Source organism: Halomonas sp. A11-A (assembly GCF_003182195.1).
Taxonomy (GTDB): domain Bacteria; phylum Pseudomonadota; class Gammaproteobacteria; order Pseudomonadales; family Halomonadaceae; genus Halomonas; species Halomonas alkalicola.
Genome location: NZ_QGTM01000005.1, coordinates 54287 through 166436 on the forward strand (window position 1 = coordinate 54287; position 112150 = coordinate 166436).

The 112150-nt window shown below is 67.3% G+C and carries 108 protein-coding genes and 1 other RNA gene (2 of these 109 cut by a window edge); 62 read left to right on the plus strand and 47 right to left on the minus strand.

All coding sequences use genetic code 11. From position 1 onward, the window contains the following. Both DER72_RS05715 and thiS read right to left on the minus strand, forming a co-directional pair. Positions 1 to 517, minus strand: partial view of a thiazole synthase gene (locus tag DER72_RS05715; RefSeq protein ID WP_110069040.1) — the 5' portion only. It extends 281 nt beyond the left edge of the window; 517 of the gene's 798 nt are visible here — the first part of the coding sequence; it begins with the start codon at positions 515 to 517; its stop codon lies off the left edge, out of view. Positions 518 to 567: 50 nt separating this feature from the next. Beyond that, positions 568 to 768, minus strand: coding sequence for a sulfur carrier protein ThiS (gene thiS / locus DER72_RS05720; RefSeq protein ID WP_110069041.1), 201 nt, complete (start codon positions 766 to 768; stop codon positions 568 to 570). Between the two features lie 117 nt (positions 769 to 885). Here thiS and DER72_RS05725 point away from each other — a divergent pair, with 117 nt between their 5' ends. Beyond that, the gene (locus tag DER72_RS05725) at positions 886 to 1266 is read left to right on the plus strand and encodes a DUF423 domain-containing protein (protein ID WP_110069042.1); all 381 of its coding nucleotides are present in this window, start codon (positions 886 to 888) and stop codon (positions 1264 to 1266) included. A gap of 29 nt (positions 1267 to 1295) precedes the next feature. On the opposite strand, the gene DER72_RS05730 is transcribed toward DER72_RS05725, so the two are convergent. Beyond that, complete coding sequence (locus DER72_RS05730) at positions 1296 to 1709, minus strand: PaaI family thioesterase (RefSeq protein ID WP_110069043.1); 414 nt, start codon at positions 1707 to 1709, stop codon at positions 1296 to 1298. Between the two features lie 114 nt (positions 1710 to 1823). Continuing rightward, positions 1824 to 4022: a malate synthase G gene (locus tag DER72_RS05735; RefSeq protein WP_110069044.1), complete on the minus strand. Its 2199-nt coding sequence runs from the start codon at positions 4020 to 4022 to the stop codon at positions 1824 to 1826. Positions 4023 to 4257: 235 nt separating this feature from the next. Here DER72_RS05735 and DER72_RS05740 point away from each other — a divergent pair, with 235 nt between their 5' ends. Both DER72_RS05740 and DER72_RS05745 read left to right on the plus strand, forming a co-directional pair. Further along, the gene (locus tag DER72_RS05740) at positions 4258 to 5241 is read left to right on the plus strand and encodes an alpha/beta hydrolase (protein ID WP_110069045.1); all 984 of its coding nucleotides are present in this window, start codon (positions 4258 to 4260) and stop codon (positions 5239 to 5241) included. Continuing rightward, on the plus strand, positions 5238 to 5738 hold the full coding sequence (locus tag DER72_RS05745; protein ID WP_110069046.1) for a hypothetical protein: 501 nt from the start codon (positions 5238 to 5240) through the stop codon (positions 5736 to 5738). The genes DER72_RS05740 and DER72_RS05745 overlap by 4 nt, the downstream gene beginning before the upstream one ends. A gap of 11 nt (positions 5739 to 5749) precedes the next feature. On the opposite strand, the gene DER72_RS05750 is transcribed toward DER72_RS05745, so the two are convergent. Both DER72_RS05750 and DER72_RS05755 read right to left on the minus strand, forming a co-directional pair. Continuing rightward, entirely contained in the window at positions 5750 to 7252 is a 1503-nt protein-coding gene (locus tag DER72_RS05750; protein WP_110069047.1) for a YifB family Mg chelatase-like AAA ATPase, read from the minus strand. 66 nt (positions 7253 to 7318) lie between these two features. Continuing rightward, on the minus strand, positions 7319 to 7651 hold the full coding sequence (locus DER72_RS05755; RefSeq protein WP_110069048.1) for an accessory factor UbiK family protein: 333 nt from the start codon (positions 7649 to 7651) through the stop codon (positions 7319 to 7321). A gap of 280 nt (positions 7652 to 7931) precedes the next feature. Between DER72_RS05755 and DER72_RS05760 the strand changes: the two genes are divergently transcribed. The 3 genes from DER72_RS05760 to glnK all read left to right on the plus strand — a co-directional run bounded on the left by DER72_RS05760 (position 7932) and on the right by glnK (position 10034). Beyond that, positions 7932 to 8270, plus strand: coding sequence for a P-II family nitrogen regulator (locus DER72_RS05760; protein WP_110069049.1), 339 nt, complete (start codon positions 7932 to 7934; stop codon positions 8268 to 8270). Between the two features lie 27 nt (positions 8271 to 8297). Then, entirely contained in the window at positions 8298 to 9548 is a 1251-nt protein-coding gene (locus tag DER72_RS05765) for an ammonium transporter (RefSeq protein ID WP_110069050.1), read from the plus strand. Positions 9549 to 9695: 147 nt separating this feature from the next. Then, a complete protein-coding gene (gene glnK / locus DER72_RS05770; protein ID WP_110069051.1) occupies positions 9696 to 10034 on the plus strand; it encodes a P-II family nitrogen regulator in 339 nt (112 codons plus the stop codon). 93 nt (positions 10035 to 10127) lie between these two features. Here the strand turns inward: glnK and DER72_RS05775 are convergent, their stop codons facing one another. Continuing rightward, on the minus strand, positions 10128 to 10904 hold the full coding sequence (locus DER72_RS05775; RefSeq protein WP_110069052.1) for a ferredoxin--NADP reductase: 777 nt from the start codon (positions 10902 to 10904) through the stop codon (positions 10128 to 10130). Between the two features lie 161 nt (positions 10905 to 11065). Here DER72_RS05775 and DER72_RS05780 point away from each other — a divergent pair, with 161 nt between their 5' ends. Beyond that, the gene (locus tag DER72_RS05780) at positions 11066 to 11992 is read left to right on the plus strand and encodes a LysR family transcriptional regulator (protein ID WP_110069053.1); all 927 of its coding nucleotides are present in this window, start codon (positions 11066 to 11068) and stop codon (positions 11990 to 11992) included. 76 nt (positions 11993 to 12068) lie between these two features. Here DER72_RS05780 and DER72_RS05785 read toward each other — a convergent pair whose 3' ends face one another. Further along, the gene (locus tag DER72_RS05785) at positions 12069 to 12497 is read right to left on the minus strand and encodes a host attachment protein (protein WP_110069054.1); all 429 of its coding nucleotides are present in this window, start codon (positions 12495 to 12497) and stop codon (positions 12069 to 12071) included. A 207-nt stretch (positions 12498 to 12704) separates the two neighbouring features. Between DER72_RS05785 and DER72_RS05790 the strand changes: the two genes are divergently transcribed. Continuing rightward, positions 12705 to 13193: a hypothetical protein gene (locus DER72_RS05790; RefSeq protein ID WP_110069055.1), complete on the plus strand. Its 489-nt coding sequence runs from the start codon at positions 12705 to 12707 to the stop codon at positions 13191 to 13193. 57 nt (positions 13194 to 13250) lie between these two features. Here DER72_RS05790 and DER72_RS05795 read toward each other — a convergent pair whose 3' ends face one another. Both DER72_RS05795 and hemE read right to left on the minus strand, forming a co-directional pair. Continuing rightward, complete coding sequence (locus DER72_RS05795; protein ID WP_110069056.1) at positions 13251 to 13628, minus strand: VanZ family protein; 378 nt, start codon at positions 13626 to 13628, stop codon at positions 13251 to 13253. Next, positions 13621 to 14697 carry a uroporphyrinogen decarboxylase gene (hemE, locus tag DER72_RS05800; protein WP_110069057.1) on the minus strand — a complete coding sequence of 359 codons (1077 nt, stop codon included), beginning with the start codon at positions 14695 to 14697 and terminating at the stop codon, positions 13621 to 13623. The genes DER72_RS05795 and hemE overlap by 8 nt, the downstream gene beginning before the upstream one ends. A 196-nt stretch (positions 14698 to 14893) precedes the next feature. Between hemE and ribA the strand changes: the two genes are divergently transcribed. Beyond that, positions 14894 to 15529, plus strand: coding sequence for a GTP cyclohydrolase II (gene ribA, locus DER72_RS05805; protein ID WP_110069058.1), 636 nt, complete (start codon positions 14894 to 14896; stop codon positions 15527 to 15529). On the opposite strand, the gene dxs is transcribed toward ribA, so the two are convergent. The 3 genes from dxs to DER72_RS05820 are packed head-to-tail and all read right to left on the minus strand — an operon-like array spanning position 15526 to position 18635. Continuing rightward, positions 15526 to 17454 (minus strand): 1-deoxy-D-xylulose-5-phosphate synthase, encoded by a 1929-nt coding sequence (gene dxs, locus DER72_RS05810; protein ID WP_110069059.1) that lies wholly within the window; start codon positions 17452 to 17454, stop codon positions 15526 to 15528. The two genes, ribA and dxs, sit on opposite strands and share 4 nt — an antisense overlap. A 16-nt stretch (positions 17455 to 17470) precedes the next feature. Beyond that, positions 17471 to 18355, minus strand: a complete 885-nt coding sequence (locus DER72_RS05815) for a farnesyl diphosphate synthase (protein ID WP_258306211.1) — start codon at positions 18353 to 18355, stop codon at positions 17471 to 17473. After that, on the minus strand, positions 18345 to 18635 hold the full coding sequence (locus DER72_RS05820; RefSeq protein ID WP_110069061.1) for an exodeoxyribonuclease VII small subunit: 291 nt from the start codon (positions 18633 to 18635) through the stop codon (positions 18345 to 18347). The genes DER72_RS05815 and DER72_RS05820 overlap by 11 nt, the downstream gene beginning before the upstream one ends. A 230-nt stretch (positions 18636 to 18865) precedes the next feature. Here DER72_RS05820 and serA point away from each other — a divergent pair, with 230 nt between their 5' ends. The 5 genes from serA to DER72_RS05845 all read left to right on the plus strand — a co-directional run bounded on the left by serA (position 18866) and on the right by DER72_RS05845 (position 23949). Beyond that, positions 18866 to 20116: a phosphoglycerate dehydrogenase gene (gene serA / locus DER72_RS05825; protein WP_110069062.1), complete on the plus strand. Its 1251-nt coding sequence runs from the start codon at positions 18866 to 18868 to the stop codon at positions 20114 to 20116. A 202-nt stretch (positions 20117 to 20318) separates the two neighbouring features. Next, a complete protein-coding gene (locus DER72_RS05830; protein WP_205527564.1) occupies positions 20319 to 21104 on the plus strand; it encodes an enoyl-CoA hydratase in 786 nt (261 codons plus the stop codon). Positions 21105 to 21318: 214 nt separating this feature from the next. Beyond that, positions 21319 to 22146: an IclR family transcriptional regulator C-terminal domain-containing protein gene (locus DER72_RS05835; protein WP_110069064.1), complete on the plus strand. Its 828-nt coding sequence runs from the start codon at positions 21319 to 21321 to the stop codon at positions 22144 to 22146. Positions 22147 to 22225: 79 nt separating this feature from the next. After that, positions 22226 to 23254, plus strand: a complete 1029-nt coding sequence (gene pyrB / locus DER72_RS05840; RefSeq protein WP_110069065.1) for an aspartate carbamoyltransferase — start codon at positions 22226 to 22228, stop codon at positions 23252 to 23254. Between the two features lie 65 nt (positions 23255 to 23319). Then, positions 23320 to 23949: a hypothetical protein gene (locus tag DER72_RS05845; protein WP_110069066.1), complete on the plus strand. Its 630-nt coding sequence runs from the start codon at positions 23320 to 23322 to the stop codon at positions 23947 to 23949. Positions 23950 to 23958: 9 nt separating this feature from the next. Here the strand turns inward: DER72_RS05845 and ruvX are convergent, their stop codons facing one another. From ruvX to DER72_RS05885, 8 genes are read right to left on the minus strand one after another with little or no spacing between them, the layout of a single operon-like run. Continuing rightward, positions 23959 to 24402, minus strand: a complete 444-nt coding sequence (gene ruvX / locus DER72_RS05850; RefSeq protein ID WP_110069067.1) for a Holliday junction resolvase RuvX — start codon at positions 24400 to 24402, stop codon at positions 23959 to 23961. Between the two features lie 19 nt (positions 24403 to 24421). Next, complete coding sequence (locus DER72_RS05855) at positions 24422 to 24985, minus strand: YqgE/AlgH family protein (RefSeq protein ID WP_110069068.1); 564 nt, start codon at positions 24983 to 24985, stop codon at positions 24422 to 24424. 17 nt (positions 24986 to 25002) lie between these two features. Beyond that, the gene (locus tag DER72_RS05860) at positions 25003 to 25923 is read right to left on the minus strand and encodes an energy transducer TonB (RefSeq protein ID WP_110069069.1); all 921 of its coding nucleotides are present in this window, start codon (positions 25921 to 25923) and stop codon (positions 25003 to 25005) included. A 21-nt stretch (positions 25924 to 25944) separates the two neighbouring features. Next, on the minus strand, positions 25945 to 26913 hold the full coding sequence (gshB, locus tag DER72_RS05865; RefSeq protein ID WP_110069070.1) for a glutathione synthase: 969 nt from the start codon (positions 26911 to 26913) through the stop codon (positions 25945 to 25947). A 46-nt stretch (positions 26914 to 26959) separates the two neighbouring features. After that, positions 26960 to 27664 carry a S1 RNA-binding domain-containing protein gene (locus DER72_RS05870; RefSeq protein WP_110069071.1) on the minus strand — a complete coding sequence of 235 codons (705 nt, stop codon included), beginning with the start codon at positions 27662 to 27664 and terminating at the stop codon, positions 26960 to 26962. A gap of 45 nt (positions 27665 to 27709) precedes the next feature. After that, positions 27710 to 28453 carry a 16S rRNA (uracil(1498)-N(3))-methyltransferase gene (locus DER72_RS05875; RefSeq protein WP_110069072.1) on the minus strand — a complete coding sequence of 248 codons (744 nt, stop codon included), beginning with the start codon at positions 28451 to 28453 and terminating at the stop codon, positions 27710 to 27712. A 15-nt stretch (positions 28454 to 28468) separates the two neighbouring features. Next, positions 28469 to 28984 (minus strand): protein-export chaperone SecB, encoded by a 516-nt coding sequence (gene secB / locus DER72_RS05880; RefSeq protein ID WP_110069073.1) that lies wholly within the window; start codon positions 28982 to 28984, stop codon positions 28469 to 28471. 48 nt (positions 28985 to 29032) lie between these two features. Then, positions 29033 to 29455 (minus strand): rhodanese-like domain-containing protein, encoded by a 423-nt coding sequence (locus DER72_RS05885; protein ID WP_110069074.1) that lies wholly within the window; start codon positions 29453 to 29455, stop codon positions 29033 to 29035. A 269-nt stretch (positions 29456 to 29724) separates the two neighbouring features. Between DER72_RS05885 and gpmI the strand changes: the two genes are divergently transcribed. The 3 genes from gpmI (at position 29725) to DER72_RS05900 (ending at position 33864) form a co-directional block, all read left to right on the plus strand. Beyond that, the gene (gene gpmI, locus DER72_RS05890; RefSeq protein WP_110069075.1) at positions 29725 to 31311 is read left to right on the plus strand and encodes a 2,3-bisphosphoglycerate-independent phosphoglycerate mutase; all 1587 of its coding nucleotides are present in this window, start codon (positions 29725 to 29727) and stop codon (positions 31309 to 31311) included. A gap of 14 nt (positions 31312 to 31325) precedes the next feature. Next, positions 31326 to 32486, plus strand: a complete 1161-nt coding sequence (locus DER72_RS05895; RefSeq protein ID WP_110069076.1) for a murein hydrolase activator EnvC — start codon at positions 31326 to 31328, stop codon at positions 32484 to 32486. Positions 32487 to 32559: 73 nt separating this feature from the next. Then, positions 32560 to 33864 (plus strand): S41 family peptidase, encoded by a 1305-nt coding sequence (locus DER72_RS05900; RefSeq protein WP_258306215.1) that lies wholly within the window; start codon positions 32560 to 32562, stop codon positions 33862 to 33864. Here DER72_RS05900 and DER72_RS05905 read toward each other — a convergent pair. From DER72_RS05905 to DER72_RS05920, 4 genes are all read right to left on the minus strand, one after another. After that, positions 33842 to 35140, minus strand: coding sequence for a UbiH/UbiF/VisC/COQ6 family ubiquinone biosynthesis hydroxylase (locus DER72_RS05905; RefSeq protein ID WP_110069077.1), 1299 nt, complete (start codon positions 35138 to 35140; stop codon positions 33842 to 33844). The genes DER72_RS05900 and DER72_RS05905 overlap by 23 nt on opposite strands. Positions 35141 to 35205: 65 nt before the next feature. Beyond that, complete coding sequence (gene ubiH / locus DER72_RS05910; RefSeq protein WP_110069078.1) at positions 35206 to 36435, minus strand: 2-octaprenyl-6-methoxyphenyl hydroxylase; 1230 nt, start codon at positions 36433 to 36435, stop codon at positions 35206 to 35208. Positions 36436 to 36501: 66 nt separating this feature from the next. After that, positions 36502 to 37839, minus strand: coding sequence for a Xaa-Pro aminopeptidase (gene pepP / locus DER72_RS05915; protein ID WP_110069079.1), 1338 nt, complete (start codon positions 37837 to 37839; stop codon positions 36502 to 36504). A 50-nt stretch (positions 37840 to 37889) separates the two neighbouring features. Further along, on the minus strand, positions 37890 to 38468 hold the full coding sequence (locus DER72_RS05920) for a UPF0149 family protein (protein WP_110069080.1): 579 nt from the start codon (positions 38466 to 38468) through the stop codon (positions 37890 to 37892). Between the two features lie 175 nt (positions 38469 to 38643). Between DER72_RS05920 and DER72_RS05925 the strand changes: the two genes are divergently transcribed. The 3 genes from DER72_RS05925 (at position 38644) to DER72_RS05935 (ending at position 39834) form a co-directional block, all read left to right on the plus strand. Continuing rightward, positions 38644 to 38943, plus strand: coding sequence for a cell division protein ZapA (locus tag DER72_RS05925; protein ID WP_110069081.1), 300 nt, complete (start codon positions 38644 to 38646; stop codon positions 38941 to 38943). 53 nt (positions 38944 to 38996) lie between these two features. After that, a non-coding RNA gene (ssrS, locus tag DER72_RS05930) (6S RNA) lies at positions 38997 to 39181 on the plus strand. Positions 39182 to 39201: 20 nt separating this feature from the next. Then, on the plus strand, positions 39202 to 39834 hold the full coding sequence (locus tag DER72_RS05935) for a 5-formyltetrahydrofolate cyclo-ligase (RefSeq protein ID WP_110069150.1): 633 nt from the start codon (positions 39202 to 39204) through the stop codon (positions 39832 to 39834). Between the two features lie 343 nt (positions 39835 to 40177). Here DER72_RS05935 and ilvA read toward each other — a convergent pair whose 3' ends face one another. Continuing rightward, a complete protein-coding gene (ilvA, locus tag DER72_RS05940; RefSeq protein WP_110069082.1) occupies positions 40178 to 41692 on the minus strand; it encodes a threonine ammonia-lyase, biosynthetic in 1515 nt (504 codons plus the stop codon). Positions 41693 to 42060: 368 nt separating this feature from the next. Between ilvA and rpiA the strand changes: the two genes are divergently transcribed. Then, positions 42061 to 42735, plus strand: coding sequence for a ribose-5-phosphate isomerase RpiA (gene rpiA / locus DER72_RS05945; protein ID WP_110069151.1), 675 nt, complete (start codon positions 42061 to 42063; stop codon positions 42733 to 42735). 25 nt (positions 42736 to 42760) lie between these two features. On the opposite strand, the gene waaA is transcribed toward rpiA, so the two are convergent. The 3 genes from waaA to DER72_RS05960 are packed head-to-tail and all read right to left on the minus strand — an operon-like array spanning position 42761 to position 46585. Next, entirely contained in the window at positions 42761 to 44062 is a 1302-nt protein-coding gene (gene waaA / locus DER72_RS05950) for a lipid IV(A) 3-deoxy-D-manno-octulosonic acid transferase (RefSeq protein WP_110069083.1), read from the minus strand. Further along, positions 44062 to 45492, minus strand: coding sequence for a bifunctional D-glycero-beta-D-manno-heptose-7-phosphate kinase/D-glycero-beta-D-manno-heptose 1-phosphate adenylyltransferase HldE (hldE, locus tag DER72_RS05955; RefSeq protein ID WP_110069084.1), 1431 nt, complete (start codon positions 45490 to 45492; stop codon positions 44062 to 44064). Before hldE ends, waaA begins: the two co-directional genes overlap by 1 nt. After that, complete coding sequence (locus DER72_RS05960; protein WP_110069085.1) at positions 45482 to 46585, minus strand: glycosyltransferase family 9 protein; 1104 nt, start codon at positions 46583 to 46585, stop codon at positions 45482 to 45484. The genes hldE and DER72_RS05960 overlap by 11 nt, the downstream gene beginning before the upstream one ends. On the opposite strand from DER72_RS05960, the gene DER72_RS05965 reads away from it, so the two are divergent. Beyond that, a complete protein-coding gene (locus tag DER72_RS05965; RefSeq protein ID WP_110069086.1) occupies positions 46584 to 47306 on the plus strand; it encodes a 3-deoxy-D-manno-octulosonic acid kinase in 723 nt (240 codons plus the stop codon). The genes DER72_RS05960 and DER72_RS05965 overlap by 2 nt on opposite strands. On the opposite strand, the gene DER72_RS05970 is transcribed toward DER72_RS05965, so the two are convergent. Next, on the minus strand, positions 47279 to 48325 hold the full coding sequence (locus tag DER72_RS05970) for a glycosyltransferase family 9 protein (RefSeq protein ID WP_181395611.1): 1047 nt from the start codon (positions 48323 to 48325) through the stop codon (positions 47279 to 47281). The genes DER72_RS05965 and DER72_RS05970 overlap by 28 nt on opposite strands. Beyond that, positions 48322 to 49464 carry a glycosyltransferase family 4 protein gene (locus DER72_RS05975; protein WP_258306218.1) on the minus strand — a complete coding sequence of 381 codons (1143 nt, stop codon included), beginning with the start codon at positions 49462 to 49464 and terminating at the stop codon, positions 48322 to 48324. Before DER72_RS05975 ends, DER72_RS05970 begins: the two co-directional genes overlap by 4 nt. A gap of 38 nt (positions 49465 to 49502) precedes the next feature. Here DER72_RS05975 and DER72_RS05980 point away from each other — a divergent pair, with 38 nt between their 5' ends. Continuing rightward, on the plus strand, positions 49503 to 50597 hold the full coding sequence (locus DER72_RS05980; RefSeq protein ID WP_110069088.1) for a glycosyltransferase family 9 protein: 1095 nt from the start codon (positions 49503 to 49505) through the stop codon (positions 50595 to 50597). On the opposite strand, the gene DER72_RS05985 is transcribed toward DER72_RS05980, so the two are convergent. Continuing rightward, positions 50548 to 51330 (minus strand): glycosyltransferase family 2 protein, encoded by a 783-nt coding sequence (locus tag DER72_RS05985; RefSeq protein ID WP_110069089.1) that lies wholly within the window; start codon positions 51328 to 51330, stop codon positions 50548 to 50550. The genes DER72_RS05980 and DER72_RS05985 overlap by 50 nt on opposite strands. Before the next feature lie 130 nt (positions 51331 to 51460). On the opposite strand from DER72_RS05985, the gene DER72_RS05990 reads away from it, so the two are divergent. Next, entirely contained in the window at positions 51461 to 53152 is a 1692-nt protein-coding gene (locus DER72_RS05990; protein ID WP_110069090.1) for a sulfatase-like hydrolase/transferase, read from the plus strand. Positions 53153 to 53158: 6 nt separating this feature from the next. Here DER72_RS05990 and waaF read toward each other — a convergent pair whose 3' ends face one another. Next, positions 53159 to 54217 (minus strand): lipopolysaccharide heptosyltransferase II, encoded by a 1059-nt coding sequence (gene waaF, locus DER72_RS05995; protein WP_110069091.1) that lies wholly within the window; start codon positions 54215 to 54217, stop codon positions 53159 to 53161. Further along, positions 54210 to 55166 carry an ADP-glyceromanno-heptose 6-epimerase gene (rfaD, locus tag DER72_RS06000; RefSeq protein ID WP_110069092.1) on the minus strand — a complete coding sequence of 319 codons (957 nt, stop codon included), beginning with the start codon at positions 55164 to 55166 and terminating at the stop codon, positions 54210 to 54212. The genes waaF and rfaD overlap by 8 nt, the downstream gene beginning before the upstream one ends. A 99-nt stretch (positions 55167 to 55265) precedes the next feature. Between rfaD and glyQ the strand changes: the two genes are divergently transcribed. The 3 genes from glyQ to gmhB all read left to right on the plus strand — a co-directional run bounded on the left by glyQ (position 55266) and on the right by gmhB (position 59093). Further along, the gene (gene glyQ / locus DER72_RS06005; protein ID WP_110069093.1) at positions 55266 to 56243 is read left to right on the plus strand and encodes a glycine--tRNA ligase subunit alpha; all 978 of its coding nucleotides are present in this window, start codon (positions 55266 to 55268) and stop codon (positions 56241 to 56243) included. Between the two features lie 2 nt (positions 56244 to 56245). After that, positions 56246 to 58312, plus strand: a complete 2067-nt coding sequence (glyS, locus tag DER72_RS06010) for a glycine--tRNA ligase subunit beta (protein ID WP_110069094.1) — start codon at positions 56246 to 56248, stop codon at positions 58310 to 58312. Between the two features lie 181 nt (positions 58313 to 58493). Beyond that, positions 58494 to 59093 (plus strand): D-glycero-beta-D-manno-heptose 1,7-bisphosphate 7-phosphatase, encoded by a 600-nt coding sequence (gmhB, locus tag DER72_RS06015; protein WP_110069095.1) that lies wholly within the window; start codon positions 58494 to 58496, stop codon positions 59091 to 59093. A 178-nt stretch (positions 59094 to 59271) separates the two neighbouring features. Here gmhB and gyrB read toward each other — a convergent pair whose 3' ends face one another. From gyrB to dnaA, 4 genes are all read right to left on the minus strand, one after another. Next, positions 59272 to 61692: a DNA topoisomerase (ATP-hydrolyzing) subunit B gene (gene gyrB, locus DER72_RS06020; RefSeq protein WP_110069096.1), complete on the minus strand. Its 2421-nt coding sequence runs from the start codon at positions 61690 to 61692 to the stop codon at positions 59272 to 59274. Positions 61693 to 61703: 11 nt separating this feature from the next. Further along, positions 61704 to 62819 (minus strand): DNA replication/repair protein RecF, encoded by a 1116-nt coding sequence (gene recF / locus DER72_RS06025; protein WP_110069097.1) that lies wholly within the window; start codon positions 62817 to 62819, stop codon positions 61704 to 61706. Between the two features lie 44 nt (positions 62820 to 62863). Continuing rightward, positions 62864 to 63967, minus strand: a complete 1104-nt coding sequence (dnaN, locus tag DER72_RS06030; protein ID WP_110069098.1) for a DNA polymerase III subunit beta — start codon at positions 63965 to 63967, stop codon at positions 62864 to 62866. A 180-nt stretch (positions 63968 to 64147) separates the two neighbouring features. Next, the gene (gene dnaA / locus DER72_RS06035) at positions 64148 to 65614 is read right to left on the minus strand and encodes a chromosomal replication initiator protein DnaA (protein ID WP_110069099.1); all 1467 of its coding nucleotides are present in this window, start codon (positions 65612 to 65614) and stop codon (positions 64148 to 64150) included. 544 nt (positions 65615 to 66158) lie between these two features. Between dnaA and rpmH the strand changes: the two genes are divergently transcribed. The 4 genes from rpmH (at position 66159) to mnmE (ending at position 70093) form a co-directional block, all read left to right on the plus strand. Beyond that, positions 66159 to 66293, plus strand: a complete 135-nt coding sequence (gene rpmH, locus DER72_RS06040) for a 50S ribosomal protein L34 (RefSeq protein ID WP_010626003.1) — start codon at positions 66159 to 66161, stop codon at positions 66291 to 66293. 13 nt (positions 66294 to 66306) lie between these two features. Next, on the plus strand, positions 66307 to 66726 hold the full coding sequence (gene rnpA, locus DER72_RS06045) for a ribonuclease P protein component (RefSeq protein WP_110069100.1): 420 nt from the start codon (positions 66307 to 66309) through the stop codon (positions 66724 to 66726). 184 nt (positions 66727 to 66910) lie between these two features. Then, positions 66911 to 68599 carry a membrane protein insertase YidC gene (gene yidC, locus DER72_RS06050; RefSeq protein ID WP_110069101.1) on the plus strand — a complete coding sequence of 563 codons (1689 nt, stop codon included), beginning with the start codon at positions 66911 to 66913 and terminating at the stop codon, positions 68597 to 68599. A 126-nt stretch (positions 68600 to 68725) separates the two neighbouring features. After that, positions 68726 to 70093, plus strand: coding sequence for a tRNA uridine-5-carboxymethylaminomethyl(34) synthesis GTPase MnmE (gene mnmE, locus DER72_RS06055; RefSeq protein ID WP_110069102.1), 1368 nt, complete (start codon positions 68726 to 68728; stop codon positions 70091 to 70093). A 16-nt stretch (positions 70094 to 70109) separates the two neighbouring features. On the opposite strand, the gene DER72_RS06060 is transcribed toward mnmE, so the two are convergent. From DER72_RS06060 to DER72_RS06100, 9 genes are all read right to left on the minus strand, one after another. Further along, positions 70110 to 70958: a 23S rRNA (adenine(2030)-N(6))-methyltransferase RlmJ gene (locus tag DER72_RS06060; RefSeq protein WP_110069103.1), complete on the minus strand. Its 849-nt coding sequence runs from the start codon at positions 70956 to 70958 to the stop codon at positions 70110 to 70112. A gap of 99 nt (positions 70959 to 71057) precedes the next feature. Further along, positions 71058 to 71735: an OmpA family protein gene (locus tag DER72_RS06065; protein ID WP_110069104.1), complete on the minus strand. Its 678-nt coding sequence runs from the start codon at positions 71733 to 71735 to the stop codon at positions 71058 to 71060. Between the two features lie 96 nt (positions 71736 to 71831). After that, positions 71832 to 73001, minus strand: a complete 1170-nt coding sequence (gene hemW / locus DER72_RS06070) for a radical SAM family heme chaperone HemW (RefSeq protein ID WP_110069105.1) — start codon at positions 72999 to 73001, stop codon at positions 71832 to 71834. Continuing rightward, the gene (gene rdgB / locus DER72_RS06075; RefSeq protein ID WP_110069106.1) at positions 72998 to 73609 is read right to left on the minus strand and encodes an RdgB/HAM1 family non-canonical purine NTP pyrophosphatase; all 612 of its coding nucleotides are present in this window, start codon (positions 73607 to 73609) and stop codon (positions 72998 to 73000) included. The genes hemW and rdgB overlap by 4 nt, the downstream gene beginning before the upstream one ends. 108 nt (positions 73610 to 73717) lie before the next feature. Beyond that, positions 73718 to 74974: a bifunctional aminoglycoside phosphotransferase/ATP-binding protein gene (locus tag DER72_RS06080; RefSeq protein WP_110069107.1), complete on the minus strand. Its 1257-nt coding sequence runs from the start codon at positions 74972 to 74974 to the stop codon at positions 73718 to 73720. A gap of 48 nt (positions 74975 to 75022) precedes the next feature. After that, positions 75023 to 76312, minus strand: a complete 1290-nt coding sequence (gene hemL / locus DER72_RS06085) for a glutamate-1-semialdehyde 2,1-aminomutase (RefSeq protein ID WP_110069108.1) — start codon at positions 76310 to 76312, stop codon at positions 75023 to 75025. A 108-nt stretch (positions 76313 to 76420) separates the two neighbouring features. Then, positions 76421 to 77275 (minus strand): hydroxymethylpyrimidine/phosphomethylpyrimidine kinase, encoded by an 855-nt coding sequence (locus tag DER72_RS06090; RefSeq protein WP_110069109.1) that lies wholly within the window; start codon positions 77273 to 77275, stop codon positions 76421 to 76423. Then, entirely contained in the window at positions 77275 to 77706 is a 432-nt protein-coding gene (hemJ, locus tag DER72_RS06095) for a protoporphyrinogen oxidase HemJ (protein ID WP_110069110.1), read from the minus strand. Before hemJ ends, DER72_RS06090 begins: the two co-directional genes overlap by 1 nt. A 79-nt stretch (positions 77707 to 77785) precedes the next feature. Next, positions 77786 to 79564: a chloride channel protein gene (locus tag DER72_RS06100; RefSeq protein ID WP_110069111.1), complete on the minus strand. Its 1779-nt coding sequence runs from the start codon at positions 79562 to 79564 to the stop codon at positions 77786 to 77788. A gap of 281 nt (positions 79565 to 79845) precedes the next feature. On the opposite strand from DER72_RS06100, the gene argC reads away from it, so the two are divergent. The 31 genes from argC to DER72_RS06255 form a co-directional block, all read left to right on the plus strand. Further along, positions 79846 to 80880 (plus strand): N-acetyl-gamma-glutamyl-phosphate reductase, encoded by a 1035-nt coding sequence (gene argC, locus DER72_RS06105; RefSeq protein WP_110069112.1) that lies wholly within the window; start codon positions 79846 to 79848, stop codon positions 80878 to 80880. Positions 80881 to 81096: 216 nt separating this feature from the next. Continuing rightward, entirely contained in the window at positions 81097 to 81450 is a 354-nt protein-coding gene (erpA, locus tag DER72_RS06110) for an iron-sulfur cluster insertion protein ErpA (RefSeq protein ID WP_110069113.1), read from the plus strand. A 124-nt stretch (positions 81451 to 81574) separates the two neighbouring features. Further along, on the plus strand, positions 81575 to 82363 hold the full coding sequence (locus DER72_RS06115; RefSeq protein ID WP_110069114.1) for a transporter substrate-binding domain-containing protein: 789 nt from the start codon (positions 81575 to 81577) through the stop codon (positions 82361 to 82363). 111 nt (positions 82364 to 82474) lie between these two features. Then, on the plus strand, positions 82475 to 83146 hold the full coding sequence (locus DER72_RS06120; protein WP_110069115.1) for an amino acid ABC transporter permease: 672 nt from the start codon (positions 82475 to 82477) through the stop codon (positions 83144 to 83146). Between the two features lie 12 nt (positions 83147 to 83158). Further along, positions 83159 to 83926: an amino acid ABC transporter ATP-binding protein gene (locus tag DER72_RS06125; RefSeq protein WP_110069116.1), complete on the plus strand. Its 768-nt coding sequence runs from the start codon at positions 83159 to 83161 to the stop codon at positions 83924 to 83926. A gap of 525 nt (positions 83927 to 84451) precedes the next feature. Next, entirely contained in the window at positions 84452 to 86356 is a 1905-nt protein-coding gene (gene mnmG / locus DER72_RS06130) for a tRNA uridine-5-carboxymethylaminomethyl(34) synthesis enzyme MnmG (protein ID WP_110069117.1), read from the plus strand. Continuing rightward, on the plus strand, positions 86353 to 87003 hold the full coding sequence (gene rsmG / locus DER72_RS06135; protein ID WP_110069118.1) for a 16S rRNA (guanine(527)-N(7))-methyltransferase RsmG: 651 nt from the start codon (positions 86353 to 86355) through the stop codon (positions 87001 to 87003). Before mnmG ends, rsmG begins: the two co-directional genes overlap by 4 nt. A 31-nt stretch (positions 87004 to 87034) precedes the next feature. Beyond that, positions 87035 to 87805, plus strand: a complete 771-nt coding sequence (locus DER72_RS06140) for a ParA family protein (protein ID WP_110069119.1) — start codon at positions 87035 to 87037, stop codon at positions 87803 to 87805. A gap of 49 nt (positions 87806 to 87854) precedes the next feature. Further along, positions 87855 to 88769 (plus strand): ParB/RepB/Spo0J family partition protein, encoded by a 915-nt coding sequence (locus DER72_RS06145; protein WP_110069120.1) that lies wholly within the window; start codon positions 87855 to 87857, stop codon positions 88767 to 88769. A 200-nt stretch (positions 88770 to 88969) separates the two neighbouring features. Then, positions 88970 to 89377, plus strand: coding sequence for an ATP synthase subunit I (locus DER72_RS06150; protein WP_110069121.1), 408 nt, complete (start codon positions 88970 to 88972; stop codon positions 89375 to 89377). A 9-nt stretch (positions 89378 to 89386) separates the two neighbouring features. Further along, entirely contained in the window at positions 89387 to 90214 is an 828-nt protein-coding gene (atpB, locus tag DER72_RS06155) for a F0F1 ATP synthase subunit A (protein WP_110069122.1), read from the plus strand. Positions 90215 to 90282: 68 nt separating this feature from the next. Further along, on the plus strand, positions 90283 to 90510 hold the full coding sequence (gene atpE / locus DER72_RS06160; protein ID WP_110069123.1) for a F0F1 ATP synthase subunit C: 228 nt from the start codon (positions 90283 to 90285) through the stop codon (positions 90508 to 90510). 72 nt (positions 90511 to 90582) lie between these two features. Beyond that, positions 90583 to 91053, plus strand: coding sequence for a F0F1 ATP synthase subunit B (locus DER72_RS06165; RefSeq protein ID WP_110069124.1), 471 nt, complete (start codon positions 90583 to 90585; stop codon positions 91051 to 91053). A gap of 11 nt (positions 91054 to 91064) precedes the next feature. After that, complete coding sequence (locus DER72_RS06170) at positions 91065 to 91601, plus strand: F0F1 ATP synthase subunit delta (RefSeq protein ID WP_110069125.1); 537 nt, start codon at positions 91065 to 91067, stop codon at positions 91599 to 91601. Positions 91602 to 91617: 16 nt separating this feature from the next. Beyond that, on the plus strand, positions 91618 to 93162 hold the full coding sequence (gene atpA, locus DER72_RS06175) for a F0F1 ATP synthase subunit alpha (protein ID WP_110069126.1): 1545 nt from the start codon (positions 91618 to 91620) through the stop codon (positions 93160 to 93162). Between the two features lie 68 nt (positions 93163 to 93230). Continuing rightward, entirely contained in the window at positions 93231 to 94112 is an 882-nt protein-coding gene (atpG, locus tag DER72_RS06180) for a F0F1 ATP synthase subunit gamma (RefSeq protein ID WP_110069127.1), read from the plus strand. A 66-nt stretch (positions 94113 to 94178) separates the two neighbouring features. Further along, on the plus strand, positions 94179 to 95555 hold the full coding sequence (gene atpD / locus DER72_RS06185) for a F0F1 ATP synthase subunit beta (protein WP_110069128.1): 1377 nt from the start codon (positions 94179 to 94181) through the stop codon (positions 95553 to 95555). Between the two features lie 24 nt (positions 95556 to 95579). After that, entirely contained in the window at positions 95580 to 96008 is a 429-nt protein-coding gene (locus tag DER72_RS06190; RefSeq protein WP_110069129.1) for a F0F1 ATP synthase subunit epsilon, read from the plus strand. Positions 96009 to 96153: 145 nt separating this feature from the next. Continuing rightward, positions 96154 to 97527 carry a magnesium transporter gene (mgtE, locus tag DER72_RS06195; protein WP_110069130.1) on the plus strand — a complete coding sequence of 458 codons (1374 nt, stop codon included), beginning with the start codon at positions 96154 to 96156 and terminating at the stop codon, positions 97525 to 97527. Between the two features lie 2 nt (positions 97528 to 97529). Continuing rightward, positions 97530 to 98330: an undecaprenyl-diphosphate phosphatase gene (locus DER72_RS06200; RefSeq protein WP_110069131.1), complete on the plus strand. Its 801-nt coding sequence runs from the start codon at positions 97530 to 97532 to the stop codon at positions 98328 to 98330. A 37-nt stretch (positions 98331 to 98367) separates the two neighbouring features. Beyond that, the gene (locus tag DER72_RS06205; protein WP_110069132.1) at positions 98368 to 99495 is read left to right on the plus strand and encodes an FAD:protein FMN transferase; all 1128 of its coding nucleotides are present in this window, start codon (positions 98368 to 98370) and stop codon (positions 99493 to 99495) included. 16 nt (positions 99496 to 99511) lie between these two features. Then, positions 99512 to 100873 carry a bifunctional UDP-N-acetylglucosamine diphosphorylase/glucosamine-1-phosphate N-acetyltransferase GlmU gene (glmU, locus tag DER72_RS06210; protein WP_110069133.1) on the plus strand — a complete coding sequence of 454 codons (1362 nt, stop codon included), beginning with the start codon at positions 99512 to 99514 and terminating at the stop codon, positions 100871 to 100873. 11 nt (positions 100874 to 100884) lie between these two features. Further along, the gene (gene glmS, locus DER72_RS06215) at positions 100885 to 102720 is read left to right on the plus strand and encodes a glutamine--fructose-6-phosphate transaminase (isomerizing) (protein ID WP_110069134.1); all 1836 of its coding nucleotides are present in this window, start codon (positions 100885 to 100887) and stop codon (positions 102718 to 102720) included. A 132-nt stretch (positions 102721 to 102852) separates the two neighbouring features. Beyond that, complete coding sequence (locus DER72_RS06220; RefSeq protein ID WP_219983232.1) at positions 102853 to 103671, plus strand: TnsA endonuclease N-terminal domain-containing protein; 819 nt, start codon at positions 102853 to 102855, stop codon at positions 103669 to 103671. Next, on the plus strand, positions 103655 to 105730 hold the full coding sequence (locus tag DER72_RS06225; protein WP_110069136.1) for a DDE-type integrase/transposase/recombinase: 2076 nt from the start codon (positions 103655 to 103657) through the stop codon (positions 105728 to 105730). Before DER72_RS06220 ends, DER72_RS06225 begins: the two co-directional genes overlap by 17 nt. Further along, the gene (locus DER72_RS06230) at positions 105727 to 107382 is read left to right on the plus strand and encodes an AAA family ATPase (protein WP_110069137.1); all 1656 of its coding nucleotides are present in this window, start codon (positions 105727 to 105729) and stop codon (positions 107380 to 107382) included. The genes DER72_RS06225 and DER72_RS06230 overlap by 4 nt, the downstream gene beginning before the upstream one ends. Continuing rightward, positions 107382 to 108929: a TnsD family Tn7-like transposition protein gene (locus DER72_RS06235; RefSeq protein WP_110069138.1), complete on the plus strand. Its 1548-nt coding sequence runs from the start codon at positions 107382 to 107384 to the stop codon at positions 108927 to 108929. The genes DER72_RS06230 and DER72_RS06235 overlap by 1 nt, the downstream gene beginning before the upstream one ends. Continuing rightward, positions 108904 to 109413 carry a hypothetical protein gene (locus DER72_RS06240; protein ID WP_219983233.1) on the plus strand — a complete coding sequence of 170 codons (510 nt, stop codon included), beginning with the start codon at positions 108904 to 108906 and terminating at the stop codon, positions 109411 to 109413. Before DER72_RS06235 ends, DER72_RS06240 begins: the two co-directional genes overlap by 26 nt. Positions 109414 to 109444: 31 nt before the next feature. Further along, a complete protein-coding gene (istA, locus tag DER72_RS06245) occupies positions 109445 to 110701 on the plus strand; it encodes an IS21 family transposase (protein WP_110069139.1) in 1257 nt (418 codons plus the stop codon). Continuing rightward, a complete protein-coding gene (istB, locus tag DER72_RS06250) occupies positions 110701 to 111498 on the plus strand; it encodes an IS21-like element helper ATPase IstB (protein WP_110069140.1) in 798 nt (265 codons plus the stop codon). The genes istA and istB overlap by 1 nt, the downstream gene beginning before the upstream one ends. Positions 111499 to 111537: 39 nt before the next feature. Beyond that, a protein-coding gene (locus tag DER72_RS06255) for a Tn7-like element transposition protein TnsE (protein WP_258306223.1) crosses the window boundary here: on the plus strand, positions 111538 to 112150 show its 5' portion. It continues 590 nt past the right edge of the window; 613 of the gene's 1203 nt are visible here — the first part of the coding sequence; it begins with the start codon at positions 111538 to 111540; its stop codon lies beyond the right edge, outside the window.

Genomic DNA, 112150 nt, shown 5'->3' on the forward strand with positions numbered 1-112150 from the left:
GGATGCCGTGCCCCGAGCCGATCAGCGAGCCCAGCGGCATGATGGCGCAGCAGCCCAGGCGCTCGAGTTCGCGGGCCACGATGGGGTCGTCGCTGGTATAAACCATGACGTCGAAGCCGTCCTTGATCAGCACCTCGGCGGCGGCCAGGGTCTCCACCACGTTGGGGTAGAGGGTCGAGTCGTCGCCCAGCACCTCGAGCTTCACCAGGTTGTGGCCGTCGAGCAGCTCGCGGGCCAGCCGACAGGTGCGCACCGCGTCCTTCGCCGTGTAGCAGCCGGCGGTGTTGGGCAGCAGCGTATAGCGCTCCGGGGAGATCACGTCGAGCAGGTTGGGCTCACCGGCCTCCTGGCCCAGGTTGGTGCGCCGCACGGCGAAGGTGACCACCTCGGCGCCGGAGGCGGCGATCGCCTCGCCGGTCTCGTCGAAGTCCTTGTACTTGCCGGTACCGACCAGCAGGCGGGAGGCGAATTCGCGCCCGGCGACGCGCAGGGGCTGGTCCTGGAAGAAGTCTGTCATCGAGTCTGCCTTGTGTGGTTGTCTTCGCGGGAGGGCGTCGGGCGCGGCGCTCAGCCGCCGCCGATGGCGTGCACGACCTCGACCCGGTCGCCCTCGGCCAGGCGAGTGGCGGCATGTTCGCTGCGAGGCACGATCTCCTCGTTCACCTCCACGGCGATGCGCCGGCCGGCGAGCCCCAGGGACTCGACCAGCTGGGCGACCGTGAGCTCGGGCGCCAGGGTATGCGCCTCGCCATTGAGCTGGATCTGCATGGCCTTCTCTCTGCGCTCCGGTGGCTGTCGTTACGTTGGCTTGCGGACCCGACATTGTAGCCGAGTCCGCCCGGGCGGGGTACGGTGACGGCCATGATGCGAGATGAGGAGACCACGATGCAGGACCGAGGCTGGTGGCTGGGGGCGGCGCTCTCCGGCGCCCTGGTGGTGATGGCGGGGGCCTTCGGCGCCCACGCCCTGGAGGGGCAGCTGGCCCCGCGCCTGGTGGCGGCCTTCGAGACCGGGGTGCGCTACCAGGCCTGGCACACCCTGGCGCTGCTCGCCGTGCTGGCCTGGCGCGCCGCGACGCCCCTGGCGGGACAGCGGCTGGCCATGGGCCTGTGGGCGGCCGGCATGGGACTCTTCTCGGGCTCGCTCTACGCCATGACGCTGAGCGGCGCCGGCGGCCTCGGCATGATCACCCCCGTCGGCGGGGTGCTGCTGATCGCCGGCTGGCTGGCGCTGGCCGGTACGGTGCTGCGCGCTCCGCGGGGCTGAGCCCGCCCCACTTGGGCGCGCGAGCCGGTTCAGTCGCGATCGGGCAGGGCGTAGGTGGCGGTGACCAGCGCCACCGGCTCCTCGTCGCCGGCGGAGAAGAGCTGCACCTCACCCACCGCCAGGCGCCGGCCCAGCTTGAGGATGCGCGCCGTGGCGATGATGTCGCGATCGCCCCGGGGGCGGCGCAGGAAGCGGCAGTGCAGGTCGCTGGTGACCGCCATGGGCTCGGGGCCGATCTGGGCCAGGATCGCCACGTAGAGGCAGATGTCGGCCAGCCCCATCAGGGTGGGGCCGGAGACGCTGGCGCCGGGACGCAGGTGGTCGTCGTCAATGGCCAGGCTCATGGTGGCGCGCATGTGATCGACGGCCTCGATGGTCCCGATACGCTGGGGGAACACCTCGTCGAGGAAGTCCTCGATGGCGGCGGCGGTCATCAGGGTCATTGGCGGGCTCCTTGCAGTGGATGGGGCGAAAGGACGCTGGCGTCAACATAACCGAAAGCGCCCCGGGCAGATACCCGGGGCGCTTCTGGTGCACGGCAGGCCGCGTCGGCCTCGCTATACCTTCTGGCTTCGGCTAGGTGACTTCGCCTTGTGCACGGCGCGCCAGTGGTGCAGGAGCGGCTCGGTGTAGCCGGAGGGCTGCACGCGGCCCTTGAAGATCAGGTCGCTGGCGGCCTGGAAGGCGCTGGAGCCCTCGAAGTCGGCACTCATCGGCGTGTAGGCCGGGTCGTCGGCGTTCTGCTGGTCGACCACCTTGGCCATGCGCTCCAGGGTCTCCTGGACGCGGGCGGCGTCGACCACGCCATGGTGCAGCCAGTTGGCGATGTGCTGGCTGGAGATCCGCAGGGTGGCGCGATCCTCCATCAGGCCCACATCGTGGATGTCCGGCACCTTGGAGCAGCCCACGCCGTGCTCGACCCAGCGCACCACATAGCCGAGGATGCCCTGGCAGTTGTTGTCCAGCTCCTGCTGGATCTCCTCGTCGCTCCAGTCGGCGCTCTCGGCCACCGGCACGGTGAGCAGGTCATCCAGGAGGTCCGGCTCGCCCTGGGCCTCCAGCTCGCGCTGGATGGCGGTGACGTCCACCTGATGGTAGTGCAGGGCGTGCAGGGTGGCGGCGGTGGGCGACGGCACCCAGGCGGTGTTGGCGCCGGCCTTGGGGTGGCCGATCTTCTGCTCCAGCATGGCGGCCATCAGGTCCGGCATGGCCCACATGCCCTTGCCGATCTGAGCCCGGCCGCGCAGGCCGCAGGCCAGGCCGACCTGGACGTTGTTCTTCTCGTAGGCCTGGATCCAGGTGGCGCCCTTCATGTCGCCCTTGCGGATCATTGGGCCCGCTTCCATGGCGGTGTGCATCTCGTCGCCGGTGCGGTCGAGGAAGCCGGTGTTGATGAAGACCACGCGGGAGGCGGCCTCGGCGATACACGCCTTGAGGTTCACCGTGGTGCGGCGCTCCTCGTCCATGATGCCCATCTTGAGGGTGTCGCGGGCCATGCCCAGCAGGTCCTCGACGCGACCGAACAGCTCGTTGGAGAAGGCGACCTCCTTCGGACCGTGCATCTTGGGCTTGACGATGTACATGGAGCCTTCGCGGGAGTTGCGTGGCTCGCCCTCGCCCTTCTTCAGGTCGTGCAGGGCGATCAGGCTGGTGACGATGCCGTCGAGGATGCCCTCGGGCAGCTCGTTGCCCTCGGCGTCGAGCACCGCCGGGGTGGTCATCAGGTGGCCGACGTTGCGCACGAACATCAGTGAGCGGCCCGGCAGGGTCAGGCTGCCGCCGTCGGGGGTGGTGAAGGTCCGGTCGGCGTGCAGGCGGCGGGTAATGGTCTTGCCGCCCTTCTCCACCTGCTCCTCCAGGTCGCCCTTCATCAGGCCCAGCCAGTTACTGTAGACCCCGACCTTGTCCTCGGCGTCCACCGCAGCCACGGAGTCCTCGCAGTCCATGATGGTGGTCAGTGCCGCCTCGACGACCACGTCCTTGACGCCGGCCGGGTCGGTCTTGCCGATCGGGTGACTCGGGTCGATCTGGATCTCCAGGTGCAGGCCGTGATTGACCAGCAGCACCGACTCGGGGCTCGCCGCCTCGCCGGTGTAGCCCACCAGCTTGCCCGGCTCCTTGAGGCCGGTCTCGCGGCCGCCCTCCAGGGTGACCACCAGGTGGCCATCACGCAGCGCGTACTTGACGGCGTCGCGGTGGGAGCCGGTGGCCAGCGGCGCGGCGCGGTCCAGAACGCCGCGGGCATAGGCGATGACCTTCTCGCCGCGCTTGGGGTTGAAGCTCGTGCCCTTCTCGGCGCCGTCCTCCTCGGAGATGGCGTCGGTGCCGTAGAGGGCGTCATAGAGGCTGCCCCAGCGCGCGTTGGCGGCATTCAGTGCATAGCGGGCGTTGCTCACCGGCACCACCAGCTGCGGGCCGGCCTGGACGGCGATCTCGCGATCCACGTTGGCGGTGGTGACCGCGACCTTGGCGGGGGCCTCGGTCAGGTAGCCGATCTCCTTGAGGAAGGCGCGATAGGCGGCCATGTCACCCACCGGACCGGGATTCTCACGGTGCCAGGCGTCGAGCTGCTCCTGCAGGCGATCGCGTTCGGCGAGCAGTTCGCGGTTCTTCGGGGTCAGATCATGGAAGAGGGCATCGACGCCGGCCCAGAACGCCTCGGCATCGACGCCGGTGCCCGGGAGCGCCTGCTCGTTGATGAACCGGTCCAGCTCGGCGGCCACCTGGAGGCGGTGGCGGATGACACGTTGGGTCATGGTGGATCTCCTCGTACTTGGCAGCCGGCGGGTCGCGTGCCAGGCTGCCGGGACAGGGGTGGAGTGACTGCTGTACCCGTGATTTTGTGGAAAATACTTCCATGTGTAAACCCGCAAAGCGCTGGGATCGCGCTCAGCTAGACCAAAAGATAAGGCAGGCCCGCACAGCTTGCCCGCCTTCCATGGTGCCGGTTCAAGCCCTGGGCCGGCATGGTCGTGCGCCGCGGAGGACTCGATGAGCGACTTCACCCCCCTACAGGCCCTGGGCCCCTTCCGGCGGATCGACCCCGCCGAGGAGCTCCCCGCCGGCGACCACCTGGAGCGCTACCTGGGCCACTACGGCCTGGCGCCCCTGCTCGCCGAGCACGTGGGGCTGCACCTGGGCTTCCTGGAGGCCGGGGACTTCCGCCTGTGGGCCTCGGTGTGGAGCCCCGCCGCACCCATCGGCACCGCCTTCGTGGTGCACGGCTACTTCGACCACCTGGGCCTCTACCGCCACCTGCTCGAGCACCTGCTGGAGCGAGGCTGGCGGGTGGTGCTCTGGGACCTGCCCGGCCACGGCCTCTCCAGCGGGCCGCGCGCCTCCATCGACGACTTCGACGACTACGCCGGCTGCCTGCACGCCCTGCAGCGCCACCTCGAGGAGGAGGAACTGGCCCCGCACCCCTGGCTGGGCATCGGCCAGAGCACCGGGGCGGCGATACTGGCCACCGACGCCCTGACCCGCGGCGAGGAGGGCCGCTGGGCCGGGCTGGCGCTGCTGGCGCCGCTGGTGCGCCCCTGGGGCTGGCGCCAGTCGAGCTGGCTGCACCTGCTGGCGGGCCCCTTCGTGCGCTCCATCCCGCGCAAGTTCCGCGACAACTCCACGGATGCCGAATTCACCGCCTTCCTGCGCGAGCGCGACCCGCTGCAGGCCGACCGCGTGGCGGTGGACTGGGTCAGCGCCATGCGCCGCTGGATGCCCCGGTTGCTGGCGCTGCCTCCCAACCCCGTGCCGACCCTGATCCTGCAGGGGGAGCAGGACCTCACGGTGGACTGGGAGTGGAACCTGGAGGTGCTGCGCGAGAAGTTCCCCCATGCCGAGGTGCACCTCCACCCCGAGGCGCGCCACCACCTGGTCAACGAGGCCGAGCCGATCCGCCAGGCGCTCTTCGACATCCTGGACCGCTTCATCGACGAACTGGCGCCCCGCGCCGCCGTGGAGAAGACCTCACCATGAAGCACCCACTCCCCCGCCTCACGGGCCTGCTGGCCCTCACCTCGCTGGCCCTGCTCGCCGGCTGCGCCGCCGCCCCCGATCGCCCCGAGACCCTGCGTCAGGCGCTGCTCAACCTCGGCGAGCGCGCCGCCGAGCGGGTGATGGCGGCCCCCGCCCTGCCCAAGCCCCCCGCCGACCAGGTACTGCTGCTGGCCACTCCGGAGGTGAACGGGGAACTCAGCATCGGCCAGGAGCGCTTCCGCGAGAGCCTCACCCGGGCGCTGCTGGCGGTGAGCGACGGCCCCCAGGTGCTCGACTGGAGCGACAGCATGGGAGAAGGGGGTGGGGAGAACCAGTGGCGCCTGGAGAGCCGGCTGATGGCCGACGGGCCGCGCCTGCGGCTCTCGGACCGGGAGCTTCTGCCCTACCGCCTGACCCTGGTGCTGCGCCGCCCCGGCGGCGACTCGGTGATGTGGGAGGAGAGCCTGCAGGGCGCCCTGGACGCCTCGGCACTGTAGGAGGCGAGCCTCTACCCCTTGAGCAGCCGATCCAGCTGCCGATAGCCGACCGCCTCGATCAGCTGCTCCCGGGCCGGCTTCGGCTCGCCGGCCAGGTCGGCCAGGGTCAGCGCCACCCGCAGCACCCGGTGGTAGGCCCGTGCCGATAGCCTGAGCCGCTCCAGCACCTGCGCCAGCCAGGCGCGGTCGGTGCTGGCGAGGTCGCAGGCCACCTCCAGCTCCCGCCCCGCCAGGTGGGCATTGAGCGCCCCCCGCGCCAGCTGCCGCTCCCGGGCGGCCACCACCCGCCGGCGGACGATCGCCGAGGACTCCCCCGCTGTGGCCGCCGTGAGCTGCTCCGGCGGCAGCGCCGGCACCTCCACCTGCAGGTCGATGCGGTCGAGCAGCGGCCCGGAGAGCCGCGCCTGGTAGCGCTGGATCTGGGACGCGGTGCAGTGGCAGGCCTGGCGGGGATCGCCCAGGTGGCCGCAGGGACAGGGATTCATGGCCGCCACCAACTGGAAGCGCGCCGGAAAGCGGCGCTGGTGGCTGGCCCGGGCGATATGGATCTGGCCCGACTCCATGGGCTCGCGCATCACCTCCAGCACGTGGCGCGAGAACTCCGGCAGCTCGTCGAGGAACAGCACCCCGTGGTGGGCCAGCGAGATCTCCCCGGGTCGCGGCTTCGAGCCGCCGCCTACCAGGGCCACGGCGCTGGCGGTATGGTGCGGCGCCCGAAAGGGGCGGCGACCCCACTCGGCGGCCAGCGGCAGGCCGCTCACCGACCGCACCGCCGCCACCTCCAGCGCCTCCTCCTCGGTCAGCGGCGGCAGGATGCCCGGCAGGCGGCTGGCCAGCATGGTCTTGCCAGTGCCCGGCGGGCCGGCGAAGAGCAGGTTGTGGGAGCCCGCGGCGGCCACCTCCAGGGCGCGGCGCGCCTGGTACTGGCCGCGCACCTCGGCGAGATCGGGCAGCGATGTCGCCGCCTCCGGCGGAGACGCCAGCCGGTGCGGCGCGATGGGCGCCTGGCCCAGCAGATGGGCGACCACGTCCAGCAGGTGGTCGGCGGGCAGCACCTCGAGGTCGCCAGCGAGCGCCGCCTCGTCGGCGTTGGCCCGCGGCACGATCAGCCGTCGCCGGGCACGGCGGGTGGCCAGGGCCAGGGGCAGCACGCCGGTGATCGGCCGCAGGCCGCCGTCCAGAGCCAGCTCGCCGACGCTCTCGATGTCCGCAAGGGCCTCCGGGGGCAGCTGCCCCGAGGCCAGCAGCAGCCCCAGGGCGATGGGCAGGTCGAAGCGCCCTCCCTCCTTGGGCAGGTCGGCGGGGGCCAGGTTGAGGGTGATGCGGCGCAGGGGGTAGTCGAAGCCGGCGTTGACCAGGGCGCTGCGCACCCGCTCGCGGCTCTCCTTCACCGCCGCCTCGGGCAACCCCACCAGGGTCATCCCCGGCAGGCCGTTGGCCAGATGCACCTCCACCTGCACCTCGGGGGCCTCGAGGCCGAGGCCCGCACGGGTATGGACGATCGCCAGCGTCATGGGCATTCCCTCGCCTGGAATCCTGCCCTCAGGCTAGCCCAGGAGACACCGGCCTGCCCGGCAGGCTTAGCGGCCGACTTCGCCGCCGCCGGCATCCCCCTCGGGAGCCTCGGGGGCCTCCGCCGACGGCGCCGGCGCCGGCACCTCGACGGTGCGCGCCTCGAGCAGACTCTCCAGCGCCGCCACCTGCTGCTCCAGCGCCTCGACACGGGCGCGGGTGCGCTGCAGCACATCCATCAGGATGTCGAAGTCCTCCCGGGAGACCAGCTCCAGACGCTCGAAGGCGCCGCGCACCACCTGCTGAATCCCCTTCTGCACCTCCTCCGGCGCCTGGGACGCGCCCTGCAGGCGCTCGCCGATCTGCTGGGCCAGTCGACTGATACGGTCATGGCTCACCATGGGTCTCTCCTGAACGTGTGGAATGCCGGCTACAGGATACGCATGGCCTGCCGCGAACGCATGCCCTGCTGGTGCGCCAGGATGGCGCACCTGCACCACGACCCGGCACCAGCACGGTGCAACTGCCCTGTCCCCCTTCCCCGGAGGATCGGCCACGCGGCCGAAGCCCCCACCCAACCATCTGTTTTTAGATGCATTTGCCAGGCATTGGCACGTTTGGCGCAAGTGGCAGGGCATGTGGCCGCCGCGCCCATACCCAACGCAACCGGGGAGACAAGGGATGAAACTCATCACCGCCATCATCAAGCCATTCAAGCTGGACGACGTCCGCGAGGCGCTGGCCGACAACGGCGTCCAGGGCATCACCGTCACTGAGGTCAAGGGCTTCGGCCGCCAGAAGGGGCACACCGAGCTCTATCGCGGCGCCGAGTACGTCGTCGACTTCCTGCCCAAGGTCAAGGTCGAGGTCGCCGTGGACGACAGCCGCCTGGAGACCGTCCTGGATGCCATCTGCGGCGCCGCCAATAGCGGCAAGATCGGCGACGGCAAGGTCTTCGTAACCCCGCTCGAGGATATCATCCGCATCCGCACCGGCGAACGCGGTGCCGACGCCGTCTGATCGTTTCCTGCCTCTGGAGAGACTGCCATGAGTGAACTGACAGAGCTGAGCTATGCGCTCGATACCTTCTACTTCCTGATCTGCGGCGTGCTGGTGATGTGGATGGCCGCCGGCTTCTCGATGCTCGAGGCTGGCCTTGTCCGCTCCAAGAACACCGCCGAGATCCTCACCAAGAACATCGCGTTGTTCGCCATCGCCTGCACCATGTACCTGCTGATGGGCTACTACATCATGTACTCGAGCCCCGAGGGCGGCATTCTGCCCAACCTGGGCTTCCTGCTGGGCGGCGAGAACAGCGCCGATGCGGTGCTGGCCGGCGGTGACGACGCCCCCTACTACTCCATGCGCGCCGACTACTTCTTCCAGGTGGTGTTCGTAGCCACCGCCATGTCCATCGTCTCCGGCGCCGTGGCCGAGCGCATGAAGCTGTGGGCCTTTCTGGCCTTCGCCGTGGTGATGACCGGTGTCATCTACCCTGTTTCCGGCTTCTGGACCTGGGGCGGCGGCTGGCTCGACGCCGCCGGCTTCTCCGACTTCGCCGGCTCCGGCATCGTGCACATGGCAGGCGCCTCCGCGGCTCTCGCCGGCGTGCTGATCCTCGGCCCCCGCAAGGGCAAGTACGGCAAGGACGGCAGCATCTATGCCATCCCCGGTGCCAACCTGCCGCTGGCGACCCTGGGTACCTTCATCCTGTGGATGGGCTGGTTCGGCTTCAACGGCGGCTCCGAGCTCAAGGTCTCCGACGTGGACTCCGCCAACAACGTCGCCCAGGTACTGGTCAACACCAACGCCGCAGCCGCCGGTGGCGTGATCGCCGCCCTGATCCTGGCCAAGCTGTGGTTCCGCAAGGCGGACCTCACCATGGCCCTCAACGGCGCCCTGGCCGGCCTGGTGGCCATCACCGCCGAGCCGCTGGCCCCCTCCGCGCTGGGCGCCACCCTGATCGGCGCCGTGGGCGGCGCCATCGTGGTGGTCTCCATCGTGGCCATGGACAAGCTGAAGATCGACGACCCGGTCGGTGCCATCTCGGTGCACGGCGTAGTGGGCATCTGGGGCCTGCTGGCGGTGCCGCTCTCCAACGGCGACGCCACCTTCGGCGCCCAGCTGCTCGGCATCGTCGGCATCTTCGCCTGGGTCTTCGTCGCCAGCCTGATCGTCTGGGTGGTGCTCAAGGCGGTGATGGGCATCCGCGTCAGCGAGGAAGAGGAGTACGAGGGCGTCGACCTGGCCGAGTGCGGCCTGGAGGCCTACCCCGAGTTCAGCATCGCCAAGAAGTGATGGCCATGCTCACCGAGTGAGACGGCATGCTCCACCTGGCCCCTTCGGGGGCCTTTTTTCATCCCGCCCGCCGCGGTGTATGCTAGAGGGCGATCAGGCGCAAGCGAGTGGCTCGGCCACCGCACCGAACAGACGAGGAGTCCGACCATGAAACTGGTGACCGCCATCATCAAGCCCTTCAAGCTCGACGACGTGAGGGAATCCCTCTCCGAGATCGGCGTCCAGGGGATCACCGTGACCGAGGTGAAGGGGTTCGGTCGCCAGAAGGGGCACACCGAGCTCTATCGCGGCGCCGAGTACGTGGTGGACTTCCTGCCCAAGGTGAAGCTGGAGGTGGCCGTGGACGACGACATGGCCGAGAAGGTGATCGACGCCATCACCCAAGTCGCCAACACCGGCAAGATCGGCGACGGCAAGATCTTCGTGACGCCTCTCGAGCAGGTGATCCGCATCCGCACCGGTGAAACGGGCAAGGACGCGGTCTAACGCCGCAGAGCCAGCCTGAGTTCAAGGGCGATACACACAAAACCCCCGATGCCTTGGCACCGGGGGTTTTGCTTGGGGCCTGAGGCCTGGTGCTTACTTCTCGACGAAGGCCCGCTCGATCACGTAGTCGCCGGGCTCGCCCATGCGCGGGGAGATCTTGAAGCCCAGGTCGTCGAGCAGCGCGCTGGTCTCGTCGAGCATGGCGGGGCTGCCGCAGATCATGGCGCGATCCTGCTTGGGGTCCATGGGCGCAAGGCCGGTGTCCTCGAACAGCTTGCCGGTGCGGATATGGTCGGTGAGGCGGCCCATGGTGTGGAACGCCTCGCGGGTCACCGTGGGGTAGTAGACCAACTTCTCCTTGATCTCGTCGCCCAGGTACTCGTGGGCCGGCAGCTCCTTCTGGATGAAATCGGCATAGGCCAGCTCGCTGACGCTGCGCACGCCGTGGATCAGCACCACCTTCTCGAAGCGCTCGTAGACCTCCGGGTCCTGGATCAGGCTCATGAAGGGCGCAAGGCCAGTGCCCGTCGACAGGAAGTAGAGGTTACGGCCCGGCAGCAGGTCGTCGGTGACCAGGGTGCCGGTGGGCTTGCGGCTGACCATGATCTGATCGCCCACCTTCAGGTGCTGCAGCCGCGAGGTCAGCGGGCCGTCCGGCACCTTGATGCTGAAGAACTCGAGGTGGTCCTCGTAGTTGGGGCTGGCGATGGAGTAGGCGCGCATCAGCGGCTTGCCGCCCACCTCCAGGCCGATCATCACGAACTGGCCGTTCTTGAAGCGCAGGCTGCGCTCGCGGGTGGTACGGAAGCTGAACAGGGTGTCGTTCCAGTGGTGGACGCTGAGCACCTCTTCCAGGGCAAACTTGCTCATGACGGCTCCTTGTATTCCCGAAAGGCTTTATATTCCAAAAAGGAATAGATAATTGGTCAATATTTGCATTGAATTCTAAGGGAAGGCGCATTATCTGTTAAATGGATTGTATGGATAACGCTTATCCACAGCCTTGATATAGATCATCGGAGCCCTGCGTCATGCGTTTCACCCTGCGCCAGCTCGAGGTCTTTGTCGCCGTGGCCCAGCACGAGAGCGTCTCCCGGGCGGCCCGTGCCCTGTCGCTCTCCCAGTCCGCGACCAGCACGGCCCTGGGCGAGCTGGAGCGCCAGTTCGACTGCCAGCTGCTCGACCGCATCGGCAAGCGCCTGAAGCTCAACGCCCTGGGCTTCCAGCTGCTGCCCAAGGCGGTGGCACTGCTCGACCGCGCCGAGGAGGTCGAAGAGCTGCTGCGCGGCCGCCAGGGCATCGGCACCCTGGACGTGGGCGCCACCCTGACCATCGGCAACTACCTGGCCACCCTGCTGATCGGCGACTTCATGCAGCGCTTCCCCGGCAGCCGGGTGCGCCTGGCGGTGCGCAACACCCGCGCCATCATCGAGGGCGTGCGCCACCATGAGCTGGACCTGGGCCTGATCGAGGGGCACTGCGAGGCGGAGGATGTGGTCACCCAGCCCTGGGTGGAGGACGAGCTGGCGGTGTTCTGCTCACCGCGTCACCCGCTGGCGGGGGGCGGCCCGGTGGAGCTGGAACGACTGCTGCGCGAGGCCTGGATCATGCGCGAGCAGGGCTCGGGCACCCGCCTGACCCTGGAGCAGGCCGCACGGCACCGCCGCGGCCGCTTCAACGTGCTGCTGGAGCTGGAGCACACCGAGGGGATCAAGCGTGCCGTGGAATCGGGACTGGGTATCGGTTGCGTGTCGAAGCTGGCCCTGCGCGACGCCTTCCGCCGCGGCAGCCTGGTGCCGATTCCCACCCCGGAGCTGGACCTGAGCCGCCAGTTCGCCTTCATCTGGCACCGCCACAAGTACCTGGCCACCGGCATGCGCGAGTTCCTCAAACTGTGCCGGCAGATGACCGAGGGGATCACCCGTAGCGACCAGATCGATCTTCCGCCGGTGCCCTGAAGGCCTCCCGTCAATGACATCGGGCCCAGCCATCATGGCCGGGCCCGATTTTCGTGGGCAGAAGACCGCCGGCCGCTCAGCGCATGTCGCTGACCGCCTCCTGAATATCCTCCAGGCTCGCCTTGGAGAGATCCTTGGCCAGGGAGTGGATGACCAGCTTGGACGTCGGCCCGTCGAGCTTGTCGCGCAGCTGCCCCAGGAAGCGCGGCGGCGCGACCAGGATCAGCTTCTGCAGGGCGTTGTCGACCCGGGCCCGGTAGATGCGCTCGGCCACCTCCTTGGCGAAGATCATCTCTTCATGGGTGCGCGCCGTGTTCTCGCCGCCGGAGGAGCGCGCCGTGGTCGCGGTCGACTCGTGCACGTCGGCGCCGCGGTCAGTCACCAGGTCCCCCTCATGAAGCCGGCTGGCCGTATGCACCAGGCTCTCCTGCTCGACCAGCTTGAGCCCATCGCGGGTGAAGATCCGCGCCCGCGATGCGTCTGCCACCACGATATAGGTCGTCATAGCCACTCCTTGATACCGGTGGGTCGACGGCCGACGCCGCGCCGGCCGCCTCTGGATCAACCATGGCAAGCACCATGACGGCGGTCAACCACCCGATGCGGGCACACGCCAGGAACTGCAGCCGGGACGCAACTGGGGTAGCATTCGGGTAAGCCGGCAGGGAGGTCGGCCGTCTCATCATCACGATGTGCCTCCGGGAGGACCCCGATGCAACAGTTCCTGTTTCCCCGCCGCCCGCTGTCCCGCGGCACCCTGCTCACCTGTCACCTGCTGCTGCAGCTCGCTCTCGCGGCCGGCGCCGCCCTGTGGCTGGTGCCCCGCACTCCCTGGCTCGCCCCGCTGGGCTGGGCGGAGGCCTGGCCAGCGCTGGCACTGGGCGGCGGCCTGTGGCTGCTGGCCACGGTGGCGCTGCGCCTGCTTGCCGAGCTGTGGCTGCTGCCCCACCATCTGGCCGGCCAGCTCGGCGCCGGGCCGGTGATTACCCGCTCTTTCGAACGCCGCCCGGCGGTGCATGACCCCGGCACCGCCTGGACCAGCGACGCCCGTGCGCTGGCCCCCGACGACAGCGTGGTGGGCAGCGCACGGGTACGGCGACCCGCCGAACCGCTGCGCACCCGGCAGGCCGCCCGGGAGCCCTCACTGGACCTGGCCGGCGACCAGGTCGAGGCCACGCCGACCCGGGAGCCGCGCCTCTAGGTCGAGGCAGCGTTCCGCGAGCGCGGCTCAGTGGTCGAGGGTCGCCTGAGCGGGGGCTCAACGCAGCCAGCGCCGGAATCCGGCCAGCAGCAGCACCGCGAAGGCGGCGCCGAGGGAGTTGGCGAGGATATCGGCCCAGTCGCCGCCGCTGCGGCCCGGCACCGGGATCTGGGCGACTTCGATGGCGATGCCGTAGAGCACGGCAACCAGGAAGGCGAGCGGCAGGCGCACCCCGGCCAGGCCGACCAGCCCGGCGAGGCCCGCGTAGCCGAGGAAGTGGTTGGCCTTGTCCCACGGCAGGTTCGAGGGCATCTGGCTGCCCGGCGTCAGGCTGCCCAGGGCGATGGCCAGCGCCCCGAGAACGGCCAGCGCCGCCCACAGGCGGCGCCGGTCGTGCAGACGTTCAAGCCAGCTCAGCAGGGGCCTCTCAGCCATGCTGGATCCGGCGGTGGTAAGCCGGGCTCAGCTCGTGCAGGGCTTCCATGAAGGCGGTGACGTTGTCCGGGTTGGTGAACTGGCTGATGCCGTGGCCCAGGTTGAAGACGTGGCCGGGGCCCGCGCCGTAGCTGTCGAGGATGCGCGCCACCTCGGCGCGAATCGCCGCCGGACGGGCGAACAGCACATTGGGGTCCAGGTTGCCCTGCAGGGCCACCTTGTGGCCGACCCGAGAGCGTGCATCGGCCAGTTCCGTCGTCCAGTCCAGGCCCACGGCATCGGGGCCCGCCAGGGCGATGTCCTCGAGCCACTGGCCGCCGTTCTTGGTGAACAGGATCACGGGCACGCGGCGCCCTTCGTGCTCGCGGATCAGGCCGGCGACGATCTGCTCCATGTAGCGCAGCGAGAACTCCAGGTAGGCCGGGGTGGAGAGCACGCCGCCCCAGGTGTCGAAGATCTGGACCGCCTGGGCGCCGGCGCGGATCTGGGCGTTGAGATAGTCGGTGACCGCCGTGGCCAGGGTGTCGAGCAGATCATGCATCACGCTGGGCGTGTCGTAGAGCATGGTCTTGACGTGGCGGAAGTCCTTGCTGGAGCTGCCCTCCACCATGTAGGTGGCGAGCGTCCAGGGGCTGCCGGAGAAGCCGATCAGCGGCACCCTGCCGTTGAGCTCGCGGCGGATGGTGGAGACCGCCCGCATCACGTAGTCCAGGTCGCGCTCGGCGTCGGGCACGGTCAGCGCCGCGACGTCCTCGGCGCTGCGCACCGGCTTGCGGAATTTCGGCCCCTCGCCGGTCTCGAAGTAGAGCCCCAGGCCCATGGCATCGGGGATGGTGAGGATATCCGAGAAGAGGATTGCCGCGTCCAGCGGGTAGCGCTCCAGCGGCTGCAGGGTCACCTCGCAGGCCAGGCCCTGGTTGCGGCAGAGATCCATGAAGTCGCCGGCCTCGGCGCGGGTGGCGCGGTACTCCGGCAGATAGCGGCCGGCCTGGCGCATCATCCATACCGGGGTGCGGTCCACAGGCTGACGCGCCAGGGCGCGCAGAAAGCGATCGTTCTTGAGTTCCATGCAGGCGGTCATCCACGGGAAATGTCGCGCCATTGTAGCGCATCACCGCACGCCAGGCTTGACCGAGGCCAAGCCCCACGGTGGCGGCAGCGCCGGCTCGACCTGATCTCAAGCTGCCCGTGAGCCACGCCGCCGTTCCTGCTAGAATGGCCCACCACTCTGCGGCACCGCCCGCGGCCTGATACCGAGGTACCCAGTGACGATTCGCTTCATCGCCGCCTCTCGACTGCCCACCCCCTGGGCCACCTTCACCATGCACGGCTTCGAGGACGAGGCCACCGGCAAGGACCATATCGCCCTGACCCTGGGCGACGTGGCCGACGGCGAGCCGGTGCTGGGGCGGGTCCACTCCGAGTGCCTGACCGGCGACGCCCTCTTCTCGATGCGCTGCGACTGCGGCTACCAGCTCCAGGAAGCGCTCAAGCGCATCGCCGACGAGGGGCGCGGGGTGCTGCTCTACCTACGCCAGGAGGGGCGCGGCATCGGCCTGCTCAACAAGATTCGCGCCTACCACCTGCAGGACCAGGGGGCCGACACCGTGGAGGCCAACGAGCAGCTCGGCTTCGGCGCCGACCTGCGTCGCTACGACCTCTGCGTGCCGATGCTCGAGCACCTGGGCATCGCCTCGCTCAGGCTGATGACCAACAACCCGCGCAAGGTCGAGGCTCTGACCAGCGCCGGCGTGCACATCGCGGAGCGCGTCCCGCTGACCACCGGGCTCAACCCCCACAACGAGCAGTACCTCTCCACCAAGGCCGGCAAGCTCGGCCACATGATGGCGCTGGGCGACTTCACCCAGGCCAGCGACGTGGATATCGAACGCAAGGGCTAGCCCAGCCGCGCCCTGATCGCCGCCTCGATGCCCTCCGCATCCAGGCCGCACTCGGCGAGCAGTTCGGCGGGCTTGCCGTGCTCGACGAAGGCGTCGGGCAACCCCAGGTTGAGCACCTCCGCCTTCACGCCCTCGGCGGCCAGCAGCTCGTTGACCGCACTGCCCGCCCCGCCGGCCACCACGTTCTCCTCCAGGGTCACCAGCAGGTCGTGGTCCGCGGCGGCGGCCAGCACCGCCGCGCGGTCCAGGGGCTTGATGCTGCGCATGTTGAGATGACTGGCATCGAGACGCTCGGCCACCTCGGCGGCCGGGGTATTGAGGCTGCCGAAGGCGAGCAGGGCCACTCGCCGCCCCGCTTCGGCACCGCTCTCGCGGCGCGTCTCGGCCTGGCCGATGGCGATGGGCTCGAGGTGTGACGGGATCTCGACCCCGGGGCCGCTGCCGCGCGGGTAGCGCACCGCGGCGGGACCCGGGTGATGATAGGCGGCGCTGAGCATGGCGCGGCACTCCGCCTCGTCGGCGGGTGCCAGCACCACCAGCCCGGGCACGCAGCGCAGGAAGGAGAGGTCGAGGCTGCCGTGGTGAGTGGGGCCGTCCTCGCCCACCAGGCCGGCGCGGTCGATGGCGAAGGTGACATCGAGGTCCTGCACCGCCACATCGTGGATCAGCTGGTCGTAGCCGCGCTGCAGGAAGGTGGAGTAGATCGCCACCACCGGCTTCATGCCCTCGCAGGCCATGCCGGCGGCGAGCGTCACCGCGTGCTGCTCGGCGATGGCCACGTCGAAGTAGCGCTCGGGATACTCCCGGGAGAAGCGCACCAGGTCGGAGCCCTCGCGCATGGCCGGGGTGATGCCGATCAGCCGCGCATCGGCGGCGGCCATGTCGCAGATCCAGTCGCCGAAGACGTTGCAGTACTTCTTTTTCGGCGCGGGGGCCTTCCTGTCCGGCTGGAGGGGCGCCGGGGGATCGCCGTGCTTCTCGGGCTCGCTCTTTTCCAACTTCGTGATCGCGTGGTAGCCGATGGGGTCGGCCTCGGCGGGCAGGAAGCCGCGTCCCTTGCGGGTGCGCACGTGGAGGAACTGGGGGCCCTCCAGGTCGCGCAGGTTGCGCAGGGTCTGCACCAGCAGCGGCAGGTCGTGGCCGTCGATGGGGCCGATGTAGTTGAAGCCCATCTCCTCGAAGAGCGTGGCCGGGCTCACCATGCCCTTCATGTGCTCCTCGGTGCGCCGCGCCAGCTCCAGGGCCCCGGGCAGGTGGGAGAGCACCTTCTTGCCCCCCTCGCGCATGGTGAGGTAGGGCTTGCTGGAGAGGATCCTCGCCAGGTAGCTGGCGATGCCGCCGACGTTCTCGGAAATCGACATCTCGTTGTCGTTGAGCACCACCAGCAGGTTGGCATCCACGTGGCCGGCATGGGCCAGGGCCTCGAAGGCCATGCCGGCGGTGAGGGCACCGTCGCCGATCACCGCGCAGGTGCGCCGCGCCTCGCCGCGGGCCCGGGCGGCCAGCGCCATGCCCAGGGCCGCGGAGATGGAGGTGCTGGAGTGGCCCACGCCGAAGGTGTCGTACTCCGACTCGGCGCGGCGCGGGAAGGCGGCCAGGCCGCCGTGGTGGCGGATCTTCGGCATCGCCTCGCGGCGCCCGGTGAGGATCTTGTGGGGATAGGCCTGGTGGCCCACGTCCCACACCAGGCGGTCGTGGGGGGTCTCCAGCGCCTGGTGCAGGGCCACGGTGAGCTCCACGACGCCGAGGCCGGCCCCGAAGTGCCCCCCGGAGACCCCCACGCTGTAGAGCAGGTAGGCGCGCAGCTCGTCGGCCACCTGCGCCAGCTGCACGGTGGACATGGCGCGCAGCGCGGCCGGGGTGTCCAGGGTGTCGAGCAGTGGCGTGGCCGGACGCTCGGCGGGAATCTCATCGAACAGCTTCATGGGATCATCTGTCGTGTCAGTGGTCGCGCTCGATCATGTAGCGGGCCAGGGCCTTCAGGGGAATGGCACCGTCGCCCAGCGGGGCGAGGGCCGCCAGGGCCTCCTCCACCAGCTCGCCGGCGCGGGCACGGGCCCCCTCGAGCCCCAGCAGGCTCGGATAGGTGGGCTTGTCGCGGGCGGCATCCGCCCCGGACGCCTTGCCCAGGGTGGCGGTGTCGCCGGTCACATCGAGCACATCGTCATGGATCTGGAAGGCCAGGCCGATGGCTCGGGCGTAGTCGTCCAGAGCGGCCAGGCGCGGGTCCCCCTCGGCCACGGCGACGAGCCCGCCCAGGCGCACCGCGGCACGAATCAACGCGCCGGTCTTGTGGCCATGCATGATGGCCAGCGCTGCCACGTCGGGGTGGCCGCCCACGGCCGCCAGATCCAGCGCCTGGCCGGCCACCATGCCGTCGCGGCCGGCGGCCTCGGCCAGGGTGACCAGCATGGCGGCCAGCCGCGGGTGGGTGGAGCGGGCCAGCACCTCGAAGGCGAGCGCCTGCAGGGCGTCACCGGCCAGGATCGCGGTGGCCTCGTCATAGGCCTTGTGTACCGTGGGCTGGCCGCGGCGCAGGTCGTCGTCATCCATGGCCGGCAGATCGTCATGGACCAGGGAGTAGGCGTGGACCAGCTCGATGGCCATGGCCGGCGCGTCCAGGGCGTCGTCCGCCGCGCCCAGGGCGCGACCGGCGGCATAGACCAGCACCGGGCGCAGCCGCTTGCCGCCCACCAGCACGCCGTGGCGCATGGCGGCATCCAGGCGCGGCACCGCGGCGCCCCGCTCGCCGAACAGCGCTTCCAGCCGGGCATCCACCCGGGCACGATCCGCGGCCAGGCCGGCCGCCAGGGTCTCAGCGTTCACTCTCATCCTCCGCGGGAGGGGCGAAGGGCGTCAGGGTCATGCCGCCCTCGGCGCCCTCGGTCAGGGTGCGCACCCTGAGCTCCGCCTCGTCGAGGCGGCGCTGGGCGTCGCGGGTCAGGCGAATGCCCTCCTCGAAGGCGGCCAGGGAGTCCTCCAGCGACAGCTCGCCGGACTCGAGCCGCTCCACGAGCCGCTCGAGGCGATCGACGGTGGTGGCGAAATCGGTCGCCTCCGCCCCGTCACTCTGCTGGCCATCGGGCCGCTGCCTGCGCTCCGCCATCGCTCTCCTCGCCCCGCTGCCGACTGCATCCGGCGTCTCGAAAGGCGACAGTATACACGCTCCCCCCCGGGGGTCGTCTGCCCCGGTGCCGGGTGCCCTGACTTGCATGGCGTTCATCTTGGCAGCGCAGCATTTTCATCCTGGCTCATGCCGGGCCTGTGCTAGAATAGCGCCTCTTTTTTCCTACCTGTCACTGCATGCGGCACGCGCCGGAAGGGGTTGATTCGACCATGGCCAAGACGTCCCTGGACAAGAGCAAGATCAAGGTCCTGCTGCTCGAGGGGGTCCACCAGAGCGCGGTGGACAATCTGCACAACGCCGGGTACTCGAACATCGAGCACCTGCCCACCTCGCTGGACGAAGCGGCGCTGATCGAGAAGATCCGCGACGTGCACTTCATCGGCATTCGCTCCCGCACCCAGCTCAACGAGCGCGTCTTCGCCGCTGCCGAGAAGCTGGTGGCCGTGGGCTGCTTCTGCATCGGCACCAACCAGGTCGACCTCACCGCGGCCCTGGTGCGCGGCATCCCGGTCTTCAACGCCCCCTACTCCAACACCCGCTCGGTGGCCGAGCTGGTGCTGGCCGAGGCGATCATGCTGCTGCGCGGCATCCCCGAGAAGAACGCCCTGGCCCACCGCGGCGGCTGGCAGAAGTCGGCGAAGAACTCCCACGAGGCCCGCGGCAAGACCCTGGGGATCGTCGGCTACGGCAGCATCGGCTCCCAGCTCTCCGTACTGGCCGAGTCGCTGGGCTTCGACGTCATCTATTACGACGTGGTGACCAAGCTGGGCATGGGCAACGCCCGCCAGGTGGGCAGTCTCGACGAGCTGCTGCGTCGTGCCGATGTGGTCAGCCTGCACGTGCCCGACCTGCCCTCCACCAAGTGGATGATCGGCGCCGAGCAGATCGCCCGCATGAAAGAGGGCGCCATCCTGATCAACGCCGCCCGCGGCAGCGTGGTGGTAATCGAGGCCCTGGCCGACGCCATCAAGGCCGGTAAGCTCAACGGCGCGGCCATCGATGTCTTCCCGGTGGAGCCCAAGGGCAACGACGAGGAGTTCGAGAGCCCGCTGCGCGGCCTGGACAACGTCATCCTCACCCCGCACATCGGCGGCTCCACCCTGGAGGCCCAGGAGAACATCGGCATCGAGGTCTCCGAGAAGCTGGTCACCTACTCCGACAACGGCACCACCGTCACCTCGGTCAACTTCCCCGAGGTCGCCCTGCCGGCCCACCCGGACAAGCATCGCCTGCTGCATATCCACGACAACGTGCCGGGCGTGATGTCCGAGATCAACCGGGTGCTCTCCGAGAACGGCATCAACATCGCCGGCCAGTACCTTCAGACCAACGAGAAGGTCGGCTACGTGGTGATCGACGTCGACAAGGCCTACGGCCCCCAGGCCCTCGATGCCCTTCGCCAGGTGGAACACACCCTCAAGGTGCGCGTGCTCTACTCCGAGAGCGGCCAGCAGGCCTGACGCCTCCCGCCGCCTCCCGCAAGGCCTGCCGCCGCGTCATTCGACGCGGCGGTTTGTGTTCAGGGGCCTCGCTCCCCTTTCCATGGCCGGACTCTCCATGGTCGAACTCTCCATGGTCGAACTATCCATGGTCGAAGTGCGCGCCCACGGCCGCGCGCGCTAGGCTGGGCGTCAGACGCCGAACAACAACCGGGAGACCATGATGAGCGACTCGACTCCGCCCCTGCGGCGCCGCGATGAAGGCGGCGTGGCCACCCTGACCCTCAGCCGCCCGGAGAGCTTCAATGCCCTCTCCGAGGCGATGCTGGTCGCCCTCAAGGAGGAGCTCGGCCGCCTGGCCAACGATGGCAGCGTGCGCTGCGTAGTGATCGCCGCCGAGGGGCGTGCCTTCTGCGCCGGCCACGACCTCAAGCAGATGCGCGCCAACCCCGACAAGGCCTACTACCAGGAGCTCTTTGCCCGCTGCGGCCGGGTGATGCAGGCCATCGTCGAGCTGCCGATACCGGTGATCGCCCGAGTGCAGGGCATCGCCACCGCCGCCGGCTGCCAGCTGGTGGCCAGCTGTGACCTGGCCGTGGCCGCACGCTCGGCGCGCTTCGCCGTCTCCGGCATCAATGCCGGGCTCTTCTGCTCCACCCCGGCGGTGGCGCTGTCGCGCAACGTCTCCCGCAAGCGCGCCATGGAGCTGCTGCTCACCGGCGAGTTCATCGATGCCGAGACCGCCCGCGACTGGGGGCTGATCAACCGCGTGGCCGAGGACGACGCCCTGGACGAGGCCGTGGCCGCGCTCACTGACAGCATCTGCGCCAAGAGCGCGGTGGCGGTGCGCACCGGCAAGGGCATGTTCCAGCGCCAGCTGCAGATGCCCCTGGACGAGGCCTACGCCTTCGCCGGCGAGGTGATGGCCTGCAACATGATGGCCGAGGACGCCGGCGAGGGCATCGACGCCTTTATCGAGAAGCGCCCGCCGCAGTGGCGACATCGATAGTTCGGGGCGACATCGGTAGTTCGGGGCGACATCGATAGTTCAGGGCAGCATCGATAGCTCGGGGCGCCCTCGATAGCGCCGGGGGCCGGCGATCGCAAGGGTCGCCGGCCTCGTGCAGAGAGGGTGTGGAAGTGATTTCCGCAGGCGCGACAGCCCGCGGCCGACAGGGTATCCTGTGGCCCATAGCGGGCAGCCGATACGAGGAGAGTCGAGGGTGAGCGAGGTCAAGCGCAGGACGGCGGGACGCCCCGCGGGATCGGGGAAGGCCAGCGGCGGCCACAGCCAGTCGCTGGTACGCGGGCTCAACCTGCTCGAGCGCCTCTCGGCGAGCCCCGGGGGGCTTGCGCTTTCGGAGCTGGCCGAACAGGCCGATCTCGCCCCCTCGACGACCCATCGCCTGCTCCAGGCGCTGCAGGGACAGGGCTTCGTCACCCAGGACAGCGAGCTCGGCGTCTGGAAGATCGACGTCAAGACCTTCCGCATCGGCAACAGCTTCCTCGAGGCCCGCGACTTCGTGGCCACCAGCCGCCCCTTCCTGCGCCGCCTCACCGCCCTGACCGGCGAGACCGCCAACCTGGGCATCCGCGACGACGGCACCGCGGTGTTCCTGGCCCAGAGCGAGTCGTCCCAGATGATGCGCATGATCACCCGGCTGGGCTCCCGGGCGCCGCTGCACGCCTCCGGGGTCGGCAAGGCGCTGATGGCCTGGCTCCCCGACGACGAGCTGGAACGCATCCTCGCCGAGCAGGGGCTCTCCCGGGTGACCGAGAACACCCTGCACACCCCCGAGACCCTGCGGGAAGGGCTCGCCGAGATCCGTCGCCTGGGCTTCGCCTGCGACCGCGAGGAGCACGCCATCGGCCTGCACTGCGTGGCCGCCTGTCTCCACGACGAGCACGGCATCCCCCTGGCCGCCATCTCCGTCTCCGGCCCCGTGGCGCGCATCCCCGAGGCGCGCCTGCTGGAGCTGGGCGAGCTGGTGCGCGATACCGCCGCCGAGATCACCGCCCGGCTGGGGGGGCGCATCCCGGAGGCGTGGTAACGCCGCGGGGTCGTGAAGCCACCGCCGCGGCGGAGTACACTAGCGGCCGTCCACTCCCCCGCCAGCCGAGGCCGCGCCGATGAGTTCCCACCTGCTCTCCGTCGATTCCCTGACCCGTGACCATGTCGATCACCTGATGCGGGTCGCCGCCCGCATGGAGCCCATCGCCCAGCGGCGCCAGGTCACCCGCGTGCTGGAGGGGGCCGTGCTCGGCAACCTCTTCTTCGAGGCCAGCACCCGCACCCGGGTCAGCTTCAACGCGGCCTTCTGCCGGCTGGGCGGCAGCGTCTGCGACACCACCGGCTTCACCTTCTCCTCCATGGCCAAGGGCGAGTCGCTCTACGACACCAGCCGGGTGATGAGCGGCTACTGCGACGCCATCGTGATGCGCCACCCCGAGCTGGGCTCGGTGGCGGAGTTCGCCGCCGCCACCAACGTGCCGGTGATCAACGGCGGCGACGGTCCCGGCGAGCACCCCAGCCAGGCGCTGCTCGACTTCTACACCATCGACAAGGAGTTCACCCGCCTGGGCAAGCAGCTGGCCGGCGCCCACGTGCTGATGACCGGCGACCTGAAGTTCGGCCGCACCGTGCACTCGCTGATCAAGCTGCTCTCCCTCTACGCACCGCTGCGCATCACCCTGGTGGCGCCGCCGGGGCTGGAGATGCCGAGCCACCTGATCGACCTGGTGACCTCCCGCGGCCACCGCGTGGAGCAGCGCGACAGCCTGGCCAGCGACTTCGGCGACGTGGACGTGGTCTACACCACCCGCATCCAGAAGGAGCGCTTCACCGAGGAGATGAGCGAGGGTTTCAGCCTGTCGCGGGACTTCACCGTGGACCGCGCCTTCCTGGATGGCCGCTGCAACGACAGCACCATCGTCATGCACCCGCTGCCCCGGGATAGCCGCCCGGACGCCAATGACCTCGACGTGGACCTCAACGGTGACCCGCGCCTGGCGATCTTCCGCCAGACCGACAACGGCATCCCGGTGCGCATGGCGATCTTCGCCACCCTGCTGCAGGTGGATGAGCTGATCGAGAAGGAGCTGCGCCCGGTGCGCTGGTTCGTGCCGACCCGCGTGGGCGTTGACGACCGCGAGCTCTGACGGGAGGCGCTTCGGCGCGCTTCGCCTATGCTTGATGTCTGACATCAGCCTGCGAGGAGAGACCCATGAGCCTGCAACGCGCCTACCGCCTACTGGCGGTGTTCTACAGCCTGCTGCTGCTGATCGGGGCGATCGCCCTGCTGGCCGGCGGCGGCACCCCGCTGGCCATGGTGCACCTGGTGGTGGGCCTACTGGCCGTGGCGGGGCTGTGGGGATACATCCTCAAGCGCGGGGTCATGGGGCCGCGGATGTGGCGGCCGCTGGCCGGGGTGCTCGCCGTGGGGGCGGTGGCGCAGCTCTTCGTGCTGCTGTCGGTCTCCCTGGACGGCGTCACCATCACCTGGATGCTGACCAGCGCGGTCTTCGCGCTGCTGCTGGTGGTGATCCTCTACCGCTATGGCGACCGCGATCAGGCGATCTGGGCCACCCCCGAGGAGCTCGCGGCCGCGCGGCAGCTGGAAACGCTGCTGGAGGGGCAGTCGCGGCTCGAGGCGCAGAAGCGCGAGGGCGACCGGGAGGCCAGCGTGCAGGTGGTGAAGGCGGGCGACGAGTACCGGGCCAGCGTGACGCGCCGGCGTGACGGCCAGCAGGAGCAGTTCGAGGAGCGCTTCCACCACCCCGCGACCCTGGTGTTCTTCCTGGAGAAGTTCGCCGGGCTCTCGGTGAAGGACTTCGATCGGGCCGACCCGGCCTGAGCTCGTCGCTCAGCGGCCGGGCAGCCCCTCCCGGGCGGCGAACCAGCGCTCGACGATCAGCACCGCGCTGATGCCGTCGACGCTCGCCTCCCGGTAGTTGCCGCGGTGGCCGCGTTCCCGAGCGATCACCTTGGCCTCGCCGGTGGAGCCGCGTTCGTCGACCATCTCGCAGGGCACCCCGAAGCGGCCGAACAGGCGCTTGCCGAACTTGCGGGCGCGGGTGCTCATCAGCTGCTCCTCCCCTTCCGCGGTCAGCGGCAGTCCCACCACGAAGAGGTCGGGGCGCCACTCCTCCACCAGCCGGGCCACCTGCTGCCAGTCGGGGATGCCGTCCCGGGCCGGCAGGGGGTCGAGCTCGCGGGCGCTGGCCAGCAGTTCGTTGCCCACCGCCACGCCGATGCGCCGGGTGCCGAAGTCAAACCCCAGGATCAGCCGCTCGCCTTCCCGTGCCATCAGCCTTGCCCTGCCGCCATCAGGAGTGCCCCGCCTCGCGGGTCATCAGGTTGAGGTCGATGCCGAGGATGCCGGCGGCGGCCCCCAGACGCTGCTCCGGCGGCACCTCGAAGAGGATGTCGGAGCGCCCTTCCACGGTGAGCCAGGCGTTGTCGAGGATCTCCTGCTCCAGTTGGCCGGCCTCCCAGCCGGCGCAGCCCAGGCAGACCAGGAAGTCCTCGGGCCCCTCGCCCGCGGCCAGCGCCTGGAGCATGTCCATGGAGGTGGTCAGGGCCAGCTCCTCGGTGACCTGGATGCTGGAGTCCCAGGGGGTGCTTGCGCCGCGATGCAGGATGAAGCCGCGATCCCTGTGCACCGGCCCACCGAAGTAGACCGGCGCGTTGCGATGGGGGCTCTCCTTGCCGCCGAGCTCCAGCTGCTCAAAGAGCGCCTCGAGGGTCAGCTCCAGCGGCCGATTGACGATCACCCCCATGGTGCCCTTCTCGTCATGGTCGCACAGGTAGCTCAGGCTACCGGCGAAGTTGGGATCTTCCAGGTGCGGCATCGCCATCAGGAAATGATCCTTCAAACCGAAATGTTGCATGAGACTCCCCGGCGGTCCTAGCGCACGCCGTAGTGATTGCCTTGGCCGAACCGCCAGACGCGGGTGATGGAGAGGGAGTCCAGGCTGCCCATGCCCGCATCGAAGGGGCGATAGGGCGCCGCACCGTGGACGGTGTCCAGCGCGGCCTGGTCGAGTTCGGCATGTCCCGAGGATTGTACCACCTCCGCCTGGCGAAGCCCGCCGTCGCGGCCGATCACCACGCGGATGCGCAGCTGTCCCTGCAGATGGCGCGGCGCCGGATGCACGCGGTTGCCGTAGTCTTCCACCCGGCGGGTCCAGTCGTCGATGTAGCGCGCCTCGGCGGCGCGCTGGGCGGCCAGCTGCGGGCTGTCGCCCGCGGGGCCCGCCGCCTCCGGGCTGAAACCCTGCTCGCGGATGCTGCGGGTCGCCTGGGCCAGCAGGTCGCGGCCCGAGGCGGAGGGCGCGGTGACGCTGGGCGGGGCGGCGGAATCCGCCGCCTGGGGGGCGCTCTCGCGGGGCTCGGGGGGCGTCTCCGGCGCCTCCTCGCTGTCGGCGGCGGGCGGCGCCCGCTCGTCGGGGCGGGCCTCAGGCTCGAGGCGCGCCTGCTCCGGCTCGGCCGGGGTGGCCGGGTCCACGTCGCTGACGCTCTCCTGCACCAGCGGCAGCTCCTCCATGGGCGCCGCGCGGGACTCCGCCGGCGCCTCCTCCTGCTGTTCACCGGCGGCCTGCTGGTCGGCCTCGGCGATGGCGTCGGCCGTCACCGGCGCCTCGCTGGGGCGGGTGACCAGCACCACGTCCAGGCTGGTGCGCTCCGCCGGCGCCGGGGCGAACTGCCAGCTGGCCACCACGCCGATCACCGCGAGGTGCAGCAGCAGCGCCAGGGACCAGGCCAGCCAGTGGCGATGGGGCCGGGTCACTGGCGCATAGCGGATGGGGTCGTTGACGCAGGCGCTCATGGGCTCTCCCGCCCCCCTGTGCTAGGCCCGCCGCTCAGCGAGCCGGCGCTCGATGGCGTCGAGCAGCAGCCCGGCGATATCGGTGCCGCGCTGGTCGTCGATCTCGCGCACGCAGGTGGGGCTCGTCACGTTGATCTCGGTGATGTAGTCACCGATCACGTCGAGGCCGACGAACATCAGCCCCTTGTCACGGATCATCGGCTGCACCTGGCCGATCAGCCAGTGGTCGCGCTCGGTGAGCTCGCGGCTCACTCCGGTGCCGCCGGCGGCCAGGTTGCCGCGGGTCTCGCCGGCCATGGGCACCCGGGCGAGGCCATAGGGCACCGGCTCGCCATCCACCAGCAGGATGCGGGTGTCGCCGTCACGGATCTCGGGGATATAGCGCTGGGCCATGATCTGGCGCTGGCCGCGTTCGGTGAGGGTCTCGATGATGGCGCCGAGGTTGCGGCCATCCGGGCGCACATGGAAGATGCCGCTGCCGCCCATGCCGTCCAGAGGCTTGTAGATCACGTCCTGGTGCTCGGCGTGGAAGGCGCGCAGCTCGGCCTCGTTGCAGGAGACCAGGGTCGGGGTGCAGCACTGGGGAAACTGCTGGGCGAAGAGCTTCTCGTTGCACTCGAGCAGAGCTCGGGTGGGGTTGACCACCAGCACCCCCTCGCGCTCAGCGAAGCCCAACAGGTGCACGGCGTTGAGGAAGTGGGCGTCCACCGGCGGGTCCTTGCGCATCAGGATCACGTCGAGCTCGGCCAGGGGGCGCGGCTCGGGCTCGCCGAGGTCGTACCAGTGGGCGGGGTCGCGGTGCACGGTGAGGTCGCGCAGCCGGCCGAAGGCGCGGCCGTCGCGCAGGAAGAGGTCCTCCTGCTCCAAGTAGTGCAGCGAGGCGCCGCGGTCCTGGGCGGCCCACAGCATGGCCAGGGTGGTGTCCTTCTTGTAGGCGATGTCGGCGATGGGGTCCATCACCACGCCGATCTTCGGGGCGCGTTCGCTCATGGGCTCGGGGTTCCGGTCGAGTGAATGGATGATGCCAGTATGCCGGCTACTCGCCGCCGGGCGCCAGCCGGATGCCGGTGGGCGAAAGGGTGATCAGGCGCTGCTTGTAGAGCCGGCCGATGGCCTGCTTGAAGGCGTTCTTGCTCACCCCCAGCCGCGCCTTGATCTCGGCGGCATCGCTCTTGTCGCCCAGCGGCAGGTAGCCACCGCTCTCGCGCAGCGCCTTGAGCACCGTCTCGCCCACCACGTCGAGGCGCGCCGCGCCCGGGGGCAGCAGGGAGAGGTCCAGGCGACCATCCTCGCGCAGGCGCTTCACGTAGCCGGTCAGGCGCTGGCCGCGACGCAGCGGCCGGGTGATGTCGTCGCGATAGAGCAGCCCCCAGCAGCGATGGTCGACCACCGCCTTGAGGCCGAGATCGGTCTGCTCGGCGATCACCAGGGTCACCTCGTCGCCCGCCGCGAGACCCTCGGCCTCGTCGGCAACGAAGCGGTCGAGCTTCTGGGAGGCCACCGGCCGCCCCTGCTGATCCTCGTAGATCCTCACCAGCACCCGCTTGCCCACGCTGGGCCGGAAGCGCTGCTCGCCGTAGGGCAGCAGCAGGTCCTTGGGATGCCCCCAGTCGAGAAAGGCGCCGGTCTCGTTGACGGTGACCACCTCCAGGTAGGCGACCTCGCCCACCGCACACTTCGGGGCACGGTAGCGCCGGCCGGCGGCGGGACGCGGCGTGCGCGGTTCACGGGAATCGGACATGGCGATGTTCCTCAGAAGCCAGGGATGAGAAGGGGCAGCGAGCGCTCACAGATCCCCGAAGCGGTACTGCAGCAGGCTCAGCGCCACCACCGGGGCGGTCTCGGTGCGCAGGATGCGCGGCCCCAGGGTGAGCGCGGCGAAGCCGGCGGCCCGGGCGGCCTCGACCTCGTCCTCGGCGAGCCCCCCTTCGGGGCCGATCAGCAAGGCCACGCCGGCCGGGGCAGCCTCCCCCTCGAGCCCGCCCTGGGCGTCGGTGGCCGGATGCAGCACCAGCCGCAGCGCCTCGCCGCGCTCGGCCAGCCACTCGGCCAGCGTCAGCGGCGGATGCACCGGCGGCACCACCGCACGGCCGCACTGCTCGCAGGCGCTGGCCGCCACGGCCTGCCAGTGGGCGAGCTTCTTCGCCTCGCGCTCACCCTTGAGGCGCACGTCGCCGTGCTCGGTGTAGAGCGGCGTGATGGCCGCCACCCCGAGCTCCACGGCCTTCTGGATGGCGTAGTCCATGCGATCGCCCTTGGAGATCGCCTGGCCCAGGTGCACGGCCAGCGGCGACTCGCCGCCGCCCGCTGCGACGGACTCGATGCGCGCCACCACCCGCTTGCGCGAGACCTCCACCAGCAGGGCACTGGCTTCCTGCCCCATGCCGTCGAAGAGGCGCAGCGGGGCGCCCTCGCCCAGGCGCAGCACCCGCGCCACGTGGCGAGCCGGCCCCTCGGGCAGAACGACATCGCCGCCGACGATGAAGTCGGCGGCGACGTGGATGCGCGGCGCTTTCCGGTGGGTCGTCACGGGTCGCCGTCGCCCTTACTGGGTTGCCTGAGCCTGGGCCTGCTCGGCCTCGCGCTTCTTCTTCTGGGCGTAGATCGCCTCGAAGTTGACCGGCGCCAGCATCAGGGGCGGGAAGCCGCCGCGGTTGACCAGGTTGTCGATGCACTCGCGGGCATAGGGGAAGAGCACATTGGGGCAAAAGGCGCCCAGGGTGTGCTCCAGCTGGGCCCCCTCGATGCCGGCGATGCGGAAGAGGCCCGCCTGCTCGATCTCGGCCAGGAAGGAGGTGGTGCCCTCCTCGCTGTGGGTCACCTGGGCGGTGACCTTGATCACCACCTCATAGAGGCCCTCGCCCACCTGACGGCTGGAGGTATTGAGGTCCAGGCCGACCTTGGGCTTGAAGGGCTGCTGGAAGACCGCCGGCGAGTTGGGCGCCTCGAAGGAGATGTCCTTGACGTAGATGCGCTGCACGGAGAACTGCAGCTGGGGCTTGTCCTGCTGGCCGGCCGCCGGGTTGCCGGCTGCGGCGTTCTGGTTGTTCTCTTCCGCCATGGGAAAGGTCCTTTGACTCGATGAACGAAGTGGGATCGATGAAGGGGGTTACTTGCGCACGACCGGGAGGCCGTCGGCCTGCCACTGCATCATGCCGCCCTTGAGCTTGAACACGCGAGGGTAGCCGGCCTTGGCCAGCTTGGCCACGGTCATGCCCGCCGTCTGGCCCGACTTGCAGACCACGATGATCGGCTTCTCCTTGACCTTGTGGAGCTCGCCCAGGCGCTCGTCGATGCGGCTCTGGGGGATGTTGCGCGCCCCGGCGATATGGCCGGCCTTAAAGGCGTCGGCATCGCGAATATCCACCACCACCGCATCCTCGCGGTTGATCAGCTGGGTCGCCTCGCTCGCGGTCACGCCGTTGGCGCTGCTGTTGCGAACCTCGTAGAGGATCCAGGCGGTCAGCACCATCAGGAAGGCGCCCACCAGCAGCGGGTGGTTCTGCACGAATTCAAACAGCTGATCGATCATGGGTCCAGATAACTCTTGTCTCGGTGCACGAAGGGAAGGCCGGGGCCGGGCGGCCCGCCGATTGAACGGCGCCCAGTATACACGACGTCCCGCGGGCTGCGGCCGGCAATGACGCCCGGCGGCGCCATACGATATCATGCCGCAATCCGCCATCTGCCGCGACCCCGCCCGCTTCCCGGCCGCCCCGGGGCAGCACACCGGCGCAGCGCCTGCGCTGCACGCCATCCCGGGCACTGAGGTGTCGCCAGCCACGCATCGAGGACAGCCCCATGACGAACCCCGCCAGCCAGAGCACGCCACGCCCGGTCGCCCTGATCATCCTGGACGGCTACGGCCATAACCCGGACGCCGCCCACAACGCCGTGCTGGCCGCTCGCACCCCGGTGATGGATCGCCTGCAGAGGGAACATCCGGCGACCCTGATCCACACCGACGGCCGCCACGTGGGCCTGCCCGACGGCCAGATGGGCAACTCCGAGGTGGGCCACATGAACCTCGGCGCCGGCCGCGTCGTCTACCAGGACTTCACCCGCATCACCAAGGCGATCGAGGACGGCGACCTGGATCTCATCGACGCCCTGACCGCGCCCATCGATGCCGCCGTGGCGGCGGGCCGGGCGGTGCACCTGCTGGGCCTGCTCTCCCCGGGCGGCGTGCACAGCCACGAGGAGCACTTCATCGCCATGGCCGAGCTGGCTGCCCGCCGCGGCGCGCAGCGCATCTACGTCCACGCCTTCCTGGACGGTCGCGACATGCCGCCCAAGAGCGCCCTGGCCTCGCTGGAGCGCGCCAACGGGCGCCTCGCCGAGCTGGTCGGCGCCAACAACGGCTTCGTCGCCTCCATTATCGGCCGCTACTACGCCATGGACCGCGACAACCGCTGGGATCGGGTCGAGAAGGCCTACCGCCTGCTCACCGAGGGCGTCGGCGAGTTCGAGGCGGTGAGCGCCGAGGAGGGGCTGCGCGCCGCCTACGAGCGCGGCGAGACCGACGAGTTCGTGGCCGCGACCAGCATCCGCCCCACCGGCGCCCCGGTGGTGCTCGAAGAGGGCGACGCCGCCATCTTCATGAACTTCCGCGCCGACCGCGCCCGGGAGCTGACCCGCGCCTTCGTCGAGGAGGCCTTCGCCGGCTTCGAGCGCCGCGCCTGCCCGCGTCTCGCCGCCGACGGCCTGGTGATGCTGACCCAGTACGCCGCCGACATCCCCGCCCCCGCGGCCTTCCCGCCGGCGTCGCTCACCAACACCCTGGGCGAGGTGATGGAGGCCCGCGGCCTGACCCAGCTGCGCATCGCCGAGACCGAGAAGTACGCCCACGTCACCTTCTTCTTCTCCGGCGGCCGCGAGGCCGAGTACGCAGGCGAGACCCGGATCCTGGTGCCCTCCCCCCAGGACGTGAAGACCTACGACGAGAAGCCGGAGATGAGCGCCGTCGAGGTCACCGACAAGCTGGTGGCGGCCATCGAGTCCGGCGACTACGACCTGATCGTCTGCAACTACGCCAACGGCGACATGGTCGGCCATACCGGCGTCTTCGACGCCGCGGTGAAGGCCATCGAGGCCGTCGACAGCTGCGTGGGCCGCGTGGTGGAGGCGATCGAGAAGGTCGGCGGTGCCTGTCTGGTGACCGCCGACCACGGCAACGCCGAGCAGATGGTCAACCCCGAGACCGGCAATCCCCAGACCGCCCACACCACCTTCGAGGTGCCGCTGATCTACGTGGGGCCGCGCCCGGCACGGCTTCAGGACGACGGCAGCCTGTGCGACATCGCCCCGACCCTGCTGGCCCTGATGGACCAGCCGGTGCCGGAGGAGATGACCGGCCGGGTGCTGGTCGACTTCGACGCGGCCTCCTGACGCGAGCCGGCCCCATGGCCAGCCCACACCGCCTGCCCCGAGGGTCAGGCCGGTTCACGGTGGCGCTGCTGGCGCTCTGCCTGGCCGCGCCGCTGGCCGCCCAGCCCAGCGAGCGGGCGGCCCGGGAGCGGCTCGATGCCATCGGCAGCGAGATCCAGGGGGTCTCGCGACGCCTGACCACCACACGGGAAGCCCAGGCGGAGGCCAGCCAGGGGCTGCGCCGGGTGGAGACCGCCCTGGCCGAGACCCATCGTCGCCTCGACCTCCTGCAGGGGGAGCGCGAGGAGCTGGGCGACGAGATCGTCACCCTGGAGCGGCGCCGCGACCTGCTGGAGGCGGAGCGCGCCGACCAGGTCGAGGCCCTGAATCTCCAGCTCGATGCCCTCTACCGCCTGGGCCAGAGCCCGCAGCTCAAGCTGCTGCTCAACCAGGACGACCCCGCCCGCCTCGACCGCCTACAGCACTACCTCAACCATCTCTCCCGGGCCCGCAACGCGCGACTCGATGAGCTGGCCCGGCTCGATACCGCCCTGGGCGAGACCCGCCGCGAGCTCGATGCCCGCGGCGAGCGCCTCGACGCCCTGGCCACGGAGCTCGCCGCCCGCTCCAGCGACCTGGCCGACCAGATGCGCGAACGGGCCGCACTGGTGGCCGACCTCGACAGCCGCTACGCCAGCGAGCAGGCCCGCCTGACGGCGCTGGAGCAGGACCGCGCCCATGCCGAGCGGGTGCTGCGCCAGGTGCAGGAGGAGCTGGCCAGGCTCGAGCGCCCGCCCCCCTCCACCGCCATCGAGCAGACCCGGGGCGACCTGCCCTGGCCGGTGCAGGGCAATGTCGCCTCGCGCTTCCGGGCCGGCGACGGGGTGCATCGCAACGGCATCCTGATCCAGGCCGCCGAGGGCACGCCGATCCGAGCCGTGCACGCCGGCCGGGTGGTGTTCGCCGACTGGATGCGCGGCTTCGGCAACCTGCTGATCATCGACCACGGCGATCAGGTGATGACCCTGCACGCCCACCTCCAGCAGTTCGGCGTGCAGGTGGGGCAGGCGGTCTCCCGGGGTGACGTGCTGGGCGCGGTGGGCACCAGCGGCGGCCATCAGCGCCCGGCGCTCTACTTCGAGGTGCGCCGCGGCGGTGATCCCATCGATCCGCAGTCGTGGATCGCCACGCGCTGAGGGCGCGCTATTTCCCTGCCCGGGGCTGCCGAGCTATGCTGGCCTCTTACCGTTTCGAAACAGCGGAGATCGCATGACCCCAGCGCTTCCCATGCCTGGCAGGGCCGGCCTTGCCCTCTCGCCGCGACGCCTGCTGGCCTCGCTTTTGCCCATCGCCCTGCTGGCACTCCCTCTTCCCGCCGTGAGCGCAGTGGAGGATGACCTGCCGGTGGAGGAGATTCAGACCTTCGCCGAGGTGTTCGAACGCATCAAGCGTGCCTACGTGGAGGAGGTGGATGACGCCACCCTGCTGCGCAACGCCATGCGCGGCATGCTCAACGAGCTCGACCCCCACTCCGCCTTCCTGGATCGCGAGCAGTTCCAGAGCCTGCGTGAGTCGACCCAGGGCGAGTTTGGCGGGATCGGCATCGAGGTGGGGCTGGAGGGTGGCCAGCTAATGGTGATCACCCCCATTGATGACACCCCTGCCTCCCGTGCCGGCCTACAGGCCCGCGACCAGATCCTGCGCATCGACGACACCCCCACCGATCGCCTCTCCCTACAGGAGGCGGTCAACCTGATGCGCGGCGAGCCAGGCACCCCCATCGAGCTCACCATCCTGCGCCGCGGCGAGAGCTCGCCACGCACCATCACCCTGACCCGCGAGGTGATCCGCACCGTGAGCGTGCGCAGCGAGCTGCTGGAGCCGGGCTACGGCTACCTGCGCGTCAGCCAGTTCCAGACCCGCACCGGCGACCAGGTCGTCGAGCAGATTCGCCGCCTGGAGCGCGAGGCGCCGCTATCCGGTCTGGTGCTCGACCTGCGCAACAACCCCGGCGGGGTACTGCAGGCGGCGGTGAGCGTGGCCGATGCCTTCCTGGAGGATGGCCTGATCGTCTATACCGAGGGGCGCCTGCCCGACGCCGAGATGCGCTTCAGCGCCACCCCTGGCAGCATCGCGCCGAAGGTGCCCCTGGTGGTGCTGATCAACGGTGGCAGCGCCTCAGCGGCAGAGATCGTCGCCGGCGCCCTTCAGGACCAGCGTCGGGCAGTGGTGATGGGCACCGAGAGCTTCGGTAAGGGCTCGGTGCAGCAGATCATGCCGCTGGGCAATGGCGAGGGGCTCAAACTCACCACGGCTCTCTACTACACCCCCAGCGGCCGCTCCATCCAGGCCCAGGGCATCGAGCCCGATGTGAAGGTGGTGCGTGGCCGGGTGGAGGTGGCGGAGACGGGGCGCGAGGTGCGTGAGGCGGATCTCGAGGGGCATCTTCGATCGCGGCAGGCCCCGCGGGAGCGCACCGAAATGAGTGAGCGCCTGCGTGAGGATTACCAGCTCGGCGAGGCGCTCAACCTGCTCAAGGCGCTCAACGTGCTCAGCCAGCGTCTCGGCGGCTGAGCGCTCGGCAGGCGAGAGGCAGGCGGCCGCGAGGCCCCGTCGCCTGCTGTATTATCAGGCGTTTGAGCGGCGTGAAGCGCTCCACGGCGCTCAGCCCCAGGTTGCGGGCTAGAGTGAGCGCCGGATGGCGGGCGCCGAACAGTAGCCGGAAGCCATCCATCAGCGCCAGCATGGCGGCATTGTCGCCCCGACGGCGCCGCGCGTAGCGGGCCAGGATCCGCTCATCGCCCAGCGCTGCACCGCGCCGGTGTGCCACCAGCAGCTCTTCGGCCAGCACGGCCGCATCCATCAGCCCCAGATTCACCCCCTGGCCCGCCAGGGGGTGAATGGTGTGGGCGGCATCTCCCACCAGCGCCAGACCCGGCAGCACGTAGCGCTGTGCGTGGCGCTGCACCAGCGGGAAGGCCATGGCGCGATCGACTACCGCCACCTCCCCCAGGCGGTGGTCGATGGCCGCCGCCAGCTCCTCCCCCAGCGCCTCGGGCGCCAGGCCCAGCAGGCGCTCGGCCTCCTCCGGCGAGGTGGACCAGACGATGGAGCAGTGGTCGCGCGCGCCGGCGAGCTGCAGCGGCAAAAAGGCCAGGGGGCCGGTGGGCAGGAAGGCCTGGCGAGCCACCTCGCCGTGGGGCCGCGCCACCATCACCGTGGTCACCACGGCACGATGGCCGGTGTCGCGCTGGCGGGTCTCGATGCCGGCGAGCTCACGCAGCGCCGAATGAGCGCCGTCGGCAGCCACCACTAGGGGCGTCATCAGCCGGCGACCATCCGCCAGCTGCAGGCACCACCCCTCCCCGGCGCTCGTCAGGCCGGCCACCCGGGCACCCAGCAGCAGCCGCACCGAGGGCAGCGCCATCAGGCACCGCTCCAGGGCGGCCTGGGTGACGTCGTTTTCGACGATATGGCCCAGCTTCGCCACTCCAGCCTGCTCGGCGGAGAAACTCACCTCGCCGCTGCCTTCGGCGTCCCAAACCTGCATGAAGCGGTAGGGGCTGACGCGGCGGGCCGCCATCCACTCCCAGGCGCCAAGCCCCTCCAGCAGCTGCTGGGAGAGCGGCGTCAGGGCGCTGACTCGCAGGCCAGGCAGCCCGCGACCGACAGCCTCGTGGTCGAGCAGCGACTCGCGGGCATCCACCAGGGCCACCTCGATACCCGCCTCGCCCAGCAGGCAGGCGAGGGCCGAGCCGACCATGCCGCCCCCGACCACCACCACCTCGGCGTGCTCCTCAATGCCCGCCGGCGGCTCGCGGCTCTCGTCAGGTTCCGCCTTCGGCTCCATCGACCCGCTCCTGCTCACTGCACTCATGGTCGCCTCCTCATGACACTTCTCTTCTAGCTCTAGCGCTAGCGCTCCAGCCCCATGGCGCGCCTGGCCAGGCCGCGGCGCAGCGGGCCGGCCAGATTGAGGCCGATCAACCCCGCCGCCCGGGCATGGGAGAGCAGCGCGCTGTCGATGCCGAACAGCCGCACCAGGCCATCGCTAAAGCGGATCACGCTGTTTTGGTCAGCGTGACGGCGCGCCTCGAAGTCGGCCAGCACCCCGGCGCTCCCCGGCGCCTCACCGCGCTCTCGGCCCGCCTGCATGGCGGCGACCAGGTCCATCACCCCGCGCAGCGCCAGGTTGAAGCCCTGCCCTGCCACCGGATGCAGCGCATGGGCTGCATTGCCCAACACCGCCAGACCCGGGCGTGTGGTCTCGCGCGCGGTCACCAGGCTGAGCGGGTAGGCATGGCGACTCCCCACCCGTCGGAAGCGGCCGGCGCGGTCACCGAAGGCTCGCTGCAGCTCGGCCAAAAAGTCGCCGTCGCCAAGGGCCAGCCGGCGCTGCTCGGCACCCAGCGGGTGGGTCCAGACCAGCTCCATGGCCTGGCCGCGCAGCGGCAGCAGAGCGATGGGGCCCTCCGGGGTGAAGCGCTCCCAGGCCTTGCCGCCGTGGGGCAGGCTAACCTCGACGCTGGCAATCAGTGCGACTTGGTCATAGGCGTGGCTGTCGCTTTTGATGCCGAGCTGCTCCTTGAGCCCCGAGCGGCCACCGTCGGCCAGCACGGTGAGCCCAGCTTCGAGGCGCCTACCGTCGGAGAGGGTGAGGCGGTGGCCGCCGGACGTCGGCGCGATCTCCTCCACCCTGGCCGGACAGTGCCAGGCGATGGGCAGCTCGGCCAGGCGCCGGTGCAGCACCCGGCCCATCCAGGCGTTGGGAATCACATATCCAAGGGCGTCCACCCCCAGCTCTTCGCTGCTCAGTCGTGTCGCCCCGAAACGGCCTCGCTCGCTGACGTGGATAGACCGGATCGGCGCGGCGTGCTCGGCCAGGGCCGGCCACAGCCCCATACCGGCGAAGTGCTCCGCCGACCCCTGGGCGATGGCGCTGGAGCGGGCATCGAAGCTGGGCTGGAAGGGGGCGTTGGCCATCTCGCGAATCGGGGCGGCCTCGATCACCGCCACCGAAAGGCCAGCCTTTTCGATCATGGGCACCAGGACACAGGCGAGAGTGGCCCCCACCAGGCCGCCGCCGACGATGGCGATATCCACCTGCCGCTCCTCTGTCGCATGGGCCACCTGGGCTCTGGTCATAGCGTAACGCCTCCCGGTATCGTAACGTACATTACATAATGCTATGTCTGGAACCTCCCATGGCGGTCACTTCTCCGCCATTAGCGCCTCGATCTCGTCAATCCCTTTGGGCACGTCGGCGGTGAGTACTTCGTGGCCATCGGCCGTCACCGCCACATCATCCTCGATACGGATACCGATGCCGCGGAAGCGCTCGGGAATATCCTCATCGGCGGGGATATAGAGGCCGGGCTCCACCGTCAGCACCATGCCCGGCGCCAGGGGGCGCGGCTCCCCCGCCTCGCGGTAGCTCCCCACGTCATGGACGTCGAGCCCCAGCCAGTGGGAGGTGGAGTGGAGGTAGAAGCGCCGGTAGCTCTCGTCATCGATGCGTGCCTGCACCTCGCCCTCGAGCAGCCCCAGGCCGATCAGCCCCTCGGTGAGGCCCCGCACCACGCCCTCGTGGAGCTCGGCCAGGGTCACCCCGGGCGCGATCGCCGCCACGGCCCGCTCCTGAACCTCCAGCACCAGGGCATAGAGGGCGCGCTGGGCCTCGCTGAAGCGGCCGTTCACCGGGAAGGTGCGGGTGATGTCGCCGGCATAGAGGTCGAACTCGGCGCCGGCGTCGATCAGCACCAAATCGCCGTCCCGCAGCGGGGCGCGGTTCTCGATGTAGTGCAGCACACAGGCATTGGCGCCGCCACCGACGATGCTGGCATAGGCCGGCCCGCTGCCGCCCTGCCAGCGGAACTCGTGCTCCAGCTCGGCCTGGAGGTGGTACTCGGCGAGCCCCGGGCGCGCCGTGCGCATGGCCCGCACATGGCCCCTGGCGGAGATCTCGGCGGCATGGCGCAGCAGCGCGAGCTCCGCCTCGCTCTTGATCAGCCGCGCCTCGTGGAGCAACGGCGCCACATCCGCTAGCGCCGTCGGGGGCGAGGCGCCCTGGCGCACCCTGGCGCTCAGGGCGCTGCGCACCTCCTCGGCGATGGCCATGGCCTCGGGGCTGTCCAGGGGCAGGTAGAGGGTGCGACGGCCGTCCAGCATCGTCTCGAGCCGCTCGTCGCGCTCGGCGTTCTCGAAGGCCTGGTCCACCGCGTGCTCGCGCACCGCCCCCTCGGCGCCCAGCCGGATGCCGGTCCAGGCCTCCATCAGCGGATTGCGATCCTGGCAGAAGAGCACGCTCTCGCCCTCGGGGCGCCCCGGCAACAGCACCAGCAGGGCATCGGGCTCCGGGAATCCCGTCAGGTAGTGGAAGTCGCTGTCCTGGCGGAAGGGAAACTCGCTGTCCCGGGAGCGGGTGACCAGGGAGGCGCCGGGCAGCAGCACGGCGCTGTCGGCGGGCAGCGCCGCCATCAGGGCGCGGCGCCGTGCCAGGTACTCGTCGTTGGTGATGGGGGCGGGACGGGGCAGGATCTCGGGCAGCATGGAGGCTCCTCTGGATGGGGATCGGCGTCTGGGCTCAGGCAGGCACAGGGTCAGTGGCGGGTGTCGTCCCCGGCATCCTCGACCTGGGGCCTGCCGGGATGCTGCTCGGTGTAGAGCAGCATGGCGGCCATGCGGACATGCTCGGTGAGGGCGAAGAGGTCCCCCTCGTTCTCGGCGCTCTCCTCGAGCTCGACCTCCATGGCGGCCACGGCGGCCAGGTCGTCGAGGGCTTCGCGCAGGGCAGGCGACCAGGCCTCGCGGGGGCCGTCACCGGCGTCCCTGACCACCTCCAGGAAGCCCAGGGTCCACTCCTGGAGCCCCCGGGCACGCTCGGCCAGGGAGAAGAGGTCGTCGGGCAGCAGCGGCTCGAAGCCGAGCTCGCTGCCGGCCAGGGCGTCGAGGGTCTGGCGCCGCCAGCCGAGGAAGCGTTCGGCACTGGGCTCGTCGCGGGGCTGCTCGACGCCCAGTGCCAGGCAGACCTCCTCGAGCCAGGCCTCTGCGGAAAGATCGTGCATGGCCAGACCAGCACACAGGCGGCCATCCAGGAAGGCCGGCGACTGCATGCTGCCGTGGAGCAGAAAGAGGTCGGCGATGGTGGAGAAGTCCTGGCGTTCGTTGATCAGTGACATGAGAAGATCCGTGACGGGTGCGGGTAAGAGAGAGCCTCGCCGGGGGCGGCGCGTTGACCGCCCCGGAAGGGCTCTCTTATAGTGAGGTCCGAAACCTTTCCTGCCATGGATGTTAACGCATCGGGCCACCGGGGCGCGCGGCAGCTCTCCCGGCAGGCCGACCCGGAGCCTTCCGATGACCGACGCCTCGCGTCCGACCACCGAGATCACCCTGCTGGGGCGCAGCTACATCATTGCCTGCCCGCCCGACGAGCAGGACAAGCTGGAGCGCGCCGCCCGCTACCTGGACCGCGCCATGGGCGGCATCCACGCCCAGAACAAGCTGCTGGGCACCGAGCGGATCGCCATCATGGCGGCTCTCAACATCGCCAACGAACTCCTCGAGGCACTGGATACCCAGCGCGCCAGCGAGCGTCACCTGGACACCCTGAGTGCCCGCCTGGAGCGCGCCCTGGCCGATGCCCCCCAGCGCTGAGCGCCCGCTGCAGAATCCGTTGGCCACTCCCGGTGGCTCTGGTAGGATGAAGGTGTTCCCTGGGGTGTTTGCCAGTCGTTATCGTCCCTCGAGCCTATGCGCAGTACCCAGGGGGCCATATGCTAGCCGGACCCGTGTGCATGTCCGTGCGTCGGAAAGCCTGACGGTTCGGCTGCGGCCACCCACCTTGAACCACTGGGTTCAAGGGCCAGAACGACAGCGGCACTCTGGGGAACCTCGTCTGCCATGACCCACCTCATGACGACACCAGCCGCACCCCTTCTTCTCGAATCCTTCGACGGTTCTCGCCAGGCCCTACGCCGCGAGCTGCGTCGTCGTCGTCGTGCCCTGCCCCCAGCGCAGCGCCAGGCCGCCAGCCAACGCCTGTGCCGCCTGCTGCGCCGGCTGCCGGAGGTCCAGCGCGCCCGGCGGGTCGCCCTCTACCTGCCCAACGACGGCGAGATCGACCCCACGCCGCTGATCGGCTGGCTGCGCCGCCGCGGCGCCCGCGTCCACCTGCCGGTGCTGCGTCCACTCTCGCGCAACCGGCTGTGGTTCGTGCACTACCACCCCGACACCCCCATGGCGACCAATCGCTACGGCATCCCGGAGCCCGAGACCCGCCATGGCGCGCATCGCGCCCGGCGCCTGCCCGCCTGGGCCCTGGACCTGATCCTGCTGCCGCTGGTGGGCTTCGACGAGGAGGGGCAGCGCATGGGCATGGGCGGCGGCTTCTACGACCGCAGCCTAGCTTTCACCCGCCGCCCCGGCCCGCGGCCAAGGCTGATCGGCCTGGCCCACGAGTGTCAGCGGGTCGCCTCCCTGCCGGTGGAGCCCTGGGACGTGCCACTGGACGCCATTGTCAGCGACGCTCGGGTCATTCGGCCCTGACACCCGCTCCCCCAGCGACAGCGAACGGGGCGATGCCTCTCGGCATCGCCCCGTTCGCTGTCGCTCTCTGGTCATGGCGCTGTCGACCGCCTCACCGAACTCAGCTACCCGCGAGCGCCTGGGCATAGCCGGTCGCCACGAGGCCGATACCGAACAGCAGCACCAGTGCCATGACCAGATCGGGCTTGCGCTTCATCATCGACTCCGTAGGGGGGGCACTGGGCGTGACTATAGGACCATCCGGCCTTCACGACAACCACCTCAACCCAATGCTTACAGATTGAAACACCCGGCTGCCGTGACACAGGGCACGAGTCAGCGCTTACCCCGCCGGGACACCCGGTCAGGCCATGAACAGCCGGTAGGCGGCGTTGTCCGTCTCCTTCCAGTAGCGGTAGCCGATCTCGTCGAAATGCTCCTTCACGTGGGTGCGGTCACCGTTGGGGATCTGCATGCCGACCAGCACCCGGCCGTAGGCGGCGCCATGGTTGCGGTAGTGGAACAGCGAGATGTTCCAGTCGTGGGGCAGGTGGGTCAGGAAGTTCATCAGCGCGCCCGGGCGCTCCGGGAACTCGAAGCGGTAGACCTCCTCGTCGAAGTGCTCGCGGGGCCGGCCGCCGCCCAGGTGGCGGATATGCAGCTTGGCCAGCTCGTTGTCGGTGAGGTCCTCCACCGGGTAGCCCGCCTCCCGCAGGCGGTCGATCACCGCCTGGCGATCCTCGCCGCCCGGCTTGACCTGGACGCCGACGAAGATATGGGCGTTCTCGGGGTCCGCGTAGCGGTAGTTGAACTCGGTGACCATGCGCTTGCCGATGGTCTTGCAGAACTTCTTGAAGCTGCCCGGCTGCTCGGGAATGGTCACCGCGAGGATCGCCTCGCGCTGCTCGCCCAGTTCGGTGCGCTCGGCGATATGCTGCAGGCGGTCGAAGTTGGTGTTGGCGCCGGAGTTGATGCACAGCAGGGTCTGCCCTTCGGCGCCACTCTGCTGGATGTACTTCTTGAGACCCGCCAGGGACAGGGCGCCGGAGGTCTCCGAGACCGCCCGGGTATCCTCGAAGATGTCCTTCACCGCGGCACACATTTCGTCGGTGTTAACGGTGATAACCTCGTCGATCAGGTCACGGACGATGGAGAAGGGCACCTTGCCGATCTGCGCCACGGCCACCCCCTCGGCGAAGACGCCGACCTGCCCCAGGGTCACTCGCCGCCCGGCCTCCATGGCCGCCTTCAGGCAGGCGCTGTCCTCGGCCTCGACGCCGATCACCTTGATGTCCGGGCGCAGGTACTTCACGTAGGCGGCCACCCCGGCGATCAGACCGCCGCCACCCACCGGCACGAAGATGGCGTCTAGGCGGCCCGCGTGCTGACGCAGGATCTCCACGGCCACGGTGCCCTGGCCGGCGATCACGTCGATATCGTCGAAGGGCGGGATATAGGTGTAGCCGTGCTCCTTGATCAGCTCCTGGGCGTGCTCGGCAGCCGCGGCGAAGGCATCGCCCTTGAGCACCACCTTGGCCCCGCGGGCGCGCACCGCCTGGACCTTGATCTCCGGCGTGATGCGCGGCATCACGATCACCGCCTTGACGCCCATCAGCTTGGCGGCCATGGCCAGGCCCTGGGCATGATTGCCGGCGGACGCCGCGATCACGCCCCTGGCCTTCTGGGCCTCGCTGAGCTGGGCCATCTTGTTGTAGGCGCCGCGAATCTTGAAGGAATAGACCGGCTGGAGGTCCTCGCGCTTGATCAGAATGGTGTTGTTGAAGCGACGGGAGAGGAAGGGTGCCGGGGAGATCGGCGTTTCCCGGGCGGCTTCGTAGACCCGGGCCTGGAGAATCTTCTTGACGGTAGCTTCGAGCATCCTGATATCCCAGAGGCGTGACGCGGGGCGCCAGACGGTTGCTGCACTGCAGAGAACCCCTATTGGTAGCATCCCGGCCGGCCTGGCGTCCAGCGGCTGCCATCGGGAGGACAGCGCGCAGCAGCGCTCAAGGCTGTTCCGGCGACAGGCCTTCGAGGGGGCGCTATGAATACGTCCCTGTAGGCTACCTCGGCCATCCCTGGTCCTCGGACCCCCTCTCCGACCTGTCCCCGGCGCCTTTCGCTCGTGCAGTGTTTTGCCCTCATCGGCAGACGGGCCTCGCTGGCCTATAATGGCGCCCGACTTCCCGCCCATCCATTCCGCCGATTCACCCCACCCAAGGAGAGCGACCCATGACCCAGGCCGGCCTGACCCAGGATCAGCTGAAGGACGCCGTGGCCGCGGCCGCCATCGACGAGATCAAGCCCTGGCTTTCGCGCAGCACCGTGCTCGGCATCGGCACCGGCTCCACCGCCAACCTGTTCATCGACCGGCTGGCCGCCCTGCGCGACGACTTCAAGGGCGCCGTGGCGAGCTCCGAGGCCAGCGCCGAGCGCCTGCGCGGCCACGGCATCGAGGTGTTCGAGCTCAACAGCGTCGGCACCGTGCCCTTCTACATCGACGGTGCCGACGAAGTGAACGCTCACCTGCACATGATCAAGGGCGGCGGCGCGGCCCTGACCCGGGAGAAGATCGTCGCCGCCTGCGCGGAGAGGTTCATCTGCATCGCCGATGCCTCCAAGAAGGTCGAGCGGCTGGGCGAGTTCCCGCTGCCGGTGGAGGTGATTCCCATGGCGCGCTCCTACGTGGCCCGGGAGCTGGTCAAGCTGGGCGCCGATCCGGTCTATCGCGAGGGGGTGGTCACCGACAACGGCAACCAGATCATCGACTGCTTCGAGTTCATGATCGACGACCCGGTGGCCATGGAGGCCAGGATCAACGCCATCGTCGGCGTGGTCACCAACGGCCTGTTCGCCGCCCGCGGCGCCGACGTGCTGCTGCTGGGAACCGAGCACGGCGTGGAGCGACTGACCCCCGCCTGACCTGCCCCGACGGCGAAGCGAGCCCTCACTTCGTCGGCAGCAGCCGCGCCAGGCCCTCGAGGGTGCGCGCCAGCGCCCCGCGGTTGGCCGCCACCACGGCGCGGCCCGCCTCGCCGAGCCGGCGCCGCTCGGCGGGGTCGGCGAAGAGCGCCGCCAGGGCGGCGGCCAGCGCCGCCTCATCGGCCGCCTCTACCAGGGCCTCGGCCTCGCGCAGCACCTCGGCCACCTCCGCGAAGTTGGCAAGCGCAGGCCCCGTGAGCACCGGCACGCCGAGGGCGGCCGGCTCCAGCAGGTTGTGCCCCCCGACCGGCACCAGGCTGCCCCCCACGAAGGCGAGATCCGCCGCGCCATAGAACGCCAGCAGCTCCCCCATGGTGTCGCCCAGGTAAACGGCCGAGGTGGCCGTGGGCCACTCGTCCCGGGAGCGGCGCGCCGCGGGCATGCCCGCCTGCTCGCAGAGCGCCGCCACGCCATCGAAGCGCTGGGGATGGCGCGGCACCAGCACCAGCAGCGCCTCGGGAAGAACCTCGCGGAGTCGCGCATGGGCGGCCAGCAGCACCGTCTCCTCCCCCTCGTGGGTGGAACCGGCCACCCACATCGGGCGCTCACCGAACCGGGTGCGCAAGCGCTCACTCACCTCGAGAGCCTTGTCATCGAGGGCGATATCGAACTTTAGCGAGCCCACTACCGTCGTGCGCGCCTCGGCCATGCCCAGCTCGAAAAAGCGTTCGGCATCGGCTCTCGACTTGGCCGCCAGCCAGTCGACGCAGGCCAGCGCCTCGCGCATCAGGGGGCGCAGGCGGCGGTAGCCGCGGAAGGCCCTGGGCGAGAGCCGGCCATTGACCACCGTCACCGGCACCCCCTGGCGCCGGCAGGCAGCCAGCAGGTTGGGCCACAGCTCGGTCTCGAAGAAGAGCGCCAGCGCCGGCCGCAGCCGGGTGACGAAGCGCGCCGCGGCGCCGGGAAAGTCCAGCGGCACGAAGCGGTGGACGAGGCGGTCGTCGTCGCGGGCCGCCGCCAGGGCCCGGGCGCGCTCGGCGCCGGTGGCGGTCATGGTGGTGAGGGTCAGGCGATGCCCGGGGTAGCGCGAGAGCAGCGCCTCGATCAGCGGGCGGGCCGCCAGCACCTCGCCCACGGAGGCACAGTGCAGCCACAGCATGGGCTCGCCGGGCGGCGTCTCGGGAATGCGCCCCAGGCGCAGGGCCCGGGGACTCTCGCCGCCCTCCCCGCGGGCGTCAGTGAGCGCATGCTCACGGCGGATGCGCCGCCAGATCAGCGGTGACAGCAGATGCAGCGCCGCCGAGTAGAGGGCCCGGGGCCAGCCCATCAGGCCTCGCGGTCGAGGATGGTGGAGATCATCGCCGTGGTGGAGACGCCATCCTCGAAGCCCAGCACCTTCACCTCGCCGCCGGCCTGGCGCACCGCCTCACCGCCGGCGATCTGCTCGGGGCGGTAGTCGCCGCCCTTGACGAGGACATCGGGCAGCACCGCCTCGATCAGCCGCTGGGGGGTGTCTTCGGCGAAGGGCACCACCCAGTCCACGGCGCCGAGGCCGGCCAGCACCTGCATACGCCGCGCCAGGGGGTTGATGGGACGCTTGGGCCCCTTGAGGCGGGCGATGGAGGCGTCGTCGTTGACCGCCACGATCAGCCGGTCGCCTAGCCGGCGCGCCTGCTCCAGGTAGGCCACGTGGCCGGCGTGCAGGATGTCGAAGCAGCCGTTGGTCATCACCACCCGCTCGCCGCGCGCCTGGGCGGCGCGCACCGCCTCGATCAGCGGCGCCTCCTCGATCACTCCGAACTCGGCCAGCTTGTCACCGTGCAAGGCGGTGTAGAGCTCGGCGATGGAGAGGGTGGCGGTGCCCTGCTTGGCCACCACCAGGCCGGCGGCCAGGTTGGCCAGGGTCATCGCCTCGGGGAAGGCGTGGCCGGCGGCCAGGGCCAGGCCCAGCACGCCGATCACGGTATCGCCGGCACCGGTGACGTCGTAGACCTCCCGGGCCCGGGTCGGCAGGTGCAGCGGCTCGTGCCCCTCGCGGATCAGGGTCATGCCCTTTTCGCTGCGGGTGATCAAGAGCGCCTCGAGCTCGAGCTCGGCACGCAGCGCCTCGCCGCGCTCGGCCAGCTCGGCGTCGTCGCGGCAGTGGCCCACCACCGCCTCGAACTCGGCCAGGTTGGGGGTGATCACGCTGGCCCCGCGGTAGCGGGAGAAATCGCTGCCCTTGGGGTCCACCAGCACCCGCTTGCCGCTGGCACGCACCAGGCGGATCAGCTCCTGGACCCGGTTCAGGGTGCCCTTGCCATAGTCGGAGAGGATGACGAGGTCCGCCTCGGGCAGCGCCTCTTCCACCCGCGCCAGCAGCGCCGAGGTATCCACCTCGCCGAGCCCCTCCTCGAAGTCGAGGCGGATCAGCTGCTGGTTGCGGCTCATCACCCTGAGCTTGGTGATGGTGGGAATGCCGGGGCTGCGGGCGAAGTGAGCGCCCACTCCGGCATCTTCCAGGCGGGACACCAGGCGGTCGGCGTTGTCGTCGTCCCCCACCAGCCCGGCCAGGGCGGCACGGGCGCCCAGGGAGGCGATATTGAGCGCCACGTTGGCGGCGCCGCCGGGGCGGTCCTCGCTCTGCTCGACGCGCACCACCGGCACCGGCGCCTCGGGGGAGATCCGCGAGGTGCCGCCGTGCCAGTAGCGGTCGAGCATGACGTCGCCCACCACCAGCAGGCGTGAGCGCTCCAGGGCGGTCAGATCAAGTTTCATCGTCGGGAAGCTCCCTTTCCGGGTGGGTGGCGGCGGCGTGGTCGAGCACCGCCTCCAGGCGTTCGATCACATCCTCGGCGTGGATCAGCGACATGGCGTCGGGGTGGCGCACCCGCTGTCCCCAGGGGATCTCCTCCAGGGACTTGTGCAGGTAGGTGGCCACGGCATCCGGGTAGCGATCGACCACGAACTCCCGCCAGCAGTAGGGGGCGGCGCGGTCGGGGTTGGTGGTGGCATAGAGCCCCACCACCGGCGTGCCCATGGCATTGGCCATGTGCACCGGCCCGGAGTCCGGGGCGATGACGGCGCGGGCGCGGGCAATCAGCGCCAGCAGGCCCTTCAGCGAGGTGCCACCGATGGCATCGATCACCGAGCCGGGCTCGCACAACGACTGGATCCGCTCGCCCATCTCGCGCTCCTGGGTGCTGCCGCCGCCGGTGAGCAGCGTCGGCAGGCCGTGCTGCTCCCAGGCGTGCTGGATCACCGCCGCATAGCCCTCGGCAGACCAGTTGCGGAAGTTGCGCAGCCGCGGGTTGGCGCAGGGGCTCATCAGCAGGTAGGGGGCGTCACCGGTCAGCGCCAGGGCCTCGTCATAGGCCGCATCGGGCACCGGCAGGTCCCATGCCAGGGAGAGGTCCTCCACACCCAGCAGGCGCGCGAAGTCCAGGAAGGAGTCCAGCACGTGGGCCCGGGGATGGGGCGCCAGCTGGCGATGGGTGAACCAGTGCTGGGCATCCTTGGCGCGCGCCTTGTCATAGCCCACCCGCACCCCGGCCTTGAGGCCGAGCGAGAGCACGCTGGCGCGAAGCGCCTGCTGCATGTGCAGCAGCACGTCGAAGCGGGTGTCGGCCAGCTCGCGCCACAGCGCACGCATGCCGGCAAGCCCGGTGGCCTTGTCGTAGACCACGAACTCGACCCCGGAGAGGCCCGCCAGTAGACTGTGCTCGCCCTTGCCGATGATCCAGGTGATGCGCGCCTCGGGCCACTGGCGCTGCAGGGCGCGAACCGTCGGTACCAGGTTGCAGACATCGCCCAGAGCGGAGAGTCGCAGCACGCCGATGTGTCGGGGTTGTGCAGGCAGAGGATGCTTCATGGGGTTGGCAACGTGTCGAGCGGGAAAGGTTTTCATTCTATATGATGCGGCGCGTTTATGTGACGCCGCGGCCGAAGTGCCGCCCGGGCCGCAGCTCGTCGACCCCGACCACTGGCGGAGCCAGGGGCGAGTCACCGGCGAGGCGCCGGGGCGCGGCGCCAGCCTCTTCCTGGACGCCGGCGCAGGCCACGAGTGGGTGCTGCGCCCCTACCGCCGCGGCGGCCTGATCGCCCGGCTCAGCGCAAAGCGCTACCTGTGGACCGGTCTCGAGCAGACCCGCGCCTTCCGCGAACTGCGCCTGACCGCCGCCCTTCATGAACGCGGCCTGCCGGTGCCCCGCCCGGTGGCCGCCGCCGTCACCCGCCATGGCCTCACCTACGAGGCCGCCCTGATCACCGAACGCATTCCCGGCGCCCGCGCCCTGGCCGACCTGCTCGAGGCTCGCCGGGCCGGCGACGCGCTGCTCGCCGAGGTGGGTCGGACGATCCGCCGCTTCCACGACGCCGGCCTCGACCACGTGGACCTCAACGCCCGCAACCTGCTGGTGGACGAGGCGCAGCGCGTCTGGCTGATCGACCTGGACCGCTGCCGGCTGCGCCCGAAGGGCGCCTGGCAGGACGCCAACCTGGCACGCCTAGAGCGCTCCCTGGTGAAGTTCGGCGCCGGTGATGCCATGGCGCCGATCCGGCGGGGCTACGGGGAGGCGCCGGCGTCCGGCTGACGCGGCGCTTCACGCTCGGGATAGACCCGCGTCAGCAGCTCCTCGAGCCCCTGCAGGATATCGGTGCTGCCCGGCACCTCGCCGCTTCTCAGGAAGACCGCCTCGTGGCAGGACTCGTAGCGAGGCCAGTAGCGATAGGGCAGCGTCTGAAAGAAGATCCCCAGGGTCGGCGTATGGGTAGCCAGCGCCAGGTTGCGCACGCCGGTATCCCCGCACACCAGCGCAGATACGCCGGCCATCCAGGGGCCCAGCGCCTCCAGAGACATGCGCGGCTGAACCTCGACGTTGGCCTGCCGCGCCGCCACCTCGGCCAGGAAGTCGCCGGACTCCTCGGTCTTGTGTCCCTCCAGCAGCACGTGGTGGTAGTCCGGAAACTCCCGCGCCGCCCTGTCGATCAGCTGGCACCAGGAGTCCAGGGAGAGGGACTTTTCCGCCTTGGAGGCGAAGGGAAAGTAGGCAATGACCCGGGGCGACTCCGCCGGCCGATGCACCGGCATGGCGAAGTCGAGCGGGTAGCGCGGCTTGTGCCCCATGACCTTGAGGAAGTCGAGCAGCACCTCGGCCTCGTAGTGATAGTTGGAGCGCCGCAGACCCACGTCGTAGAGCAGCCGGTTGAACACGCCGCGATAGGGAAAGCCCAGCTTGATGGCGGCGGGGGCCATCAGCGTCAGCACCCGGGAGCGGGAGGTATCGGCCAGGTCGAAGAGAATATCCACGGGTTCCAGGGCGCGCAGCGAGCGCCACTGCTCCGCCAGGCTGCCTCGCGTCTCCTGCACGAAGACCTCATCCACCAGGTCCTCCGGCACCGCATAGCGGTAGGTCGTCACCGTGGCCAGGGTGATATGCGCCTCGGGAAACAGCCGCCGCAGCTCGACCAGAAAGGGCCTTGCCGCCATGTAGTCGCCGAAGGCGCACTGGCGGATCACCAGAATGCGCTTCACCTCGTTCGGGGCCGTACTCTCCAGCCAGCGCCGTCCGCGCCGGCTCAGGTAGGCACACTTGTCGATCCAGGCTCTCACTCGCCCTCGGCTCCTTGTTGATTCTCGTATTCACGGATCAGGCTGGCCACGTGGGCCGCCAGGGTAAAGTCCTTCTCGACGCGGCGCCGCGCCGCCTGCCCCAGGCGCTGGCGCAGCTCGGCGTCATCGGCCAGCTCGGCCAGGGCGGCGGCCCAGGCCGCGGCGTCCTCGGGAGGCGCCAGGCGCCCCGTCTCGACCTCGAGCAGCTCGGGAATGGCCCCGCTGTCGCTGCCAACCACCGCCTTGCCGGCCGCCATGGCCTCGATCACCGTCAGGCCGAACGCCTCGTTACGCGAGGGGACGCAGACGATCTCCAGCGCCTCGAACAGGCGCGGCAGGTCGCGGCGAAAGCCGGTGAAGGTAATACGTGCCTCGAGGCGCAGCTCATCGATGCGCCGACGCAGGGCCGCCACATGGGCCTCGTCGCTGCCCTCCTCCGCCGTCAGGCCGCCGATCAACACGCCGTGCCAGGCAAGCTCGGGCCGAGCCTCGGCCAGGCGGGCCAGCGCCTCGATCCACACCTCCTGCCCCTTGCCCGGCGTCAACCGCCCCGGCAGGCCGATGGCCACGGCGCCATCGGGCACGCCCAGCTCGCGGCGCAGCGCAAGGCGCGCCTTGTCGTCGAGACAGGGCGCATAGGGGGCCGGATCGATACCCAGGTAGAGACGCCGGATGCGTTCGGCGGGGAGCGGGAAGGCGGCCAGGTTGCGCTGTCGGGTCGCCTCGCTGATGGCGAAGAGCCGGGTGACCTTGCCGTAGGCCCAGCGGTGGTAGAGGTCCTTCTTGGGGCGGGTCACTCCCATATGGTCGGTGAAGAAGAGGCGCAGCGATGGCCGCAGGGTCACCAGCAGTGCCCCCAGACGCAGGTCGCTGGACTTGTGGCAGTGGATCACCTCGATCCCGTGTGCCCCGAGGTAGGCCAGCACGCGCCCCGCGGCCAGCAGCGCCCGCCCCTTCGAGGCCAGGATCAGCGGCTCGACGCCGGCTTCGCGGAAGCTCTCGGCGACCCGGGAGCCGGCCAGGGCCAGACCGTAGGTCTGCCACCCCTGGCGGGCCAGCTCGGGTATAATCCGTGATGGATACATTTCCAATCCGCCCCAGCCGCTGGAGAGACAGATATGCAGGACCTTGTGCGACAAGGCTGACTCCTTCGGTATCTCGGGGCTCGGGAGCCCGGATGACTGCTACTTCCGCTGCCCCGGGCGCGTCCTCGCGCCTGCTGGTGGTTCGCAACGACAAGCTCGGCGATTTCATGCTGGCCTGGCCAGCGCTGGCCCGCCTCAAGGCGGCCAGCCCCGCCCCCCACGTCAGCGTGCTGGTGCCAGCCTATACGGCGCCCATGGCGCGACTCTGCCCCTGGGTCGACCGGGTGCTGGTCGATCCGGGCGAAAAGGCCGACCGCAACGAACACCGGCGCCTTCTGGCCGAGGTGAAGGCGGCACGCTTCGATGCGCTGCTCACGCTCTTCTCCACACCGCGCATCGGCTGGCTGGGGTGGCGTGCGGGCATTCCGCTGCGCCTGGCCCCGGCCACCAAGTGGGCGCAGCTATTCTACAACCGAAGGGTGGTGCAGCGCAGGTCGCGCTCGGAAAAGCCGGAATACCGCTACAACATCGAGCTGGCCGAGGCGCTGCTGACCGAGCTCGGCCTTGCCTCGGGGACCGCCCCCGAGCCTCCCTACTGGCCCCTCCCGGAAGGCGAGCGCCGGGCCCAGCGCCAGCGCCTCGCCGAGGAACTCGCGCTCGACCCGACACGGCCCTGGGTCTTCCTGCACGGAGGCAGCGGCGGTTCGGCGGTAAACCTCTCCCCCGCACAGTATGTGCGGTTGGTGCAGGAGGTGGACGCCCGCCTGCAGGGGGCGCAGCGAGCCCAGTGGGTGCTGACCTCCGGCCCCGGCGAGGAGGCCACCGCCGAGGCGATCCTGGCCCCGCTGCGCGAAGCCGGCATCGAGGTTCATCGCCTGCCGCCGCGGGCCGGCCTGGATGACTTCGCCCGGACGCTGGCGGCGGCGGATCTTTTCATCGCCGGCTCCACCGGGCCGCTGCATCTCGCCGGCTGCCTGGATCTCGCCACCGCCGGTTTCTACCCGGCCCACCGCTCCGCCACCCCCCTGCGCTGGCAGACCTGCAACCGCGCCGATCACCGCCTCGCCTTCTGCCCGCCCGCCAGCGCTGGCGAGCAGGACATGGCAACGATCGACATCCCCGCGGCGGCCGAGGCGATCAACGATCTCTTGCGCCGTCTTCCGGCGGAGGTGACGTCCGGGTCCTGATCCACAGGTCGGCGTACTTGGCGAAGGTGGAGTGGGCCGAGAGCAGCGCCAGCAGCAGCCCCTGTCGGCCGTCGAGGAAGCCCGCCTTGAGCAGGTACATGCGCAGGAAGCAGCCGATACCGTGGCCGATGCCCGCGGCGAGGCTGCCGCGCTTGCCGCGGGCCGCACGCTGCTCGGCCCAGGCCTGGGCGTAGTGGGCGGACTTCTCGAGGTAGTGGCGCAGGTCGCGGTAGGTGTAGTGGAGCAGGTCGCCCTCGAGAGGTCGCACCGCCAGCCCCTCGGGGTTTTCCAGCTTCTCGTGGACCAGGGCCTCGTTGTAGCCGGCACGCCCCCGGGGGTAGAGGCGCGCCACCCGGTCCGGGTACCAGCCCGAATGGCGGATGAAGGCGCCGAAGCACCAGGAGAGGCGCGGCAGCGTATAGATCGCCGTTGCCCCCTCGGACAAGGCCGCCTGAATGCTCTCGCGCAGCGCCGGCGTCACGCGCTCATCGGCATCCACCATCAGGATCCAGTCGCTCTCCACCAGCGCCTCGGCGCGCCGGCGCTGGCGGCCGAAGCCCTGCCAGTCATCCTCCACTGCCACCTTGTCGGTAAAGTCGCGGGCGATCGCGAGGGTCCCGTCGGTGCTGCCGGCATCCACCACCACGATCTCATCGACCCAGGCGAGGGTCTCCAGGCAGGCCCGCAGGTGATCCTGCTCGTTCTTGACGATGAGCACGGCGGCAATCGACATCGATAGTCCTTGAGGGCGAAGTGGGACGCTCAGTGTAAGGCGCCCCCCCTGCCGGCACCACCCGGCCGAGTGTGTGACGCCTCCCAAGGCTTGATAAGCTCTGCTGATAGCCCCCTGACCGATGATACCCATGCCCCTTCCCCAACTGCCCTCTCTCCTTCGCCACCCGCGCTGGTGGGCCCTGCTCGCCATCGGGCTCTGCCTCGGCTATGCCGTGGTGACCATCAGCCTGCTGCCCGCCTGGGCCCTGACGGTGATCGCCGGCGCCTGGCTCGGTACCGGCTGGCTGCTGCGCTGGGGTGCCCCGCGTGCCCCGCGCCCGGCTGCCAGGGTGTGGCCCTGGTCGTTGCTGCCCCTGGCGCTGTGGGGGCTCTACGTCTATCTCAACGACAGCTTCGGCATCGTCGACCTGGGGGCGATCTTCTTCCACCTCCAGGCCGGTATGTCCGACCACGGCGGCAGCGACCGCCTGGTGGCCGCCGTGCTCTACAGCCTGAGCATGCTCGCCCTGCTGGCGGCCTTCACCTGGCTGGTACGGACCGACCACCGCTGGCGGCTGGGCGAGCGCCTGCTGGCCCTGGTGCTGCTGGCCAGCAACCCCCTGCTCTACGGCATGACCCAGCGCGGCGCGGCCATCGTTACCGACGATGGCGCCTGGCTGGACCGCCGCTACGTGGCGCCGGTGATCGAGCAGGCCCCGTCCGATCCGCCCAACTTGCTGCTGCTCTACCTGGAGAGCATCGAGCGCACCTACGCCGACCGCGAGCGCTTCGGCGACGCCTATGCCGACCTCGATGCGTTGGGCGAACGCGGCCGGGTCTTCGAGGGGGTTCGCCAGCTCGACAACACCGGCTGGACCATGGCCGGCATGATCGCCAGCCAGTGCGGTACACCGCTGATGCCCGCCGGCCTGCTGCATGACCGGCAGTTCTCGCCGCTGGACAAGGTGGTGCCCGGGGTCGACTGCCTGGGCGATCTGCTCAGCGAGCAGGGCTACCGACTCAGCTACCTGGGCGGCGCCAGCACCGCCTTCGCCGGCAAGGGGCTCTTCTACGAGGGTCACGGCTTCGACACCGTGCTGGGCCGCGAGGAACTGGCGCCTCGGCTCGAAGACCCCGACTACGTCAACAACTGGGGGCTCCACGACGACTCGCTCTATGACTTCACCGTCGAGGAGATCCGCCGGCTGGAGGCCGAACACGACGGCCCCTGGGGCGTGGTCAACCTCACCATCGCCGGCCACGCCCCCAACGGATATCCCGCCCAGAGCTGCATCGACCGCCAGGGGGAGTTCGACGGCGTCGACATCCTCTACTCGGTGGAATGCTCGGCCTGGCTGGCCCGGGACCTGGTGGAGCGCCTGGAGGCGGAGGGGCTGCTGGAAAACACCCTGGTGGTGGTGGCCAGCGACCACCTCACCATGCGGGTCTCGGTGTGGGACCTGCTGATCGCCGGCGAGCGCGACAACACCTTCATGCTGCTCGGCCCCGGCATCGAGGCCGGCACTCGCACCCGGCGGGAGGCCTCCATGGTCGACCTCTTCCCGACCCTGCTGGAGGCGATGGGCTTTACCATCGATGAGCACCGTGCGGGTCTCGGCGTCTCGCTGCTGGCCGACACCGAGACCCTGGTGGAGCGTCACGGGCTCGCGGGGATCAACACCCGGATGCGCGAGGAGAATGCCCTGCAGCAGCGACTCTGGGAGGGCCTGGTGCCAGACCGCCCTCAGGAGTCCGAGGAAAAGGAGTCGTCGCCGACCGACGACCAGGTGGTGGAGTCGCCCTATGACGCCACCGGCGAAACGCCGGCCAGCGTCCAGTAGGGCAGGCTACTTCTCGACGGCCAGGCGGCGCTCGGCGGCGAGCACCGCCGCCAGCAGCCGCTCGGGGGAGAGGTCGACGAGACAGCGGGTATGGCCCAGGGGGCAGGTCCGGGCGAAGCAGGGGGAGCAGTCGAGGCCCAGCGTGTGGATCTCGGCGCTGTCGGTGAGCGGGGGGGTGTAGGCCGGCGAGGAGGAGCCATAGAGGGCGTGCACCCGGGTACCCACCGCCGCCGCCACGTGCATCAGCCCCGAGTCGTTGGTGACCACCTGGCGGCAGTCGGCCAGCAGGTCCACGGCGTCGGCCAGCCGTGTCCGCCCGCAGAGGTTGTGGACATGCTCCAGCCCCCGGGCGATCGCCTCGCCGGCCTCGGCATCCTTGGGGCCACCCAGCACCCGCACCTCGAACCCCTCGGCCACCAGCGCCTCGGCCAGGGTGCGAAAGTGCTCGAGCGGCCACTGCTTGGCGGGACCGTACTCGGCCCCCGGCATCATGCCGATGGCCGGGCGTGACGAGAGCCCGTGAGCCCGACGCAGCTCGGCGAGATTGGCGGCATCCACGGCGAGGCGCGGGCGCGGTATCGGGACGTGACCATCGAGCGTCTCCCCGGCGGGCAGCCCCAGGGCCACGAAGCGCTTCACCGTCTGGTCGAGCACGGCCTTGTCGAGCCGGCGTCGCTCGTTGAGCAGGCCATAGCGCTGCTCGCCGGTAAAGCCGACACGCTGCGGAATGCGCGCCAGCCAGGGCACCAGCGCCGACTTCCAGGAACGCGGCAGCACGATGGCGCGATCGAAGCGGCCGCGCAGGGTGCGGGCCACATCGCGGCGTGCCTTCCAGCCAAACTCGCCGTGGCCAACGTCCAGAGCGATCGCCTCGTCCACCTCCGCCATGCGCTCGAGCACCGGCAGCGACCAGCCGGGCGCCACCACGCCGAGGCGGCAGCCCGGATGGCGCGCCTTGAGGGTCATGAACAGGCTCTGGGCCATCACCATGTCGCCGACCCAGGAGGGGCCAACCACCAGGATCCGCTCGCTGCCGGACTCTCCCGGAGGGGCCGGCTCAGCCATTCAGCCACTCCAGGTACTCGCCGACCCCCTCGGCCACGGTGCGAAACTCGCGGTCGTAGCCCGCCCGGCGCAGGCTGCCGATGTCGGCACGGGTGTAGCTCTGGTAGCGCCCCTTGAGCTCTTCGGGAAAGTCGATGTACTCGATGGTGCCGCGGCCGTAGTAGTCGATTACCGCCTCGCCGATCGCCTTGAAAGGCTCGGCGCGACCGCTGCCCAGATTGAAGATACCGGACACCTGGGGATTGTCGAGGAACCACAGGTTCACGCTGACCACATCGCCCACGTAGACGAAGTCGCGACTCTGCATGCCGGCCTCATAGCCCTCCCAGGCACCGAACAGCTTGACGCTGTCGCCGCCGCGGATCTGGGTGTGGTGATGATAGGCGACGCTGGCCATCTTGCCCTTGTGCTGCTCCCGGGGGCCGTAGACATTGAAGTAGCGAAAGCCCACCACCTGGCTCTCAAACTCATCCCAGCGGGCGCGCACGTACTGATCGAAGAGCAGCTTGGAGTAGCCGTAGACGTTGAGCGGCTTCTCGTGCTCCGGCGCCTCCACGAACACCTCGCTGCCGCCGTAGGTGGCCGCCGAGGAGGCGTAGAGGAAGGGGATGCCGCGCTTCTGGCAGAAGTGCAGCAGCACCTTGGAGTACTCGAAGTTGTTGTCGAGCATGAAGCGACCGTCCCACTCGGTGGTGTCCGAGCAGGCCCCCTCGTGGAAGATCGCCTCGATCTCGGGCAGCTGGGCCGGCTCGCCGCGCAGCTCCGCCTCGACCCGGCGACGGAAGTCGTCCTTGTCCAGGTAGTCGCCGAGGGTGCAGTCGGCCAGGTTGACGAACTTGGTGCCATCCAGGAGGTCGTCGACCACCATCACATCCTGCCGGCCGCGCTCGTTCAGCGCCTTGACCAGATTCGAGCCGATGAAGCCGGCTCCGCCTGTCACTACGATCATGGGGAGAATCCTCTGTCTCGGGGCGTGCGCCTATAACCGATCTTCCGGTGATTGTATACTTGACGCCCTGTGAATTCATGGCCAACGGTGCTTTCCGCAATGACTCTCTCGTCCTCGACATCCGCGCCGACCTCCGGGCCGGCGCCTGACGTCTCGACCTTCCAGGGGTTGATCCTGGCCCTGCAGCAGTACTGGGCCGACCAGGGCTGCGTGATCCTTCAGCCCCTCGACATGGAGGTCGGCGCCGGCACCTTCCATCCGGCCACCTTCCTGCGCGCCATCGGCCCCGAGACCTGGAACTCCGCCTATGTGCAGCCGTCGCGCCGCCCCACCGACGGCCGCTACGGCGAGAACCCCAACCGCCTGCAGCACTACTACCAGTTCCAGGTGGTGATGAAGCCCTCCCCCGCCGACTTCCAGGAGCTCTACCTGGGCTCCCTCAAGCACCTCGGCCTGGACCCGCTGGTGCACGACATCCGCTTCGTCGAGGACAACTGGGAGTCCCCCACCCTGGGCGCCTGGGGGCTGGGCTGGGAGATCTGGCTCAACGGCATGGAGGTGACCCAGTTCACCTACTTCCAGCAGGCCGGTGGCATCGAGTGCTACCCGGTCACCGGCGAGCTCACCTATGGCCTCGAGCGCATAGCCATGTACCTGCAGAACGTCGACAGCGTCTACGACCTGGTCTGGACCGTGGCACCGGACGGCTCCAGGGTCACCTACGGCGATGTCTACCTGCAGAACGAGCGCGAGCAGTCCGCCTACAACTTCGAGCATGCCGACGTCGACTTCCTGTTCGGCGCCTTCGACCAGCAGGAGCGCGACTGCGCCCGCCTGCTCGAGGCCGGCCTGCCGCTGCCCGCCTACGAGCAGGTGCTCAAGGCCTCCCACACCTTCAACCTGCTCGACGCCCGCCACGCCATCTCGGTCACCGAACGCCAGCGCTTCATCCTGCGCGTGCGCACCATGGCCCGGGACGTGGCCCACGCCTACTACGACTCCCGCAAGGCCGCCGGCTTCCCGCTGGCTCCCGAGGCCCTGCGGAAGGAACTGCTTGCCGACGAGGGAGACGCTTGAGCATGGCTGCCAACACCCTGCTGGTTGAACTGGGCGTCGAGGAACTGCCGCCGAACGCCATCGACGCCCTCTCCGACGCCCTGGCCGACGGCCTGCGTCGCGGACTCGCCGACGCCGACGTCGGTCACGGCGAGGTGCGCGCCTACGCCACCCCACGCCGCCTGGCGGTGCGGATCGAGGCGCTGGCCGATAGCCAGCCCGATCGCGAGGTGGAGAAGCGCGGCCCGGCGCTGGCCGCCGCCTTCAAGGACGGCCAGCCCACCCGGGCCGCCGAAGGCTTCGCGCGTTCCTGCGGCGTTACCGTTGACGACCTGATCCACCTGGAGACCGACAAGGGCACCTGGCTGGGCTATCGCGAGCAGCAGCAGGGGGAGTCCACCTCTGCCCTGCTGCCTGCCATCCTGCAGAAGGCCGTCGCCGCCCTGCCGGTCCCCAAGAACATGCGCTGGGGCGCCTCCCGGGTGGAGTTCTCCCGCCCGGTACACTGGCTGGTCGTGCTGTTCGGCAGCGAAGTGGTCAAAGCCGAGGCCCTGGGCCTGACGGCGGGCCGCACCACCTACGGCCACCGCTTCCACGCTCCCGCCGCCATCGAGCTGGCCCATGCCGATGACTACCTCGAGGCGCTGGAGCAGGCCTGGGTGCTGGCCGACCGCGACCGCCGCCGGGAGCGCATTCGCGAGCAGGTGCTGGCCGAGGCGGAGGTCCAGGAGGCCACCGCGGTCATCGACGAGGCGCTGCTGGTCGAGGTCAGCGGCCTGGTGGAGTGGCCGGTAGCCCTGACCGGCAGCTTCGACGAGCGCTTCCTGGAGGTGCCGGCGGAATCGCTGATCTCCTCCATGAAGGCCAACCAGAAGTACTTCCACCTGCTCGATGAGGCGGGCAAGCTCAAGCCGCTCTTCATCACCATCTCGAATATCGAAAGCGCCGACCCCCAGCAGGTGATCGAGGGCAACGAGAAGGTGATCCGCCCCCGCCTGGCCGATGCCGCCTTCTTCTACGATACGGACCGCAAGCGTCCACTCTCCTCGCGCATCGACGAGCTCGCCGGCGTGGTGTTCCAGCAGCAGCTAGGCACCCTGGCCGACAAGGCCCACCGCAGCGCCGCCGTGGCGGCCTTCATCGCCGGCCAGATCGGCGGCGACGTGGGCCATGCCCGCCGCGCCGCGGAGCTGGCCAAGTGCGACCTGGTCACCGAGATGGTGCTCGAGTTCCCCGAGCTGCAGGGCATCATGGGCCGCTACTACGCCGAGCATGACGGCGAGCCCGCCGACGTCGCCCAGGCGCTGGAGGAGCAGTACCTGCCGCGCTTCGCTGCCGACGCCATCCCCCACAGCCGCACCGGCCTGGCCCTGGCCCTGGCCGACCGCCTGGACACCCTGACCGGCATCTTCGGTATCGGTCAGCGTCCCACCGGCACCAAGGACCCCTTCGCCCTGCGTCGTGCGGCCATCGGGGTCCTCAACATCCTGGTCAAGGGCGAGCTCAACCTGGACCTGCGCGAGCTGCTCGAGCTAGCCGCCGCCCAGCACCAGGAGCTGCCCTACGCCGAAACGCTGGTGGACGAGGTGCTCGGCTACATGCTCGACCGCTTCCGCGCCTGGGGCCAGGACGAGGGCATCTCTGCCGAGGCCTACTTGGCCGTGCGCGCCCGCCCGGTCACCCGCCCGCTGGATTTCGCCCGCCGCCTGCGTGCCGTCCAAGCCTTTGCCGGCCGCGAGGAGGCCGCCGCCCTGGCCGCGGCCAACAAGCGGGTCTCCAACATCCTGGCCAAGCAGGCCGATGAGGTGGGCAGCCAGGTCGACGCCGGCGTGCTTCAGGAGGCGGCCGAGCTGGCCCTTCACGAGGCGGTCAGCGCCCAGCGCGAACGCGTGATGCCGCTGTTCGCCGAGGGCCGCTATGCCGAGGCGCTGGACGCCCTGGCCGGCCTGCGGGAGCCGGTGGATGCCTTCTTCGACCAGGTCATGGTGATGGCCGACGATCCGGCCATTCGCGCCAACCGTCTGGCGCTGCTGGCCAGCCTGCGTGCGCTCTTCCTGGAAGTGGCGGATATCGCCCAGCTGCAGCAGTAACACCGGGCAGAGGGAACGAAGGCCGGCAGCCAGCGCTGCCGGCCTTTTTCATGCCCGGCGAACGGGTGCGTGTTTCACGTGAAACAACCACGCCGTACTCGTCATCTATGGCCGGGCCGCTTGGCAGGACGTGTTCCACGTGAAACACTCCCCCTCTCGCTGACCGCAGGAGCCCGACCGAATGCCCTCCCCCGACCGCCTGGTGATCCTCGATCGCGACGGTGTCATCAACCGCGATTCCGATGCCTATGTGAAATCCCTGGCCGAGTGGATCCCCTACCCCAGCGCCATCCAGGCAATTGCCCGGCTGAGCCGGGCCGGCTGGACGGTGGCAGTGGCCACCAACCAGTCCGGCATCGCCCGTGGCTACTATGACGAGGCCACCCTGGCCGAGATGCACGAAGAGCTCGGTCGGCTGGTGAAGGAGGCCGGCGGCAGCATCAGCCATATCGCCTGGTGCCCCCACGGCCCGAGCGATGAGTGCGACTGCCGCAAGCCGCTGCCCGGCCTCCTGGAGCAGATCCGTGTCGCACTCGGCATGCAGACCCTCGCCGGCAGCTGGATGGTGGGTGACAGCCTGCGCGACCTCCAGGCCGGCGAACCCATGGGTTGCCGGCCGGTGCTGGTTCGCACCGGCAAGGGGGAACGCACCCTGGCCAGCCACCCGGAACTAGGAGCAAAGGGCAGCGACACCCGCGTCTTCGACGATCTGGCCGCTTTTGTCGACTGGCTGCTGGCCGATGCACCCGATGCGAACGGGCCCTTCCCCCAGCACCGGTAATACCTCCTCACTACTACTGACACCCCTCATCACCCCCAGCAGCGTTTCTCACTGCCGTAATAGCAGAAGGCCCGCCTCGATCTCGAGGCGGGCCTTTTTTCTGTCTTTCTGTTTCATCCCGACGCCTGGCGCGCAACCATGTTTCACGTGAAACATGGCGTCACCTGATCGATGCGCGTCACACGTCGAGATTGGCCACCAGCGCATTGCGCTCGATGAAGTCGCGACGCGGCTCGACCTCGTCCCCCATCAGGGTATTGAACATCATGTCGGCCGCCACGGCATCCTCGATGGTGACCCGCAGCATGCGGCGAGTCTCGGGGTTCATGGTGGTCTCCCACAGCTGATCCGGGTTCATCTCCCCCAGCCCCTTGTAGCGCTGGATGGACAGCCCGCGCTGAGCCTCGGCCATCAGCCACTCCAGCGCCTCATAGAAGGTCGAGACGCGCTTCTGACGCTCCCCGCGGGCCACATGGGCGCCCTCCTCCAGCAGGCCGTCGAGCGTCTCACCCAGCTCGGCCATGCTGCGGTAGTCGGCGCTGGTGAAGAAATCGATGCCCCAGACATAGTCGGTGGTCACGCCATGAGCGGTAAGCGTCACCGCCGGCAGATAGAGGCTTCGCTCGGCGTCCTCCTCGAGCCGGAAGGTGTAGCGCGGGCCGCCCTCATAGGCCACCACCGCATCCATCTCGCCCTGCAGGTGGTCGATCCAATTCTGCATGGTCGCGTGATCCCGCAGGCTGGCCTCGCCGTCCAGGCGCGCCGCGTGCACGATCCGCTTGAGCACCTCAATGGGGTAGACCCGCGACAGGCGATCGATGCGGCGCATCACTTCACGATACTGGTTGACGAGCCCTTCCAGCTGGGAGCCGCTGATCCCCGGGGCGTCGGCGTTAACGTAGAGCCGGGCACCGTCCATGGCGGTGGCCGTCAGGTAGTCGGTCATCGCCTGCTCATCCTTGAGATAGAGCTCCTGCTTGCCGCGCTTGACCTTGTAGAGCGGCGGCTGGGCGATGAAGACGTGGCCGCGCTCGATCAGCTGTGACATCTGGCGGAAGAAGAAGGTCAGCAGCAAGGTCCGGATGTGGGAGCCGTCCACGTCGGCATCGGTCATGATGATGATCGAGTGGTAGCGCAGCTTGTCCGGATTGAACTCCTCGCGGCCGATGCCACAGCCCAGGGCGGTGATCAAGGTGCCCACCTCGGCGGAAGAGAGCATCTTGTCGAAGCGCGCCTTCTCCACGTTGAGGATCTTGCCCTTGAGCGGCAGGATCGCCTGGGTGCGACGGTCCCTGCCCTGCTTGGCACTGCCACCGGCCGAATCACCCTCGACCAGGAAGAGCTCGGAAAGGCTTGGGTCCTTCTCCTGACAGTCGGCCAGCTTGCCGGGCAGGCCGGCGATATCCAGCGCGCCCTTGCGCCGCGTCATGTCGCGGGCCTTGCGCGCCGCCTCCCGGGCCCTGGCGGCATCGAGCATCTTGTTGACGATCGACTTCGCCTCGTTGGGCTTCTCGATCAGGTAGTCGGCGAACAGTCGACCCATCTCCTGCTCGACTGCGGTCTTCACCTCGGAGGAGACCAGCTTGTCTTTGGTCTGAGACGAGAACTTGGGGTCCGGCACCTTCACTGAGATGATCGCCGTCAGGCCTTCACGAGCGTCATCGCCGGAGGTGTTGATCTTGGACTTCTTAAGCAGGCCCTCGGCTTCGATATACGAATTGAGCGTCCGGGTCAGGGCGGCACGGAAGCCTGCCAGGTGCGTCCCGCCATCCCGCTGGGGAATGTTGTTGGTGTAGCAGAAGATGTTCTCGTTGAAGGAGTCGGACCACTGCATCGCCACCTCCACGCCCACCCCATCCTCGCGCTCGACGTTGAAGTGGAAGACCGGATTGAGCACCGTCTTGTTGGTGTTGAGATGGTCGACAAAGGCCTTGAGGCCACCCTCATAGTGGAACAGCTCCTCCTTGCCGCTGCGCTCATCGACCAGACGAATGGCCACGCCGGAGTTCAGGAAGGAGAGCTCCCGAAGACGCTTGGCCAGGATATCGTAATGGAATTCGATGTTGGCAAAGGTTTGCGGTGAAGGGCGGAAGTGCACGCGGGTCCCGGTCTTCTCGGTCTTACCCACCACGCTCAGCGGCGCCTGGGGCACCCCATGGTGATAGACCTGCTCGAACACCTCGCCGGCACGCCAGATGGTCAGCCTGAGCTCCTCAGAGAGGGCGTTGACCACCGACACCCCCACGCCGTGGAGGCCACCGGAGACCTTGTAGGAGTTGTCGTCGAACTTGCCGCCGGCGTGAAGCACCGTCATGATCACTTCCGCGGCGGAGACCCCCTCCTCCTCATGGATATCGGTGGGGATGCCGCGGCCGTTATCGCTGACGGTGATCGACTCGTCGGGGTGGATGACCACGCGGATCTCGCTGCAGTAGCCGGCCAGCGCCTCGTCAATGGAGTTATCCACCAGCTCGAACACCATATGGTGCAGGCCCGTGCCGTCATCGGTGTCACCGATGTACATGCCGGGACGCTTGCGTACGGCATCCAGCCCCTTGAGTACCTTGATGCTCGATGAGTCGTAGGCCTGTTCGCTCATTGACTGCTCCATCATGAAGTCTGTCGTTCCAGTGGCTCCAGCTGCCCCTCTCCCGATGGCGAACGTTTCACGTGAAACATCGCGACGGGGGTGGCGGGCTGCCACAGATCTGCCAGGGCGTCGTGATCGACGCTGGTGATAAATGCCTGGCAGTGCATGCTTTCCAGCCAGTGGCAGAACACCCGTCGGTGGGCGCTGTCCAGCTCTGCCGGGAGATCGTCGATCAGGTAGAGGCAGTGTCGCCCCGTAGCGGCCTCCAGCAGCCGCCCCTGCGCCAGCTTGAGGGCGCTCACCACCAGCTTCTGCTGACCCCGGGAGAGCACCTCCACGGCGGGGCGCCGATGCAGCCTGACCGCCAGGTCCGCCCGCTGCGGACCTTGCTGGGTGAAGCCCATCTGCCTGTCGACCTCCCTGCCCTGGCTCAGTATCTCACCGAGCTCACGGCGCCTGTCCCAGCCGCGCGTGTAGCGAAGCTGCAGGCCCGGCAACGGCATCAGGCCGGCCAGGGTCTCCTCGAAGACCGGGAGGAAGGCGTCGACCCAGGCGCTGCGCATGGCGTCGATGCGCTCGCTCCAGTGGACGAACTCGTGCTCCCAGGCCGACAGGGAAGCATCGTCCATTCTACCATGCCTGAGCAGGGCATTCCGATGTTTCAGCGCCCGACGGGCCCGCTGCCACGCCTCCAGGAAGTCATGTTTCACGTGAAACACTCCCCAGTCGAGAAACTCCCGTCGTCCCGCGGGAGGCCCCTCCAGGAGACGGAAGGCATCGGGATTGATCAGCTGAAGGGGGAGCGTCTCGACCAGGCGAGAGAGGCGGCTGATGCGTTCACCGGAGAGGCGAATCTCGAGTTCGCTCTCGTCGCGGCGGCGGCGCACGCCGAAGGGTATCGGGGGGTCACCCGCCAGGCGACCGTGCAGGACCAGGCCCTCGGCATCATGGCCGATCACATGGCGCATCTGACGGGTGCGGAAGGAGCGCCCCATGCCGAGCACATGGATACCCTCGAGCAGACTGGTCTTGCCGCTGCCATTGTCTCCCGTGACCAGGTTGATTCGAGAACCCGGTTGAAAATCAATGGCTTGAAGGTTTCGAAGACCCTGAAAGGCGAGGCGATCTAGTGGCATGGAGAGATCCAGGCAGGGCGGCACCCGGGTGCCGCCACCGGTCACTAGAGACGCATGGGCATGACGACATAGAGGGCATCGCCGCCACCCGGCTCCTCTATCAGCGCGCTGCTGTTGGGGTCGGCCAGGGTCATCTGCACGCGGTCCTCGTTCAGGGCGTTGAGGGCATCGATCAGGTAGCCGACGTTGAAGCCGATCTCGAGGCCGGGGCCGCTGTACTCGATGGCGATGTTCGCCTCGGCCTCTTCCTGCTCGGGGTTGTTGGCCATCACCTTGAGATTGCCTTCGGCCAGGTGCAGGCGCACGCCGCGGTACTTCTCGTTGGAGAGGATGGCGGTGCGCGAGAGCACCTGGCGCAGCTCGGCGCGCTCGGCGATGAACACCTTGTCGCCGCCGCGGGGCACCACCCGCTCGTAGTCGGGGAACTTGCCGTCCACCAGCTTGGAGGTGAAGGTGAAATCCCCCGTGTGAGCGCGGATGTGGCTGGCCCCGAGGGTCAGGCTGACCGGCTCCTCGCCGTCGTCCAGCAGGCGGACCAGCTCCAGGATGCCCTTGCGCGGCACGATCAGCTTCTGGGCCGGCTCCACCTGGATCTCGACGGGGCGCGAGCAGACCGCCAGGCGGTGGCCATCGGTGGCGACGGCACGCACCAGACCGGAGCGCATCTCCAGCAGCATCCCGTTCAGGTAGTAGCGCACGTCCTGCTGGGCCATGGCGAAGGAGGTGGCGTCGATCAGCTGCTTCAGAACGCCCCGCGGCAGGGCGAGCTCGATGCTGCCCTGGCTGTCCTCGATGTTGGGGAACTCCGCCACCGGCAGGGTCGAGAGCGTGAAGCGCGAGCGGCCGCTGCGCAGCACCGCCCTGCCCTCCTCCAGGGAGAGCTGGATCTCGGCCTGATCGGGCAGCGACTTGCAGATATCCATCAGCTTGCGCGCCGGCACGGTGGCGGCCCCCGGCTCGTCCACCTGGCTGGCCACGGTGCGCCCGATCAGCTCCACTTCGAGGTCGGTGCCGGTGAGCGCTACCTGGTCTTGATCGACCTGGATCAGCACGTTGGAGAGCACCGGGAGAGTCTGGCGGCGCTCCACCACACCGGCCACCAGCGTTAGCGGTCGCAGCAGCGCTTCGCGGGAGATGGAAAATTTCATGTCGGCTCCACGTCTAGTCCTGAAGGATTGCGGCCCGTGCGACCGAGCCGAACGGCTAGGCCATCATTTAACCACAGCCGGGGCTCGGGGGGGCGCTGGGGGATGAGGGCAAGGAGTTGCGGCGATCGCGGCGCGGTGTCGCTCCGGCGCCCCATACCGGAGGAGCTGGCATTGGTGCCGTCAGCTGGTCAGCAGACGCAGCAGGTTCTTGTAGTCTTCCCGGATATCGGCGCTCTCCTCCTGCAGCGACTTCACCTTGCGGCAGGCGTGCAGCACCGTGGTGTGGTCGCGACCACCGAAGGCATCGCCGATCTCGGGCAGGCTGTGGTTGGTCAGCTCCTTGGCCAGGGCCATGGCCACCTGGCGAGGGCGCGCCACCGAACGCGAGCGACGCTTGGATAGCAGGTCGGCAAGCTTGATCTTGTAGTACTCCGCCACGGTGCGCTGGATGTTGTCCACGCCCACCTGCTTGTCCTGCAGCGCCAGCAGGTCCTTGAGCGACTCGCGGATGAAGTCCTGGGTGATCGGCTTACCCATGAAGTGGGAGTCGGCAATCACCTTCTTCAGGGCCCCTTCCAGCTCACGCACGTTGGAGCGGATCTTCTGGGCGATGAAGAAGGCCGCATCGTGAGGCAGATCGACCTTGGCCTGGTCGGCCTTCTTCATCAGGATCGCGACGCGGGTCTCCAGCTCCGGCGGCTCGATGGCCACCGTCAGCCCCCAGCCGAAACGCGACTTCAACCGCTCCTCGACGCCGCTGATCTCCTTGGGATAGCGGTCGGAGGTGAGGATCATCTGCTGGCCGCCTTCGAGCAGGGCATTGAAGGTGTGAAAGAACTCCTCCTGGGAACGCTCCTTGCCGGCGAAGAACTGGATGTCATCGATCAGCAGCGCGTCCACGCTGCGGTAGAAGCGCTTGAAGTCGTTGATGGCGTTGAGCTGCAGCGCTTTGACCATGTCGGCCACAAAACGCTCGGAGTGCAGGTAGACCACCCGGGCATTCTCCCGCCGCCCGGCCAGAGCATTACCAACGGCGTGCATCAGGTGGGTCTTGCCGAGGCCGACCCCGCCGTAGAGGAACAGCGGATTGTAGGCCCCTCCCGGGTTCTCCGAGACCTGCCGCGAGGCGGCCCGAGCCAGCTGGTTGGACTTGCCCTCCACGAAGGTCTCGAAGGTGAAGCTGGGGTTCAGGCCACTGCTGTGCTTGAGGCTGCCCTCGACCTGCACCTGGCGCTCCCCGGCCGCCCGGCGACCCGCGCCCTCCTCGCGCTGGGCGTCGAGCTCGCGCTCATCGGCCACCTCGCCACGCGGTGGTGTATGCACGGCGGGTGCCGCCGGACGTCGTGGTGCGGCCGATACCGGGTTGCCCAGTTCGCGCGGCTGAGGCTGGGGCGCGGTGCGCCGACTGCCTACCGTCAGCACCACCTTGGGAGGCTTGGCCGGGGAGAGCTCGCGCATCAGCTCACCGATACGCTTGGCATACTTGTCGCTGACCCAGTCGCGCACAAAGCGGTTGGGGGCCAGCAGACACAGCTCACCCGACTCCCCCTCTTCCGCCTGCAGCGGGCGAATCCAGGTATTGAACTGCTGGGAGTTCAGCTCGTCCTGAAGGGTGTCCAGACACTGTTGCCAGAGAGCTAGCGCCACGCGGCCTCACCATCGGTTGGAAAACGGTCGCATATTGTATCGCCCCCGAGGATGGTTATCCACACCCCGCGGGCGCCGCGTCGCGGCTGTGGAAAACTTTCCCCAGCACCGGGGATGGGTTCCGCCGAACGCTGGGGACAACCTTTCGCTGTGGACGACTGGCGATTGTATCCACCGCTTCTGTACAGGGCATCCTGTGCCATCCCACTGCCTGTCCACAGCCTATAGGCTGAAGCAGAGGATTGTTTATGTTAGGGAAAACCAGCTTATCCACAGATGCTGTCCCCACTATTAATAACAGGTTCTTTAAAAAGAATAGAAAATAGTAATAGTAGTCATGATGGTCGATGGCAGATCCGTCGGCAGGGCTCGCGAGGCGCCTGTGCCGTCATCGCACTGGCGATCGCGTACGGAAAAATTGCACCCGGGCCGCGATATCACTACAATTTCCGGTCTTGAGCCGAATACCCCCGGGGTCCTCTGTGGAAACCGGACGCCTCGAAGTTGTCGATTCTTCCTGAAAACCACGTGGGAATAACGAGTTATGAAACGCACCTTTCAGCCCAGCGTTCTGAAGCGTAAGCGCGTGCACGGTTTCCGTGCCCGTATGGCCACCAAGAACGGCCGTGCCGTCCTGGCCCGCCGTCGTGCCAAGGGCCGCAAGCGCCTGAGCGCCTGATCACGGACCCCAGGTGTCCCGTCTGGGCTTCCCCCGCCGTCTGCGTCTGCTGACGGCCGGGGACTATCGGCAGGTCTTCGACAACGCGGTCTACAAGGTTCACGGCAAGGGCCTCATGGCCCTAGCGATTCCCAACGCCCTTGGGCATCCACGCCTTGGCCTGATCGTCAGCAAGAAGAACCTTCGCCGTGCCGTCGACCGCAACCGCCTCAAACGACTCGCCCGCGAATCCATACGCCTTCAGCAGCAGCGTCTGCCCGCCGTGGACATCGTGCTGATGGCCAGACGAGGCGTGAAAGAGCTCGATAACGAGGTCCTGCATCGCCAGCTGCACGGGATGTGGCGACGTCTGGAGCGCGAGGCAAGCAAGGCCGCCGTCGACGACCAGCCAGGTACCGGGACACCCAGCGCGAACGCCAGTCAGGGCGGATGACCGGCCAACCAGGAGTCGTCACCATGTCGAGACCCCTTTCCATGGTGTACCCCGACCCAGCCGGTATCCACGCCGAGAGTCCGTGTTCGGCATCCAGCCTGCCTCTGGCAGGCTTTTGTCTATCTCGGGCAGATGTTTTCCATCTCGCCCGCGGCAAGTTCACCACCCATCGGGCAGAAACCTCATGGACGTAAAACGACTCCTCTTGCTGATCCCCCTGGCGGTGCTCGCCTACCTGATCGTCGTGCAGTGGAATCAGGACTATGGCCAGGTCTCCCCTGAGCCCGAGGCCCCCTCCTTCACCAGCAGCCCGACCAACGGCGAGGCCCAGCCGGCCGACCCGGATGGCCTGGCCGTGCCTGCCACGCCCAGCGCATCGGGCGACGTCAGTCAGGCCATGCCCGGCGAGGTGAGCTCGTCCACCAGCAGCCGCGACCTGATCGCCGTGGTGACCGATGTGCTGGACCTGCGCATCGATCCCCAGGGCGGCGATGTCGTCTATGCCGCCCTGCCCCAGTACAAGCTGACGCTGAATTCGGATCACCCCTACGTGCTGCTCTCCGACAGCGAGAGCCGCAGCTACGTGGCGCGCTCCGGGCTGCAGCTCGACGGCCAGGCCGGCCGCATCGCCTTCACGCCGGAGCAGACCGAGTACCGCCTGAGCGAGGGTGAGAACCGCCTGGAAGTCGACCTACGCGCCGAGGTCAACGGTGTCGACATCATCAAGCGCTTCACCTTCGAGCGCGGCAGCTATGCGGTGGACGTCAACTACTACCTGGCCAACAACACCGAGGCGCCGGTCACCGCGCGCTTCATCGGCCAGCTGGCCCGCGACAACAGCCCGGACCCCTCCAGCGGCGTGGCCCTGGGCATGAGCTCCTACCTGGGGGCGGCCTACTCCACCCAGGATAGCCGCTACGAGAAGGTCGACTTCGACGACATTCAGCGTGGTCGCTTCGAGAACCGTGAATCCCAGGGGGGCTGGGTGGCGATCATCCAGCACTATTTCGTCTCGGCCTGGGCGCCGCCCCAGAACCAGCAGAACCTCTTCTATGCCACCACGGACTCGCAGAACCGCAACGTCGCCGCCTTCGCCGGGCCGGTGACCAGCGTCGCCGCCAATGGCGAAGCAACCCTGGGCGCGACCCTCTACCTGGGACCCAAGGTGCAGGAGCTCCTGGAAGAGGTGGCCCCCAACCTGCGCCTGACCGTGGACTATGGCTGGCTGTGGTTCATCGCCAACCCGCTGTTCTGGCTGCTCGACAAGATCCATGACGTGATCGGCAACTGGGGCTGGTCTATCGTGCTGCTGACCATCCTGGTCAAGGCCGCGCTGTGGCCGCTCTCCGCCAAGGCCTACAAGTCCATGGCCCGCATGCGCAAGCTGGGCCCGGAGATGCAGCGCCTCAAGGAGCAGTACGGCGACGATCGCCAGAAGATGTCCCAGGAGATGATGAAGTTCTACCAGAAGGAGAAGATCAATCCTCTGGGGGGCTGTCTGCCGATTCTGGTGCAGATGCCGGTGTTCATCGCCCTCTACTGGATGCTGCTGGAGTCCGTGGAGCTGCGCCATGCGCCCTTCATGTTCTGGATCCAGGATCTCTCGGTGAAGGACCCCTACTTCATCCTGCCGATCCTGATGGGCGCCTCCATGTTCGTGCAGCAGATGCTCAACCCGGCACCGCCCGATCCCATGCAGGCGAAGATCATGAAGATGCTGCCCATCGTCTTCACCTTCTTCTTCCTGTGGTTCCCGGCGGGCCTGGTGATCTACTGGCTGGTGAACAACATCATCTCCATCGCCCAGCAGTACGTGATCACCCGCAAGATCGAGAACGACCCCAGCGTCGGCAAGGGCATGAAGACCAAATAGCGTCGGCATTACGACCCGGTAGCGGAGAGTACCTGCCGCACCTCCCCGGACCCCCGCCCCGCGCGGGGGTCTGGCGTTTACGGGGGCAGAAACGGACAATGGCCCCGCCACCACGAGGAGTTTCCCATGGCCATCCTCCATGATCAGGACACCATCGCCGCCCTTGCCACGCCCCCTGGCCGGGGAGGCGTCGGCATCATCCGCGTCTCGGGGCCGCTGTGCGCCGCGATCGCCGAGGCGGTAGTGGGCCGCTGCCCTGCACCACGCCGCGTCCACTACGGGCCCTTCCGGGGCGAATCGGCGGTGATCGACGAGGGTATCGCCCTCTACTTCGCCGGGCCCCACTCCTTCACCGGCGAGGACGTGCTGGAGCTCCAGGGCCATGGGGGACCGGTGATCATGGACCTGCTGCTCGAGCGCTGCGTAGCGCTCGGCGCTCGGCTGGCCCGCCCCGGGGAGTTCTCCGAGCGCGCCTTCCTCAACGACAAGCTCGACCTGGCCCAGGCCGAGGCGATCGCCGACCTGATCGACGCCAGCTCCCGGGCCGCCGCCGAGAATGCCCTGCGCTCCCTGCAGGGGGACTTCTCGCGCCGGGTCGAGGCGCTGGTGCAGCGGCTCATCGAGCTGCGCATCTACGTGGAGGCGGCCATCGATTTCCCCGAGGAGGAGATCGATTTCCTGGCCGACGGCAAGGTGGCGGAGCGGCTCGACGGGGTGATGGCGGAGCTTTCGGCGGTGCGCGCCGCCGCCGGCCAGGGGGCGCTGATGCGCGAGGGCATGAACGTGGTGATCGCCGGGCGGCCCAACGCCGGCAAGTCGAGCCTGCTCAACGCCCTCACCGAGCAGGAGACCGCCATCGTCACCGATATCGCCGGCACCACCCGGGATGTGCTCCGCGAGCACATCCACATCGATGGCATGCCGCTGCACATCATCGACACCGCCGGCCTGCGCGACACCCCGGACGCCGTGGAACAGATCGGCGTGGCACGGGCCTGGGCGGAGATCGAGAAGGCGGACCGGGTGCTGCTGCTGGTGGACGCCACCACTACCGACTCCCTCGATCCCATGGCGATCTGGCCCGAGTTCGTGGCCAGGCTGCCGGACCCGAGGCGGCTGACGCTGGTGCGCAACAAGATCGACACCACCCGGGACGCGCCCGGCATCGAGTTATCCACAGCCACCCCGGTGATCCGGCTCTCCGCCCGGACCGGTGCGGGTGTGGATAACCTGAAGAGTCATCTCAAGGCGGTGATGGGCTACAGCGGCACCACCGAGGGGCGCTTCTCGGCACGCCGGCGCCACCTGGATGCCCTGGACAGGGCGCGACAGGCCCTGGAGAACGGCGAGGCTCAGCTGGCCGGCTTCGGTGCCGGCGAACTGCTGGCCGAGGACCTGCGCGACGCCCAGCAGGCGCTGGGCGAGATCACCGGAGAGTTCAGCGCCGACGATCTTCTCGGCGAGATCTTCGGCAGCTTCTGTATCGGAAAATAGCCGCGCCCTCCTTCCGCTACTCCTCCACCCACCAGCCGCTGCGATAGCTCCCCGGCGCGCCCAGGTAGGCCACCACGGGCGCCATCGCCGCGGCCAGGCGCTCGTCGAATCCCCAGGGCGGGTTGACCACCAGCATGCCGCTGCCATACATGCCGCGCTCCCCCTCGCTGGGGGCCTGCCGGATGAATTCGCCGTACCAGACCTTGCGCAGCCCCCCGTCGCGGAGTGCTTCCAGCAGCTCGCGATGGCGACCCGCCGGCAGCAGCGGATACCACACCAGCATCACCGCATGGCGCGCCTTGCGCATAGCCGTCAGCAGCGTCTTAGCTACCTCGAGATACTCCTCCTTGCGCTCGTAGCTGGGGTCGATCAGCACGCCGAGTCTCGGCGTCTTGACCGGCAGCCGCTGAAGCAGCCCCTTGAGGCCATCGCCATGGATCCGCTGGGCGGCCGCCGGGAAGGGCTGCTGGCTCAGGTGCTCGTGCTCACCGGGGTGCAGCTCGAAGAGCCACTGCTGGTCCTGGGCCCTCAGCCGATGGCCCATCCACCAGGGGGAACCGGGGTAGTGGGTCAGCCGCGAAGGGTCTGACTGGGCACTCGCCAGGGCCGCCAGCCAATCGCCCAGCAGCGGTTCGCTGGCCAGCGCCTGGCGGGCCTTCCAGAGCGGGATGACCCCATCCCGGTACTCCTGCAGCCGGGAGGTCTCGGCGGCATCGAGGGGATAGAGGCCGCGACCGGCATGGGTATCGATGTACGTAATCGAAGAATCTTTACGTAAAAGATGATCGATGACCGCATGCAGGGTCAGGTGCTTGTGGACGTCGGCGAAATTGCCGGCGTGGTAGGCGTGCTGATAGGAAAGCATGGATGGGGTTTGGCGACTCGGCAAGGACGGGACAAGGAAAAGGGGCCTGCCGCTTCAGGCGGCAGGCCCCACTGTGGCACTCGGCGGGCTCGCCTGGCCTTACTGGAACTGGCTCTCGATGGGTGACAGGGTGATCTCGACGCGACGGTTCTGGGCGCGCCCCTCCTCGGTGGCGTTGCTGGCCACGGGCTGGGTCTGACCATAGCCGGTCATGTAGAGGCGATTGCGCGAGACGCCCGCTTGGGCCAGGTAGTTGCCGACGGATTCGGCGCGACGCTCGGAGAGACGCTGGTTGTAGTCGGCGTTGCCGGTGCTGTCGGTGTGACCGGCGATGTTGACCCGGGTATCGGTGTACTGGGTCAGGATCGACGCCACGTCGTTGAGGGCGTTGCGAGCGCTCATGGTCAGTTCGCTGGAGTCGAAGCCGAAGGTCACGCTGCTCGGCATGTTGAGCACGATATCGTCGCCGCGACGATCGACCTCGATGCCAGTACCGCGGGTGCTCTGGCGCAGCTCCTCCTCCTGGCGATCCATGTAGGCGCCGATGCCGGCACCGGCGGCGGCGCCCACGGCGGCACCGATCAGCGCGCGATCACGGCGGCTGGTGCTGCCGTCACCGCTCAGTGCGCCCGCGGCGGCCCCCACGGCGGCCCCGATGGCGGCACCCGTGCCGGTCTGGCTGCGCTGGGTCTGGCCGGAATAGGGGTCGGTCGTGGCGCAGCCCACCAGCAGGGCAGCGGCGGCAAGCGGGACAAAGAAGCGAGTGGGCTTGATCATGAGGTCAGATCTCCATGCAATCATCAGTAGACCCGGTAGGCATCCCTGCCGGGCAGTTCAACGGTATCACGGGCTGCGATGAGGCCGGTGGATCGGTCACTCCATGCCGATCAGCGCCAGCAATTCATTCAAGAATAATAGACCCTGAGGCGATGCCTGCAGTCGATCGGCATCTTCCACGAGAAGTCCTTTTTTACGGGCGTGGGCCAGGCGCGCCTCGAGCACGGCCGACGGGCGGCCCGTGGCGGCTCGCCAGTGCGCCAGGGAGACCCCCTCCACCAGGCGCAGCGCATTCATGGCGAACTCCAGCGGCAGCTCCTCGTCGGCAATGGGGCTATGGCCGGCGATGAATCCCCGGGGGTCGCGGGCGCGGCGCAGGTAGGCCTCCGGCTGGCGGGCCTTCCAGCGCCGCTCGATGACCAGGCCGGCGTCGCCATCGACGGCGCTCAGCTTGCCATAGGCGCCGGCGCCGATTCCCAGGTAGTCGCCGAAGCGCCAGTAGTTGAGGTTGTGTCGCGAGCGCCGCTGCGGGTGCGCGTAGGCCGAGATCTCGTAGCGCAGAAGGCCGGCCCGCTCCAGCCGTGCATGCCCCAGATCCTGGATATCCCAGAGCACCTCCTCCTCGGGGAGCCGCGGCGGCCGGGAGTGGAACTCGGTGTTGGGCTCGAGGGTGAGCTGGTACCAGGAGAGGTGCTCGGGGGCGAGCGCCAGGGCCCGCTCCAGGTCGTCCAGCGCCAGCTCGGGGGTCTGGCCCGGGAGTCCGTGCATCAGGTCGAGGTTGAGGTTGTCGAAGCCCGCCTCGCGGGCCTCGAGCACCGCGGCCTCGGCGTCCCGGCCCGAGTGGATGCGACCCAGCGCCTGCAGCTGGGCATCCTGGAAGCTCTGCACCCCCAGGGAGAGCCGGTTGATGCCCGCCTCGCGATAGCCCGCGAAGCGCCCGCGCTCCAGGGTGCCCGGGTTGGCCTCCAGGGTGATCTCGATGTCCCGGGCCATGGGCAGGCGCGCGGCGACTCCCTCCAGCAGCTGACGATAGAAGGAGGCCGACATCAGGCTCGGCGTGCCCCCGCCGATGAAGAGGCTGACCAGCTCCCGACCGGCGGCCAGCGGCAGGTCGGCATCGAGGTCGGCCAGCAGGGCCTCCAGGTACTCCCGCTCCGGCAGCGCCTGCTCGCGGCCGACGCCATGGGAGTTGAAGTCGCAGTAGGGGCACTTGCGCACGCACCAGGGCACATGCACATAGAGCGCAAGGGGCGGCAGGGCGATCATCGCGCCCCTGGGCCTTGGCCCAGCGCCTCGACCAGCGCCTGAAGGGCGCGTCCACGATGGCTCAGGCGATTCTTTTCCGCCGACGACAGCTCGGCCACGCTCATGCCCTGCTCGGGCAGCCAGAACAGCGGGTCGTAGCCGAAGCCACCCTCGCCGCGGGGATGGGCCAGGATCTCGCCCTCCCAGCTACGCTGAACGATCAGCGGCACCGGGTCCTCGGCGTGGCGCAGGTAGACCAGCACGCACCAATAGCGTCCGGTTCGCTGCCCCTCGGGCACCTCCGCCAGCCGCTCCAGCAGCCGGGCATTGTTGCGCTCATCGCTCTTCGGCTCACCGGCAAAGCGCGCCGAGTAGATCCCGGGCGCCCCGTTCAGCGCATCGACCTCCAGTCCCGAGTCATCGGCCAACGCCGGCAGGCCACTGACCCGGCTCGCCTCCCGCGCCTTGAGCAGGGCGTTCTCGACGAAGGTCAGGCCGGTCTCCTCCACCTCGGGGACATCGAAGTCGGCCTGGGGCCGCACATCGAATCCCAGCGGCGCCAGCAGCTGGTGGAACTCGCGCAGCTTTCCGGTGTTGCCGCTGGCAAGGATCAGGGGGGTCGAGGTCATGGTGAGATTCCTGACGATGGACGGCCTGCCATTCTAGGACGCCAGACGACAACAGCAAATGGCCGGCGCGGGGCATCCCCAAGGCCCCTGCTGAACGCCAGGGCTGCCTCAGCCCAGCTTCACGTGCTCCTCGATGAGGTCGACCAGCGTCTCGGCGGCGTTGTCCGCCGTGGTATCCAGGTGGACCAGGTGCAGGCGCTCCTCGTCACCGAAGGGCTCCCGTTCCGCCAGCTGATGGTCGAGCAGCGCCAGGCTGTCGGACACCTCGCCCCCCTGGCGGCGGGCACGCTTCTCGATACGCCGCCTGAGCGTGGCCTCATCCGCCTCGAAGCTGACCACCAGGCAGGGCAGGCCGCGAGCCTCGGCCTGCTGCCGCAGCAGGTCCCGCTGCCAGCGTTTCAGGCAGGTGGCATCCACGCAGGCCGGGATGCCGGCATCCAGCAGGGTGCCGGCACAGCTCGCCAGGTGGCGATAGGTACGCTCGGTGGCGGCCTCACTGAAGATATCCACAGCCGGTGCGGCTGCCGACCCCTGTGGATAGGTAATCTCCTGGGGCAGGTCGTGGAGCCGCCGCCGCTCGGCATCCGAGCAGACCCGGATCGCCCCCAGACGGCTGACCAGTCCCTCGGTGAAGCGGCTCTTGCCGCTGCCCGAGACGCCCACGGCAATCACCAGCGGCGGGAAGCGGAACTCGGCGATGCGTTCCGCCCGGGCCAGGTAGCGCCGGCACTCGGCCATGCTCTCCGCCAGCCTCGCCGGATGCTCAGGGTCCTGGTCAGGCGCTGGGCGACGCTGCAGGGCGCGACGCGCACCGCTCAAGGCGTGGCAGGTGCCGAACAACGAGAGCAGCCGCGCCTGGGGATAGTCCCCCGACAGGCGCAGGTAGCGATCCAGCGCCTGGCGAGTGAGCGCAGACTCGCCGCGCGCCTCCAGCCCCACCAGCAACGCCGCCAGGTCGCTGGCGGGATCGGCCGGCAGGTCGGCGCCCGGCGCCGCTGGATCCCGGCCGATGGCATTGGCCAGCAGGGTCCGGCCCTCATGGCACAGGCGGCTGTCGGGATGGGCCAGTGCCCAGCTGGTCACCAGGCGGTCGCGGCGGGCCTCGAGCAGGGACCCGAGGCGCACCAGGTCCTGCTCCAGCCATTCACCCAGCTGATCGAGCCGCTGGCGCTCCTCCTCGTCCAGCAGGCCCGCGCGAATGGTGGCCAGCTCCCCCTGCGCCAGCTGCACCAGGGGCAGGACGGGGTCGCCATGCGGTGCGGCCGCCTCGGGCAGGCGATGGTAGGCCACCAGGGAATCCACCAGCGATTCCAGGCTCTCGTTGGCATCACAGGCCCGGTGGGGCACAGCGGCGGAGTGGGGCATCACGAGTCTCCTGATGGGTGGTGGCAGTCGGTTTGGTGAAACGTCGCTTCAGCCCTGCTGCATGGTCACGAAGGCCTTCTCGGCGGCATCCAGGGTGCGCTGGATATCCTCCGGCGTATGGGCGCTGGACATGAAGCCCGCCTCGTAGGCCGAGGGAGCCAGGTAGACGCCTTCGTCCAGCATGGCGGTGAAGAAGCGCCGGAAGGCGTCGGCATCGCAGGCGGTGGCCTGGGCGAAGTTGTCGACGCGACTCTGGCCGGTGAAGAAGAGACCGAACATGCCACCCGCATGCTGGGTGATCATCTCCACGCCGGCGGCGCTGGCACGCTCCTTCAGGCCATGGCAGAGGGTCTCCACCCGCTGGGCCAGGGCGTCGTGGAACCCGGGCTCGCGCAGCTTGGTGAGGAGGGCGATGCCGGCGGACATCGCCAGCGGATTGCCGGAGAGGGTGCCCGCCTGATAGACGGGGCCGAGCGGCGAGATGTTGGACATGATCGTCGCGCTGCCGCCGAAGGCGCCCACCGGCATGCCGCCGCCGACGATCTTGCCGAGGCAGGTGAGATCCGGGCGGATGCCGTAATGCGCCTGGGCGCCGCCCAGCGCCACCCGGAAACCGGTCATCACCTCGTCGAAGATCAGCACGCTGTCGTTGGCATCGCAGACCCTGCGCAGGCACTCCAGGAAGCCCGGCTGCGGGGGAATGCAGTTCATGTTGCCGGCCACCGGCTCGACGATGATGCAGGCGATCTGGTCACCGATCTCTTCGAAGCACTGCTCCACGGCGTCGATGTCGTTGTAGGAGAGCGTCACCGTGTGCTCGGCCAGGGAGGCCGGCACGCCGGGGGAGCTCGGCTCGCCGTGGGTCAGCGCCCCGGAGCCCGCCTTGACCAGCAGCGAATCGGAGTGGCCATGGTAGTTGCCCTCGAACTTGACGATCTTGTCACGGCCGGTGACTCCACGGGCCAGGCGGATCGCCGACATAGTGGCCTCGGTGCCGGAGTTGACCATGCGCACCATCTCGATGGAGGGGATCATCTCGCAGATCAGGTCCGCCATGGTGGTCTCGATGGCCGTCGGGGTGCCGAAGGAGAGCCCGCGATCCAGGCGCTCCCGCACCGCCCCCAGCACGTCCGGGTCGGCATGGCCGGTGATCATCGGCCCCCAGGAGCCCACGTAGTCGACATAGCGCTTGCCCTCCACGTCGAAGAGGTAGGCGCCCTGGGCGCGCTCCATGAACACCGGCGGACGCTGCATGCCCTTGAAGGCGCGCACCGGCGAATTGACGCCGCCGGGGATGTGGCGGCAGGCCCGTTCGAAGAGCTCGGCGGATGTGGTCATAGCGTATCTCGTCCTCGAAAGCTGTGGATAATTCTCTGGATAACCTTTTCATGGCCACCCGACTGCCCCCATTCTCGGCGTTCAGGCAGGGGATGGCCAGCCCGTGGCTCACCCGGAGGCAGCCGGCTCGTCCACTCCCTTGACCGGCGTCACGGGCAGTCGCCATAGCCGGCGCGGCAACGACTGTCCCTCACCGGGCCGCCAGCCGTTGGCCAGCGCCTGCCAGGTGAAGGCCTGGGCCTGCTCGCAGGCGCCCACCAGCGACTCACCGGCGGCCAGCCGCGCCGCCAGGGCCGAGGCCAGGGTACAGCCGGAGCCGTGGTAGCGCCCTTCCAGGCGGGGCCAGCTCCATTGTCGACTCTGATCCGGCGTGTGCAGGGTATGCGCCACGCGATCACCCGGCGTGCCGGGCACCGGCGAGTCGGTGCCGGTGACCAGCACCGCCTGGCAGCCCAGGGTCATCAGCTCCACCGCCCGCTCGGTATCCTCGCCGGGCTGGGCGGAGAGCCGGGCCAGTTCGTCCCGGTTCGGGGTCAGGATATCCACCAGGGGCAGCAGCCGCTCGCGGAAGGCATCCACCAGCTCGGCTGTGGACAACTCGCGGCCACCGCCGGCCTTGAGCACCGGATCAACCACCAGCGGCACGCCGGGGAAGCGCCGCACGATGTCGGTCACCGCATCCAGACTGGCCAGGTCGGCCACCAGGCCCACCTTGATGGCGGCGACCTCGAAGTCATCCAGCGCCGCAGCGGCGGCGCGCATGATGTCGGGATCGGCGGGCACGACCCTCTGGACGTCACGGCAGTTCTGCACCGTCAGCGCGGTGGGAATGGTCAGCGCCCAGCCGCCGCAGGCGGCGATCGCCTCGGCGTCGGCGACCAGGCCGGCGCCCCCGGTGGGGTCATGGCCGGCCAGCACCAGCACCACCGGCAGATGGGGCGACAACGTCTCGGGGGTCGCCATCAGAAGGGCTTGAGCACGGCGAGGAAGATGATGATCAGCAGGGCGATCACCGGTAGCTCGTTGAACCAGCGGAAGAAGACGTGGCTCTTCGTGCAGCGCCCGTCGCGCAGCTGCTTGAGGTAGATCAGGCAGACATGGTGGTAGGCCACCAGCAGCGCCACCAGCAGCAGCTTGGCATGCAGCCACCCCTGGCTGAGCCAGAAGGGCATCAGGTAGAGCATCCAGCCCCCAAACACCAGCACCGCGATCATCGAGGGGGTCATGATGCCCCGGTAGAGCTTGCGCTCCATGACCAGGAAGTGGTCGATCGCCTGCTGCTCGCCGCGATCCCGCGCCATGGCGTGGTAGACATAGAGGCGCGGCAGATAGAAGAGGGCGGCGAACCAGGTCACCATGGCGATCAGGTGCAGGGCCTTGATCCACAGATACATGAAGACTCCTCATGGGAGAGTGGCGGGAAGGGCGCGAGCGCCAGGCAGGGCGCCACCAGGGGGAAGCCCCCCGGCAGGGCTACTCCTTGAGGGAATAGTACCGCTCGATGGCGCCCCGCGTGATGATACCGGAAATCCGCTTCTGTTTCGGGCGGTTGCCATGCTCCACGTAGAGCGCATCCACCGCCTGATCGTGGAGTCGCTCGAAGGCCTCGGAGAGGGTCGCCTGCAGGTGGATGGGCGCCAGCTCCAGGCGCAGGCCGGGAATCTCCAGCAGGTCGATGAGCGCCGCCTCTTCTCCCTCACCGTCCCCGTCCTCCGCTCGCGGCTCCGACTCGGCCTCCATCAGCCAGCGCGCCAGGTCGGCGGCCTTCAATGCCAGCACCGGCTTGTCGTCGCTGGAGCGTTCGATCAGGACCCAGATGGGGTTGCGGGTCAGCAGCGCCCGAGCGCGCTCCCGCGTCACCATGCGCGGCGTGCGCTCCAGGCTGCGCTCCATGACCGCCGGCACCGAGACCCGGGAGAGCGCCTGCATCAGCGGCTGCTGCAGCGGGTGCAGGCCATGGCGGGTCGCACTGATGAAGAAGCCGTCGCAGCGGCACAGCTGCCGCGAGGTGAGCCCGGAGACCACCACCGCCAGCATGCCGGGGAGGATGATGTTGGGATTGTGGGTCAGCTCCAGCAGGGCCATCAGCGCCGCCAGCGGCGCCTGCAGCACCGCCCCCATCATCGCCGCCATGCCGAGCATCGCATAGACCCCCGGATCGGCGCCCCGCCCGGGCCAGATCCAGCCGCCGAGCAGCCCCATCAGCGCCCCCGCCGCCGCGCCGATCACCAGCACCGGGCCGATGATGCCGATCGGAATGCCGCTGGCCACGGTGATCGCCGTCAGCAGCAGCTTGGCCACCACCAGCGCCAGCAGCACGTCCACCGCCAGGTCCCCGGTCAGCGAAGCACTCAGGCTGTCATAGCCGATGCCCTGCACCTCGGGGTACCACCAGGCCACGCCGGCGGTGGCCACGGCCACCAGCGAAAGGCGCAGCCACACCGGCAGCCCCTTGATCCATTCGCTGCGCGCCACGTGGATGAAGAGCCCCGCCAGCAGGCCGATCACCAGCGCCGTCACCACCAGCCAGGGCAGGTTGGAGAGGGAGCCCAGGCTCACCGTGGGCACCTGAAAGGCCGGCTCGGAGCCGTAGACCAGCTGGGCCACCAACGCTCCCATGGTGGAGGCCAGGATGACCGGCATGAAGCCGGCGATGGTGTACTCCATCATCACCACTTCCATGGCGAAGATGACCCCGGCGATGGGGGTATTGAAGGAGGCGGAGATACCGGCGGCGGTACCGCAGGCGACCAGCACCCGCAGGCTGTTGTGGGGCAGGCGCAGCTGCTGGCCAAGGCCGCTGGAGGCCGCCGCCCCGAGGTGGATCGCCGGCCCCTCGCGGCCGGCGGAGAGGCCGCCGAGCACCGTGACCACGCCGACCCACCACTGGTTGAGCCAGTTGCGCAGAGGAAAGCGCCCCTGGTGGTAGGTGAGCCGTTCCATCACGTGGCCAACACCCAGCTTGCGGGCCTTCTCGGGCTGGCGCCACAGGAAGACCCCGACGAGGATCACCGCCAGGATCGGCAGGACCGCGCGCACCTGGGGCGATAGCCCCTCGAAGGCCTCGGGATCGCCACCGGGCATGAAGGCCAGGGCGCCGAGGTCGATCAGCAGCCGGAAGCCGACCATGAAGCCCCCGGTGATCAGCCCCGACACCACCCCCAGCACGCAGAGCTGGGGGAGGGCGTCGACGCTGGCCAGGCGCTGGCGGAAGCCCTCCAGGCTTAAGTCCGGCAGTGAGAAACGCGGCACGGCGAGGTTCCTGTTCGTCCATTGACAGGGCCGACACACCTATCCTCGGCTATCGAGGGGCGCCGGGGACAGGTCGTAGAGGAGGTCCTATGCCAGGGATGGCATCGGTAGCGCCCAGGGAGGGGTTCACAGCGCCTCCTCGAAGACCTGTCGCCGGATCAGCCCCGAGAGACGACCTATGCCGGCAGCAGACAGGGACCGGCTGGGTCGGCCCCTGCTTTCTTGTGTATCATATTCCTCACAACCGAGCCCAGCCCAGGGCCAAGCGGAAGGAGGTCAACGTGATCAAGGTCGGAATCGTCGGTGGCACCGGGTATACCGGCGTCGAACTGCTCAGGCTGCTGGCTCAGCACCCCGAGGTGGAGGTGGAGGCCATCACCTCCCGCTCCGAGGCGGGCATGGGGGTCGCCGAGATGTACCCCAACCTGCGCGGCCACTACGACACCCTGGCCTTCAGCGAGCCGGATGCCGACCGCCTTGGCGCCTGCGACGCCGTCTTCTTCGCCACCCCCCACGGCGTGGCCCATGCCCTGGCCGGCGAACTGCTCGAGCGCGGCACCCGGGTGATCGACCTCTCCGCGGATTTCCGCCTGCGCGACGCCGCGGAGTGGGCCGAGTGGTACGGCCAGCCCCACGGCGCCCCGGCGCTGCTGGGCGAGGCGGTCTACGGCCTGCCCGAGGTCAACCGCGACAGGATCCGCCAGGCGCGCCTGATCGCCGTGCCCGGCTGCTACCCCACCGCCGTGCAGCTCGGCCTGCTGCCGCTGCTCGAGGCCGGCCTGATTGATGCCGGCCATATCATTGCCGACTGCAAGTCTGGCGTCACCGGCGCGGGCCGCGGCGCCAAGGTGCCCTCGCTGCTGGCCGAGGCCAGCGAGTCCATGAAGGCCTATGGGGCCACCGGCCACCGCCACCTGCCCGAGATCCGCCAGGGCCTGGGCGACGCCGCCGGTTCGCCGATCGGGCTCACCTTTGTGCCCCACCTGACGCCGATGATCCGCGGCATCCACGCCACCCTCTACGGCCGCCTCACCGGCGAGCCGGGCGACCTGCAGGCGCTCTTTGAGCAGCGCTTCGAAGGCGAGCCCTTCGTCGACGTGATGCCCGCCGGCAGCCACCCCGAGACCCGCAGCGTCAAGGGCGCCAACCTATGCCGCCTCGCCGTGCACCGCCCGGGCAACGGCGATACCGTGGTGGTGCTGGCGGTGATCGACAACCTGGTCAAGGGCGCCTCCGGCCAGGCGATCCAGAACCTCAACCTGATGTTCGGCTTCAACGAGAAGGCCGGCCTCGCCGCCCCGGCGCTGATGCCCTGATCCCACTCACCCGAACATTGAGGGTGCCAAGGGGAGGTCGCAGAGGAGGTCCTACGCCAGGGATGGCGTCGGTAGCGTACAAGGAGGTAATCACAGCGCCTCCTCGTAGACCTCCCCTTGGGATAGCCCGAGTGACCTGTCGAAAAGTTGACCAATTTGCTGGGGATTGGGGATAATGACCGGTCGAATTCTCCGTTTCCCCCGAGGGAGCTCTCCATGAGCGGTGCCGAATCCTTTGTTCCCACGCCCCTGCTGCTCTCCGACAGCGCCAGGACGCGGCTCCAGTCGCTGATCGAGGAGGAGGGCAACCGTCAGCTCAAGCTGCGGGTCTACGTGACCGGCGGCGGCTGCTCGGGCTTCCAGTACGGCTTCGATTTCGCCGAGGAGGTCGCCGAGGATGACACCGTCATCGAGTTCGGCGACGTCGCCCTGGTGGTCGACCCGCTCTCCTACCAGTACTTGGTAGGCTCCACCGTGGACTTCGAGGAGGGGCTGGCCGGCGCCCGCTTCCTGGTCCAGAACCCCAACGCCACCACCACCTGTGGCTGCGGCGCCTCCTTCATGGTGTGACGCCGCCTCCCCGGCGTGCGTGACACGGCGGACGTGAGAGACCCCGACTTGACGCTCTGGAGCATTCTCGCCAAGGTTGAACAGGCGAGACCCACCAGATAAAGACTCAATAACGGGGAATCTCATGAAAAGATCCGCTTGTGTTGCACCTTTCCTGAAGCAATCTGCACTGGCCGCCGCCCTGGCGCTGGGCCTCGGCGCGGCCGGTTCGGCGCTGGCCGACACGCCCCGCGTCAACGTGGTCACCGACCCCAGCTTCGTGCCCTTCGAGATGATGGATCCCGAGACCGGCGAGATGATCGGCTTCGACATGGACATCATCAACGAGGTGGCCGAGCGGGCCGGTTTCGAGATCAACCTGACTACCATGGAGTTCGCCGGCATCATCCCGGCGGTGCAGACCGGCAGCCAGGAGATCGCCATCGCCGGGATCACCATCACCGAGGAGCGCGCCCAGATCGTCGACTTCTCGGACCCCTACTACGACTCCGGCCTGCAGATCATCGTGCGTGCCGACAACGACAGCGTCGAGTCCATCGAGGATCTCGAGGGCATGTCCATCGCCACCCGCATCGGCTCCACCAGCTATGACTTCCTCCAGGCGCAGCTGGGCGATCGCGCCGACATCACCCCCTACCCGGGCAACAGCGACATGTACATGGCGCTGCTCGGCCGCAACGTGGATGCCGCCTTCTACGACGCCCCCAACGTCGCCTACTTCTCGCAGACCCGCGGCGAGGGCCGTACCAAGGTAGTAGGCCCCCTCTACGAGGGCCAGCAGTACGGCATCGTCTTCCACAAGGGCAGCCAGTGGGTCGAGCCCGTCAACGAGGCCCTGGCCGAGATGCGTGAGGATGGCACCTACGCCGAGATCTACAAGAAGTGGTTCGGTGAGGCCCCCTCGGAGGAGTGAACCGGGCGCGCCCTGAACCCTCGTCGTGACGCGACGACGAGTTGAACAGCGGGGCCGGGCGGTAGCACCTCCCGGCCCCGCCTCGTTTTCAGCCATCCCGGAGAAACGCCCGTGGACGTGACCTTTCAATTCGACTGGGCGGCGGCGTTCCGCTCCATCCCGCACCTGCTGCCCGGCATTCCCTGGACCCTGCTGATCTCCTTCGGCGGTCTGGCCATCGGCTTCGTGATCGGCATCGTCTTCGGCCTGATGCGGATCAGCCCGTCGCGCCTGCTGCGCTGGCCGGCGATCCTCTATATCGAGGTATTCCGCGGCACCCCCATCCTGGTGCAGGTGCTGTTTATCTTCTACGGCCTGCCCCAGCTGCTGGGCGGCCCCATCAACGCCCTGACCGCCGGCATCGCCGCCATCGCGGTCAACTCCGGCGCCTACATCTCGGAGGTGGTGCGCGGCGGGGTGCAGTCCATCGAACGCGGCCAGCGCGAGGCCTCGCTGTCGCTGGGGCTCTCCCGTACCCAGACCTTCCGCTACGTGATCTGGCCCCAGGCCTTTCGCCGCATGATCCCGCCCCTGGGCAACCAGGGCATCATCAGCATCAAGGACACCTCGCTGTTCTCGGTGATCGGCGTGGGCGAGCTGGTCCGCCAGGGGCAGATCTACATCGCCACGACCTTCACCGCCCTGGAGGTCTACTTCATGGTGGCCCTGATGTATCTGGCCATCACCTGGAGCCTGTCGCTGCTGCTGCGCCAGCTGGAAAAGCGCGGCCTGGTCGGACAATAGAGGGAGCCCCCCATGACACAGAATGACAAGGCGACCGCTCCCATCGTGCGCATGGAGAAGGTCAACAAGTACTTCGGCGACCTTCACGTGCTCAAGGAGATCGACCTCGAGGTGACCCCCGGCGAGGTGGTCGTGATCATCGGCGCCAGCGGCTCGGGGAAATCCACGCTGATCCGCTGCATCAACGGCCTGGAGGAGTTCCAGGCGGGCCATATCGAGGTGGACGGCAACGAGCTGACGCCCCACGGCAAGAGCAGCCGTGCGCTGCAGCGGATCCGCACCGAGGTCGGCATGGTGTTCCAGCAGTTCAACCTCTTTCCCCACCTCAGCGTGCTGGACAACGTCATCCTCGCCCCGATGAAGGTGCGCGGCTGGAGCCGCGCCGACGCCGTGGAGACCGCCGAGCGGCTGCTGGCCCGGGTCGGTATCAGCGACCAGGCCGCCAAGCACCCCAGCCAGCTCTCCGGCGGCCAGCAACAGCGCGTGGCCCTGGCCCGCGCCCTGGCCATGGAGCCACGCCTGATGCTCTTCGACGAGCCCACCTCGGCGCTGGACCCGGAGATGATCGGCGAGGTGCTCGATGCCATGCGCGAGCTGGCGCGGGAGGGCATGACCATGATCATCGTCACCCACGAGATGGGCTTCGCCCGGGAGGTCGCCGATCGGGTGATCTACATCCACAAGGGGGAGATCGCCGAGCAGGCACCGCCGGAGCAGATCTTCGACCGCCCCGCCGACGAGCGCACCCGAAGCTTCCTGGCCCGGGTCCTCAAGCACTGACATCGCCCCTTGGAACCGGAAAGCCCCTGTCGGCATCGACAGGGGCTTTTTTTCGCCTGTGGATAGAATTTTCTCCATCGAGGCCGATCAGTGCTATAGGGCCCGTGCCAGAGCGGGTCGTGGATAAGGAGGCCGGTTGTTCACAGCCGCGGGCACAAGACCGGTACCCAGCGGTGGACAAGCCGTGCAGGCCTCCCCCTGTGGGCAAGTCGCCATTCCATCCACAGGCTCGGGACGGCATGTGCGCAGGCAGTCACCCTCTTGTCCTGCCTTTTGTCAACAATGCAGTTGTTTGATAATAAAGGGATTCCATGGCTTATCCACGGAAACTGTCCACACCAGTAGTTACTACCACAACAGAACTTCTCTCTTTATATCTTGATATTTAATGTTGGGAAGGTGGTGGGTCGTGGAGCAACGGACAGCGCGTGGAAAACCCTGACGATTACCCACAGGGGGTTTATACTGCCGGGCTGATTTCATCCCCGACCGGAAGACGGCGCCGCGGCGCCAACGAGGTGCACCTTGGATTACCCTGACCGCTTTGACGTCATCGTCATCGGCGGAGGCCATGCCGGAACCGAAGCCGCCCTGGCCTCCGCCCGCATGGGCTGTCAGACCCTGCTGCTGACCCACAACATCGAGACCCTGGGGCAGATGTCCTGCAATCCCGCCATCGGTGGGATCGGCAAGAGTCATCTGGTCAAGGAGATCGATGCGCTGGGTGGCGCCATGGCCATGGCCACCGATCTCGGCGGTATCCAGTTCCGCGTGCTCAACGCCCGCAAGGGTCCCGCGGTACGGGCCACCCGGGCCCAGGCGGATCGGGTGCGCTACAAGGCGGCGATCCGCGGCATGCTGGAGAACCAGCCCAACCTGACGCTCTTCCAGCAGGCCGCCGGCGACCTGATCGTCGAGGGCGACACCGTCCGCGGCGTGGTCACCGAGACCGGGATCCGCTTCCTCGGCGAGACCGTGGTGCTGTGTACCGGCACCTTCCTCGGCGGGGTGATCCATATCGGCCTCGAGCAGAGCCGCGGCGGCCGCGCCGGCGACCCGCCCTCCAATCGTCTCGCCGAGCGCCTGCGCGCCCTGCCGTTCCGGGTCGACCGCCTCAAGACCGGCACCCCGCCCAGGCTGGATGCACGCAGCCTCGACTTCTCGGTACTCGAAGAGCAGCCCGGTGACACCCCCACCCCGGTGATGTCCTTCCTGGGCAGTCGGGCCCAGCACCCGCGCCAGGTGAGCTGCCATATCGCCCACACCAATGCGCGCACCCACGAGATCATCTTCGCCAACCTCGACCGCTCGCCGATGTACTCCGGCGTCATCGAGGGCGTCGGGCCGCGCTACTGCCCCTCCATCGAGGACAAGGTGCACCGCTTCGCCGACAAGGCGAGCCACCAGGTCTTTATCGAGCCGGAGGGGCTGGATACCCACGAGCTCTACCCCAACGGCATCTCCACCTCGCTGCCCTTCGACGTGCAGCTCGAGGTGGTGCGCTCGATCAGGGGGCTGGAGAACGCCCATATCACCCGGCCCGGCTACGCCATCGAATACGATTTCTTCGACCCGCGGGACCTGAAGCACTCGCTGGAGACGAAATTCATCCACAACCTGTTCTTCGCCGGGCAGATCAACGGCACCACCGGCTACGAGGAGGCCGGCGCCCAGGGGCTGCTGGCGGGGCTCAACGCCGCCCGGCGGGCCAAGGGGCTGGCGGCCTGGTGGCCGCGCCGCGACGAGGCCTACCTCGGGGTGCTGGTGGACGACCTGATCACCCTGGGGACGAAGGAGCCCTACCGCATGTTCACCTCCCGGGCCGAGTACCGGCTGCTGCTGCGGGAGGACAACGCCGACCTGCGCCTGACCGAGGCGGGCCGCGAGCTGGGGCTGGTGGACGAGACCCGCTGGGCCGCCTTCAGCGCCAAGCGCGAGGCGATCGACGCCGAGAGCGCCAGGCTCCGTGCCAGCTGGGTGCAGCCCGGCACGGCGGCCGCCGAGGCCGTGGCCGAGAAGACCGGCAAGGCGCTCTCCCGGGAGTACAGCCTGATGGACCTGCTCAAGCGTCCGGAGCTCGGCTATGACGATGTCGCCGCTCTGCCCGGTCTGCCGGGCGAGCCGGTGGCCGATGAAAGCGTCGCCGAGCAGGTGCAGATCCAGGCCAAGTACCAGGGCTATATCGACCGTCAGCAGGAGGAGATCGACCGGCTCAAGCGCCACGAGGCCACCCCCCTGCCGCTGGATCTCGATTACGCGCGGGTCGAGGGGCTCTCCCACGAGATTCGCCAGAAGCTCGCCGAGGCGAAGCCGGCGACCCTGGCCCAGGCCTCGCGCATCTCCGGGGTCACCCCGGCGGCGGTCTCGATCCTGCTGATCCATCTCAAGAAGCGGCGCCTGCTCGACGACCACAGGGCGGCCAGCGCATGACCCAAGCGGATGCAAGGGTCGAGGCACGTCTCGACCAGGGGCTCGAGCGGCTGGGGATCGCCGTGGACGCCGAGCAGCGTCGCCGCCTGCTGGCGCTGGTCGGCCTGTTGCACAAGTGGAACCGCGCCTATAACCTCACCGCGGTACGCTCGCCCGAGGAGATGGTCGCTCGCCACCTGCTGGACAGCGCCGCCGTGCTGCCCTTCGTGACGGGCCCCACCCTGCTCGATGTGGGGGCCGGACCCGGCTTTCCCGGCCTGGTGCTGGCGATCCTCCGGCCGGAGCTCGCCGTCAGCCTGCTCGACAGCAACGGCAAGAAGGTGCGCTTCCAGCGCCAGGCGGTGATGGAGCTGGGCCTGACCAATGTCACCCCGGTGCAGGCCCGGGTCGAGGCCTTCGAGGGGTGCTTCGACCAGGTGATCTCCCGGGCCTTCGCCAGCCTCGGCGACTTCGTCGCCCTGACGCTGCCGCTGGTGGCCCCCGGCGGCCAGTGGCTGGCCATGAAGGGCCCGGCGGTGGATGACGAACTGGCCGGCGTGCCGGAGGGCGTGGTGCCGGTCGCCCGGCACGCCCTCGAGGTGCCCTTCGAGGTCGGCAGCCGGCTGCTGGTGGTCCTCGAGCACCAGGCCGATGGCTCGCGCCCATGACAACCCGCGTTTCCCAGCAAGGGAGTTGCCCGTGACCAAGATCATCGCCTTGACCAACCAGAAGGGTGGCGTCGGCAAGACCACCACCGCGGTCAACCTCGCCGCCAGCCTGGCGGCGCTGGATCGCCGCGTGCTGCTGGTGGACCTCGACCCCCAGGGGCATGCCACCATGGGCAGCGGGGTGGACAAGCATGAGCTGGACGGCAGCGTGCTGGACGTGCTGCTGGGCGACCGCGGTGCCATCGAGGTGATCCTCGACTGTCCCGAGGCGGGCTATGCGCTGCTGCCGGGCAACGGCGACCTCACCGCCGCCGAAGTGGCGCTGCTCGACCGCGAGGCCGGACGCGAGCGCTGCCTGGAGCGGGCGCTGGCCGATGTGGCCGGCGAATACGACGTGGTGCTGATCGACTGCCCGCCGTCGCTCAACATGCTCACCGTCAACGGCCTCACCGCGGCCCACGGGGTGCTGATCCCGCTGCAGTGCGAGTTCTACGCCCTGGAGGGGCTCTCGGCGCTGCTCGATACCGTCGAGCAGATCAAGGACAGCGTGAATCCGCAGCTCGAGGTCTACGGCATCCTGCGCACCATGTTCGATGCCCGCAACAGCCTGACTCGCGACGTCACCAAGCAGCTGCGCGACTACTTCGGCGATACCCTGCTCAAGGCCACCATTCCGCGCAACGTGCGGGTGGCCGAGGCGCCCAGCCACGGCCTGCCGGTGACCAAGTATGCCCGCTTCTCGCGGGGCAGCCAGGCCCACCGGGTGCTGGCCAAGGAACTGATTCGCCGGCTGTCGCTGTGACGACAGTGCGGTGCGCCCATGCCGTAACCGCTGTGATGAGGGAGTGTCGATGACGCGTAAACGCGCCCTGGGACGTGGACTGGATGCGCTGATCGGGGCCGGCGCTCGCCGCCGCGAGAGCCTCGACCTCCCCGAGGTGAGCGTCGAGGGGGGGGAGGTCGCACCACCGGCCACCGCACCTCAGGTGACGGATCGCCTCGAGCGCCTGCCGCTGGGTCAGCTGACCCGGGGCAAGTACCAGCCGCGCCGGGATATCCAGCCCGAGGCTCTGGAGGAGCTGGCCGACTCGATCCGTGCCCAGGGGGTGATGCAGCCCATCGTGGTGCGTCCCGTCGGCGAGGAGCGCTACGAGATCATCGCCGGCGAGCGGCGCTGGCGTGCCGCCCAGCTGGCCGAGCTGGACGTGATTCCCGCGGTGATCCGCGAGGTCTCCGACGAGGTCGCCCTGGCCCTGGCGCTGATCGAGAATATCCAGCGCGAGAACCTCAATCCGGTCGAGGAGGCCATGGCGCTCAAGCGTCTGCTGGAGGAGTTCGATCTCACCCAGCAGCAGGTTGCTGATACGGTGGGCAAGTCCCGCGCCCAGGTGGCCAACCTGCTGCGGCTGCTGGCGCTGGACCCCGAGGTGCAGACCCTGCTGGAGCGCGGCGACCTCGACATGGGCCACGCCCGGGCCTTGCTGGGGCTCTCCGGTGCCAAGCAGCGCCGCGCGGCCCATGAGGTGGTCAACAAGGACCTCACCGTGCGCGATACCGAGGCGCTGGTGAAGCGCCTTGCCGCCGGCGAGCCCAGGAAGGCCGAGAAGCCCGCGGCGAGTCCCGATGTGGCGCGCCTGGAGATGCGCCTCGGCGAGCTGCTCGGGGCGGCGGTGAAGATCCAGCATGGCCGGAGCGGCAAGGGGCGGCTGACCATCCGCTATACCAGCCTGGACGAGCTGGACGGAATCCTCGAGCACATCCGCTGAGGGGCTGGCGTCATGGCGGTAGGCTGTTGACAATTTCTGCACCTTTGGTCGCAAGAAGTGGCAGAAGCAGGCAAAATCCATGGCGGTTTTGTTGAAGCCCCGATAGCCCTTCCCTATAATCCGCCGGTGTTTGCCTTACGTTCAGGCAGGGCAGCCGCGGCGAAGTGGGCCGCGAGATCCGTGGCCAGGATGTCAACACGATGCACAGAGCCACCGCCGGCGCCGCGCGCCGGCAACTGGATTTCACGCGGCTGTTCCTGGCCCAGGGCCTGGCCGCCCTGCTGGTGGCCCTGCTGGGGCTCTGGCAGACTGGCATCCCCGGTGCCGCATCCGCCCTGATGGGGGGGCTGGTCAGCCTGCTGCCATCGCTCTATTTCGTGAGGCGAGGGTTGCGCAGCCGGGGCGGCAAGCGGGTACGGGTCAACGTACTCAATCTCTATCAAGCGGCGATGGGCAAGTTCGGTTTGACGGTAGCACTGTTCGCGATCGTTTTCGTCACAGTGCCCCCCTCAAACCCGGCTTTATTCTTTGTCGCATATGTGGCGGCTCAACTCATGCACTGGCTGACACCCTGGCTGGCGCGCGAGCGGTCGACCCCCCGAACCTGAGGAAGCAGTATGGCAGCAGATAACGAAATATCGGCCATCTATTACATACAGCACCACCTCCAGAACCTGACCTTCGGCTACCACCCGCAGAACGGCTGGTCGCTGGCGTCCAGCTCCACCGAGGCGGTCGAGATGGGCTTCTGGGCGATCCACCTGGATACCATGGGCTGGTCCATCGGCATGGGCGTGCTGTTCCTGTGGCTGTTCCGCAAGGCCGGCAAGATGGCCACCACCGGGGTCCCCGGCGGGCTGCAGAACGGCGTCGAGATGGTGATCGAGTTCATCGAGAACCTGACCCGCTCCACCTTCCACGGCAAGAATCCGCATATCGCGCCCCTGGCGCTGACGCTGTTCATGTGGATCCTGCTGATGAACAGCCTCAAGGTCATCCCGGTCGACTACTTCCCCCAGCTGTTCGGCAAGCTGGGCTTCGAGTACATGAAGATCGTGCCGACCACCGACGTCAATGCCACTCTCGGCATGGCCTTCGGTGTGTTCTGCCTGATCGTCTACTACAGCTGCAAGGTCAAGGGCGTGGGCGGCTTCGCCAAGGAGCTCTCTCTGACCCCCTTCAACCACTGGTCGCTGATCCCCTTCAACCTGGTCCTCGAGATCGTCGGCCTCATCGTCAAGCCGATCAGCCTGGGCCTGCGTCTCTTCGGCAACATGTTTGCCGGCGAGGTGATCTTCATCCTGATCGCGCTGCTGCCCTTCTGGGCCATCTGGCTGCTGGACGTGCCGTGGGCGATCTTCCACATCCTGGTGGTGACTCTGCAGGCCTTCATCTTCACGACGCTATCGATCGTCTACCTGAGCGCCGCACACGAGCATCACTGAGACCCGAGCAACGCTTGTAACTCAACCAACCACTAACCCTTGTAACTCAACCTACCAGGAGTACTACCATGGAAATCGTCTACATTGCTGCTGCCATCATCATCAGCGTCAGCGCCCTGGCTACCGGTCTCGGCTTCGCCCTGCTGGGTGGCAAGCTGCTCGAGTCCACCGCTCGCCAGCCGGAGCTGGGCGACCAGCTGCAGACCAAGACCTTCATCATGGCCGGTCTGCTCGACGCCGTGCCGATGATCGGCGTTGGTATCGCGATGTACCTGATCTTCGTCGTCGCCGGTTAACGACAGCACCGAGCGCTCAGCGCTCGGTTTGCTTGTTACCGGTCGCCACGAACCTGTCAGAGGTACAGTCCTGTGAATATCAACATGACGCTGATCGGGCAGACGATCGCCTTCGCGATCTTTGTCTGGTTCTGCATAAAGTACGTGTGGCCGCCGATCAGCTCTGCGCTCCACGAGCGCCAGAAGAAGATCGCCGATGGCCTCGACGCGGCAAGCCGTGCCTCTCGTGACCTCGAGCTCGCCCAGGAACAGGCCGCTCAGACCCTGCGTGAGAGCAAGGAGCAGTCTTCCCAGATCCTCGAGCAGGCCAACAAGCGCGCCTCCCAGATGATCGAGGAAGCTCGCGAACAGGCCCGCGCCGAAGGCGAGCGCCTGGTGGCCAGCGCCCGTGCCGAGATCGAGCAGGAAATCAATCGCGCCAAGGAAGAGCTTCGCGTCCAGGTGGCGACCCTCGCGGTCGCTGGCGCCGAGCGTGTCCTGGAAGCCTCCATCGACGAGAAGGCACATCGCAAGCTGCTCGACAAGCTTGCAGCCGAACTGTGAGGAGGTGATCCATGGCGGAACTGTCTACCGTCGCGCGGCCCTATGCCAAGGCGGCGTTCGAGTACGCACGTGATCACCAGGCGCTGGATGCCTGGTCCGAGATGCTGGGCACCCTGGGCCTGGTCATGGCCAACCGGGACGTCCAGGCACTCGTTGCCAGTCCGAAGCTCACCCACGAGCGCAAGGTGGCGCTGCTGGTCGAGGTGGCCGACATCAAGGTGGACGACGCGGCGCGTCGTTTCCTCGATGTGCTGGCCGACCAGCGTCGCCTGCCGGCGCTGGCCGCCATCGCCGGGCAGTTCGAGCGGCTGCGTGCCGACCACGAGCAGCGCGTCGACGTGACCGTGGTGTCGGCCTTCGAACTCGACGCCAAGCAGCAGCAAAAGCTCGCCGGTGCGCTCAAGAAGCGCCTGAATCGCGAAATCTCCATTACCACTCAGGTGGACTCCAAGCTTCTCGGTGGCGTGATCCTGCGTGCCGGCGACACCGTCATCGACGGGTCGGTGCGTGGTCGATTGAACCGCCTTAGCGAAGCTCTTACCGCCTGAGTCTGAGGGACATGGCATGCAGCAACTGAATCCTTCCGAGATCAGCGACATCATCAAGCAGCGTATCGAGAAGCTTGACGTCGCATCCGAAGCCCGCAATCAGGGCACCATCGTCAGCGTTTCCGACGGCATCGTGAAGATCCACGGGCTCGAGGACGCGATGTTCGGTGAGATGATCGAATTCCCCGGCAGCATCTTCGGCATGGTGCTTAACCTGGAGCGCGACTCCGTGGGCGCCGTGGTACTGGGCGACTACCTGCAGTTGGAAGAGGGCATGACCGCCAGCTGTACCGGTCGCATCCTCGAGGTGCCGGTGGGCCCCGAGCTGAAGGGCCGCGTGGTGGATGCCCTGGGCAACCCCATCGACGGCAAGGGCGACATCGACGCCAAGCTCACCGACGCGGTGGAAAAGGTCGCGCCGGGTGTTATCACCCGCCAGTCGGTCGACCAGCCCATCCAGACCGGCTTCAAGTCCATCGACGCCATGGTGCCGATCGGCCGCGGCCAGCGTGAGTTGATCATCGGTGACCGTCAGATCGGTAAGTCGGCCATCGCCGTCGATGCGATCATCAACCAGAAGGGCAAGGGCGTCACCTGTATCTACGTCGCCATTGGCCAGAAGCAGTCCACCATCGCCAACGTGGTGCGCAAGCTCGAAGAGCATGGTGCCATGGAGCACACCATCGTGGTCGCCGCCGGCGCAGCCGACCCGGCCCCGATGCAGTTCCTGGCGCCCTATGCCGGCTGCACCATGGGCGAGTACTTCCGCGACCGCGGCGAAGACGCCCTGATCGTCTACGACGACCTCACCAAGCAGGCCTGGGCCTACCGTCAGGTCTCCCTGCTGCTGCGTCGTCCGCCGGGCCGTGAAGCCTACCCGGGTGATGTCTTCTACCTCCACTCTCGCCTGCTGGAGCGCGCCGCGCGCGTCAACCCCGAGTACGTCGAGAAGTTCACCAACGGTGAAGTGAAGGGCAAGACCGGCTCGCTGACCGCGCTGCCGATCATCGAGACCCAGGGGGGCGACGTCTCCGCCTTCGTTCCGACCAACGTGATCTCGATCACCGACGGTCAGATCTTCCTGGAGACCGACCTGTTCAACTCGGGCATCCGTCCGGCCATCAACGCCGGTCTGTCGGTTTCCCGCGTGGGTGGTTCGGCCCAGACCAAGATCATCAAGAAGCTTGGCGGCGGTGTGCGTCTGGCGCTCGCCCAGTACCGCGAGCTGGCGGCCTTCTCCCAGTTCGCCTCGGACCTGGACGAGTCCACCCGCAAGCAGCTCGAGCATGGTCAGCGCGTCACCGAGCTGATGAAGCAGAAGCAGTACTCGCCGCTCTCCGTGGCCGAGATGGGGCTGTCTCTGTACGCGGCCAACGAGGGCCATCTGGATGACGTCGACGTCAGCAAGGTACTGGACTTCGAGCGTGCCCTGCACGACTTCATGAAGGCCGAGTACGCCGAGCTGCTCGACAAGATCAACCAGACCGGCGACTACAACGACGAGATCCAGCAAGGGCTGAAAGAGGGTCTCGAGAAGTTCAAGGCCACTCAGAGCTGGTAAGCCTGGAGGCCCGCCCGCCGAGGGCGGGCCCGGGAACTGTCTGAGGGCCACGAACGGAGTAGATCGCTATGGCAGCTGCAAAAGAGATTCGCACCCAGATCGGGAGCATCAAGAACACGCAGAAGATCACCAGCGCCATGGAAATGGTCGCTGCGTCGAAGATGCGCCGGGCTCAGGACCTGATGAAGGCCAGCCAGCCCTACGCGCGTCAGATCCGCAACGTCGTTGCCCATATCGCCGATGCCAACCCTGAGTACAAGCACGACTACATGGTCGATCGCGAGGTCAAGCGGGTAGGCTACATCGTGGTCTCCACCGATCGCGGCCTGTGCGGTGGCCTGAACGTCAACCTGTTCAAGGCCGTGCTCAAGGACGCGATGGTGCGTCGCGAGGAGGGCGCCGAGCTGGATTTCTGCGCGCTGGGTTCCAAGGCTGGCGGCTTCTTCAAGAACTACGGGGGCAACCTCGTGGCGGCGAAGAGCGGCCTGGGCGAGTCGCCCGAGGTCGAGGACCTGATCGGTAGCGTCAAGGTCATGCTGGAAGCCTATGACGAGGGCCGTCTGGACCGCCTGTACGTGGTGTATAACGAGTTCGTCAACACCATGACCCAGAAGCCGGTGGTCCGTCAGCTTCTGCCCTTGTCTGCGGACATGGGCATGGATGACTCCCACGAACAATCCGGTCCCGTATACACCTGGGACTACCTGTATGAGCCGGATGCCAAGGCGCTGCTGGATAGCCTGCTGGTTCGTTTCATCGAATCCCAGGTGTACCAGGCGGTGGTCGAGAACGCGGCGTGCGAGCAGGCCGCGCGGATGATCGCCATGAAGAATGCCACCGACAACGCCGGCGGCCTGATCGACGACCTGGAGATGATCTACAACAAGGCTCGCCAGGCCGCGATCACCCAGGAAATTTCCGAGATCGTCGGGGGCGCCGCCGCCGTATAGCGCCGGGGAGGGCGTGGCCCTCCCGGCACACAGGCTTCATAGGCAGGTTATTTAGAGGATCGCAAGATGAGCGGACGTATCGTACAAATCATCGGCGCGGTGATTGACGTAGAGTTTCCGCGGGACGACGTTCCCAAGGTCTACGACGCGCTGAACGTCTCGAATGTCGAGACAGTGCTCGAGGTCCAGCAGCAGCTGGGCGACGGCGTGGTGCGCACCATCGCCATGGGCTCCACCGAGGGCCTGAAGCGCGGCATGGAAGTGATCAACACCGGTGCCGCCATCTCCGTGCCGGTCGGCAAGGAGACCCTGGGTCGCATCATGGACGTGCTGGGCCGCCCCATCGACGAGGCCGGCGACATCGGCGAGCAGGAGCGCATGCCGATCCACCGCAAGGCGCCGACCTACGCGGAGCAGGCGGCGTCCAGCGAGCTGCTCGAGACCGGCATCAAGGTCATCGACCTGGTCTGCCCATTCGCCAAGGGCGGCAAGGTCGGCCTGTTCGGCGGCGCCGGCGTGGGCAAGACCGTCAACATGATGGAGCTGATCCGCAACATCGCCACCGAGCACAGCGGCTACTCGGTGTTTGCGGGCGTGGGCGAGCGTACCCGTGAGGGTAACGACTTCTACCACGAGATGACCGAATCCAACGTTATCGACAAGGTATCGCTGGTCTACGGTCAGATGAACGAGCCGCCCGGCAACCGCCTGCGCGTGGCCCTGACCGGCCTGACCATCGCCGAGAAGTTCCGCGATGAAGGCCGCGACGTGCTGCTGTTCGTCGACAACATCTACCGCTACACCCTGGCCGGTACCGAGGTGTCCGCCCTGCTGGGCCGCATGCCCTCCGCGGTGGGCTACCAGCCGACCCTGGCCGAGGAGATGGGTGTGCTCCAGGAGCGCATCACCTCCACCAAGACCGGCTCGATCACCTCCGTGCAGGCCGTCTACGTGCCCGCGGATGACCTGACCGACCCGTCCCCGGCGACCACCTTCTCGCACCTGGACGCCACCGTGGTACTGGCGCGTTCCATCGCCGAGCTGGGTATCTACCCGGCCATCGATCCGCTGGACTCCACCTCCCGTCAGCTGGATCCGCTGGTCGTCGGCGAGGAGCACTACAACACCGCCCGCGGCGTGCAGAACGTGCTGCAGCGCTACAAGGAGCTCAAGGACATCATCGCGATCCTGGGCATGGACGAGCTGTCCGACGAGGACAAGCTGGCCGTGTCCCGGGCGCGTAAGATCCAGCGCTTCCTGTCGCAGCCGTTCTTCGTGGCCGAGGTGTTCACCGGGTCGCCCGGCAAGTACGTGTCCCTCAAGGACACCATCCGCGGCTTCCAGGGCATCCTCAACGGCGACTACGATGAGCTGCCGGAGCAGGCCTTCTACATGGTCGGCACCATCGACGAGGCCGTCGAGAAAGCCAACCAGATGAAGTAATCCCGTCCATCAGGGGGATTCGCTATGGCGAACAGCTTCACATGCAACATCGTCAGCGCCGAGGCGGCCATCTTTTCGGGCGAGGTCGAGCAGCTCGTCGCGTCCGGGATCATGGGGGATCTGGGCATCCTGCCCGGGCACGCCCCGCTGCTGACCGAGCTTCAGCCAGGCCCGGTTCGCGTGATCCATGATGGCGGGCGGGAGGAGAACTTCTACGTCTCTGGCGGCTTCCTGGAAGTGCAGCCGGACGTGGTGACCATCCTGGCCGATGCGGCATCCCGTGCCAGGGACCTCGACGAGGCCTCCGCCGAGGAGGCCCGCCAGCAAGCACTGAAGGCGTTCAACGACAAGTCGGCGGAGCTGGATTACACCCGCGCCGCCGCCGAGCTCGCCGAGGCCGTGGCTCAGCTGCGTACCATCCAGCAGCTGCGCAAGAAGGCCGGCAAGGGCTGATCCGGCCCGGGCCGTGACGGCGCGCCCCCCGATCCCATGAAATAGCGGGTTCGGGGGGCGTTTTCGTCTCTGCTATCATGGGCGCCGGCCCCGCGCCGCTGGTGCCGCTCACCCATCTCTGCGCCCCCGGCGTCAGGAGGATGCCATGTCACTGAACGAGACCCTGCAGGAACAGAAGGAGGCGCTGGTCGCGGCCCAGGCCGCGGAGGACCGCGAGCGCCTCGGCGAGATGCTGTCGGAGCTGCGTTCCGCGGACATCGCCGAGATCCTCGAGGAACTCCTCGAGGAGGATGACGATCTGTCGATCGCCATGGGCCTGCTCGAGGCCCTGCCGCTGGAGCGGCGGGCCAACGTGCTGGGCTACCTGCCCGGCGAGGAGCAGGTCGAGATCACCTCGACCATGTCCGACGAAACGCTGCTCTCGGTGCTCGAGCAGATGGGCTCCGACGAGCGCGCCGACCTCTTCAACCTCCTCGATGAGGACCGCCGCGAGGGGCTGCTGCGGCGCATGGCACGCCAGGAGCGTGAGGACCTCAAGCGGCTGGCCAGCTACGAGGAGGGCACCGCCGGGGCGATCATGACCTCGGACTACGTGGCCATCCCCACCGGCATGACCGTCTCCCAGGCGATGATGCGGGTGCGCCAGACCGCCCCCGACGCCGAGACCGTCTACCAGATCTATATCGTCGACCCCGACGGCAAGCTGGCCGGCACCCTGTCGCTGCGCCAGCTGATGGTGGCGCGCCCGGGAGCCAAGGTCGATGACATCATGATCAAGGACGTGATCAGCATTCCGGTGGACGCGGCCCAGGAGGAGGTCGCCCGGGTCGTGGCCCGCTACGACCTGCTGGCGCTGCCGGTCATCGATCACGACGAGCGCCTGGTGGGCATCGTCACCCACGATGACGCCATGGACGTGGCCGAATCCGAGGCCACCGAGGACTTCCACAAGGGCATGTCCATCGGCGCCCTGGAGGACGGCGTCAGCCGGGTGCCGCTGTGGAGCCTCTATCGCAAGCGAGTGACCTGGCTGGTGCTGCTGGTCTTCGCCAACCTCTTCTCCGGCGCCGGCATCGCCTACTTCGAGGAGACCATCGCCGCCCAGGTGGCGCTGGTGTTCTTCCTGCCGCTGCTGATCGGCAGCGGCGGCAACGCCGGAGCCCAGGCCGCCACCCTGATGGTGCGCGGCATGGCCACCGGCGACGTCGGGGTCAAGGACTGGAGCACCCTGCTCGGTCGCGAACTGCTGGTGGCCGGTTCCCTGGGCCTGACCATGGCCCTGGCGGTAGCGCCCATCGGGGTGATGCGCGGCGGCGAGGCGGTGGCTATGGTGGTGGCCATGAGCATGGTGACCATCGTGCTGTTCGGCAGCCTGCTCGGCATGTGCCTGCCCTTCGTGCTCAACCGGCTGGGCTGGGACCCGGCCACCGCCTCGGCGCCGCTGGTGACTACCCTGATCGACGCCTCGGGGGTGCTGATCTACTTCAGCATCGCCACCGCCATCCTGTCCGGGGTCTAGCTATGGAGTGGCTGCAGGTCATTCTGCTCGCCGTCGTGCAGGGACTCACCGAGTTCCTGCCGGTATCGAGCTCCGCTCACCTGATCCTGGTGCCGGTACTCACCGACTGGGAGGATCAGGGCCTCGCCTTCGACGTCGCCCTGCATATCGGCAGCCTGACGGCGGTGGTGCTCTACTTCCGCCATGAGCTCGCGCGCATGGCCGGCAGCTGGGTCGGTTCGCTGCGCGGCGGCGGCATGGACGAGGATGCCCGGCTCGCCTGGTGGGTGCTGCTGGCTACCGTGCCGGTCTGCCTGATCGGCTTCACCTTTCGCGATGCCATCGAAGTGGGCATGCGTTCGCCGCTGATCATCGGCACGAGCCTGATCGGCTTCGGCCTGGTGCTGGGCTATGCCGACTGGCGCCGCCGCCACGGCGGGCGCAGCGAGTACCAGTTGGGCCTCAGGGATGTGCTCTTCATCGGTGGCGCCCAGGCCCTGGCGCTGATTCCCGGCACCTCGCGTTCCGGCATCACCATCACCGCGGCGCTACTGCTCGGCATGAGCCGGGAGGGCGCGGCACGCTTCTCCTTCCTGCTGTCGATCCCGGTGATCGTGCTGGCCGGTGGCCTGGAGATCGTCGGCCTGGTGCGGGAGTCCCATGCGGTGGACTGGCCGGCGGTGACGGTGGGGGCCATCCTCTCCGGCATCAGCGCCTACCTCTGCATCCACTATTTCCTGGTCTTCATCAAGCGCGTCGGCATGCAGCCCTTCGTGGTCTATCGGCTGCTGCTCGGCGGCGGGCTGCTGTGGCTGTTCTGGTAGTGGCCGACCCTCATCCGTCACGGGAGTGCCTGTCATCATGAAGTTCCTGCGTCTCCATTTTCCGCTGCTGCTCCTCGCCGGGCTGCTGCTGGCCGGCTGCTCGGAGCGCGACCGTCCCCTCGACTCGCCGGTGCGCTTCGAGGGGGGGATCTTCGGCAGCTTCTATCAGGTGACCATCGCCGACTCGCTGACCCAGGGCCAGGCCCAGGCGCTGGAGCAGGGCATCCTCGAGACGCTCGAGGCGGTGGATGCCGCCATGTCGATCTACATCGAGGACTCGGAGCTCATGGCCTTCAACCAGTCGCCCCTCGGTGAGTGGCAGCCGCTCTCCGACGAGCTGGTCGAGGTGCTGGCGATCAGCCAGGCGGTGGCCGAGAAGAGCGACGGCGCCTTCGACGTCACCCTGGGGGGGCTGGTCAACCTGTGGAGCTTCGGCGGCGAGGCGCGTCCCCGCGAGGTGCCGGACGAGGCGGCGCTGGCCGAGCGCCTCGAGGTGGTCGGTTTCGATGCGCTGGAACTCGACCCGGCGGGGCTGCAGGCGCGGCGCACCCGGGACGTCTTCGTCGACCTGGGCGGCGTGGCCAAGGGCCATGCGGTGGACCGGGTCGCGGCCTACCTCGACCGTGAGGGCATCGAGCACTATCTGGTCAACCTGGGGGGCGACCTGATCTCCCGCGGCCATCGCAATGCCGGCGGCGGTGACGACGGCGAGGCGGAGGCCTGGCGCATTGGCGTGGAGGCGCCGCTGGAAGACCGCCGGGAGGCGCAGTACGTGCTGCCCATCGGCGATGTCTCCCTGGCCACCTCCGGCGACTACCGCAACTACTTCGAGGAGGGGGGGCAGCGCTTCTCCCACACCCTGGACCCGCGCAGCGGCCGGCCCATCGACCATCGCCTGGCCTCGGTGAGCGTGCTGCACCCCTCCAACGCCTGGGCCGACGCCTGGGCCACGGCGCTGATGGTGCTGGGGGACGAGGCGGGCATGGCCCTGGCCGTCGCCCAGGACCTCAAGGTGTTGATGATCGTACGCGTGGACGAGGGCTGGGAGAGCCTCGTCAGCCCCGCCTTCGTGGCATACTTCGGCGATGAGCTGGTCGAGGAGCTCGGCCTGGTGGCGGTAGCCGAGCCGGGCGAGCTCGAGACCGAGCCCGCCCCGAACGAATGAACGACAGGAGTCATTGATGACGCTGGATGTGGTGATACTCGCGGCCGGGCAGGGAACCCGGATGCGCTCGACCCTGCCTAAGGTGCTGCACCGCCTGGCCGGCAAGCCTATGGTGCGCCACGTGGTCGATACCGCGCGGGGCCTCGAGGCCGAGCGCACCCACGTGGTGGTGGGGCACGGCGCCGAGAAGGTGCGCGAGGCCCTGTCCGACTGCGAGGTGCACTTCGCGCTGCAGGCCGAACAGAAGGGCACCGGCCATGCCGTGGCCCAGGCCCTGGAGGGCCTCGGCGAGGGCAAGGTGTTGGTGCTCTATGGCGACGTGCCGCTGATCCGTCGCGAGACCCTGGCGGGGCTGCTGGACGGAGTCGATGACGACCACCTCGGCCTGCTCACCGTGACCCTGGCGGACCCCACCGGCTACGGGCGCATCCTGCGCAACGCCGAGGGCGAGGTGGTGGCCATCGTCGAGCACAAGGACGCCTCCCAGACGGAGCTTGCCATCACCGAGTGCAATACCGGCATCATGGCAATGACCGCCGCCCAGCTGCGCCGCTGGCTGCCACGGCTCTCCGCCGACAACGCCCAGGGCGAGTACTACCTCACCGACATCATCGCCATGGCGGCCGCCGAGGGGGTCAGGATCGTCACCGCCCAGCCGGCCGACCCGCTGGAGGTGGAGGGGGTCAACAACCGGCTGCAGATGGCGCGCCTCGAGCGCGCCCATCAGCTGGCCACGGCCGAGCGGCTGATGGCCGATGGGGTAGCGCTGATCGACCCGGCGAGGATCGATATCCGCGGCACCCTCACCTGCGGCCACGATGTGGAGATCGACGTGGGCTGCGTCTTCGAGGGAGACGTGGAGCTTGGGGAGGGGGTGCGTATCGGCCCCCACTGCGTGATCCGCGACAGCCATATCGGCGCCGAGACGGTGATCGAGCCCCACAGCGTCATCGAGGGCACGGTGATTTCCGGTCGCGGCCGCGTCGGTCCCTTCGCCCGGCTGCGCCCAGGTACTCGCCTGGCGGTGGGCGCTAAGGTGGGCAACTTCGTCGAGACCAAGAACACCGAGGTGGGTGAGGGCAGCAAGATCAACCACCTGAGCTACGTGGGCGACGCCCGGCTGGGCCGCGACGTCAACGTCGGCGCCGGCACCATCACCTGCAACTATGACGGCGCCCACAAACATCGCACCGAGATCGGCGATGGCGCCTTCATCGGCTCCAACACGGCGCTGGTGGCCCCGGTGAGCGTGGGCAGCAACGCCACCGTGGGCGCCGGCTCCACCATCAGCAAGGACGTGGCGGACAACGCCCTGGCCGTTTCCCGCGGCCGTCAGATCAGCAAGGCCGACTGGCCACGCCCCAGCAAGGACAGGTAAGGAGAGTCACCATGTGTGGAATCGTCGGGGCCGTTGCCGAGCGTAACGTGGAAGGCATCCTTCTCGAGGGGCTCAGGCGCCTCGAGTACCGCGGCTATGACTCCGCCGGCATGGCGGTGCTCTCGCCGGAGGGCACGCTGTCGCGCCGCCGGGCGGTGGGCAAGGTGGCGGCCCTGGCCGAGCGCCTGGCGGCCGAGCCGCTGCCGGGACGCTGCGGCATCGCCCACACCCGCTGGGCGACCCACGGCCGGCCCAGCGAGGCCAATGCCCACCCCCACCAGTCCGGCGAGCGCCTGGCGGTGGTGCACAACGGCATCATCGAGAACCACGAGGCCCTGCGCCAGGAGCTCAAGGCGGCGGGCTATGTCTTCACCTCCGAGACCGATACCGAGGTGGTGGCCCACCTGCTGGAGCGCGAGAGCCGCGAGGCGGGCGACCTGCTGGCCGCGGTGCGCCGCGTGCTGGCCCGACTCGAGGGCGCCTATGCGCTGGGCGTGGTCAGCGCGTCCGAGCCCGATGTGATCGTCGGCGCCCGCAAGGGCAGCCCGCTGGTGGTGGGGGTGGGCATCGGCGAGGCCTTCCTGGGCTCGGACCCCCTGGCCCTGCTGCAGGTCACCGACCGCTTCATCTACTTGGAGGAGGGCGACATGGTGCGCCTCTCCGCCGGTGGGCGCATCGAGGTCTTCGACGCCGCGGGAACGCCGGTGGAGCGCGAGGTGCAGACCTTCGAGCACGGTGACGGGGCTTCCAGCAAGGGCGGCTACCGCCACTTCATGCTCAAGGAGATCCATGAGCAGCCGGCGGTGATCGCCGCCTGCCTGGAGGGTCGCCTGGGCGAGCGCTCGGTGCTGGTGGAGAGCTTCGGCCCCGACGCCGAGGCGCTGTTCGGCCGCGTCCGCCAGATCCATATCGTCGCCTGCGGCACCAGCTACCACGCCGGGATGGTGGCCCGCTACTGGCTGGAGCGGTTCGCCGGGGTACCGGTGCAGGTGGAGGTGGCCTCGGAGTACCGCTATCGCCAGGTGGTGGTGCCCGAGGGCACCCTCTTCGTCACCCTCTCCCAGTCCGGCGAGACCGCCGACACCCTGGCGGCGCTGCGCTTCGCCAGGGAGCGCGGCTACCTGGCCAGCCTGGCGATCTGCAACGTGCCGGGCAGCTCCCTGGTGCGCGAGTCGGACCTGACCCTGATGACCCAGGCCGGCCCCGAGATCGGGGTGGCCTCCACCAAGGCCTTCACCACCCAGCTCACCGCGCTGATGCTCTTCACCCTGGCGCTGGGGCGGGTCAAGGGGCTCGACGAGGCCACCCAGGCCGAGCTGGTGGCGGCCCTGCGCGGCCTGCCGCGGCTGGTGGAGCGGGTGCTGGCGCTGGATCCCGAGATCGAGGCGCTCTCCATGGCCTTCGCCGAGAAGCATCACGCCCTCTTCCTGGGCCGCGGGGCGCACTTCCCCATCGCCCTGGAGGGGGCGCTCAAGCTCAAGGAGATCTCCTACATCCACGCCGAGGCCTACCCGGCCGGGGAGCTCAAGCACGGCCCCCTGGCCCTGGTGGACAGCGAGATGCCGGTCATCTCGGTGGCCCCCAACGACGAGCTGCTCGACAAGCTCAAGTCGAACCTCCAGGAGGTGCGTGCCCGGGGCGGCGAGCTCTTCGTGTTCGCCGACGAGGGGGTGGCGCTGGCCGAAGAGGAGGAGATCCGGGTACTGCGCCTGCCCCATGTGCACGAGGCCCTGGCGCCGATTCTCTACACCCTGCCGCTGCAGCTGCTCAGCTACCACGTGGCGGTGCTCAAGGGCACCGATGTCGACCAGCCGCGCAACCTGGCCAAGTGCGTGACGGTGGAGTGACGCCTCCCGTCGAGCCGCCGTTCCTGTGGGATTTAAATAAAGTAGGTTACTTTTAAATATAGTTGGTAACTTGCAAATAAAGCTGGTAACTTAGCTCCGTATACTTTATGTGCAATGTCGGAGGTACGGAGCTTGACCAGCTTATCCCTTGACTCTCGTTCACTTAAATGGGTTAAACAAGGTCGCGGAAAGGGGTCAGGAAAAGACTACCAACCCTGGTTGACCGTCAGAGACCTGCCTTCTGCTGGACGATCTCACCGCATCTGGGGATTCCAGACTCAACGAACCCACCATCTGTTGTCAGACCTAGAGCTGGCGGCGTTCTTTCTGTTTGATTGGAATCCATCTGTCACTGATATCCGGGAGCAATACCCTCTCCGATTAGAGGATACCATTGAGCTTGCAGCGCAAGCGCGTATCCGTCATCCCGAAGTACGAGGACAAATTCAAGTCATGTCCACGGATTTTCTAGTGGACACTAATAAGCCTGAGCTTCCCAGAATGGCTATTCAGGTAAAAACCTCTTCAGATCTTTCTAATTCTAGAACCATCGAAAAACTGGAGCTTGAACGGCGTTATTGGGCGTTAAAGGAAGTTCCATGGTATTTGCTGACAGAAAAACAAATTCCCAAGACCGTCACCAAAAATATTGCCTGGCTGTATCCAGCGCAATTGGTTCTGGATGGGATCGAAGATACTCTGAATATGGCTTCCCTTTACTTGGGCTTCTTTATTAATCATCCGACTTTACTGATTTCTCAAGTTTCGATGATGCTCGATCAAGCCTATTCACTCTCTCCAGGCGAGTCCCTGCAAAAGATACGTTCGCTGTTAGCCTTGAGGGTTTTCTTATTCGATATCAGAAAGCCTTGGTCAACGCTGGCTGTAGGGGAATTACAAGCATCTTCAGACATTGATTCATTGAGGAATTATTATGTTGCGAATCAATGATGTTGTGGCATTCGAAGAGGCTCGGTATCGAATTCTTGATGTCTCAGACATTCGATATACATGGATTAATGTTGATTCCGACAAAGCTTTCCCTGAACGGGTTTCCCTGGCAGAAGTGGAAGACTTCATTCTTTCTGAGACGTTAAAAAAAATTGATGACCCCTATTCCCATCTTGCCGCTCAGCTCCCGGAACACGGCTCAGTAGCACAGCAAATTCGGGACAAGCGTATGGCCGTTATTGAGCCTTTAATACACCAACCGGATATCTATTATCGCAGTGGTCGAGGCGCACTGGTTCAGCAGGTTGTGAATGAATCTGGAACAGCTAAAAAAACACTATATGCTTATCTTCGCCAATATTGGCAGCGAGGTTGCATACCGAACGCGCTTTTGCCGGACTACGATAAATCAGGCGGGCGAGGAAAAAAACGCACAGCTTCAGGAAAAAAATTAGGGCGTCCGAGAAGTATAGCACCGGGTACCGGCGCCATTGTAGATACTGGCGTTGAACGCATGTTTCGCATTGTGCTTGATCGCCACTATCTGACGGAGAAGAATCATTCTCTACCCTATGCTCATCGACGCTTCGAGGACATGTTTGAAACGGCTCATCCCGATGTACCGAAAGAGAACTTCCCGACAGTTGCTCAACTACGTTATTTCTACGAGCGGGAATATGTCCGGCCTGAACGTATCCGGCTGAGAGCCAATAAAATTGAATATCAAAAGGACATCAGACCGTTACAAGGAACAGCCACAACTGGGGTTCACGGTCCTGGTGCACGGTACGAGATCGACGCGACTATTGCCGATATCTATCTGCTTTCCGCTGACAGACAAAAGATTATTGGCCGACCAACTTTGTACGTGGTTGTCGATGTCTATAGCAGATTGATTGCTGGTTTCTATGTGGGATTTGAAAACCCCTCCTATGTGACGGCTATGTTGGCACTGGTCAACGCCATGATCGATAAATCTCAGATATGTCAGTCTTTCGGTTATGACATCGAGCCAGAGGATTGGCCGTCGATTGGACTGCCGGACGCCATTTTGGCTGATCGCGGTGAGTTGCTGGGCCATCAAATTGAATATCTGGAGCAGGCCTTTGGTGTTCGGATTGAAAATACACCACCTTATCGTGGGGATGCGAAGGGTATCGTTGAGCGGCATTTTCGCACTATTCAAGCAGACTTCAAGCCGTTTGCACCAGGAGTGGTTGCTGGAACCACCATCAAAAAGCGCGGCGGGAAAGATTATCGGTTGGATGCAACACTTACATTGGACGAATTCACTAAAATAATTATCGGCTCTATCCTGCATCGCAACCAGAGTTCGGTATTGGTCAAGTATGACCGCGATCCGGATATGCCGGATACACTCGCACCTGTACCAATTAATATCTGGCAATGGGGTATTCAAAATCGTAGCGGACGGCTACGTAACACATCGGAGTCGGCGCTGAAGCTGGCATTGTTGCCTCGTCAAAAAGTAACGCTTTCCGATTACGGTATTCAATGCTTCGGTGCCTTTTATACCTGTAGGGAGCTGCTGGCGTCTGGCTGGCTCCATAGAACCGGGCAACAGCGACCTGGCCCCTTTATGGCGGCGTATGACCCCGCGGTAACCGACATCATTTATGTCTTCCCAGATGCAACAAAATCAGATTATTGGGAGTGCTCGCTAACAGACCGCTCAAGGGAATTTAGGGGCCGGTCGATGTGGGAGTTATGGGACAGCCAGCAGCAACAACGAAAATCAACAGCAGCAGCTAAATTGAAAGAGAGGGAAAGCAAAAGATCGCTGGAAAATGTGATTCAGGAAACCATCCAAAACGCGGAAAAGCTACGTCCTTCCTACTTTGGTGAATCAAAAACAGAAACTTTGGTTGGCATCAATCAAAACCGACGGGAAGCCCGTGAGCAGGAACGCCAGAAACGTCGAGCGGATAACAAGGCTACTGAGCCGAAACCCAAAGCAGATGTCAGGTATTTGACTGATCAGCCCGAAGATGGGGCTTTCCCAGATTTTCTGGATGACCTGTTTGGAGATGATGAATGACGCTACCCAAAGGCATGGTGCAGGCAATTTATAATGATACCGGGATAAGTCAGTACCAAGGAAACCCGCTCATTGAAGCTTTGCCGCCGATTCTGGACCGGCGTCAGCTAAAGGACGGGTTATCGGGTCAAATTACGTTTCGCCCAACCGACGTCTATCTTGATGGCCAGACCCGTATTCATGTCATATCTCAATTACTTGATAATTTTTTCCAGCCGCTATCCCGTCACATTGAACTGGAGTCAAAATTATCAGTCATGCTTCGACAAGGGTATGTTGGCAGAAATCTGGCGACAGGCGAACTGAATGCCCACATCCAGAATGGTTATGAGCGTGTCATGCAGGGGGATTTGGCTGTTTTCCGGTTCGAGCATGTGGAATCCACCGCTAAGAGTCTGGCTTTCATCGGTTGTTCTGGTTCAGGCAAGACAAGCTCATTGAACCGTATTCTGGCAACCTATCCCCAGTTGATATATCACGAAGCCTACAACTTCACACAGATCGTTTTCCTTAAAATTGACTGCCCGCATGACGGTTCGTTGAAAAGCCTGTGTCATAACTTCTTTCGGGAAATTGACGCGGTACTCGCCACGAATTACGTACGTCGCTACGTGGAAAAACGACATAGCGTAGAAACCTTGATTGCGGTAATGGCACACATTGCCAACACCCACGCAATTGGACTGTTAGTGATTGATGAAATCCAGCATCTGAGTGTTAAGAATTCAGGTGGTGCCGAGCGCATGCTCAATTTCTTTGTCACACTGGTTAATGAAATTTCGGTCCCGGTTGTCATGGTGGGGACACCAAAGGCCAGATCTGTCTTTGAACTGGATCTGCGGTCCGCTCGTCGTGGTGCAGGTTTTGGTTCAATACTATGGGAGCCTTTAAGCAAACCATCAGGCGAGCAGGAGGTATCCCGTACCGAGTGGGGAGCCTTCACTGGCCGTTTGTGGAAGTATCAATGGCTGACTAAAGCATCCCCTGAAGTGACCGATGAGATTAGATATACTTGGTACGAGCTTTCACAAGGCATTATGGATGTCGTCATCAAGTTGTTTGTTTTGTCACAGATCCGGGCTGTTGTCACCGGCATTGAGCGCATTACCCCCGCCTTGATGCGAAAGGTCTACCAGGATGAGCTAAAACCTATCCACCCCATGATTGATGCGTTACGGTCGGGTGATGTGACAAAAATTGCGCGTTACTCAGATCTGACTATCCCCGACGTGGATAGAAAAATACTGGAACTGAGCCACCTGCTGCGTTCCAACCAGGAAAGCATTGATACCGTAGTCAAGTATGGGGGTAATGAACAAGCTGTTCGTTTGCATAATATGCTGGTTGATATGGGGTATGCCTCTGAGCTGCTTGAACCTCTGATCAACAGAGCTTTTGAGGATCATCCAGGCCTTGTGATGAAGGATCTTATGCCGCTGATCCTCTCTTGGTATCAGAGTGCAGAGATAGAAAAGCCAGCGTCATCCACCCCCAAACTTAAGGCGATGAAGAAAGCTGACTGGCATACCCTGGATTCAGAAGACTTGCGCTTTCTATTCTCTCAGTCCGCCAATGAGGAAATCTTCCAGGAATCACTTGGCTGCAACGGCTTGCTTTTTGATGCCCAAGACTGGGTTAATTCCTTTGGGTGATGGCCGTGTTGAATTTTCCTATACCTTACACAGAGGAGTTGATGTATAGCGCCGTGGCAAGAGCGGGTGTCCGGCAAGGGCTGACCAGCCCAAAGCAACTGTTGGATGAGGTCTTCGAATCTCGCAGTATTATCGCAACGATAGACTTACCTAACCATATTGCAACGCTCTCTCGCTGGCTTCCAGAGGAGTTCACACCCGAAAAATTGATCTACAGCCATACTTTATTTCCGCTTTACGCACCTTTTGTTCCAGAGGCTCGACGGCTTCAGTGCATGAATTGGTTGTACCAGGGTTCTCAGGGTGCCGCTCATCTGGCATTAGGAGTTTCCGCCTCTCGCATTAAATCCCCGCGTTTTGTCAGGTACTGCCCCGGTTGCATAGCCGCTCAACGTGAACAATTTTGTGAGTATTTTTGGCGACGAGAATGGCAGGTTGCCGGGGTGGAATCGTGCCCCGAACACGGTGTGTTGATGGATACGCGGATTGCTCGCCCCCTGATTGAACGTCATCGCTTTATCGCTGCTGCACCTGAACACTGTCATGAGACTAAACAGCAAAAGGGAATGGGAGTATCTGATTGGATAACCACTCAGGTGCGATGGTTGTTAGTTCGGCCGGCGCAAGCGTCCCCCAGTTTTGAGCAATGGACAGAGTATTATCGCAGCCTTGCTTATCGACTGGGTTTTTATCGGGGAAAAGCCCAAATTGACCACTCAGTGATAAAAAATAAGGTATTAAAGGTGTGGCCTGCCGCTTGGTTAATCCGAAACCGTCTGATGCCTCCCAGTTCCGATATTGATGACTCAGACTGGCTGAAAGCAATCTTCCGCAAGCATCGAAAAAGTTTCAATTATCTTCAGCATATTGTTGTTCATCAGGCATTGCTGGATAACCACTGGCAGATAGACGATGTGCTTGATGAAGTTAGCCGGAAACCAACACGTAAAACGCCACAACAAGTTAAGGTTGTGATGCAACAGTCGAGCAGTCAAACGCCAGATCAGGAAGCTTGGCTCGAATTGTTGTCATCTCGTCAACCCCTTCAAGCCAGAAAAAAATCACCGGATTTGTATGCCAGGCTCTATCGGAATCATCGCGACTGGCTGTTGGACGTTAACCATCGTTATGCACAAGACAAGGCAAACCATAACGTACCACGTATTGATTGGGACAAACGGGATCGGGAATATCTGCAAGCACTTCGACAACTGGCTACGTTTTTGAATGCAAATATACAAGGGCCCAGGCGCTCAAGAACCTACTACCTTAAGTTGCTTGGCAATCTCTCAACCCTTGAGAAAAACCTCCATCAAATGCCATGTACATCGGCATTTTTGGTGGCTAATTCGGAAAGCGTTCCCCAGTACCAGATCCGACGCTTGCAAAATGCCTATGACGATTTACGGGTTCTCTTTGAGTCGCCGCCAAGGTGGCGATTGTTGCGAAACGCCGGATTGAGTGAAGAACGAATGATGGAGCCTGCCAGGCAGTATTTGGAAAATTTAGTGGATACGGAACATGAAGTTCAAAGGTATAGAAAATAACAGTGTTATCCGGGAGATTGGCTCTTTATTTCGCCGCCATGATGGCCCTGATTGGCACATTAATGTCAAACTGGCACCAGGCCAAAAGAAACAATATTTTGGTGTCTCTCAAATTCCGGTCTTAGCAAGACGCAGGGTGGTCAATGCAAGCGAACAACCACGCCCTGCCGGATTCCAGTCCCGTATTGTGATAGAAAATACTCGTCATTGGCGTACTGAACCTATCGAAGCCTGTCCAATTCCGGTGGTAAATCGGCAGGATGATGGACAGCAATGGTGCTTTAATTTTGAATTTGGTGGAACGCAGTATTATCTTCCTCAGCTCGAATTAGCGCGAGTGCTGTTCTTCCACCACGCCTATATAACGCGTTTAGCTTTGATCCCCTGTCAGGCGACACGTAAAACTGACCCCCAGGCGACACGGAAAATTGACCCCTCCGTGAGCTCACCAGGAGGGTCCGCCCATGAAGAAATCCGGATATAACGTTCCCCACACTCAGGTACGAGGGGAACCGATGCAGAGCCCAGAGGATGTCGCCGCCATGCTGCGCCTGAAGGCCTGTGGTTGGGGAACGAAGCGCATCGCCGATGAACTCGGTGTCAGCAGGAACACCGTCAAGCGCTACCTGCGTCAGGGCGGCTGGGCACCCTACGCGAGCCCGCAGCGCAGCAAGTCGCTGGAAGGGCTGGAGGAATGGCTGAAGGCCCGCTTCCTGCAACACGCCGGCAACGCTGCCGTGGTCTTGCAGGATCTGCAGCTCGAGCACGGTCTCACGGTCAGCCTGCGCACGGTGGAGCGCGCCTGCGCGCCCTTCCGCCAGGCACTGGCTGCCGAAGCCAAGGCCACGGTGAGGTTCGAGACGCCGCCCGGCAAGCAGCTGCAGATCGACTTCGGCAGCCGCCACATCACCATCGATGGGGAGTCGGTCAAGGTCTTCCTGTTTGTCGCCACCCTGGGCTACTCCCGCCGCCTCTACGTCCGTGCCTTCCGGCACGAGCGGCAGTCGGCGTGGTTCGCCGGCCTGGAGGGCGCCTTCCGCCACTTTGGCGGGGTGCCAGAGCAGGTACTGCTGGATAACGCCCGGGCGCTGGTCGACCACCACAACGCGGCGACCCGCGAAGTCGTGTTCAACGAGCGGCTGGCGGCCTTTGCGCGCTACTGGGGGTTCCGGCCGGTGGCCTGTGCGCCGTACCGCGCCCGCACCAAGGGCAAGGACGAGCGTGGCGTTGGCTACGTGAAGCGTAACGCCATCGCCGGCCGGACCTTCGCCACCTGGGCGGCGCTGGAGGCCCACCTGAGTTGGTGGATGCGCGAGATCGCCGACCAGCGGGTGCATGGCACCACCGGCGAGCTGCCGGCGGTGCGCTTCATCGCCGAACAGGCCAGCCTGCAACCGCTCAACGATCGGGCGCCCTTCGAGCAGGCCCGGGAGCTGAACCGGCGGGTCCAGCGCGACGCCACCGTGGAGGTCGACACCAACCGCTACAGCGTGCCCTGGCGCCTGGTCGGTGAGCCTGTCCAGGTCAGCGTGACCGACGGCGAACTGCGGGTGCATCACGCCGGCCGTGAGGTGGCCCGCCACCCGGAGCTGGGCGGGCGCCGCCAGGTGCGCTGCCTGCCGGAGCATCTGCAGGGCATCGTCGGCTACCGATCACCCAAGGCGGACACCGAGGAGGTCGTGGCGTCCAGCGAGGTCGTGACCACCTTGCCGCCGGCCGCGCTGCAGCGCGACCTGACCGAGTACGAAGCCGTGGTGGGAGGTGGCTGGTGATGACGACGCCGGAGACTGAGCGCCTGGACGCCATGCTGACGCGTCTCAAGCTGACCGCCATCCGCGAGCGGCTCGACACGCTGCTCGACGAAGCCGCACGCCGGGAGTTGACCCTGCGCGAGACGCTGGCCTACCTGTGCGAGCAGGAGGTGGCCCATAAGGAGCAGCGGCGCATCCAGATGGGGCTGAGCATCGCCCGCTTCCCGTTCCTGCGCACTCTGGAAGGGTTCGACTTCAGCGCCCAGCCTGCCGTCGATCCCGGTCAGATCCGTGAGCTGGCCTGCGGGCGCTGGATCGCCAACGGCGACGCCCTGCTGCTGCTCGGCCCGCCGGGCGTGGGCAAAAGCCATCTCGCCGTGGCACTGGGCCGGGAGGCGGTCAAGGCTGGCTACTCCGTGCTGTTCACCACCGCCACGGCACTGATCACCCAACTGGTCCAGGCCCATGCCAATGGCGCCCTGGAGGAGCGGCTGAGGCACTTCGCCAAGCCCAAGCTATTGATCATCGACGAATTGGGTTACCTACCGCTGGAGCCGGGTGCGGCCAACCTGTTCTTCCAACTGGTTACCCGGCGCTACGAACGCGGCAGCCTGTTGGTCACCAGCAACCGGGCGGTCAGCGAGTGGGGCGAGGTGTTCGGTGATGCCGTGGTGGCCACCGCCATCCTCGACCGACTGCTGCATCACAGTCACGTCATCACCATCCGCGGTGACAGTTACCGACTGCGCGCCAAGCGCAAGGCCGGGCTGATCAAGCCCGATTCCATCCACCATGACGAGCAGGTCGTCAGAGGGTAAGGGGGTCAGATTTCACTGTCGCCAGGGGGTCACTTTCTGATGTCGCTTGACATCCCCAACGGACTCTCTCAGGAGTTTGATGTCCAGCGCTTAGATAAGTTGAGCAAGGCGCTCGTCAATATTCTGCCAACCTGCACTCTGCCGCTGTACGTCAGAGGTGACTATGCATTAAGACGGTTGTTAGCCTGGATATTGCTGGATGAGGAAGCTAAGCTGTCTTTTGAAAGTGTTGCCCGCTACCAACTTCAAAACGGTTATGACACAGACAAGTACCGTCTGTGGCGTTTTCAATTTGAACCACCACCGCTCGCAGGTGTTGAGCTGACACTTCGTGGTCATTACGATCAGGAACGAAAAGCGTTTTTTGTGTATGAGATTTATGGTGTTTCTAATCTAACCTGTGATTGTCCCGCCTATGTCGATTTTGTCGATCCCCGATTCGCTGAGAGGCGAGCAGGCCAGGGGTATGCTGTTCGGCCCGGCCCGCAATCCGGCCCGGAATTGGAAATTGATGACGAACAAGAGCCAGATACTGATCAAACAGAAATCCGGATTGAAACGCCAGCCGTCGCATTTGAGTTTGCTAATCCCATTCGGACAACTCGCATAGGTAAGGGAAAAGGACAGACTGGCTGTTTGGGCCAGGAGGGCG

What these genes read in the sequence shown, in the direction of transcription:
- thiS (WP_110069041.1), bottom strand. Translation starts at nt 768, where the DNA reads ATGCAGATCCAGCTCAATGGCGAGGCGCATACCCTGGCGCCCGAGCTC.
- DER72_RS05725 (WP_110069042.1), top strand. Translation starts at nt 886, where the DNA reads ATGCAGGACCGAGGCTGGTGGCTGGGGGCGGCGCTCTCCGGCGCCCTG.
- DER72_RS05730 (WP_110069043.1), bottom strand. Translation starts at nt 1,709, where the DNA reads ATGACCCTGATGACCGCCGCCGCCATCGAGGACTTCCTCGACGAGGTG.
- DER72_RS05735 (WP_110069044.1), bottom strand. Translation starts at nt 4,022, where the DNA reads ATGACCCAACGTGTCATCCGCCACCGCCTCCAGGTGGCCGCCGAGCTG.
- DER72_RS05740 (WP_110069045.1), top strand. Translation starts at nt 4,258, where the DNA reads ATGAGCGACTTCACCCCCCTACAGGCCCTGGGCCCCTTCCGGCGGATC.
- DER72_RS05745 (WP_110069046.1), top strand. Translation starts at nt 5,238, where the DNA reads ATGAAGCACCCACTCCCCCGCCTCACGGGCCTGCTGGCCCTCACCTCG.
- DER72_RS05750 (WP_110069047.1), bottom strand. Translation starts at nt 7,252, where the DNA reads ATGACGCTGGCGATCGTCCATACCCGTGCGGGCCTCGGCCTCGAGGCC.
- DER72_RS05755 (WP_110069048.1), bottom strand. Translation starts at nt 7,651, where the DNA reads ATGGTGAGCCATGACCGTATCAGTCGACTGGCCCAGCAGATCGGCGAG.
- DER72_RS05760 (WP_110069049.1), top strand. Translation starts at nt 7,932, where the DNA reads ATGAAACTCATCACCGCCATCATCAAGCCATTCAAGCTGGACGACGTC.
- DER72_RS05765 (WP_110069050.1), top strand. Translation starts at nt 8,298, where the DNA reads ATGAGTGAACTGACAGAGCTGAGCTATGCGCTCGATACCTTCTACTTC.
- glnK (WP_110069051.1), top strand. Translation starts at nt 9,696, where the DNA reads ATGAAACTGGTGACCGCCATCATCAAGCCCTTCAAGCTCGACGACGTG.
- DER72_RS05775 (WP_110069052.1), bottom strand. Translation starts at nt 10,904, where the DNA reads ATGAGCAAGTTTGCCCTGGAAGAGGTGCTCAGCGTCCACCACTGGAAC.
- DER72_RS05780 (WP_110069053.1), top strand. Translation starts at nt 11,066, where the DNA reads ATGCGTTTCACCCTGCGCCAGCTCGAGGTCTTTGTCGCCGTGGCCCAG.
- DER72_RS05785 (WP_110069054.1), bottom strand. Translation starts at nt 12,497, where the DNA reads ATGACGACCTATATCGTGGTGGCAGACGCATCGCGGGCGCGGATCTTC.
- DER72_RS05790 (WP_110069055.1), top strand. Translation starts at nt 12,705, where the DNA reads ATGCAACAGTTCCTGTTTCCCCGCCGCCCGCTGTCCCGCGGCACCCTG.
- DER72_RS05795 (WP_110069056.1), bottom strand. Translation starts at nt 13,628, where the DNA reads ATGGCTGAGAGGCCCCTGCTGAGCTGGCTTGAACGTCTGCACGACCGG.
- hemE (WP_110069057.1), bottom strand. Translation starts at nt 14,697, where the DNA reads ATGGAACTCAAGAACGATCGCTTTCTGCGCGCCCTGGCGCGTCAGCCT.
- dxs (WP_110069059.1), bottom strand. Translation starts at nt 17,454, where the DNA reads ATGAAGCTGTTCGATGAGATTCCCGCCGAGCGTCCGGCCACGCCACTG.
- DER72_RS05820 (WP_110069061.1), bottom strand. Translation starts at nt 18,635, where the DNA reads ATGGCGGAGCGCAGGCAGCGGCCCGATGGCCAGCAGAGTGACGGGGCG.
- serA (WP_110069062.1), top strand. Translation starts at nt 18,866, where the DNA reads ATGGCCAAGACGTCCCTGGACAAGAGCAAGATCAAGGTCCTGCTGCTC.
- DER72_RS05830 (WP_205527564.1), top strand. Translation starts at nt 20,319, where the DNA reads ATGAGCGACTCGACTCCGCCCCTGCGGCGCCGCGATGAAGGCGGCGTG.
- pyrB (WP_110069065.1), top strand. Translation starts at nt 22,226, where the DNA reads ATGAGTTCCCACCTGCTCTCCGTCGATTCCCTGACCCGTGACCATGTC.
- DER72_RS05845 (WP_110069066.1), top strand. Translation starts at nt 23,320, where the DNA reads ATGAGCCTGCAACGCGCCTACCGCCTACTGGCGGTGTTCTACAGCCTG.
- ruvX (WP_110069067.1), bottom strand. Translation starts at nt 24,402, where the DNA reads ATGGCACGGGAAGGCGAGCGGCTGATCCTGGGGTTTGACTTCGGCACC.
- DER72_RS05855 (WP_110069068.1), bottom strand. Translation starts at nt 24,985, where the DNA reads ATGCAACATTTCGGTTTGAAGGATCATTTCCTGATGGCGATGCCGCAC.
- DER72_RS05860 (WP_110069069.1), bottom strand. Translation starts at nt 25,923, where the DNA reads ATGAGCGCCTGCGTCAACGACCCCATCCGCTATGCGCCAGTGACCCGG.
- gshB (WP_110069070.1), bottom strand. Translation starts at nt 26,913, where the DNA reads ATGAGCGAACGCGCCCCGAAGATCGGCGTGGTGATGGACCCCATCGCC.
- DER72_RS05870 (WP_110069071.1), bottom strand. Translation starts at nt 27,664, where the DNA reads ATGTCCGATTCCCGTGAACCGCGCACGCCGCGTCCCGCCGCCGGCCGG.
- secB (WP_110069073.1), bottom strand. Translation starts at nt 28,984, where the DNA reads ATGGCGGAAGAGAACAACCAGAACGCCGCAGCCGGCAACCCGGCGGCC.
- DER72_RS05885 (WP_110069074.1), bottom strand. Translation starts at nt 29,455, where the DNA reads ATGATCGATCAGCTGTTTGAATTCGTGCAGAACCACCCGCTGCTGGTG.
- gpmI (WP_110069075.1), top strand. Translation starts at nt 29,725, where the DNA reads ATGACGAACCCCGCCAGCCAGAGCACGCCACGCCCGGTCGCCCTGATC.
- DER72_RS05895 (WP_110069076.1), top strand. Translation starts at nt 31,326, where the DNA reads ATGGCCAGCCCACACCGCCTGCCCCGAGGGTCAGGCCGGTTCACGGTG.
- DER72_RS05900 (WP_258306215.1), top strand. Translation starts at nt 32,560, where the DNA reads ATGACCCCAGCGCTTCCCATGCCTGGCAGGGCCGGCCTTGCCCTCTCG.
- DER72_RS05905 (WP_110069077.1), bottom strand. Translation starts at nt 35,140, where the DNA reads ATGGAGCCGAAGGCGGAACCTGACGAGAGCCGCGAGCCGCCGGCGGGC.
- ubiH (WP_110069078.1), bottom strand. Translation starts at nt 36,435, where the DNA reads ATGACCAGAGCCCAGGTGGCCCATGCGACAGAGGAGCGGCAGGTGGAT.
- pepP (WP_110069079.1), bottom strand. Translation starts at nt 37,839, where the DNA reads ATGCTGCCCGAGATCCTGCCCCGTCCCGCCCCCATCACCAACGACGAG.
- DER72_RS05920 (WP_110069080.1), bottom strand. Translation starts at nt 38,468, where the DNA reads ATGTCACTGATCAACGAACGCCAGGACTTCTCCACCATCGCCGACCTC.
- DER72_RS05925 (WP_110069081.1), top strand. Translation starts at nt 38,644, where the DNA reads ATGACCGACGCCTCGCGTCCGACCACCGAGATCACCCTGCTGGGGCGC.
- DER72_RS05935 (WP_110069150.1), top strand. Translation starts at nt 39,202, where the DNA reads ATGACGACACCAGCCGCACCCCTTCTTCTCGAATCCTTCGACGGTTCT.
- ilvA (WP_110069082.1), bottom strand. Translation starts at nt 41,692, where the DNA reads ATGCTCGAAGCTACCGTCAAGAAGATTCTCCAGGCCCGGGTCTACGAA.
- waaA (WP_110069083.1), bottom strand. Translation starts at nt 44,062, where the DNA reads ATGGGCTGGCCCCGGGCCCTCTACTCGGCGGCGCTGCATCTGCTGTCA.
- hldE (WP_110069084.1), bottom strand. Translation starts at nt 45,492, where the DNA reads ATGAAACTTGATCTGACCGCCCTGGAGCGCTCACGCCTGCTGGTGGTG.
- DER72_RS05965 (WP_110069086.1), top strand. Translation starts at nt 46,584, where the DNA reads ATGGGGTTGGCAACGTGTCGAGCGGGAAAGGTTTTCATTCTATATGAT.
- DER72_RS05960 (WP_110069085.1), bottom strand. Translation starts at nt 46,585, where the DNA reads ATGAAGCATCCTCTGCCTGCACAACCCCGACACATCGGCGTGCTGCGA.
- DER72_RS05980 (WP_110069088.1), top strand. Translation starts at nt 49,503, where the DNA reads ATGACTGCTACTTCCGCTGCCCCGGGCGCGTCCTCGCGCCTGCTGGTG.
- DER72_RS05985 (WP_110069089.1), bottom strand. Translation starts at nt 51,330, where the DNA reads ATGTCGATTGCCGCCGTGCTCATCGTCAAGAACGAGCAGGATCACCTG.
- DER72_RS05990 (WP_110069090.1), top strand. Translation starts at nt 51,461, where the DNA reads ATGCCCCTTCCCCAACTGCCCTCTCTCCTTCGCCACCCGCGCTGGTGG.
- waaF (WP_110069091.1), bottom strand. Translation starts at nt 54,217, where the DNA reads ATGGCTGAGCCGGCCCCTCCGGGAGAGTCCGGCAGCGAGCGGATCCTG.
- rfaD (WP_110069092.1), bottom strand. Translation starts at nt 55,166, where the DNA reads ATGATCGTAGTGACAGGCGGAGCCGGCTTCATCGGCTCGAATCTGGTC.
- glyQ (WP_110069093.1), top strand. Translation starts at nt 55,266, where the DNA reads ATGACTCTCTCGTCCTCGACATCCGCGCCGACCTCCGGGCCGGCGCCT.
- glyS (WP_110069094.1), top strand. Translation starts at nt 56,246, where the DNA reads ATGGCTGCCAACACCCTGCTGGTTGAACTGGGCGTCGAGGAACTGCCG.
- gmhB (WP_110069095.1), top strand. Translation starts at nt 58,494, where the DNA reads ATGCCCTCCCCCGACCGCCTGGTGATCCTCGATCGCGACGGTGTCATC.
- gyrB (WP_110069096.1), bottom strand. Translation starts at nt 61,692, where the DNA reads ATGAGCGAACAGGCCTACGACTCATCGAGCATCAAGGTACTCAAGGGG.
- recF (WP_110069097.1), bottom strand. Translation starts at nt 62,819, where the DNA reads ATGCCACTAGATCGCCTCGCCTTTCAGGGTCTTCGAAACCTTCAAGCC.
- dnaN (WP_110069098.1), bottom strand. Translation starts at nt 63,967, where the DNA reads ATGAAATTTTCCATCTCCCGCGAAGCGCTGCTGCGACCGCTAACGCTG.
- rpmH (WP_010626003.1), top strand. Translation starts at nt 66,159, where the DNA reads ATGAAACGCACCTTTCAGCCCAGCGTTCTGAAGCGTAAGCGCGTGCAC.
- yidC (WP_110069101.1), top strand. Translation starts at nt 66,911, where the DNA reads ATGGACGTAAAACGACTCCTCTTGCTGATCCCCCTGGCGGTGCTCGCC.
- mnmE (WP_110069102.1), top strand. Translation starts at nt 68,726, where the DNA reads ATGGCCATCCTCCATGATCAGGACACCATCGCCGCCCTTGCCACGCCC.
- DER72_RS06060 (WP_110069103.1), bottom strand. Translation starts at nt 70,958, where the DNA reads ATGCTTTCCTATCAGCACGCCTACCACGCCGGCAATTTCGCCGACGTC.
- DER72_RS06065 (WP_110069104.1), bottom strand. Translation starts at nt 71,735, where the DNA reads ATGATCAAGCCCACTCGCTTCTTTGTCCCGCTTGCCGCCGCTGCCCTG.
- hemW (WP_110069105.1), bottom strand. Translation starts at nt 73,001, where the DNA reads ATGATCGCCCTGCCGCCCCTTGCGCTCTATGTGCATGTGCCCTGGTGC.
- rdgB (WP_110069106.1), bottom strand. Translation starts at nt 73,609, where the DNA reads ATGACCTCGACCCCCCTGATCCTTGCCAGCGGCAACACCGGAAAGCTG.
- DER72_RS06080 (WP_110069107.1), bottom strand. Translation starts at nt 74,974, where the DNA reads ATGCCCCACTCCGCCGCTGTGCCCCACCGGGCCTGTGATGCCAACGAG.
- hemL (WP_110069108.1), bottom strand. Translation starts at nt 76,312, where the DNA reads ATGACCACATCCGCCGAGCTCTTCGAACGGGCCTGCCGCCACATCCCC.
- DER72_RS06090 (WP_110069109.1), bottom strand. Translation starts at nt 77,275, where the DNA reads ATGGCGACCCCCGAGACGTTGTCGCCCCATCTGCCGGTGGTGCTGGTG.
- hemJ (WP_110069110.1), bottom strand. Translation starts at nt 77,706, where the DNA reads ATGTATCTGTGGATCAAGGCCCTGCACCTGATCGCCATGGTGACCTGG.
- erpA (WP_110069113.1), top strand. Translation starts at nt 81,097, where the DNA reads ATGAGCGGTGCCGAATCCTTTGTTCCCACGCCCCTGCTGCTCTCCGAC.
- DER72_RS06115 (WP_110069114.1), top strand. Translation starts at nt 81,575, where the DNA reads ATGAAAAGATCCGCTTGTGTTGCACCTTTCCTGAAGCAATCTGCACTG.
- DER72_RS06125 (WP_110069116.1), top strand. Translation starts at nt 83,159, where the DNA reads ATGACACAGAATGACAAGGCGACCGCTCCCATCGTGCGCATGGAGAAG.
- rsmG (WP_110069118.1), top strand. Translation starts at nt 86,353, where the DNA reads ATGACCCAAGCGGATGCAAGGGTCGAGGCACGTCTCGACCAGGGGCTC.
- DER72_RS06145 (WP_110069120.1), top strand. Translation starts at nt 87,855, where the DNA reads ATGACGCGTAAACGCGCCCTGGGACGTGGACTGGATGCGCTGATCGGG.
- DER72_RS06150 (WP_110069121.1), top strand. Translation starts at nt 88,970, where the DNA reads ATGCACAGAGCCACCGCCGGCGCCGCGCGCCGGCAACTGGATTTCACG.
- atpB (WP_110069122.1), top strand. Translation starts at nt 89,387, where the DNA reads ATGGCAGCAGATAACGAAATATCGGCCATCTATTACATACAGCACCAC.
- atpE (WP_110069123.1), top strand. Translation starts at nt 90,283, where the DNA reads ATGGAAATCGTCTACATTGCTGCTGCCATCATCATCAGCGTCAGCGCC.
- DER72_RS06170 (WP_110069125.1), top strand. Translation starts at nt 91,065, where the DNA reads ATGGCGGAACTGTCTACCGTCGCGCGGCCCTATGCCAAGGCGGCGTTC.
- atpA (WP_110069126.1), top strand. Translation starts at nt 91,618, where the DNA reads ATGCAGCAACTGAATCCTTCCGAGATCAGCGACATCATCAAGCAGCGT.
- atpG (WP_110069127.1), top strand. Translation starts at nt 93,231, where the DNA reads ATGGCAGCTGCAAAAGAGATTCGCACCCAGATCGGGAGCATCAAGAAC.
- atpD (WP_110069128.1), top strand. Translation starts at nt 94,179, where the DNA reads ATGAGCGGACGTATCGTACAAATCATCGGCGCGGTGATTGACGTAGAG.
- DER72_RS06190 (WP_110069129.1), top strand. Translation starts at nt 95,580, where the DNA reads ATGGCGAACAGCTTCACATGCAACATCGTCAGCGCCGAGGCGGCCATC.
- mgtE (WP_110069130.1), top strand. Translation starts at nt 96,154, where the DNA reads ATGTCACTGAACGAGACCCTGCAGGAACAGAAGGAGGCGCTGGTCGCG.
- DER72_RS06200 (WP_110069131.1), top strand. Translation starts at nt 97,530, where the DNA reads ATGGAGTGGCTGCAGGTCATTCTGCTCGCCGTCGTGCAGGGACTCACC.
- DER72_RS06205 (WP_110069132.1), top strand. Translation starts at nt 98,368, where the DNA reads ATGAAGTTCCTGCGTCTCCATTTTCCGCTGCTGCTCCTCGCCGGGCTG.
- glmU (WP_110069133.1), top strand. Translation starts at nt 99,512, where the DNA reads ATGACGCTGGATGTGGTGATACTCGCGGCCGGGCAGGGAACCCGGATG.
- glmS (WP_110069134.1), top strand. Translation starts at nt 100,885, where the DNA reads ATGTGTGGAATCGTCGGGGCCGTTGCCGAGCGTAACGTGGAAGGCATC.
- DER72_RS06225 (WP_110069136.1), top strand. Translation starts at nt 103,655, where the DNA reads ATGTTGCGAATCAATGATGTTGTGGCATTCGAAGAGGCTCGGTATCGA.
- DER72_RS06230 (WP_110069137.1), top strand. Translation starts at nt 105,727, where the DNA reads ATGACGCTACCCAAAGGCATGGTGCAGGCAATTTATAATGATACCGGG.
- DER72_RS06235 (WP_110069138.1), top strand. Translation starts at nt 107,382, where the DNA reads ATGGCCGTGTTGAATTTTCCTATACCTTACACAGAGGAGTTGATGTAT.
- DER72_RS06240 (WP_219983233.1), top strand. Translation starts at nt 108,904, where the DNA reads ATGAAGTTCAAAGGTATAGAAAATAACAGTGTTATCCGGGAGATTGGC.
- istA (WP_110069139.1), top strand. Translation starts at nt 109,445, where the DNA reads ATGCAGAGCCCAGAGGATGTCGCCGCCATGCTGCGCCTGAAGGCCTGT.
- istB (WP_110069140.1), top strand. Translation starts at nt 110,701, where the DNA reads ATGACGACGCCGGAGACTGAGCGCCTGGACGCCATGCTGACGCGTCTC.